Genomic DNA, 113,156 nt, shown 5'->3' with positions numbered 1-113,156 from the left:
TCCTCTGTTCCACCGTCGGCCGAGGTGTGCGGGACGGGCGCGGTCTCGGTCGCGTGGCCGCGATAGTGCTCGTCCTGGCGTATTTCTTCGAGGAGTTGGGCCAGCGCGTCGGTGTTGCGAGGGCGCAGCACGCGGATGGGTTCCAGCGCGGTGCGGTCGTCCGCCGACTCGGACGCGGGCGGTATGGGCACGGCGCTCTCCTTACGTCACGTCCCGTGGCAGAGACCGGAGTTGTCCCTGCGGATGGATACGCAACGCCCGCTGCGGAGGTTCAGCCGTGGTCTCAGGCCCCCGCCGCGCGGGCCGCGCCCACGAGCGCCGCGTCCCCTGCGGAGTCGGCAGGTTTCATCGCGCGCGGGTGTCGGGCTCCGAGAGACGGTGATTCCACGTCGGCACCCGGGGCGTCCGGTGTCCAGCCCCCGGTCACGAGGCCGGCGGACAGCGCGGGGGCGACGAGGTCCCAGGAGCGGGCCATGGATCCTCCGACGACCAGGGCGGTCGCGCCGAAGACCAGCAGGCGCGGGCCCAGCACGGCGCCCAGTCCGGTGAAGACGCCGTCCAGCACCCGCCTAGCCCGCTCCTCTCCTGCCCTGGCTCGTCCGGCGATGTCGTGCACATCGGCGGCGGGGTCGCCGTAGCGGGCGAGGATCGCGCGGCGGGAGACGGTGTCCTCCAGCGGTCGGCCGTCGATCTCGGTGAGGTCCATCCGCCCCTCGGGCGGTACGCCGGGACCGTTGTCGCAGATGCGACCGTCGGCGAGAAACGCCGAGCCGACACCGGTGCCGAGCGTGATGCCCACGGCCCGGCGATGCCCCCGGACGGTGCCCGTGGACCACTCGCCGGTCAGGAAGGCGTGGGCGTCGTTGAGGAACACGATGTCGCCGGGACGCTGCCGCAGTCCGTGCAGGAGGGCCGCCCGGACGTCCATCCCGTACAGGGCGTCGAACTTCCCCACGCCCCGGAAGAGGGCGACCCCCCTCGCGTAGTCGAACGGCCCGGGCACCGCCACGCCCCACCGCGCACCAGGAGGCACCGACAGCCCGTCGGCGCAGCACCGTACGACGTCGAGGATGTCCTCGGCGGCGCCGTCGGCGTCGAGCGGCTTGCGCGTGCGGCTGGTGACGCGGCCGTCGCGCAGGTCGACGAGCGCCGCGGTGACATGGGTGCCGCCGATCTCCAGGACAGGGATCAACGGACCAGCGCCTTCACGACACGTACCGGGGCGTCACCGGTTGCCCGCAGGGTGTACGGGCCGACCGCGGCCGGTACGGTCAGCGTCTCCGCGTAGGCCAGTTCGTGCCGGTCTCCGGCCGCCGTGTGCACGGTGACGCCTTCCCCCTCCACCACGTTCAGGATGTGGAACCGGCCCTGCGTGTCATCGGCGGCCTCGGCCCCGGCGTCGAGCACGAAGCGCCTGACCTCGTAGAACATCTCGGCCAGTTCGCCGATGACCTCCTCCCGCCAGCCGGTGCCCTCGCGCAGCGTGCGCGGTTGCTGGACCAGGTCATGGGCGACGGCCTCGCCGCGTCGGCCGGTCTCAAGGTTGGCGAACCCGTGCTCGTACGGCAGCGGGCGCGGGTTGCCGTCGGCGCCGGGCCGCAGCCAGTCGTAGAACCTCAGGCTGTAGAGGTACGGGGTGGCGCTGATCTCCAGGACGAGGTTGCCCGCGCCGCTGGCGTGCGGGGTGCCTGCCGGGATCAGGAACAACTGGCCCTGCTCGGCGGGGAAGGCGAGGACATGGTCCTCGGGGTCCATGGGGACTCCGTCGGTGATGGCCCGCTCCACCTCCTTGCGGAAGACATCGACGTCGGCGTCCTCGCGCAGGCCGAGGTACACCTTCGTGTCGGTGCTGCCGAGGGTCAGGTAGTACGTCTCGTGCTGGGTGTACGCCCAGCCGAAACGCTCGCGCATGTACGACTCCTTGGGGTGGCAGTGCACGGAGAGGCTGCCGCCGCCGACGGTGTCGAGATAGTCGAAGCGGATCGGGAAGGACGTGCCGAAGCGGGCGTGCACCCCTGCCCCCAGCACGCTCAACGGTTCCAGCACGCACATGAGTTGGAACGGCACCTCGGCCTGGGCCTCCGGTCCGGTGCCGATGAGGATGCCTGCCTCGGGTGCGATCAGCTCGTAACCGAGCGCGGTGTTGCGGGAGTCGGTGTTGAAGCCGAGCTCGCGCTGCGCCCAATGGCCGCCCCAGGGTGTGGAGTTGAAGTACGGGCGGGTGCGGACGGGCCGGCGGGCCAGGGTGGCGCAGGTGGCGCGCAGGCCTGCTCCGTCGAGCCACGCCGGGTGGTCGGGGTGCTGCATGTCGAGCCAGGCGTCGAGGCGGCGGGCGAGCGCGTCGCGGTGCCGGTCCAGCATCGGCCAGTCGATGTAGAAGAGGCGTCTGAAGTCGGGCTTCTCGTCCGGCAGACCGAGGTTGGCACCCAGCTCACCCGCGCCGACGGCGGCCTCCGCGTGGCGCTTGGGCACATCGGCGTACCAGAGCACGTCGTGCTCCACGAGGGCCGCGCCGGGCCCGTAGGCGAGGAGCAGTCCTTCCGTCGGCAGTGCGGACGGCGGCAGGTTTTCGAAGAGGTCGTCGAGGGGATTGTCGGCGAGCTTGCGGAAGTAGGGGTCGTCGGCGTCCGCCGGTCGCTCGGTACGGCTTCCGACGAGTGCCTGCGGTGCGTAGTGGGTCCGGACGTCGAGCAGGGTGACAGGGGTGCCGCGCTCGGTCAGTTCGTGTTCGAGGCGATCGGCGAGGCGGGACCAGTCGACGGACGGGGGGCCGTCGATGGCCACCACTGCGCGGCCGTAAGGGAGTTGGAAGGCCACCGCCTGCCAGCCCGTGCGGAGGACGGCCTGCGGGGCGGGGGCGTAGCGCGGATCGAGCCGGTACACGGGGTCTCCTTCGGGGGCCGGAGTGCCGGTCATTCCTTGCTCGATCCGGCGAGCATCCCGGACACCAGCGTGCGTTGCGAGAAGACGAAGAGCACCAGCACGGGGAGGATGGCGATGACGATGGCCAGGGCGAGTTCGGGGATGGTGATGTTCAGTCCGGCGCCGGCGACGGGGTTGAACGACGGTGTGGAGGTGAGCAGTTGGTTCAGGCCCACCTGGACGGGGAACTGCTCGCTGTTCGGCAGCACGAGATACGGCAGGAAGAAGTTGTTCCAGTTGCCGACGAAGCTGAAGAACGCGACCAGTCCGACGACCGGCTTGGCGAGCGGGAGCGCAATGCGGGAGAAGAGCTGCCACTCCGTGCAGCCGTCGATCCGCGCGGCGGACAGCAGGTCCCTGGGGAGGCTGCTCCCGAAGTAGATGTAGACCAGGTACACGCCGAACGGATAGAAGGAGAAGGGGAGGATCAACGACCAGACGGTGCCGATGAGATGGAAGCGGTTGAGCTCCAGGAAGATCGGCAGCACCAGGGTGGCCTGCGGCATGATCATGGTGACCAGGGTGATCACGAGGAGCGTCTTGCGTCCCCGGAACTTCGTCAGCGCCAGCGCGTAGCCGGCCGGAACACTGACGGTCAGTGTCAGGACGAGTGAACCGCCCGAGTAGACGGCCGAGTTGAGCAGCCATCTCGACATGGCGCCATCTTGGAAGGCGAACAAGTGCCGCCAGGCCGCGCCTATTTGATGGAAGGAACCGAAGGAGAGCGGATTGTCCCGCACCACCTCGCCGGCGGTCTTCGACGGTGCCAGCAGGAGCCAGATCACCGGCAGCACGAAGAACACCAGGAGAAAGGCCAGGAGGAGACCGACTACCAGGAAGGGGAGGCTCTTTGACGGGCGGACGCGTCGTCTCACGGCCGTCAGGGAGAGAGTCGTCTGTGTCATTTCTCGTCCAACGTGAACAGGTTCGAGCGGGCGACCAGGAGGCCGGCGGCGAGGAGACCCACGGCCAGGAGGACGACGGAGATGGCGGCGGCGCCGTTGAAGTCGCCCTGCTGGAAGGCGTAGACGTAGGCCAGTTGGTTCGGTGACCAGGTGGGGCTGACCCTGCCGAGGCTGGCCGTCTGGAGGAGTTGGGGCTCGACGAACAGCTGGGTGCCCGTCGCGAAGGCCATGATCGTCATGTAGACGATCCACTGCCGGATCATCGGGATCTGGATGTGCCAGGCGGTGCGCCACGGGCCCGCGCCGTCCATGCGGGCCGCTTCCAGCACCTCGTCGGGGATGTTGTTCAACGCCCCGTACATCACGACCATCCAGCCGCCGGCGCCGGTCCAGAAGGCGATCAGCATGAGGATGAGCGGCAGGTTGCCGGGCGCCAGGACGGCGGCGAACGTCTTGAACCCCAGGGCGGTCAACAGCCGTGACACCGGGCTGACATCGGGGTCCAGCATGAACAGCCAGACCAGCACGCTCGCCACTCCGGCGAGGGCGCCGGGGATGTAGTAGAGGAAGCGGAAGAGCGCCGAGGTGCCCGGACGCACGCGGCTGCGCAGGACCACCGCCGTCAGCACGACCAGGACGACCAGGGTCACCAGCCACATGACCAGGTAGACCAGCATGTGGGTGAAGGCCGGGACGAAGCGGTAGTCCTGGACGACCTTCACGAACTGGTTGACCCCGGTGAACTGGCCCCGGTCGTTGGTGAGCGACAGATAGAACGCGTACCCGGTGGGAAAGACGCCGAACGCGAGCAGCAGCACCGCGTACCCGGCGACGAAGAAGTAGCCCGCGCGACCGCGGCCCGTGCGCCGCGGCGTGGTGCCGCGGCGCACGGGGGAGACGGCGACGCGCTCGGTCTCCAGCAAGGTCACTGATCGACCACCTTGTAGCCCTGGGTCTTGGCCTCGCCGGCGATCTCCTGCTGCCAGGCCGGCAGTGTCTCGGTCAGGCTCTTTCCGGCGGTCAGCGCCGGGAGGACGACGCTGGACCAGGCGGTGGAGTCCGAGAACCTGGTGTTCGACCAGCCGGTCCACACCTCGTTCGCGGCCTGCTCGAACGGCCCGCTCACATCATTGGCGAAGTAGTCCTTGTTGGCCGGGTTCGCCAGCCAGGCCTTCGCGGCCCGGGTGTAGGCCGGATAGGTGGGCGCGGTGGCCTGGTTCGCGTCGGAGGTGGTCAGCCAGGTGACCAGGTCCGAGGACGCCTTGAGGTTGGCGCTGTGCGAGGACACCATCCACACCCCGCCGCCGACGTTGCCCGTGGCGGTCGTGCTCTCTCCCTCCCAGGCGAGCGGGGGCGCGGCGGCGATCTGCTTGGCCGGGGTCTTGAAGCCGGCCTTGAAGAGGTACTGGCCGTACCAGGAAGGGCCGTACGCCATAAGGACTTTGGAGCCGCTGTTCTTGGCGAAGCCCTGGCTGAAGAAGCCCTGGGTGGCGACGGCCTTGGCGCTGATCAGGTTGTCCAGGAGCGTCGCCATCCGGGTGCACTTCGGGTCCTGGAGGTCCGTGCGCAGGGTGTCGGGCTTCACCAGGTCGAACGCGGGGCACTGGCCCGACCAGAAGTACGACTCATGGGAGTTGGTGTCACCGACCGAGCCGACCAGGTAACCCGGGTGCTCCCTGACGACCTTCTTGCCGAGGGCCTCGTACTCCTGCCAGGTGGTGGGGACCTGGTAACCCCACTTGTCCATGAGGGACTTGTTGTACCAGAGGAGGACCTGCGCGATGTCATTGCGCATGCAGTAGGTGTGGCCACCGAACTGACAGGGTGTCAGGGAGCCCTTGGCGAAGCCGTCGAGCGTGCTCTGCGGTACGAGCTTCTCGTCCAGGGGAGCGGCGAACGGCTGCGCGCCGGGCTTGGTCGCCTCCGACGCCCAGGTCACGTCGGTCGGATTGCCGAACACCACGTCCGGCCAGCCGCTGCCGGTCCGGTCGAACAGCTGCACCTTCGACTGCAGATACGTCGATCCGTCGGCGCCGCCGTCGTACGTGACGATCTTCATCTTCACGTCGGGGTGCGACTTCTGGTAGGCCTGCACCGACGGCAGCCTGGTCGAGTCGGCCCACACCGTTATCTGGGAACCCGCCTTCTGGGTGACCGGCTTGAACGCCGACTGCTTGGCGGCGGAAGGGGTGGTGGTGTCGGCGCTGGCGCAGCCCGCCAGTGCCGCCGCGGTGGCCAGGGACAGCGTGATGGCCGCCGCGCGGAGCAGCGAGTGACGCCGACCGGTTCTCGGAGATCGGGAAGACTCCATCGTCTTGCCTTGCCTTTCTGTTCTCGCGCCGCTCAGCGCGGTTGCTCGACGAACGGCAGGAGCCGGCCGCCGTAGCCGAAATCGAGGGGGAGGGCGATGCCGGGCCCCGTGGGGGCGTGCACCAGGCCCTGGTCGTCCACGTGGCGCTCTCGGACGACGTTCACCGAGGTCACCAGGGACTCGTAGTAGGTGGTGTTGGAGATGGCCATGCACAGGTGGTGGTTGGGAATGTCCGAACCGTGCACCTCGGCCCGCAGCCGGTAGGCGTCGGCGAGATGCGCGGTGCGCATGGCGCCGGTGATGCCACCCCGGAGGGTGGTACCGGCCCGGACACCGAAGGTGGCGGCACCGGACCGGATGAAGTCCGCCGCGTTCATGTGCGCTCCGTCGGAGGTCTCCGCCACCAGCAGCGGTACGGCTACGGTCTCGGCGAGCCGCTGATAGGCCGAGATGCTGAACTCGCGGATCGGCTCCTCGTACCAGAGGTAGTCGGCCTCGGAGAGCGCCCGTCCCAGCCGGATCGCGTCGGGCAGGTCGAAGCCCGCCGACCCGTCGTACATGAGCGGGACGTCGGGACCGACGTGCTCGCGCAGGGCCAGGCACAGTTCCGCGTCACGGCGGGCGTCGCCCCAGGCGTGCAGTTTGATCCCGCGATACCCCAGGGCCAGACACTGGTCCGCCACGTCGAGGAACTCCGCGATGCTCGCGAACGTCGAGGTGGAGGCGTAGGCGGGGATGGCGTCCCGGAAACCGCCGAGCAGGCGCCAGACCGGTTCGCCGTGGTAACGGCCGGCCAGGTCCCACAGGGCGATGTCGATCAACCCCAGGGTGGGGAGCGGGAGTTCGTGGATACGGTCCAGCTCCCACACCCGGTGCCACAGCCACTCCCGCTGGAACGGATCGGCTCCGACCAGCTCCGCGCGGAAGACCCGGTCCACCAGATCCCGCAGGACGAGGTGGGCGCCAGGGCGGGCGAACAGCGCGACGCCCTCGGCCCCCTCGTCCGTCCCGATGTGCAGGACCGCGCCGTCGCCCACCGGAGCGCTGCCGCTCAGCCCGTCGCGCCAGCGGAAGGGCGGACTGGCTGCCGGAACATCGATCCGGTGTACTTCGACATGGGTGATCTTCATCCTGGCTTTCGTCTTCTGTAGGGAAACGTTTCGGCTGGGGAACCGCGTGCTCAGAAGCCGCCGTACGCCTGGAGCGCGTAGATGCTGCCGCCGTTGCCGCTGGAACCGGTGACGGTCAGGCGCAGGTAGCGCGTGGTGACGGAGGTGTCGGCGAAGGCGTAGTTGGTCCGCGCGGTGGTGCTCTCGGCGGTGTGGTCCTCGAACGTCGACCAGTTCTGGCCGTCGGTGGAGTACTCCAGGCGGTACTTGTAGCCGCTCGGCAACTCGAAGGTGGTGACCACGGCGGATACGGCGGTGTCCTTGCCGAGGTCGACCTGGATCCAGGACGGGTCGGGCAGTCCCAGGCCCTGCGCCCAGCGGGTCGACAGATCGCCGTCGACCGCCTTCGCCGGGACATAGCCGTCCGACTCTGAGGACGCGGTCGCTGTCTTGTTCAGGGCCAGGTCGTTGTCGGCCGGCGTGGTGACGACAGCCGCCTTGCTCGGGTCGGACGTGTTCAGCGCCTCGTCCCGTGTCACGACGGTGAAGGAGTACTGCGTGCCGGCGGTCAGAGCGGAGACCCGCAGGGTGGTGGCGTCGGTGACACCGATCCGCTTGCCGTCCTGGTAGACGACGTAGCTGGTCACGCCGGTGTCATCGGTCGCGGCCGGCCAGCTGACATCGGCCAGGCTGGGCAGCAGCGGCTTGACCGTGGGCTGTCCGGGAGCGGTCGGGGCCGTGTGGTCGGTGACGGTCCTGGGGGTGCCGTAGACCTGGAAGTCGTAGATGCTGCCGCCGTTCCAACTGGAGCCGGTGACGGTCAGCCGGACGAAGCGGCCCGCGACCGGGGTGTCCGTGTGGACGTAGTCCGTCGCCGCCGTGGTGTTCGCGGCGGTGCGGTCCGCGAGGGTCTTCCAGTGGACCTCGTCGGGGGAGACCTCGATGCGGTACTTGTATCCGCTCGCCTTCTCGAAGGTCGTGATCGCGCCGTTCACGTCGTACGACGCTCCGAGGTCGACCTGGAACCAGGACGGGTCGGGCAGACCGAGGCCCTGCGCCCAGCGGGTGGAGAGGTCTCCGTCGACCGCCTTTTCCGGGGTGTTGGCCTCCGAGTACGACGAGGCGGTGATCGGCTTCTTCAGCGCGAGGTCGGAGCCGGACGGCATGGTGACCTTGAGCGCCTGGCTGGGCTGGGACTCGTTGCCGGCGGCGTCACGGGCGGTGATCTTGAAGGTGTACGTCTTTCCGGCGGTCAGGCCCGGGAGGCGCACCGAGGTGTTGCCGGTGGCGCTGACCAGTTTGCCGTCACCGTAGACGGAGTAGCCCGTGACCGCGGTGTCGTCGGTGGACGCGGCCCAGGTGAGGTCCGCGATCGTCGGGAAGTCGGTGACCGCGCTCGGCGTGCCGGGCCTGCTGGGCGCCTGGTGGTCGGTGACGGCCGGGCCCGGGTCGAGGTGGCGGTAACTCGCTTGCAGACCCGCGTTGTTGACGATGGAGGCGGGCAGTTGGGCGCAGGAACCCACGGTGGTGTTGCCGCTGATGGTGCTGCCCGTGCTGTTGGCCTGGGTGGAGAAGGCGGGCTGGGTGGTGTAGTTGCCGGTGGCGTCGATGTCCATGCCGTGGTTGAGGAACAGCCACTGGTAGGCCACGTCGCACAGGGCGTTGCCGGTGTTCGTCCAGTACCGGCTGCCCTCGTCGTGGTAGATCGCGCCGTAGGCGGGCGGTGGCGTGCCGTGGATGTAGTTGCCGGACACCACGCCGCCGGGGTTGGAGCTCAGCGTGTAGATGGCGCCGCCGTCGGCCTGCGACTTCATGATGTCGTAGATCTCGTTGTCCGTGACCTTGGTGTCGCGGCTGGTCGTGGGGGTGTCCCAGATCGGGACCCCCAGATTCCCGGGGTAGTTGGTGTCGCCGCCCTGGTCGGTGAGGCCCCAGCCCCAGCCGACGGAGATGCCGGTGTAGGGCAGGTCGTAGACCTTGTTGTGGGTGATCGTGGTGTGGTCGGTGTAGCCGGCCAGGATGCCGATGGAGCCGTTGTACTGGTCGGCGACCTTGGTGACCACGTTGTTGGCGACCTGGGTGTCCTTGGTGATGTCCCGGGGGTCGTCGGGGTGGGCGTCGATCACCTCGACCCCGCCGATCTGGACGCCGGTGGCGGCGATCTGGCGGAAGACGTTGCCCGTGATGTCGGTGCCCTGCGTACCGGTGTTCAAGTTCAGCCCCACCGCGCCGAGATGGGTGAAGGTGTTGCCCTCGAAACCGATCCCGTGGCCGTAGTTGACGTTGACTGCGCCCGGCGTCTTCTGCCACTTCAGACGGGTCGCGTCGAAGGTGGGGTCGTTGCCGACCATCCGGAAGCCGGCCTGGCCCTCGATGAGGCCCTCGGACGAACTGGGCGCGAGCCAGGTGGAGTAGGAGAAGGTGATGCCCTGGAACGACACGTTGCTGACGGGGGCCGTCCGCGTGCCGTTGAGGTCCACGAGGTCCTGCACCTGCGGCACGGTCACGGTCGAAGTGGACAGGTTCTGGCCGGACTTGGGCATGTAGTAGATCTCGCCCGCACCCTTGTCCAGGTACCACTCACCGGGCGTGTCCAGCAGCTCGCGGGCGTTCTCCAGCCAGGTCGGGTTCTGGATCTCCTGGCCCTGCTGGAGATGCGCGTTGTGCCAACAGGGCTGCTGCATCGTCATCTTGTTGTCGGCGATCGACTGCACGGGACAGCGCATCAGCTTCCAGCCCCAGGAGCTGACGACCTCCAGATCCGAAGGACGCTTGTAGGAGTTGAGGGAGGAGTCCGTGAAGGCGTAGCCGGTCGACGTCTGGCTGAAGCCGGCGGGGTTCTTGCCGCTACGCGCGCGGGTCTCCAACTCGCCGTCCACATAGAGCTGTCGGGTGTCGATGTCCCCGACCTTGGCTTTGTAGACCTGTCCCGCGCTGTCGGACGGAACCCAGCCGGTTATCTGCTTGCCTCCGCTGATCACCGGGTGGGCGCCGGGGGCGGCCTCGTAGAAGATCCGGTGCCCGTCGGTGCCGGAGTCCCGGGCGGTCAGGGCGAACGTACGGCTGAGCTGGTAGGTGCCGGACAGCAGCCGGACGTGGATGTCGCCCTTGGCCTTCTGCTTGACGCCGCGTACGTAATCCCGTGCGTGGTCAAGGGTCTTGAAGGGGTGTGCGGCCGTTCCCGAGCCCGCGTCGCGGCCGGTCGGGGAGACATAGACGTTCAGGTCCGGCGGTGCGGCAGCCGCCCGGGCCGGTGCGGCGTTCAGCAGGGCGGCCATCGCGGCCACCGAGAAGGCGGCCGTGAGACTTCTTCGCAGCGGCGTGAAGGCGCCCCTGCGCGCAGACGGATGAGACACGCGAATCCAATCGCCTGAGGGAGGTTGATACCTGCAAGTCCCGGTCGTCCACCGGGACTTGAGGGCGTCGGGCGACCCGATCGCCGTGCTGCGGCACATGCGGGGTCGGCCGGGTTACGAGGCCGGCGCCTCCGGAGAGGGCGGCTGAGCCTCGGGGCTGAACAGCCGGTCGCGAATCTTGCTCTCGAACTGGCTCTGGGTGGTGGCGATGTGCTCCACCATCAGCCGCTCGGCGAGATCGGCCGCCCCCGCGGCGACCGCCTCCGCTATGGCCACATGCTGATGTGCGGCGACTTCCAGCGATCCGGGCACGTCACCGTGGAAGAGCAGCACGTCGGACTGGGACGCCAGGCGCCGCACACCGGCGACGCTCGCCCTCAGGAACACGTTGTGCGAGGCGGCGCCCACCGCGTCGTGGAACGCCGCGTCCGCCTTGGCGAAGGTGTCCACGTCGTTCATCGTGGCCGCCGTCAGGGAGCTCTCCGCGCTCTCCCGTATGGCCCTGACCTCGATCGGAGTGGCGTGGGAGGCGGCACGGCGTGCGGTCTCCGACTCGATCACCTTGCGGTAGTCCAGAAGCATCCGGACGTCTTCCATGCCGGTCGGCCGGAAGTGCGAGAGTTCGTCGTCCAGCAGTCCGCCGACCGAGGCGGCGACGAAGATGCCCGCGCCCCGCCGCACCTGAAGCCGGCCGATCGCGGCCAGCACCTTCACGGCCTCGCGGGTGACGTTGCGGGAGGCTCCGAGGATCTGGGCCAGGCCCTGTTCGGTGGGGAGGCGGTCGCCGGGTCGCAGGTTCTGCTGGGCGATGTACTCCAGCAGTTGTTCCGCGACCAGCTCATATCCCGGACGGTAGGCCGGTGTTGAGTCGCCCAAGGCGAGTCCCCTCTTGTGCCACGAATGAATCAGGTTCATTTTCGGTGGCCAATATGGCACTGCCGCTGGGAGTTGGGAAGAGATCGGACAGATCTCGACCCGAAGCCCTACAAGGATGGTGACAAACATGCATGAACTGCGCACTTCTGTCGGAGTGTTGCGTGAAATGGATCCCATCCTTAGGGTCCTGCCTGCCAGATGAAGCAGATCCTTCTCTATGCGGCACGAGCCGTGGAAGCGGGAACCTCGTGAGGGCACGCCCACTTGGTCGTACGAGCGTCCGGGTCAGCACGCTGGGATTCGGCGCCGCCCCCATCGGCAACCTCCACAGTCCGATCGACGACGGCCGGGCGCAGGCCACCCTTGAGGCCGCCTGGGACGCGGGGGTGCGCTACTACGACACCGCCCCGCACTACGGCCTCGGACTGTCCGAACGGCGGCTCGGTGAGGCCCTCGCCCACCGTCCGCGCACGGAGTTCACCGTCTCCACCAAGGTCGGCCGACTGCTGGAACCCCACCCGGCACCCACCGGATCCGACCTGGCGGCAGGAGGCTTCGCCGTACCCGACACGCTGATCCGCTGCCCCGACTACTCACGGGACGGCGTACTGCGAAGCCTGGAAGCCAGCTTGGACCGCCTGCGACTCGACCATGTCGACATCGTCTACGTCCATGATCCCGACGATCACTTGGACGCCACCCTCGGCCATGCCCTGCCCGCGCTGACGACCCTGCGCGACCAAGGCGTCATCGGTGCCGTCGGCGTCGGCATGAACACGGTCGCCCCGCTGCTGCGCATCGTCGAGGAGGCGGAGGTCGACGCCGTGATGGTGGCCGGGCGGTGGACCCTGCTCGACCGCACCGCCCGCCCCTTGCTGGACGCGTGCGCCGGACGCGAGGTCGCGGTGGTGGCCGCCGCACCGTTCAACTCCGGTCTGCTCAGCCGCACTTACCCTACGAGCGACGCCACCTTCGACTACGGCCCCGCCCCGGAACCGGCGCTGCGCCGCGCCCGGCTCCTCGCCGAGGTGTCCGCCCGACACGGCACCGCACTCCCGCACGCCGCCCTGCGCTTTCCGCTGCGCGACCCCGGTGTGGCCTGCGTGGTCGCGGGCTTCCGCACCCCGGAGGAGGTCGTGTCCGCAGCCCGCTGGACCGCCACCGATCTGACCGCGGAAGCATGGCGGGACCTCGACACGGCAGCAGGGAGCGGAACAGCGGAGTGGGCTTGAACAGCCGCCTGTTTCACCGCAGTTGACGTATGAGTGCGCTCGTGGCACCCACGGTGTCCGTGTGAAGGGGGTCGCGGTGGGCGACGAGGGAAGACGGTCCGCTTCGAAGTGCCGCCGGGCGCAGGGTCTTCGGCCCCGCCACCGAAGGCGTTCGTCTCGCTTGACCTCTTGCGCGTCAGTCCGGCAGCCAGTGCAGCTCGTGCGCCAGGGTTCTGGCGACGGCACGGATGCGGCGGTGCAGGGCCGACTGCTCGCGTGGGAGGACCAGGTGGATCGTCAGGCTGGGCGCGCCTCGCAGTGGTCGCCAGGTGAGACCGGCCGGTTGTGCCGTGACCGCGGCTTCTCCGGCCGGGGCGAGGGTGACCCCGTCGCGCAGGTCGCGTTGAGACATGTCGAAAGAGACTGCGGGCGTGTGGAATCGGGGGTGTGGTCGGGTGTCTCGGAACAGTGCGCGCAGCTGATCGTGGATCACGGGGTTGGCCGCACGGTCCGGGAGTCGCAGCGGATACGCGGCCGCGTCGGCGATCTCGATCTCCGGGTGTTCGGCCAGCGGATGGTGCTGCGCCAGCTGGACCCCGACGCGCTGACGCCGCAGCAGGGACCGGCGCACGCCACGGCCCGGCTGTTCACCGCGGGTGATCCCGGCATCGATGCGGCCGTCGGCGACCGCGGGGGAGATCTCCGGTGTCGCCATCGGGACCGCGCCGACCTCGAGTCCGCTGTTGCCGCGAATCAGCCTGTCCACCAGGGCCGGTGCCGTCTCGGCCCCGGCGCTGAGGCTGTATCCGATGCGCAGCGTGCCCAGTTCACCGGCCGCCGCGCTCCGGGCGGTGTCCCATGCCCGGTCCAGCGCCGCAAGCGCGGGTGGCGCGGACTCCGCCAAAGCCGCACCGGCCGTGGTCAATACGACGCTACGGGTGTTGCGGACCAGCAGGGCCGTACCGAGTTCCGCCTCCAACCGGCGCATCCGGGCGCTGAGTGCGGGCTGTGCGATACCGATCCGTGCGGCTGCGCGGGTGAAGTTCAACTCCTGCGCCAGCACCAGGAAGTACCGCAGGCTCACCGTATCCGGCGCCACGTGCCCTCCCTGCCGATTGATAACGATCCGTTCTGAGTCTATTCCGTACCGGTCTTTCCCTCGACCGCACATCAAGCCCTAGCCTGCGCATACGGCGATTCCACTGACCGCAGTACCCGTCGCCTGGATCGATCGATCCGAGTGTCAACTCGAAGTCGGACGTGTCCGGCCGAACAACAGGAGGTTTCCATGGCCAAGGGCTACTGGGTCAGTGTCTATCCCCCCATTTCCGACCCTGAGGGGCTGACTGCCTACGACAAGCTGGCCCGTCCGGCTGTCCAGGCCGGGGGCGGGCGCCTCCTGTCCCGTGGCGGTCGGGTCGTCGCCCGCGAGGCCGGAATCACGCAACGCGCCGTTCTGATCGAGTTCGACAGCTTTGAACAGGCCGTCGCGGCATACGAGAGCGAGGCATACCAGAAGGCGCTGGTGGCCCTCCCCGACGGCGTCGAGCGCGACTTCCGCATCATCGAAGGCATCGACTGACCGGCGGGGTCGCCCTGCACCACCGCAACCTGCCCACGATCTACGTCACCCATGGCCACCTCGACCACTTCGGCGGTCTCGGCGTGCTGCTCCGGCGCTACCCCGAGGCCCGCGCCATCGCGACACCGGGCTCGGTCGAACTGGCACAGGAGCACGGGAAGGCGCTGCCGGTCTTCCGCAAGTGGTTCCCGGGGCAGATGCCGAACACGCTCACGCTGCCGGAGCCCTACGAGGACGAGACCTTCACCCTGGAGGGCCACGAGCTGCGGATCATCGAGCAGGGCCACACCGACGGCAAGAACAGCACCTCCCTGTACGTCCCGTCGATCGACCTCGTCGTCGCTGGTGACGTCCTGTACAACCAGTGCCACGCGTACGTCGCCGACACCACTCCCAAGATCCGCGAGAACTGGATCGCCGCGCTGGACCGGCTGGCGGCCCTGAACCCGAGGACGGCCGTGGCAGGCCACAAGAAGCCCGGCGCCCCGGACACCGCCGAATGCATCGAGACGACGAAGCGCTACCTCACCGACTTCGGGCGCCTCCAGGAGAAGGCGTCCACCGACCGCGAGTTGTTCGACGCCATGCACACGCTCTACCCCGACTTCGCCGCCAAGCAGGCGTGGCTGATGTTCGGCATGTCCTGACCGGCCGCGTCACCCGCCGGACGGCCCCTGACGGAGCGCGGTGGCCATCCACTCGCGGACTGCCGCCGCCCGCTCCGGGTCCGGCTTGGGGGTGCCGTTGATTGCCGCCACCAGGGAGTGGTACTTGGTCAGCAACTGCAGGCCGGTCGCCTTGGCCAGTGTCTGCGCGCCTCTGCCGTTCCGGTCGAAGTCGACGATGCCGCGCCGGGCCTTCTCGATGTCATGTCCGTGGTCCCCGGTCATCGCGGTGACCAGCCTCGCCGAGTCGGCGGCCACGCGCTCGGCGATGTCCCGGGCCTGCGGCGAGTCCGCGGGCACGCCCGCCTGCTGGGAAGCCTGCGCCTCCAGGAGAAGCTTCCGATGCCTCTCTGTGCGGGCCATCATCTCCGGCGAGGCCATCAGCCTGCCCTGCTCGGTGCCGAAGGTGCGGTGGAGGAAGTCCCGGAGCGCCGTGCGGAACTCCAAGTCCCGCACGATCTCGGCGAGTTCGATCCAGGCCTCAAGCTGCTCGGTGGACGGGGCCTCGGGCAAATGGGGCCGTTTGCTGTGCAGTTGGTCGACATAGCCGGGATGGACGTCCAGGCCGTCGGTCACGAAGTCCCAGAACTCGCTGATGAGCCGGTCGCGTTCGTCGTCGGACATCGACACGAGCTTGTGCATGAGGCTCACCTGTTCCGTTGTGGTGTGCTGCCGCACGATGGTCCGCAGCACGGCGGAGCGCGCCCGGAACTGCCGTAACCGGTCCTCGACCAGGCGCAGATGAGTGACCGCCAGGTCGTGCAGCGAGGTCTCCGCGCCCAGCACCCGGCGGATGTCGTCCAGGCCGGCACCCAAGTCGCGCAGGGTCCGCACGAGTTCGAGCCGGGCGACGGCGTGCACGTCGTACTGCCGGAAGCCGCCCCCGGTGAGGCCGGTGGGCGTGACGACGCCCTCGTCGGCGTAGAACCGGATCGCGCTCACGCTCAGGCCGGTGCGGCGGGCGACGTCTCCGATGGAGTAGAGCTCGTTCATGCCGATCACTATGGGATCTCAAGCGACTTGAGAGTCAAGGGGGACCGGCGGCCGTCGGGACCGAGTGGGTGGATTCTGAGTATAGTGATTGGACTGATTGTCTAGGCGTGAGAGGGGTGAAGGTGGACGGCAACCCTGCCCTGGACGCCGAACGGGACGCGATCGTCGGTGCGTTGGGGCCTGTCGTCGAGGGGATCGCGGCGACCTTCGGGCCGGTCTGCGAGGTCGTGTTGCACGACTACCGGCACCCGGAGAAGTCGGTGGTCGCCGTCGCAGGCGCGGTCACCGGGCGCTCGGTGGGTGGTGCGATGAGTGAGATCGGGCTGCGGGTGCTGGCGCGCGGGGACGAGGCCGACGACGAGTTGAACTACCTCACCCGGACCAAGGGCGGCCGGCTGCTCAAGTCGTCCACGATGGTGCTGCGGGACTCGACGGGCGCGGTGTTCGGCGCGCTGTGCGTCAACATCGACGTCACCGCCGTACAGCAGGCGCAGGCCGTACTCACCGGGATCGGCGGGGGAGCCGGGACCGGGGCGGTCGAGGCGCCGGGTACGACCACCTTCGGCAACGACATCGACTCCGTGGTGGAGGCCATCGTCGACGACCATCAGCTGCGCCGACAGAGCAGGACGTGGGTCCAACTCGGCCGCGCCGAGCGGCTGGAGCTGTTCCGCAGCCTCGACGAGCACGGGGTGTTCGCCGTGCGCCGGGCCGTCGAGCAGGTCGCCGCCCGGCTGGGCATCTCCCGCGCCTCCGCCTACAACTACCTCTCCCAGGCCCGTTCCGGGACGGGTGCCCCCGCCGCTGCCGCAGATTCCACCCCACCCACCGACGCCGCTTCCGATGGAGGACCCGCGTGACGACCACCACCCCGCCCATCACCCTCGACGACATCCGTGACGCCGCCGCGCAGCTCAAGGGTGTCGCCCACCGCACACCGGTGCTGCGCTCGCGCACCCTGGACGAACTCGTCGGCGCCGAGGTGTTCCTGAAGTGCGAGAACTTCCAGCGGATCGGCGCCTTCAAGTTCCGCGGCGCCTACAACGCGGCCTCCCGGCTGACCCCGGAGCAACTGGCCCGGGGCATCGCCGCCTACTCGTCCGGCAACCACGCCCAGGCCGTCGCCCTCGCCGCCCGCGAACTCGGCACCACCGCGGTGATCGTCATGCCCGAGGACACCCCGGCCTCGAAGCTGGCCGCCACCGCGGGGTACGGCGCCGAGGTCGTCACGTACGACCGCTACACCGGCGACCGGGTGGCCATCGGGGAGGCCCTGGCCGCCGAGCGCGGACTCTCCCTCATCCCGCCCTACGAGCATCCGCACGTCATGGCGGGACAGGGCACGGCCGCACTCGAACTCGCCGAGGAGGTAGGGGAGTTGGACGCCGTGCTGGTGCCCGTGGGCGGCGGCGGGCTGATCGCCGGGACGGCCACCGCCGTCAAGGGGCTGCACCCGCGCACCCGGGTGACCGGTGTCGAACCGGAGGCCGGGGACGACACCAAGCGGTCCCTGGAGGCGGGTCGGCGCGTGTCCATCCCGGTGCCGCGCACCATCGCGGACGGACAGGCGGCCGAGATGCCCGGCGAACTGACCTTCTCCGTGAACCAGCGGCTCGTCGACGAGATCGCGTTGGTGAGTGACGAGGAGATCAAGGACGCCATGCGGTTCGCCTTCGAGCGGCTGAAGATCGTCGTCGAACCGAGCGGCGCCACCCCGCTGGCCGCGCTCCTCGCCGGGCGCGCGGGCCGGCTCACGGGCCGGGTCGGGATGATCGTCTCCGGCGGCAACATCGACAGTGAACGGTTCGCGCGGTTGTGCGCGAACGGTTCGGCCTGAGCCGGTCCGCGCCGGCGTTCCCCCGAATGGCGCTCCCGGGTGGACAGGAAGACGATGGAGTGGTGGGGCGCGGCCCCCGCCGGAGCGCCGGTGCCGTCCGTGGCAGCCGGGAGACGGAGACCGGCCCCGGCCGTGCTGCGCACGGCCGGAATGGAGGCAGCCGTCATGCTGGAAGTGAAGACGGTCGACAAGCCGGACGAGCGGCGTGACTTCCCTCGCGGCCACCTCGAAGCTGTCCACCTCACCGGACTCGACTTCGCGGTGGGCACGTTCGAGCCGGGCTGGCGCTGGTCCGAGTCCGTGGCCCCGATCGCGGGCACCAAGAGCTGCGAGATCCATCACAACGGTTATGTCGTCCAGGGGCGGTTGCATCTCCTCATGGACGACGGCGGCGAGCGCGAAGTGGGCCCCGGTGACGTCTTCGTGTGCCCGCCGGGGCATGACGCGTGGGTCGTCGGCGACGAGCAGGTGATCGTGTACGACTTCGCCGGCGCCATGGCCACGGACTACGCGAAGGCTCCGTAGCCCCTTCGGACGTACGCGCCCCACGGCACCGCACCCGTCGGGCGCGTATGTCATGCCCGGTACTCGACGACCTGCCCCTCCGCGTACGCGACGCCCTCCGCGTGTCCGAACAGGCCGGGCAGTCCGCCCGTGTGCACGAACACGGTCCGCTCGCCCGGCCTGATGTCACCGTCCCGGACGGCCGCGATCAGACCGGCCATCGCCCGTCCCGTGTACGTCGGGTCGAGGACGAGCCCGGCGGTGCGGGCGGCCAGCGTGAGCGCTTCGGCGGTCGGCGCGGTGAGCGTGGCGTAGCCGGCGCCGACCTGGTCCCGCCGGACCCGGAGTCCCTCCGGCGTGGCCAGACCCGCGAACTCGCTTACGGCGGTGGCCGGTTCGGTGAGCGCGCCGACGTCGACCCCGAGCACCGCCTCCACCCCGAGCGAGATCACCAGCCCCGCCATCGTGCCGCCCGAGCCGAGCGCGACCACGGCGGTACGGAGATCGGGGAGCTGCCGGCGCAACTCCTCGCCGCAGTGCGCGTAGCCGCGTGCGCCGAGCGCGCTGGAACCGCCGAACGGGATCAACGCCGGCCTGGCGCCGCCCCCGCGCAGCTCTTCGCACACCTCGGCCGCCGCCCGGTCCAGTCCGGCCTGGTCCACCTCGCCCGCCCAGGCGATCCGGGCGCCGAACAGCCCGTCCAGGGCGAGGTTCCCGGAGCGGGACACACCCGGTGATCCGCGCAGCACCAGCACCACGGCAAGGCCCAGCCGGGCTCCGGCGGCGGCCGTCAGGCGGGCGTGGTTGCTCTGCGGGGCGCCCGTGGTGACCAGGGTGTCCGCGCCCTCGGCCAGCGCCGCGCCCACGGTCCACTCCAGCTTGCGGATCTTGTTGCCGCCGCCTCCGAGGCCGGTCAGATCGTCGCGCTTGATCCACAGGTCGTCCGGCCCGAGCCCGATCGCGGTGGCCAGCCGGGGCGCCGGTTCGACGGGGGTGGGGAAGGTGGCCAGTTCCACGCGGGGGTCGCTGTGCGGGTCGCTCATGGCGTACATCATCGCGCGCTCCGGAGGCATGCCGGCCGCGCGTCCTCCGCATGCCCGCTTGCCGTTGGAAACCGATCGGTTTACTGTGGTCGAGGTGGGTAAACCGATCGGTTTCCAAGCCGCGTTCCCTGCGGCTGCCTCGGCTGCCCGAGCTCTCGGAGATTTCCATGACAAGCATCGAAGGTTCCGTCGTCCTCGTCACCGGCGGCAGCCGCGGCATCGGCCGCGCGCTGGTGGAGGCCCTGTACGAGCGCGGCGCCAAGAAGGTGTACGCCACGGCCCGCGACCCGAAGACCGTCACTCACCCGGACGCCGTACCGCTGGCACTGGAGGTCAGTGACCCCGCCTCCGTCGCGGCGGCGGCCGAGCAGGCGCAGGACGTCACGATCCTGATCAACAACGCGGGCGCGGCCGTGAACGCGAACTTCCTGGACTCGCCCGTCGAGGACATCCGCCGCGAGTTCGAGACCAACTTCTACGGCCCGCTGCTCGTCACGCGCGCCTTCGTGCCGATCATCGAGCGCAACGGCGGCGGCCACATCCTCAACTTCCACTCGGTGCTGTCCTGGGTCGGCCTCGCCGGCTCCTACAGCGCGTCCAAGGCCGCCTTCTGGTCGCAGACCAACTCCCTGCGCCTGGACCTGAAGCCGCGCGGCATCGAGGTCACCGGACTGCACGTCGGCTACGTCGACACCGACATGGCCGCGCATGCCGACGGGCCCAAGTCCAGTCCCGAGAGCGTTGCGGCACAGGCCCTCGACGGCATCGAGTCCGACGCCTTCGAGGTCCTGGCCGACGACCTGACCCGCCAGGTCAAGGCAGGGCTGTCCGCCGAAGGCGGCGCGCTCTACCCGCAGTTGGCGACCGCCTAGTCAGATCGGCAGCAACCGGCCCACCAGCGCGCTGAGTTGCTTCGCGTTCCGGCACTCGTGCATCTCGACCAGGTCCGCGTAGCCGGGCGCGGCCGAGTCGCCGGTGCCCCACTGGGAGCGCTGCTCGGGGTTCAACCAGTAGACACGGCGGGCCCGTTGGGCAATATGCCGGACGGCCGGGAGATTCGGGTCGCTCATGTTGGTACGGGCGTCGCCGAGGACGAACACGGTCGTGCGCGGGCCGACCGCGTCGCCGTAGCGCTCCGCGAACTCGCCCAGGGCCACGCCGTAGTCGCTGCTTCCGTGCCAGCCGGTGAGGGTGGCCTCGGCGCGGATGCGGGCGCCCAGGCCCTCGGGGTCGGCGGTACCGTGCGCGAGCAGCCCGGTCACCTCGTCGAGGCGGTTGACGAAGGCGAAGACGCGGACCTTGCTGAACTGGTCGTGCAGCGCCTGCACCAGCAGCATCGTGAAGTCGGAGAAGCCCGACACCGAGCCCGACACATCGCACAGCAGCACCAGTTCGGGCCGGACCGGCCGGCGCCTGCGCAGCACCGGCCGCATCGGCACCCCGCCCGTGGACAGTGATCCGCGCAGGGTGCGACGCAGATCGATCGTGCCCCGGGACGCTCGGCGCCTGCGGGCGGCGAGGCGGGTGGCCAGCTTCCGGGCCAGCGGCTGAACAGCCCTGCGCAGTTCGGCCAGTTGGGTCCGGCCTGCGAACAGGAAGTCGACGCGGTCGGCCGTCGGCGCCACCGCCCGCCGGGCGATCTCGTCCCGGCCGCGCCGCTCGGCGACCCGGCGCCGCGCCTCCGCGGCGACCTGCCGCCGGAAGCCCTCGATGCGCTGCCGGATCTCGTCGTCGAGCAGCCGGTCGGTGAATCCGGAGTCCCCGCCCTGAGCCCGGATGCTCGTCCGCACCCGGGCCAGCAGCGTCTGCGGTCGCAGCCACTCCAGGGTCTGGTGCGAGGACCAGCCGTCCGACGCGGGGGAGTTGCCGTAGCCGCCGAAACCGTCGACGGCCTCCGCCGCCAACTGCCCCATCAGAGCGCGGTCGTTGGCGGTGAGCGCCGCCGCGAGCCGGTCGCGGAGGTCGTCGCGGCCGGTGGGCTCGCCCTGCGGTGCTCCGACGCCGCGCGGGAAGTAGAGGTCGAAGACCGGGTCGAACACGGGGCGTTGGGCGTTCCCGTGCAGCAGCGTCGCGGCCAGCCCCTCGCGCAGCAACTCCCGGTCCGTGAACCCGAGTGCCTCCATCGCCAGCGCCGCGTCGACGGTCTCGCCGGTCCCAATCCGCAGACCGTGCGCGCGCAGCGCCCCGACGAGACCCGTCAGCCGCTCGGCGACACCGGTGGCGGTCACACCGCGTCCAGGTCGAGCTTCGCCGCCGCCCTGAGGATGTCGTCCTGGTGCTTGAGGAGCACGCCGAGGGTGTCCCGGACGACCGTCTCGTCGAGCGTGTCGGCGCCGAGGGCCAGGAGGGTGCGGGCCCAGTCGATGGTCTCCGCCACCGACGGCACCTTCCGCAGCTCCATCTCCCGCAGCGCCCCGACCACCCGGACCACCGACTCGGCCAGCGTCTCGCCGAGCCCGGGCACCTTCAGCCGTACGATCCGACGCTCCAACTCCTCGTCGGGGAAGCCGATATGGAGGAACAGGCAGCGGCGGCGCAGGGCCTCGGAGAGTTCACGGCTCGCGTTCGAGGTGAGGACCACGAAGGGGCGGCGGGTCGCGGTGATCGTGCCCAACTCCGGGACGGTGACCTGGAAGTCGCTGAGCACCTCCAGCAGCAGGCCCTCGACCTCGACGTCCGCCTTGTCGGTCTCGTCGATCAGCAGGACCTTCGGGTCGTCGCCGCGGATCGCCGTGAGCAGCGGGCGGGGGAGCAGGAACTCCTCGCTGAAGATGTCGGTGCGGGTCTCGTCCCAGCTCTCGTCGCGGCCCGCGCTGATGCGCAGCAACTGCTTGGCGTGGTTCCACTCGTACAGCGCCCGGGACTCGTCGACGCCCTCGTAGCACTGGAGCCGGACCAGCTGGGCCCCGGCGACCTCGGCGACGGCCTTGGCCAGCTCCGTCTTGCCGACGCCGGCCGGGCCCTCGACGAGGAGCGGCTTGCCCAGGCGGTCGGCGAGGAACACGGTCGTGGCGACGGCGGGCGAGGCCAGATAGCCGGTCTCGGCGAGGCGCGCGGCGACTTCGTCGACGGAACGGAACAACGGGGCCTCCGGCGGATCGAGGGCGGAGCATCGAGGGCGGTGCATCGACGTCCAGCTACATATCTAAGCGCTTGTTCACCTCCACTGTCACCCTCGACCGGGCCGCCGCGCAAGCCTGTACACCGATCGGTTTCCTCTCGGCCTCCGGCGCGGTAACCTCGCAGTATGGCCACGACAGACAAGGCGTCCCCCCGAGACCGGCTGCTCGACGCGGCGGCCGAGCTCTTCTACCGCGACGGCGTCTCCATCGGCGTCGAGGCGCTGTGCCGGTCCGCCGGAGTCTCGAAACGGTCGATGTACCAGCTCTTCGACAGCAAGGACGAGGTCCTGGCCGCGAGCCTGGAGCGCCGCGCCCCCGGCTACGCGGCGCAGCTCATGCCGGGCCCGGACGACGCCGGTACGCCCCGCGAACGGATCCTGTACGTCTTCGAGCGGGCGGAGAAGGCGTCGACCCGGCCCGAGTACATGGGCTGCCCCTTTCTCGCCGCGCTGGTCGAGCTGAAGGACCCCGAGCATCCGGCGAGCGTGGTCGCCCGCGCCGCGAAAGAGTCGTTGCAGGACGCCTTCCTTGCCCAGGCCGAGCAGGGCGGCGCACCTGATCCCGCCCTGCTGGCACGCCAGTTGATGCTGATCTTCGACGGCGCGAGTGCCCGTGCCGGAGCCAAGGTCGAGACACTGGACGACGGGCTGACAACACAGACCGTGACGATCCTGCTGGACGCGGCGGGCGTGAAATAGACGTGCGGCAGGGGCAGTTGCCGTAGCGACTGCCCCGACTGCCCCGACCGGACTCACGCGGCCAGCGCCACCGATTCCACCGCCGGGGTGCGCAGCACCCGCCGTGCCGTCAGTAGGCTCGTCCCCAGTGTCACCGTCGCCGCCACCGCGACGACCGTCAGCCAGATGCCGAGGCCCTGGTGCGGCAGCACCGAGTCCGTGCGGACCATGGTGAACGGGATGATCCCGGCCAGCGCGGCCACCGTGCCGGACAGCACTCCGGTGACCGTGAGGATCGCCGTCTCTGTGCCCACCGTACGCAGCACCTGCCCCGGGGTCGCGCCCGCCAGCCGCTGTCCGCCGAACTCCCGGGCGCGGTAAGTCGTCGCCGCGTACAGCGAGTTGACCAGCATCACGCAGACGAAGACCACGATGATGCCGACGACCGTGAAGTTGAGCGTCTCCAGGTTCTTCGCGTCCACCGACTTTGTCAGCCCCGAGGTCTGCACCGCGTCGCTCTCCACCGCCTGCATGTACAGCGTCGCAGTGGACACCGCCGTGAAAAGGATCAGCGACATCAGGATCCCGGCGAGTTGGTCGGCCCGCTGCCGCAGATTGCGTACGGCCAACCAACCGCTCGCGCCCGCCAGTCGGAGCCGGTCGAGCAGGCCCTTCAGCAGCCGTGGGGCGAGCAGTGCCAGTCCCACCGAGAGCAGGATCGCCCCGTAGGCCGGTGCCGCCATCAGCGCCGCGTCCGTCGCGGAGAACGCGAAGGTCGCCGACACCGACACCACACCCGCGACCAGCGCGCCGTACGCGAGGAACGTCCGCGCCCGGCCCGGCTGTTGGCGTCCGCGCGTCGCCCGCCGTACGGCCAGGAACGCCGCGCCCGCCGAGGCGAGCAGGGTGATGCCGAGGCCCGACTGCAGCGCGTAGGGACCGAAGGAGTAGTCCACGGACCGTGCCACCTGGCCGCTGTTCTGGAACACCCCGAGCAGCGCCCGTCCGCCGAGCATCGCCGGACCGACGGCGAGGAGCGCGCCCAGCAGGGCGACGGCCACCGCCTCACCCACGACCATCCGTTTGAGCTGGGCCGGGGTCGCCCCCGAGCAGCGCAGTGTCTCCAACTCCCTCGACCGTTGGCGCACGTTGACGGTCAGCGTCGAGGCGACGGCGAAGAACACCAGCAGGGTGCCGTAGCCGCCGACGACACTCGCCGACGTGGACAGCGTCTCGGAGCTGACCGAGTCGATGCCGTGCTGTGCCGCCGTGTCGTGCAGCGAGTTGAACGTCATGATGATCGCCGCGCCGAGGAACGCGGCCAGCAGTGTCGCCAGGAACCGCCCCGGCCGCTGCCGGATCGAACGCATCGCCAGTACGAACATCGCTCACACCCCCACCGTCACGTCGTCGCCCAGGTGCGCCAGCCGCTCGGCGACCGCGTCGACGGTCGGCGCGTGCATCCGGCCGGCGAGCCTGCCGTCCGCGAGGAACACCACCGAGTCGGCGTACGAGGCCGCGACCGGGTCGTGCGTCACCATCACCACGGTCCGCCCGTGCACCCGCACCGCCTCCCGCAACAGCAGCAGCACGTCCCGCGCGCTGCGCGTGTCCAGGGCGCCGGTCGGCTCGTCCGCGAAGATCACCCGGGGTTCGGTGACCAGCGCGCGGGCGATGGCGACCCGCTGCCGCTGACCGCCGGAGAGCTGGTCGGGACGGTGGCCGAGCCGGTCCCCGAGACCGACCGCGGTCAGCACCTCCCGGGCCCGCTCACGGTCGACGCGCCGGCCGGCCAGCTTCAGCGGCAGCACGGTGTTCTGCGCCACGGTGAGCGTGTCGAGGAGGTTGTACTGCTGGAACACGAACCCGATCCGCCCGCGCCGGAACCGCGTCAGCTCGGCTTCGCTCCCGCCCGTCAGCTCCGCGCCGTCGACCATCACGATCCCGCTGTCCGGCCGGTCGAGCCCCGCCGCGCACTGCAACAGCGTCGACTTGCCGGACCCCGAAGGCCCCATCACCGCCGTGAAGGTGCCGCGCTCCAGGCTCAGGGTGACCCCGTCCAGCGCGGTCACGGCGCTGTCGTCATGGCCGTAGGTCCTGGTGACCTTGACCAGCCGCAGCGCCTCGGCGGCGGGTCCCTTGTCGTGCGTGCGTCGTGCGGTGCGAAACATCGCCATCACCCTCCGTGCGGCACGCCCTGTGCCTCGTCCACGACGCTACGGAGCGGGCGGGCGGCGCACATTGGGCGCAGAACCCGTATCGAGGGGTGTACTCAGCGACACCCCGTACGGGTCACCAGAACGAGCCGCCCCACCGCCCACCCGATGCAATGGACCTGTGACCGCGCCCCCGGACGACTGCCTCGCCCGCAACGAGTGGATCTGCGGCGAGTATCTGAGCACCCGCCGCCACATCCTCCTCGACGCGGTCGGCCAGCACCTCCAGCTGACCGCGATTTCGGTGCTCATCGGCCTGGCCGTCGCACTGCCCCTCGCGGTCGTGGCCCGCCGCTGGGGCTGGGCCGCGGGACCGGTACTCGCCGTCACGACGGTCCTCTACACGATCCCGTCCCTGGCGATGTTCTCGCTCCTGCTACCCGTCTACGGCCTCTCGGCCACCCTCGTCGTAGCCGGACTGGTCCTCTACTCCCTCACCCTGCTCGTCCGCAACATCCTCGCGGGCCTGCGCGCCGTACCCGAAGAGACCCGACAGGCCGCACGCGGCATGGGCTACGGCCCGATCCGCCTCCTCCTCACCGTGGAACTGCCGCTCGCGCTGCCCGCCGCGATGGCCGGTCTGCGCATCGCCACCGTCTCGGCGGTCTCGCTGGTGACGGTCGGCGCGATCGTCGGCTTCGGAGGACTCGGCAACCTCATCTACGCGGGCATGAACACCTACTTCAAGGCACAGGTGCTCACCGCGTCCGTGCTGTGCGTGGTGATCGCGATCGTCGCCGACCTGCTGCTCCTCTTCGTGCAACGGCTGATCACCCCCTGGACGAGGGCGGTGCGCGGATGAACACCCTCACCGACGCCTGGCACTGGCTCACCGACTCCGCACACTGGTCGGGCGACGACGGCATCTGGCACCGACTCGCCCAGCACCTCGTCCTCACCGTCGTCTGCCTGGTCATCAGCTGCCTGATCGCGCTCCCGGTCGCCCTCGTCCTCGGCCACCTCGGCAAGGGCGGCGCGCTCGCCGTCAACATCTCCAACATCGGCCGCGCGGTGCCCACCTTCGCGGTACTGGTACTGCTGCTCCTCACCCCGATCGGCAAGTGGGGCGAGGGACCCACGGTCGTCGCCCTCGTCCTGTTCGCCGTACCACCCCTGCTCACCAACGCGTACGTCGGCATGCGCGAGGTCGACCGCGATGTGGTGCGGGCCGCGCGCGGGATGGGGATGACAGGCCGTCAGATGCTGTTCCGCGTCGAACTGCCGCTCTCGCTCCCGCTGTTGATGAACGGCGTACGGATCGCGGCCGTCCAACTCGTCGCGACCGCCACGATCGCCGCACTGGCGGGCGGCGGCGGACTCGGCCGCATCATCACCGCCGGCTTCAATCTCGCCAACACGGCACAGGTGGTCGCCGGAGCCGTCCTCGTCGCCGTGTTCGCGCTGCTCGTCGAGGGCGTCTTCGAGGTCGCCGAGCGACTGTCGCCCCGCTGGGCGAGGGGAGCGCGATGAGGCGGCACATCGTCGCGGCCGTACTGCTCCTGGCAGCCACCGGCTGCTCGACCGGACCCTCCTTGGAGAACAAGAGCGCCGTCACCGCGCCACCCGGCGACAGCCACCACCTCGCCATCGGCTCGGCCGGATTCACCGAGAGCGACCTGCTCGCCCAGATGTACGCGCTGCTGCTGAAGCGGGCCGGCTACCGGACGTCGCTGCTTACCGTCGCCAACCGCGAACTCTACGAACCCGCCCTGGAATCGGGGCAGATCGACGTCGTACCCGAGTACGCGGCCACCTTCGCCGACTGGCTCAACGCCAAGACCAACGGCCCCGACGCACCTGCCGTCGGCTCACCCGACCTCGCCACCACCATGAAGCCGCTGCGCCAACTCGCCACCCCACGCGGCCTGACCGTCCTTGGCCCAGGCAAGGCCGTCGACCAGAACGCCTTCGCGGTCGCCCGCTCCTACGCCCGGGAGCACCACCTCAAGACCCTCAGCGACCTCGGCTCCTCGGGACTGAAGGTGCGGCTCGCGGCGGGCGACGAGTGCGTCCAACGGCCGTACTGCGAACCGGGGTTGAAGAAGACCTACGGCATCGACATCACCGCCGTCGACCCGAAGGGCGTCGGCACGACCCAGGCCAAGAGCGCGGTGCAGAGCGGCCAGGACCAGCTGGTGCTGACCACGACCACCGACGCCACCCTCGACGACTTCGGCCTCGTCCTCCTCACCGACGACAAGCACCTGCAGAACGCCGACTACGTCGTCCCGGTCGTCAACCGCTCCCGTGCGGGGAGCCCCGGCGTGACCAAGGCGCTGGGGAAACTCAACGGCGTCCTCACTACGGCCGACCTGGCATCGATGAATCAACAGGTCGACAGCTGGCGGCGGTTGGCGCAGGACGTGGCGCGGGTGTATCTGAAGGAGAAGGGCCTGTTGAGCTGAGGTTCGGGGGATTGTCAGTGGTGGCTTGTACCGTTCGGGCATGGGTGTCTATCTGATCGATGTCGGTGTCGGGGAGTGGCTGCGTGAGGACACGGGGGAAGGGGGGATGGGTGCGATCGCCAAGGGGCTCGACGCGGAGTTGGCCCGGCGCGGGCTGCCGCCGTACGTACCCGCGCCGGAGCGGGACGCGGCCCTGGGCTTCGAGGAGAAACTGAGCCCGTCCATGAAGGGTTTCGACGCGCTCTGCCGTGCTCGACTGACGCCTGAGGAGCGTGAGTTGATCGGCGACTGGTCGGTGCTGGTGCCGGTCTCGCTGGACGCGGAGATACGGCTGCCGATCGGCTCCGCGTACACGGACGAGACGGTGATCGCGGGAGCGCCCCAGGTGCTCGCCCTCGCCGAACGACTGGCGGCGGACCTGGAACTGCCCGCCGAGATACCGGAGGCGACCGAGAACCTCGCGCTCACCTTCTGGTTCCTGGAGGGCGAGGCGGAGGAACTGGCCGCTACCCGCCCCGGCCGCTGGAGCGAGGACCTGGACACGTCCTTCTACGTGGCCCTGTACCTGCGTGCCGCCCAGCACTCACTGCGACAGGGCTGCCCCATCACCTATTCCTGACCCGCGAGCACCTACTCCTGACCCGCGAGGCGACCCTCAGGCGTCCGCCACCGAGTCGAAGTCCACCTGCCCGCGCGGCACTCCGAGCGCGTCCGCGTCCACGGACCGCCGCAGCGCCTCGTGCAGCTTCGCCGGAGTGAGCACACCGAGGAAGCGCGCACCGTCCAGCACGGCGACCCACCCGGCGTCGTGCTGGAGCATCACACCGAACGCCTGCTTCAGCGGGGCGCCCACCGGCACCCACGCGTTCATCCGGTGCGCGAGTTCGCCGACCGTGCCGCCGGCCGTGAGTTCGTCGGCCTTGACCCACCCCTGCAGTTCACCCTGCTCGTCGAGGACCACGGCCCACCGCGCGCCCTCGACCCGCAGCCGCTCGGCCGCCCGCCGCGCCGGTTCGTCGACCCGGGCGACCGGCGGCTGCTCCAGGTCGTCGGGCTCGATCTCGGTGACCGACAGCCGCTTCAGACCCCGGTCCGCACCCACGAACTCCGCGACATACGGCGTCGCCGGCTTGCCGAGCACCGCGCCCGGGGTGTCGTACTGCTCGATCCGCCCCTGCCCGTACACGGCGATACGGTCACCGAGCCGTACCGCCTCCTCGATGTCGTGCGTGACCAGCAGCACCGTCTTGCGCACGGCGGCCTGCATCCGCAGGAACTCGTCCTGCAACTGCTCCCGCACCACGGGGTCGACGGCACCGAACGGCTCGTCCATCAGCAGCACCGGGGGATCGGCGGCCAGCGCCCGCGCCACCCCGACCCGCTGTCGCTGACCGCCCGACAACTGCTCGGGATAGCGCGGCCCGTATGTCTTCGGGTCCAGGCCCACCAGATCGAGCAGTTCGGCGGCTCGGGCCCGCGCCTTCGCCCGCTTCCAGCCGACCAGGGACGGCACGGTCGCCGTGTTGTCGAGGACCGTGCGGTGCGGGAAGAGGCCCACCTGCTGGATGACGTATCCGATACGGCGGCGCAACTGCACCGGGTCGACGGAGGCGATGTCCTCGCCGTTCACGAGGATCCGGCCGGAGGTGGGCTCGATGAGCCGGTTGACCATCATCATGGTCGTCGTCTTGCCGCAGCCGGACGGGCCCACGAGCGTGACGAGTTCACCCTCGGACACCTCGAAGGACAGCCCGTCCACGGCCGTCGTACCGTCCGGATACCGCTTGCTGACCTGCTCGAACCGGATCATGACCTCACGCTAGCGGCGCCGGTCCGACACCGCCCATCAATGGGGGCCTACTGGCTGGTGACGTGCTCGTTCCGGTTTTGAAATGTTTCAAATCCCATGCTGTCCAGGAGATGGACACATACCTTCAACCCCACTATTTTCGACCATCGGACGGACTGAACCGATACAACTCCACCTCTCGGCGGGCCGAAGGGACAGGGCATGAACGACGGAGTCGCCGTTTCCGGCACCACGGTGTCGGGCCTCACGGTGGAGCACCGCACCGACCCGCTCGGCGTGGACGCGGCGCACCCCAGGTTCGGCTGGCGCATGGCGTCCGTCGCGCGTGGCCGGCGGCAGACGGCATACCGCCTCCAGGTCGCCTCCTCACCCCGCCACCTGACCGACGACCGGGCCGACGTCTGGGACACCGGTCGCGTCGACTCGGCGGACTCGGTCGCGGTCCGCTACGCGGGCCCCGCACTCCACGCCTCGACCCGCTACCACTGGACCGTGACGGTGTGGGACGAACGCGGCGCAGCCGTCTCCGCCACCCCCACCGCCTACTTCGAGACCGGCCTGCTCAGCACCGACGGAGTCACCGGCTGGGCCGGCGCGCGGTGGATCGGCATGGCCGGCAAGCGGCCGAACAGCGCGGGCGCGCCCCTCCTGCGCCGCCAGACCGCACTGACCGGCGAGCGGGTGAGCGAAGCCCGGCTGTATGTGTCCGCACTCGGCGTGTACGAGGCCTACGTCAACGGCGAACGGGTCGCGGTGCCGCACGGCGACGGCACGACCCACGAGTTCCTGACCCCCGGCTGGACCAACTACGAGTCCACCGTCGACTACTTCACCTACGACGTCACCGACCTGCTGACGGACCCTTCACAGGACCCGTCACAGGTCACCCTCGCGGCCGTGCTCGGCAACGGCTGGTACAACAGCCGCATCTCCGAGAACAGCCCCTATTACGCCGTCGACGGCAACCCCCTCGCCCTCAAGGCCAAACTCCTCGTCCGCTACACAGACGGCTCCACCCAGACGATCGTCACCGCGCCCGACGAGAACTGGCGGGCCACCGACACCGGCCCCCACCGCGCCGACGACATCTACGACGGCCAGACCTACGACGCCCGTCAGGAACTCCCGGGCTGGACGGCGAACGGCTTCGACGCCACCGGCTGGGCCGCCGTCGAGGAGCACAACCACCCTTTCCCCGAAGCCCGGTTGGTCGCGCATTCCGGTGAGAGCGCCCGCCTGGTGCCGAGTTGGGACCGCGAGCCGTGCTCGGTCACCGTCTACACCGGTGTGACCGACGAGGAGGGCAGTGCGAACGGCAGGGGCCGGATCGTCGTCGACCCCGCCCGCACGGTCACCGACCCCGGCCTGGCGGCCACCGCCTCCGTCACCCTGCACCCCGGCGACACCGCCGTCATCGACCTCGGCCAGAACCTCGTCGGCGTGCCCCGCTACACCGTGCGCGGCCCCGCGGGCGCCCAAGTCGTCTGCGAAACGGGGGAGATGCTCAACGACGACAGCGCGGGCGCCGACGGACCCGCAGGCTCTGTCTACCGCGCCAACCTGCGCACCGCCCGCGCCACCAGCACCTACATCCTCAAGGGCGACCCGGCCGGCGAGACCCACCAGGACTCGCTGACCTTCTACGGCTTCCGCCATGTCTCCGTCACCACGACCGAAACCGTCACGCTCACCGGACTCACGGGCCGGGTCGCCACCTCCGCACTCCGCGACATCGGCAACGTCACCACCGACGACACCGACGTCAACCAGCTGATCAGCAACGTCCGTTGGGGCCAGCGCGGCAACTACCTCTGGATCCCCACCGACTGCCCCCAGCGCGACGAACGCCTCGGCTGGACCGGCGACACCCAGCTCTTCGCCAACACCGGCCTGTACAACGCCGATTCGGTCACCTTCCTCAGCCACTTCCAGGACACCCTGACCGACTCGCAACGTCTCTACGGCGCGGACGGCGCCCAGTTCCCCTGGGTCGCCCCCGGCCACCGCTTCAGCCAGCCGCTCCCGGCGAGCGGCTGGGCGGACTGCGGAGTGGTCGTGCCCTGGACGGTGTGGCAGATGACCGGCGACACCACGATCATCGACCGCAGTTGGGCCGCGATGACCAAGTACGTCGACTGGATCCGCGACCGCACCGGCGACACCTGTGCCGGCCGGGGCGCGGTCTTCGGCGACTGGCTCGCCTTCCAGATCACCAGCACCCAGCTCATCAGCGACGTCTACTACGGCTACAGCGCCCGCCTGATGGCCGACATGGCCCACGCCACCGGCCGCACCGCCGAGGCCGCCGCCCACGAGGAGCTCTTCACCCGCATCAAGCGGGCCTTCATCACCAAGTACCTTGCCACCGACCCCGGTTCGGGCCGGGTCACCGTCCGCTCCAGCCTCGGCGACCCGCCGCCGTACACACCCGGCAACAGCGCGGGCAAGACCGAGGACGACACCCAGACCGCCCTGCTCTGGATCCTCAAACTCGGCTTCTACGACACGGAGGACCAGCGCCGCCAACTGGTCACCCTGCTCGCCGACAACATCGGCAACAGCGAGGCCTACAAGGCGGCCCACCCCGACAGCACCCGCGTGCAGTACGCGGAGAACACCCTCTCCGTCGGCTTCCTCGGCGTGAACGTCATCGCGCCCGTCCTCACCGGCGAAGGCCGCGTCGACCTGGCGTACCGCCTCCTCCACCAGAACGCGATGCCGTCCTGGCTCTACTCGGTGGCGAACGGCGCCACCACCGTCTGGGAGCGGTGGAACTCGTACTCCAAGGAGGACGGCTTCGGCCCGGTCGACATGAACTCCTTCAACCACTACTCCTACGGCGCGATCATGGAGTGGATGTACGAGAGCATGGCCGGCATCGCCAAGGACCCGGCCCACCCGGGCTTCCGCCACTTCTTCCTCCGGCCGCACCTCGACCCCACCGGCAGGATCACCCGGGTGACCGGCTCGCACCTCTCGCCCTACGGCGAGATCGTGAGCGAATGGACCGCGCGGGAAGGGGAGTTGACGTACCGTGCGACCGTCCCCGCCAACAGCACGGCGACCCTTCGCATCCCCGCCGCCGACCCGTCCACCGTCCGCGAGCACGGCACACCCCTGTCCGAGGCAGAGGGCGTTCAGTTCCTGGGCTTCGCGGACGGCACCGCCTCATTCGAACTCCCCTCGGGGAGCTACGAGTTGACCTCCGTACTCGGCTGATCGCTCACCAGCACAACCTCCAGGGTGCGCGGACCGTGCACCCCCTCGACCCGGTCCAGCTCGATGTCACTGGTCGCCGACGGGCCGGAGATCCAGGTCAACGGGCGGGTGGGGTCGAGGCGTTGGAGTGCCTGGGGCACCGAGGAGACCACCTGGTCCGGCACCCGTACGACACAGATGTGATGGTCGGGGACGAGGGTGATCCGGCGGCGGCCCTGGTCCGGGCCGCCGTCCAGGACGATGGTGCCGGTCTCGGCGGCGGCCACCGCGCACGCCGTGACCACACTGTCGACCCGGTCCAGCTCGTGCGGGGTGTTCTCGGCCCGGTCCGCGATCCGCTCGACATCGGCCGCCGCGAGCCACGAGGGCTCCAGACCCGGCGGTACGACGACCGTCCTGGAACCCCGCTCGGCGAGCAACCCGGCGATCGTGGCGCCCAGTTCGGCCTCCGTGCACCAGTGCACGAGGGCCCGGTAGTCGGCCAGGTTCTCGGCGAGCAGATCGACCGTCTGCTCGATGGTCCGGTTCCCGTGCTCCCGCAGATAGTCCCGCCGAACCGCCTGCTCGTACGGCGGGTCGTCCTCGCGCACATCCGCGAGCGCGCGCTGCACGCGGCCCAGGATCCGTTCCCTGCTGCTCACTTGGCACCGTCCTTTCCGCCGTGCGTGCGCTGCCACCAGTCGCGGAACGGCTCCGCGGGCACGGCCGGCAGCTCCCGGGTACCGCTCCACGCCCTGCCCGGGCCGGGCAGTGTCCGGGGATGGAAGCGGCGGGTGCGGGAGGCGAGCCGCTGGCCGGTGCGCAGGGCGCCCGGGTGGCTGAACGTCCAGCGTGCCGCCCGCATGGCGGCCCGCTCGGCGGCGTGCCCCTTTGCGGGTCGCAGCACCACCTTGTTGCCCTCACGGGTCACCGGCCCGCCCTCCACGACCCGCTCCCGCAGATGCACCAGCACCTCGGGGATGTCGATGGCGACCGGGCACACCTCGTAACAGGCACCGCACAGCGACGAGGCGTACGGCAGCGAGGCGTCGATCTCGCTTGCCGTGCCCCGGAGTTGGGGGCTGAGGATCGCGCCGATCGGGCCCGGATAGACCGAGCCGTAGGCGTGGCCGCCGGCCCGCTCGTACACGGGGCAGACGTTGAGACAGGCCGAGCAGCGGATACAGCGCAGGGCCTGGCGGCCGACCTCGTCGGCGAGGGTGTCGCTGCGGCCGTTGTCGAGCAGCACCAGATGGAAGACGCGCGGGCCGTCGCCGTCGGTCGTGCCCGTCCACGTGCTGGTGTACGGGTTCATGCGCTCGGCGGTCGACGAGCGGGGGAGGGTCTGCAGGAACACCTCCAGGTCCTGCCAGCTGGGCACGATCTTCTCGATGCCGACGACCGAGATCAGCGTCTCGGGGAGGGTGAGGCACATCCGGCCGTTGCCCTCGGACTCGACGACGACGAGCGTGCCGGTGTCGGCGACCATGAAGTTGGCGCCGGAGACACCGACCTTGGCGCGCAGGAACTTCTCGCGGAGGTGCAGGCGGGCGGCCTCGGCGAGTTCGGCGGGCGTGTCCGTCAGGCCCTCTGGTGCCGGGCGGCCCCACTCGCTCATCTCGCGGGCGAAGATCTCCCGGATCTCACCGCGGTTGCGGTGGATGGCAGGGACCAGGATGTGCGAGGGGCGGTCCTTGCCCAACTGCACGATCAGCTCGGCGAGATCGGTCTCGTAGGCACGGATCCCCTCCGCCTCCAGCGCCTCGTTGAGCCCGATCTCCTGCGTGGCCATCGACTTGACCTTCACGACCTCCGACTCGCCGGTCTCCTGGACGAGTCGGACGACGATCCGGTTGGCCTCGTCCGCGTCGGCGGCCCAGTGGACGACGCCGCCGGCGGCCGTCACCGACTCCTCCAACTGGACCAGATAGCGGTCGAGATGACGGAGTGTGTGGTCCTTGATCTGCTTGCCGGCCTCGCGCAGCGCGGCCCAGTCCGACACCTCGGCGACGGCCTTGGCGCGTTTGGCGCGGATCGTGTGGGTGGCGTGCCGCAGATTGCCGCGCAGGGTCTGGTTGTTGACGGCCTCGTGCGCGGCCACGGGGAAGGCCGGGAACGCGGGCATACCGACGAACGTGCCGCTCATGAGCGTGAGTCCTCTTCGCTTGAGGCTTCCGTGGCGGCCAGGATCTCGGCGATGTGGACGGGCCGCATGTCGGTGTGGAGCCGGGCCATCGTGCCGCCGATGTGCATCAGACAGGAGTTGTCCGCCGCGCACAGCACCTCCGCCCCCGTCGACTGGGCGTTGCGCACCTTGTCGGCGCCCATCGCCGCCGAGACGTCGGCGTTCTTCACGGCGAACGTCCCGCCGAATCCGCAGCACTCGTCGGCACCGGGCAGCTCGACCAACTCCAGCCCCTTGACGGCCTGGAGGAGCCTGAGCGGCCGGTCACCGAGTCCCAGGCTGCGCAGCCCGTGGCAGGTGGGGTGATAGGTCACCTTGTGCGGATAGCAGGCACCCACATCGGTCACCCCGAGCACATCCACAAGGAACTCGGTCAGCTCGTACGTCTTCGGTACGACCGGCGCCAGCGTGGCCGCGAGGGTGTCCCCGCGCCCCTCCGCCCGGGCCCTTTCCCCCATCCGCGGATACAGTTCCCGCACCATCGCCCCGCACGACCCGGACGGCGTGACGATCGCCTCGTACTCCCCGAAGACATCGGAGAAATGCCGGGCGAGCGGTTCGGCCTCATGGCGGTAACCGGTGTTGTAGTGCGCCTGTCCGCAGCAGGTCTGCGCCATCGGGAAGTCGACCTCGACGCCCAGTCTGGTCAGCAGTTTCACCACGGCGCGCCCGGTGTCCGGATACAGCGTGTCGTTGACGCAAGTCAGGAACAGGGCGACACGCATCGCGGCTCCTTAGTGGTCGATCATCGGATGGATGCAGCGTAGTCGGAGGTCAGCTTCTGGGGGAGCCCCCGATTCATCGCGCGGCCGGCCGGGCCTCCGAGCCGGAGGCCGTTCTCCTCGGGCCCCGGTTCACCGCGCGGTGAGCCGGGCTTCCGCGGCCCGCCAGCGGGCGGTGTCGCCCTGCGGTTCGTACCGGGTCGACGGCTGGGTACGGGCGAGCAGCCCCCGCATCCCGGCCAGGTCACCGACGAGCCCGTGGGCCCGCGACTGAACGAGCACATTGCCGAGGGCCGCCGCCTCCGTGGGCCCCGCCACCACCGGCAACCCGCAGGCGTCGGCGGTCAGTTGGCACAGCAGCGCGTTGCGCGTACCGCCCCCGACGATGTGCACGACGTCGACCGGATGATCGGCGAGGACCTGGGCTTCATCGACCGCCCGGCGATGGGCGAGCGCGAGCGAGTCGAGGATGCAGCGCGTGATCTCGGCCCGCGACTCCGGCACCGGCTGCCCCGAGCCACGGCACGCGTCCGCGATCCGCTCCGGCATCCGCCCCGGCGCCAGAAACACCGCGTCACCCGCGTCCACCACCGACCGCAGCGCCGGCACCCTGGCCGCCCCGCGCAGCAACTCGCCCAACTCCGGCTCGCCCCAGGCCCGTACACACTCCTGAAGCAGCCACAGCCCCATGATGTTGCGCAGATAACGAACCGTGCCGTCGAGCCCCAACTCGTTGGTGAAGTTGGCGGCCCGGCTGGCCTCGGTCAGCACGGGCGCGTCGAGCTCCAGACCCGCCAGGGACCAAGTCCCGGTACAGATATAGGCGAACCGCTCCTCAACAGCCGGAACAGCGGCGACGGCTGACGCGGTGTCATGCGACCCCACCGCCGTCACCCCCACCGGCCCCCGAAGCCCCGTCTCCTCCAGCACCTCGGCCCGCAGCACCCCCGCCGGATCCCCCGGCTGCCGCAGGGGCGCGAACAGCCCGAGGTCGATGGCGAGACGCGAGGCGATGTCGTACGACCAGTCGCGCGTCCGGGGATCGACGAGCTGGGTCGTGGAGGCGTTGGTCAGCTCGGTGCCCTGCTGCCCGGTGAGCCAGTAGGACAACAGATCGGGGATGAGCAACAGCCGCTCGGCGTACGCCAGTTGAGCCGAGTCACGGGCCGCCGTCAGCTGGTACAGGGTGTTGAAGGGCGCGTACTGCAACCCGGTCGACGCGTACAGCTCGGCCGCCGGCACGGTCGCCCACACCTTCTCGGCGACCCCCTCCGTGCGGGCGTCCCGATAGTGCACGGGATTGCCCAGCAGCGCCCCGTCCGCGTCGAGCAGCCCGTAGTCCACGGCCCAACTGTCGATACCGACGGAGTCGACCCGACCGCCGGTGGCCGAGCCCGCCGCCCGGAGCCCGTCGAGAACGCCCGCGTACAGCGCGAGGATGTCCCAGCGCAGCCCCTCCGGAGTGCGGACGGGCCGGTTGGGAAAGCGATGAGCCTCCGCCAACTCCAGGGAGTCCGGCCCGACACGGCCGACCATGACCCGCCCACTGGACGCACCGAGGTCGACCGCGGCGTACGCCTTCATGTCGGCGCTCACCGAAGGAAGGCTGCCGCAACGCCGGCGTCGACCGGGACGTGCAGCCCGGTGGTGTGCGTCAAGTCCCCACCCGTGAGGGCGAAGACGGCGTTGGCGACATGCTCGGGCAGCACCTCCCGCTTGAGGATGGTGCGTTGGGCGTAGAACTCGCCGAGCTTCTCCTCCTCGATCCCGTACGTCGCGGCCCGCTGCGCACCCCAGCCGCCCGCGAAGATGCCCGAGCCGCGCACGACACCGTCCGGGTTGATGCCATTGACCCGGATCCCGTGCTCGCCCAACTCGGCGGCGAGCAGCCGCACTTGATGGGCCTGGTCGGCCTTGGTCGCCGAGTAGGCGATGTTGTTGGGCCCGGCGAACACGGCGTTCTTGGACGCGATGTAGAGAATGTCGCCACCGAGCCCCTGCGCGATCATCGCCCGCGCCGCCTCACGCGAGACAAGGAAGGAACCACGGGCCATGATGTCGTGCTGCAGATCCCAGTCCCGTGCCGAAGTCTCCAACAGGGGCTTGGAGATGGAGATCCCCGCGTTGTTGACGACGAGATCGACCCCGCCGAAGGCGAGCAGGGCGGCCTTGAATGCAGCGCTGATCTGCCCTTCGTCCGTCACATCAACGGTGACGGCGACAGCCTTGTCGGACCCACCGAGTTCCTGGGCGACGGAGGCCGCGTTCTCGGAGTTGAGATCGGCGATCACGACGCACGCGCCCTCGTCGACCAGTCGCCGCGCGATCGCCTTCCCGATCCCACTGCCGGCTCCGGTGACGAGTGCGATCCGCGTGGCGAGCGGCTTGGGCTTCGGCATCCGCTGCAACTTGGCCTCTTCCAGCGCCCAGTACTCGATGCGGAACTTCTCCGACTCCTCGATCGGCGCATACGACGACACCGCCTCGGCGCCGCGCATCACGTTGATGGCGTTGACGTAGAACTCGCCGGCCACGCGCGCGGTCTGCTTGTCCTTGCCGAAGGAGAACATGCCCACACCCGGGATCAGCACGATCGCCGGGTCGGCGCCGCGCATGGCGGGGGAGTCGGGCAGGGCGTGCCGCTGGTAGTAGGCGGCGTACTCCTCGCGATAGACGGCGTGCAGCTCCTTCAGCCGCGCGATCGCCTCGTCCAGCGGAGCGGTGGGCGGCAGATCGAGGACCAGCGGCCTGACCTTCGTCCGCAGAAAGTGGTCGGGGCACGAGGTCCCGAGCGCCGCGAGCCGGGGATGCCCGGCCCGCGCGAGGAAATCGAGCACGACATCGGAATCGGTGAAGTGCCCCACCTGCGGCCGGTCCTGGGAGGCGACGGCACGAACGTACGGCGCGAGCGCGGCGGCCCGCTCCCGTCGCTCACCGTCGCCGAGCGGACCGTACCCCTCGACGACGGGCCCGAAGGGCTCCGCCTTCCCCCGCTCGGCGAGGAACGCCGCGGCGGTACGGATGATGTGCAACGAGTTCCGCTCGCACTCCTCGGAACTCGCACCCCACGCGGTGATCCCATGCCCCCCGAGCACACACCCGACGGCCTGCGGATTGGCCTCCTTGACGGCGGCGATGTCCAGTCCCAGCTGAAACCCGGGCCGCCGCCAAGGCACCCACACGACCGTGTCCCCGAAACACTCGGCGGTCAGTTTCTCCCCGTCGGCGGCACAAGCGAGCGCGATCCCGGAGTCCGGATGCAGATGATCGACATGAGCCGCGTCCACGAGCCCGTGCATGGCGGTGTCGATGGAGGGCGCCGCACCCCCCTTGCCGTGCAGGCAGTAGTCGAACGCGGCAACCATCTCGTCCTCGCGGTCCACACCCGGGTACACGTCGACGAGCGCCCGCATCCGGTCGAGCCGCAGCACGGCGAGCCCGGATTCGGTGAGGGTCCCGAGGTCACCTCCGGACCCCTTGACCCACATCAGGTCGACATCACCCCCGGTCACGGGATCGGTGCCGGTGCCCTTGGCGGACGTATTGCCGCCGGCGTAGTTGGTGTTGCGGGGATCGGAGCCAAGCTGATTGGAACGAGCGAGCAGAGCGGCAGCTTCGGGGTGCGGAGCCATGAACTCGGGTCCTTACGTGAGAGAGGGGACTTTCAGGGGCGCGGGGCTGCATCGATATGCGGCTCCGCCGCGCGGCGCGACCGGCCACAACGGACCCGCACCCGCAAACGACGGATTCCCGGCAGACGCTCAGGCGCCCCACCCGGCCTGCTGCCCTCCAACCCGCTCAGCGACGATCCGCTCCTGCCACCCGCTGGAGCGGTACGCCGCGATCGGGTCAGGGTCAAGCCCCTGCTCCTCGCGCAGCTCCCGCAGCAGAGGCCGTACATCCGTGTTGTACGCGTCCATGATCACGGCGTTCGCGCCCAACACATCCCCGCCCCGCTGCGCCGCACCCAACGCATCCCGGTCCACGAGCAGCGCCTTCGCCGTGGCCTCCTGCACATTCATCACCGACCGGATGATCGCCGGAATCTTCGCCTCGATGTTGTGGCACTGATCCAGCATGAACGCGACATCCGCGGTGAACCCCCCACCCCGGATCACCTCGTACATGATCCGGAACAACTGGAAGGGATCCGCCGCCCCCACCATCAGATCGTCGTCCGCGTAGAACCGCGAGTTGAAGTCGAACGCCCCGAGCTTCCCCTCCCGGAGCAGCGTCGCCACGATGAACTCGATGTTCGTGCCGGGCGCGTGATGCCCCGTGTCGACCACGACCTGCGCCTTCGGCCCGAGCTTCAGGCAATGGGCGTAAGCCGTCCCCCAGTCGGGAACATCGGTCGCATAGAACGCCGGCTCGAAGAACTTGTACTCCAGCAGCATCCGCTGCCCGTCCCCGAGTCGCTCGTACACCGCGGCCAGGGCCTCCGCCAACCGATCCTGGCGCGCGCTCAGATCATCCTGCCCGGGATAGTTCGTCCCGTCGGCGAACCAGAGCTTCAGATCCGCGGAGCCCGTCGCGTCCATGATGTCGACGCACTCCAGCAGATGGTCGAGCGCCTTGCGCCGCACCGCCGCGTCGGGATGGCAGACACTGCCGAGCCGGTAGTCGTCGTCCTGGAAGGTGTTGGAGTTGATCGCGCCGAGCTTCAGCCCGTGGTCGTCCGCGAACTTTGCCAGCGCTCCGAAGTCGTCGACCCGGTCCCAGGGAATGTGCAGGGCCACCGTCGGCGCCACGCCGGTGAACTCGTGGACCTTGGCCGCGTCCTCCAGCTTCTCCTGCGGGGTCCGCGGCACACCCTCCTGGGCGAACACCTTGAACCTGGTCCCCGAGTTCCCGTACGCCCACGACGGCGTCTCGACTGCCTGGGTCCTGAGCGCGGCCTTCACCGCGGCGAGATCGGTCACTTGTGGGCTCCTGTGACATGCGACGAAACGATGTATGTATGAAACGATTCAGAGAGCGAAGTTATGAGCCTCCCGAAGGGGTGTCAAGCCCTACGGCGAAGCCTGTGCTCCGTGACTCCAATGTGACCTTTGGCTATCGAAAGTTTTTCGATGCGGACCCATTGACGTGACAAGGCTGGCGAGCCTAACGTCCCGGCAACCAAGTTGAAACCTTTCACGACGTCGTGACGGCTCCCCGCCGACGTCGTCGAGGAGCCCCTCATGACCCACCCGTCAGACGCGGGTCCGGCCCCGGTGCTCGCGCTCAAGGGCATCTCCAAGTCCTTCGGCGCGGTACGCGCCCTGCGGGACGTGTCCCTCGAACTGTTCCCTGGTGAGGTGCACGCACTCGCCGGTGAGAACGGCGCGGGCAAGTCCACTCTCATCAAGACCCTCGCCGGTGTGCACCGGCCCGACGCCGGCCAGGTGCTGCTCGACGGCGAACCCGTCCTCTTCCACGGCCCCGGCGACGCCCGCGACGCGGGAATCGCCGTGATCTACCAGGAACCGACCCTCTTCCCCGACCTGTCGATCGCCGAGAACATCTTCATGGGCCGCCAGCCGCGCCGTGCCCTCGGCCGGATCGACCACAAGGCCACACACGCGGCGACCGCCGACCTGATGAAGCGGCTCGGCGTCGAACTGGACCCCGAGCGTCCGGCGCGCGGCCTGTCCATCGCGGACCAGCAGATCGTGGAGATCGCCAAGGCGCTCTCCTTCGACGCCCGCGTCCTGATCATGGACGAGCCGACGGCCGCACTCACCGGCAGCGAGGTGGCCCGCCTCTTCGGCGTCGTCCGCACCCTGCGCGAACAGGGCGCGGCCGTCCTGTTCATCTCGCACCGTCTGGAGGAGATCTTCCAGATCTGCCAACGTGTCACCACCCTCCGCGACGGCGCCTGGATCTCCAGCGAGCCGGTCGAGGGAATGACCGAGGACGATCTCGTACGACGCATGGTGGGCCGCGATCTCGACGAGCTCTATCCCAAGCAGGACGTCGAACCCGGTGAAGTCGCCCTGAGCGTCAAGCGGTTGACCCGCGAGGGCGTCTTCATCGACGTCTCCTTCGACGTACGGCGCGGAGAGATCGTCGGTCTCGCCGGTCTCGTCGGCGCCGGCCGTACCGAGGTGGCGCGAGCCGTCTTCGGCATCGACCGGTGGGACGCCGGCGGAGTCGAGGTCGACGGGAAGGCGCTGACGAACGGCGCCCCCTCCACCGCGATGGCCGCGGGCCTCGCCCTGGTCCCCGAGGACCGGCGCGCCCAGGGCCTGGTGATGGACATGTCGATCGAGCGCAACATCGGGCTGACCGGCCTGCGTACGACCGTGAAGGCGGGCCTCGTCGACCGCGGCGCCGAGCGCAGCCGTTCCCTCGACTGGGCGGTGAAGCTGCATGTCAAGTACGCGCGGATCGCCGACACCGTCAACACCCTCTCCGGCGGCAACCAGCAGAAGGTCGTCCTCGCCAAGTGGCTCGCCACCGGGCCCAAGGTGCTGATCGTCGACGAGCCGACCCGTGGCATCGATGTCGGCACCAAGGCCGAAGTGCACCGGCTGCTCAGCGAGCTGGCCGCCGACGGCGTCGCCGTCCTGATGATCTCCTCCGATCTGCCCGAGATCCTCGGCATGGCCGACCGCGTGCTGGTGATGCACGAGGGCCGGCTCACCGCAGAGATCCCCCGTTCCGAAGCCACCGAGGAATCCGTGATGGCCGCAGCCACCGGGAGGACCGCCGTATGAACAGGTCCTTCATGACGGCAACCCCGTCGAGCGCAGCTTCGGGGAGGGCCGCCGTATGACGGTCACCGCGCCCAACCCCGCGCCCGCCGCCGAAGTGCCCGAGTCGAGCAGCACGCGGCTCGTCGACCGCGTCTTCAAGATGCGCGAACTCGCCATCCTGGTCGTCTTCCTGGTGATGATCGGCATCACCCAGGCGGGCAACAGCCAGTTCCTGTCCGAGCAGGGCATCAAGGACCTGCTGCTCAACGCGACCATCCTGGTGCTGGTCGCCACCGGCCAGTCGCTGGTGGTCATCACCCGCAACGTAGACCTGTCGGTCGGTTCGACCCTCGGCATCACCGCCTTCGCCACCGGCGACTACCTCCAGGGCGGTGGCAACGCTGTCATCGCGATCCTGCTGGCGGTACTGCTCGGCATCGGACTCGGCCTGGTCAACGGGCTGTTGGTGAGTCTGGGCCAGGTGCCCGCCCTGGTCGTCACGCTCGGCACGCTCTACATCATCCGGGGCGTCGACTCCATCTGGGTCGGCTCACGGCAGATCACCGCCGCCGATCTCCCGGGCGGATTCGTGGACTTCGGCTCCGGCGGCCTGTCGGCGGTGCCCTGGCTGGCGCTGATCGCGCTCGCCGTACTGATCGTCACCGCCTACTACCTCAAACACTTCGGCAGCGGACGGGAGTTGTACGCCCTCGGCTCCAACCCCGAGGCCGCGCGGCTCGCCGGCATCCCCGTCCGCAAGCGGATCCTCGCCGCGTACACCTTCTGCGGCGGGCTCGCCGGACTCGCCGGCGCGATGTACCTGGCCCGCTTCGGCAACGTCGACTCCGGCACCGGCACCGGCTACGAACTCACCGTCGTCAGCGCGGTAGTTGTCGGTGGGGTGGTCTTCACCGGCGGCTCCGGCAGCGTCTACGGCGCGGCCCTCGGCGCCCTGCTGCTGACCTCCATCAACAGTGTGCTGCCCGCCCTCGGCGTCAGCTCCGTCTGGGTGCTCGCCATCAACGGCATCCTGCTCATCCTCGCCATCGCCGTCGACCGGATCGTCGCCCTGCGCGTGGCCACCGCACTGAAGAAGAGGAACGCCCGCCATGCCTGAGTCGTTGACGCGCGCGATCCGCTGGGACACGGTCGTCGGCGCCCTCCTCGTCGTCCTGTTGCTGTTCTCCTTCACCTCCGTCGACGGCTTCGGCAACGCGCTGAACCTGTCGTTCCTGATCGGCAACACCCTGCCCATCGCCCTGATCGCGCTCCCGATGACCCTGTTGGTCGTCGCCGGGGAGATCGATCTGTCGGTCGCCTCCACGGCCGGTCTGTCGGGCGCGGTGATGGGCAAGCTGTGGAACGACGGCATGGCGATCGAGACGATCATCCCGATCTGCCTGCTGCTGGGCCTGGTCTGCGGCCTGGTCAACGGGCTGCTCGTCACCCGGCTCGGACTGCCGTCCCTCGCCGTCACCATCGGCACGCTGGCCGCGTACCGGGGAATCGCGCAGATCGTGCTCGGTTCCGACGCGGTGACCGATTTCCCCACGCAGTACCTGGACTTCGCGTCCGGACGGCTCGGCGACACGTTTCTGCCGCGGGCCTTCCTGCCCTTCCTCGTGCTGCTCGCGATCGCCGTGGTCGTGCTGCACGCCACGCCGTTCGGGCGGTCGTTGTTCGCGATCGGCGCCAATGTGGAGGCTGCCCGCTTCGCCGGTATTCGGGTTCGGCGGCAGAAGTTGATTCTCTTCACGGTGACGGGGGTGATGGCCTCCCTCACCGGCATCTTCTGGGCGCTGCACTACGCCAGTGCTCGGTATGACAACGCGACCGGGCTCGAACTGTCCGTCGTGGCAGCGGTATTGCTCGGCGGGATCGATTTCGACGGCGGGAAGGGGACGTTGGGAGGTGCGGTTGCCGGTGTCTTTCTGCTCGGGGCGTTGCAGAACGTGATGAGTCTGCTGAATGTCTCCGCGCAGTCTCAGATCGTCGTCACCGGTGTTCTGCTCGTGGTCTCCGTACTTGGGCCTCGGGTTGCTCGGCAAGTCGCTGTCTCTCGGGCCGCGGCACGATCCACCTAGTCGGTCGGTTGGCGGCTGCGGGTCCGTTGTGGCTGGTCGCGCCGTTCCCCGCGCCCCTGAAGGGGCGCTTTCACTCAACCTCGTATCAAAGGAACCCCTCGCATGCGCAAGTCATCGCTCCGTCGTGCCTGTGCGGCTCTCGTCGCCGTCACTTCGCTCACCCTCGCCGCCACCGCCTGCGGGGGTACCACCAAGAAGGATGTGAAAGACGAGAACACCGGGTCCGCCGTCACCGGGGGCAAGGCGGACCCGAGCGCCGCTCTCAAGAAGGGACTCACCGTCGGGTTCCTCCCCAAGCAGGTCAACAACCCGTACTTCACCACGTCCGACAAGGGTGGCGAGAAGGCCCTCACCGAACTGGGCGAGAAGTACAAGGAGGTGGGCACGACCAGTGCCACCGACACCGCCGGCCAGGTGAGTTACGTCAACACGCTCACCCAGCAGCAGGTGAACGCGATCGCCGTCTCCGCGCAGGACCCGGGTGCCCTGTGCACCGCGCTCAAGCAGGCCATGAGCAACAAGATCAAGGTCGTCACCTATGACTCCGACACCAACCCCGAGTGCCGCAACGCGTTCGTCTCGCAGGCCAGCGCGGAGGACCTCGGCCGTACCGAAGTGCAGTTGCTCGCCGAACAGATCGGCTACAAGGGCGAGATCGCGATCCTGTCGGCCGCGCAGACCGCGACGAACCAGAACACCTGGATCGGCTTCATGAAGGACGAGCTGAAGGACCCCAAGTACAAGGACATCAAGCTGGTCAAGGTCGCCTACGGCAACGACGACGCCCAGCAGTCCTTCCAGCAGACCCAGGGCCTCCTCCAGGAGCACCCGAACCTGAAGGGGATCATCTCCCCGACCACCGTCGGCATCAAGGCAGCCGCCCAGTACCTGTCCGGCTCCAAGTACAAGGGCAAGGTCAAGCTGACCGGCCTCGGCACCCCGAACGACATGCGCAAGTACGTCAAGAACGGCACCGTCGAGGGCTTCGAGCTGTGGGACCCGGCGAAGCTCGGCGCCCTCGCCGCGCAGACGGCCGTGGCGCTGGTGTCGGGGCAGATCACAGGCAAGGAGGGCGAGACCTTCACGGCCGGCGGGACCTCGTACACCATCGGCAAGGACGGCGTGATCAGCCTCGGCAAGCCGACCGTCTTCGACGCGAAGAACATCGACCAGTTCAACTTCTAGCAACCAATAGGGGTGTTGATGCAGCGCGTGTGTTTCCTGCTGAAGGTCCGGGCGGACCGCCTCGACGAGTACCGCGAGCGGCACGCCGCCGTGTGGCCCGAGATGCTCGACGCACTCTCGGCCACCGGCTGGCACAACTACTCGCTCTTCCTGCGCGAAGACGGCCTGCTGGTCGGCTACTTGGAGACCGAGGACTTCGCCGCCGCCCAGGCCGGCATGGAAGCCACCGACATCAACTCCCGCTGGCAGGCGGAGATGGCGCCGTTCTTCGAGTCCTTGGACGGCGCCCGTCCCGACGAAGCGATGAAGCACCTCACCGAGGTCTTCCACCTCGCGTGATCCCCCCACAGGAGCCGCTCACATGAGAAGACGCGCCGTGCTCACCACCGCCATACTTGCGGCCGTGGCAACGCCGGGCATCGCACGGGCGGCCGACCCCGGCCCGTCCGTCACCAAGAAGAGCACCACCCAACTCGACGCCCAGGCCGTCTACTTCGTCTCCTACGACGGCCTGGTCAACAACAACTCGTTCCAGAAGAACGGGCTGTTGACCTACAAGGGCTACCAGTACGCGGCCTGGTACACATCCACCAAGTACGCCGTCGTCGCCCGTCGCGCCCTCGGCGCCACGACCTGGTCGACCATCACTCTCTCCCATCAGCTCAAGAGCGCCGACTCCCACAACGTCATCTCCATGGGCGTGTCCAAGGTCGACGGCCGTCTGCACCTCAACATGGACTCCCACAGCGACGGCTTCTTCTACGTCAAGTCGGTCGCCGGACTCCTCGACAACCCGGCGTCCACCGCCTGGGTTTCGGCGGTCCTCGGCGCCGTACAGACCTCGCTGGACGGTGTGGCACTCACCTCGCAGTTCACCTACCCCCAGTTCATCGCCACTCCCGAGGGCAAGCTGCAGCTCAGCTATCGGGTCGGGATCTCCGGCAACGGCCGCAACGCCCTTGCGGAGTACGACGGTTCGGCCTGGACCGCGCTGGGGGAGTGGAGCGCCTCGACCGGCACCTACACCAGCACGCACGGTTCCAGCACCGCCCGCAACATGTACCTCCACGGCATCGACTACGACGTCAACGGCCGACTGCACTCCTTCTTCACCTGGCGTGAGCAGTCCGCCGCCGTGATGTGCAACAGCGGCGGCATCACCAACCACGACACCGGCTACGTCTACTCGACCGACCGGGGCCGCAGTTGGCGCAACGACGCCGGAACCGTCGTAGGAACAACGGGTAGTTCGGACACCGTGGCCGTCACGGACGGCGGACTGGTCGTCGACTCCCTCAACCCCGACCACTCCCTGATGAACCAGGAGAGCCAGTCCACCGACTCCACCGGTCTCCCGCACGCGATCATCAGCTACGTCCCCGGCCGCTTCGGCCAGTGCACCACGAATTACGTCACCGACCGCACCGCGAACGGCCGGGCCTTCCACGTCCGCAAGAACTCCGCCGGGACCTGGCAGAAGACCGAGATCCCGATCGCCCTCAACTCCAGCCAGCGCACCAAGCTGGTCCTGGACAAGTACGACAACGCCTACGCGGTGCTGCCCTACGGCCGTATCGCCGGCGCCTCGAAGGCCTCCGGGTACTCCGACTGGACGCTGCTGTACGACGCGAGTGACCTGAACGCGTTCGGCGAGGTCGTCATCGACGAGCTGCGGGTGAAGGCGGACAACGTGCTGTCGATCATGTACCAGGAGAAGTCGAGCGGTACGACCCCCTCGGCACTCCACGTCGTCGACTTCGCCCTGCCCGCGTGACCGGGGCAGCCGCCGGAGTCGGGAAAGGTCATGACGGTAATGTGAAGGTCTTCCCGCCGCCCCACGTCACCCTGGAGGTCTCCGCCTGATGGCCCAGCCGGTGGGTATCAAGGACGTCGCCCGCGTCGCCGGAGTCTCCGTCGGCACGGTCTCGAACGTCATCAACCGCCCGGACACCGTCGCCACGGAGACGCGGGCCCGGGTGCTGTCCGCGATCGACCGCCTCGGCTATGTGCGCAGCGAGTCGGCCCGCCAGCTGCGCGCGGGCCGCAGCCGGATCATGGGGCTGCTCGTCCTCGACATGGGCAACCCGTTCTTCGTGGACGTGGCCCGCGGCGCCGAGCGGGCCGCGCGCGAGTCCGGGCTCGGCGTGATGGTCTGCAACAGCGCGCAGAGCCCCGGCGAGGAGGCCGAGTACCTGTCGCTCTTCGCCGAACAGCGGGTGCGGGGCGTGCTGTTGACCCCGGCGGACGCGACCGGACGCAACATCGAGTCGTTCCGCCGGCACGGCATCCCCTTCGTGCTCGTCGACCGCGTCGCCGAGGGCACCACCGAGTGCTCGGTCTCCGTGGACGACGTCGCCGGCGGCGCGCTGGCCGTGCGGCACCTGATCGACGCCGGGCACCGCTCCATCGCGTACGTCAGCGGCCCGCCCGGCTTCAACCAGGTGCGCGACCGCCGTACGGGCGCCAAGAACGCGCTCGTGGAGGCCGGCCTCGACCCGGGCACGCTGCGCGAGCTGCCCACCGACCGGCTCGACGTGGCCGCCGGGCGCGATGCCGGCGCCCGTCTGCTGGGTCTCGCCGACCGGCCCACCGCCGTCTTCTGCGCCAACGACCTCCTCGCCCTCGGCGTGCTCCAGGCCATGTTCGCGGCCGGGGTCGGCGTCCCGGACGACCTCGCGATCGTCGGCTACGACGACATCGAGTTCGCCGCCGCAGCCGCCGTACCGCTCACCTCGGTCCGGCAGCCCGCCGTCACCATGGGCGCCCTGGCCGCCGAACTGCTCCTGGAGGAGACCGAGGCGGAGGCGGACCCGACGGCTCGCCCGCACGAGCACCGGCGGGGCGTGCTCCAGCCGGAACTGGTGGTGCGCCGCTCCAGCCTCGCCGCCCGCTGATCGGCCGGTCAGTAGGATTTCATGATCCAGGGGGTCGGATATCGGACGCATATGTGCTGGACTGTGACGCGGCCCGTCATTCGTCCGTACCAGGAGTCCCGTTGTCCGTCAGCTACCGCCAGCCCGGCGTCGTCCTCACCGACCGCCGTTTCACCGTGCCCCTCGACCACGAGGACCCCACGGGCGAGACCATCGAGCTCTACGCCCGTGAGGTCGTCGCGAGCGACAAGGCCGGCCGGGAGGACCTGCCGTGGCTGCTCTACCTGCAGGGCGGACCCGGATTCGGGGCGAATCGTTTCGTCGGTAGACAGGCCTGGCTCGACCGCGCGCTCGACGAGTACCGCGTGCTCCTACTGGACCAGCGCGGCACCGGCCACTCCACCCCGCTCAACCGCCAGACCCTCCCGCTGCGCGGCGGCCCCGCCGAGCAGGCCGACCACCTCACGCACTTCCGCGCCGACTCGATCGTCCGGGACTGCGAGACCATCCGCCCGGCCCTCACCGGCGGCGCCCCCTGGACCGTCCTCGGCCAGAGCTTCGGCGGCTTCTGCACGGTGAACTACCTGTCCACCGCCCCCGAAGGACTGCGCACCGCCCTCCTCACCGGCGGCCTGCCGTCCCTCGACGCCCACGCGGACGACGTCTACCGGGCCGCCTACCCGCGCATCGAACGCAAGGTCGCCGCCCACTACGACCGCTACCCGCAGGACGTGGAGCGCGCCCGCCGCATCGCCGAGCACCTGCTGTGCCACGAACCGGTCCTGCCCAACGGCTACCGGCTCACCGCCGAGGCCTTCCAGTCCCTCGGCATCATGCTCGGTGGCAGCGAGGGCAGCCACCGCCTCCACTTCCTGCTGGAGAACGCCTTCGTCCGCACCCCGCAGGGCTTTGAGCTCTCCGACGCGTTCCAGGAGGAGGTCCAGAACTCCCTGTCGTACGCAGGACACCCCCTCTACGCCCTCGTCCACGAGGCGTGCTACGCACAGGACGCCCGCCCCACCGCCTGGTCGGCGGAGCGCGTCCGCGGCGAGTTCCCGCAGTTCGACGCCGCCAAGACCCTCGCGGGCGACGGCCCCCTCCTCTTCACCGGCGAGACGATCCACCCCTGGATGTTCGACTCCGACCCCGCGCTGCGCCCGCTGCGCGACACCGCCGAACTCCTCGCCGCCCGCACCGACTGGCAGCCGCTCTACGACCCGGCACGCCTCGCGGCCAACGAGGTCCCGGTCGCCGCCGCCGTCTACCACGACGACATGTACGTCGACGCGACCCACTCGCTCCGGACCGCCCACTCCATCCGGGGCCTGCGCACCTGGGTGACCGACGAGTTCGAGCACGACGGCGTACGGGCCGGTGGCACGCGGGTCCTGGACCGGCTGCTGGCCCTCACGCGAGACGAGGTCTGAGTTCGCCGACGGGAGATGGGCCGGGCGACGAGATGTGACCTCGGAATTTCCGACATAAGGTTCATTTCGATGAATACCAAGTCACTCCGCCGGGCCCGCCCGGCCGCCCTGGTCCTCGCCGTCGTCGCGGCGAGCACGGTCGCGCTGGTCTCCTGCGGCGACGACAACGACAGCTCCGGCAGCAGCTCGGGGACCCCGACCCCGGACAAGGCCTCCTTCTCCGGCACGACACCGTCGGCCCTGAAGTCGGCCGCGTCCTCGGCGGTCGCGTCGGCCCGCGCCCAGGCCTCCGCAGCGGCGTCCTCCGCCTCCGCCGCCGCGTCCTCCTTCGAGGCCTCCGTGTCGGCCGAGGTCGCCCGCGCGAGCAAGGACGCCCAGAACCAACTCAAGAACGTCACGGGCCAGGGCAACGCGATGTCGGACGTCGCCATGACCGGCAAACCGCGCGCCCAGACCAGCGGGCTCCTCGCCGTCCTCGTCACCATCACCAACAAGACCGACAAGAAGGCGTCCTACGCCGTCCAGGTCGACTTCCTCGACTCCTCGGGGAAGGTGGTGGAGACGCGCTACGTCGGCGCCGAGAACCTCGCCCCCGGCGCGAAGGCCCAGCCCGTCGCCATCAGCACGAAGCCGCCGGAGCCGGTGCTGACCCCCAAGTTGGCCAAGGCGCAACGCTATTGAGCACGCTCCTCGGCAACGGGCTCCTCAACGCTCGGAGTTGAGCTCGTCCACGGCTCCGCCCGTGTCCCCGATCGTCGTGTAGTCCACGGCGACGAAGTTCACCCGCCGACCGCGTTCCCGCTCGCAGCGGTGGACGCGGTCGAGCACGAACCGGCGGGCGTTGACCTCACCCGCGTCCAGCCGGCTGCCGCCGTCGATGGTGATGAAGTGGTTGAGCAGGAACAGGCGTTTGTCGCTGCCACCGCGATGCGGCACGCAACTCATCGCGTCCGGTGTGCGGAACGCGAACGGCGTTTCCATGCCGTAGTCGTAGAAGTTGCGGTACCAGGGCGCCGGACCGTCGGCCTGCTCGGCGAAGACGACGAGCCGGCGTCCGCTGTCGATCAGGTCGCCCAGTGTCGGCCACGGCTTCGCGGGATCGGGGTCAGGGGTGTGGACGAGGTCGCTCAACCCGGCCTGTGCGAAGGCCTGTCGGGTGTCCTCGCCGCTGATCGCGTCCTGCACGATCAGGGTGATCACCTCGGTCGGGTGGGCGCGCATCCAGTCCCCGATCTCGCGCAGCGCGGGCACCAGGGCGATGGCGCCGGCCCGGCACACCGAGTGGCACAGCCACAGCCCCTCGCGCGGCGGGTTGACCTTGTTGACGGCCGAGGCGATGAACTTCCGCTGTTCCGGGGTGAAGTCGGACTCGGCGAGCCGCGCGGCGATCTCGTCCGGGCGCTCCCACTTGTAGGTGTCGATCTGCAGGGCGCGCACCCCGTCGTCCAACTGGGCGGTGATTCCCGGGTCTTGGAGCGGGCCGATGAACCGGTCGACGGTGGTCGACATCGCGTTGTGCGAGGTGAGGTAGGCGACCTCGTCGTAGGACCGGTCGCACAGGTCGGCGCTGCCCTCGCAGGTGCGGGACGCGGTGGGCGTGACGGCGTACGGGATCAGCAGGACGCCGGCGACGGCGGCGCCGCCCGTGGCGAGGGCCAGCCGGCGGAGGCGGGGGAGGGCGGGCATGTGCGGCCGGACCTGGAGGGCCCAGCCCACGCCGGTCAGGAGGGCGCCGGCCAGGACCGGGACCAGGGCGGTCGTCAGGGTGGTGGCCGTGAGCCGGTCCAGGGCGGTGCGCTGTACGTCGTCGACCAGCCGGGCCAGGCTAGGTGGCCAGGAAGCCGGCGGATCGATCACCCGTCCGCCGCTGATCAGTCGGAAGAGGACGGCGACGAGCCCGGCCAGCACTCCACCGGCCGCGAGGGACCAGCCCACGGGGAGGAGCCGGCGGCCCGGGGACGCCGAGCCGCCGATCCACAGCACCGTCAGCGCGGCGACGAGGAGCGCCGAGGCGAGGGCCTCCGTGAGGCCGAGGCCGACCGCCGTGTAGGTGCGGGCGCGGTGCAGCGGGGCCAGGTCGTTGCCGGACGCGGCGAGGGTGTCCGTGAGGTTCCAGGTGCCGCCGTTCACGGTCGTCCGCAGCCGGTCGGCGGCCGTACGGGTGCGGTCCGACACGGCGGCGGGGGCCACGGTGGCGAGCGCGGTCGCGACATCGCCGTCCCGCAGCGCGGCTTCTACCGCCGGACGCAGGGCGTCCCGGTCCGCGACGGGCAGCCCGCTCACCAGCGTCCCGGCCGCCTGTTCCGCCTGTGTCTCGGTCAGCGGGAGAGCGGGCAGCCCGCTCGGGACGTGCCCCGCGGTCACGGCTGCCAGGGCGGTGGACAGGTCGGCCGAGAAGCGTTCGAAGTCGGGCTCGGGCCGGTTCTGGACCGAGGCGACGAGATCGCCGAAGTAGATCTGCGCGAGGTCGTTGAGATTGGCAAGCACCGGCCGCAGATCGACCTTGAGGACCAGCGAGTCGCGCTCGCCGCCCAGATAGCCCACCACGGCGTCGATCTGCTGCTGGGTGAGATCGCGGACCGTCTCCGGCGGCAGCACCAGCTTGAGGTTGGAGGTGACCTGGGCCTCCGGCACGGGCAGCCGGGCGAGCAGCCCCCGGGTGACCGCGGCCGTCCGGGGATCGACCAGCACCTGGCTGTAGAGCCGGTCGTAGGCCTGCTGCTCGTCCAGTGCGGACCGGTAGAAACCGGGTGAGACCACGGTGGAGCGGGCCGTGGCCGCGAGGGTGAGGACCGCCGTCGCGAGGACGGCCAGGACCAGAGCCGCGACACGCGGCAGTCTGCGGGACGCGATGCCGACCGGGTCCATGATTTCCCATCGTCGTCCCGCCCCACCCGCCCCGCAAACGGACATGAGGAGCCGAAAAATGGCATGCCCGTGGCGGGGGTGGACGTGTTGGGTGGGCGGTATGAACGACACGGAACTCCTGGCGGACCGCTTCGAGGAACACCGGGGCCGTCTGCGCGCGGTGGCCTACCGCATGCTCGGCTCGCTGCCGGAGGCGGAGGACGCGGTCCAGGAGACCTGGCTGAAGCTGAGCCGCACCGACGCGGACGAGATCAGGAACCTCGGCGGCTGGCTCACCACGGTAGTCGGCCGGGTCTGTCTCGACCTGCTGCGCGCCCGCGCCGCGCGCCGCGAGGACCCCATCGACGAGACCTTCGTCCCGGACCCGCTGCTCAGACCCCTCACGGACCTGGACCCCGAGGAGGAAGTGCTCCAGGCGGACTCGGTGGGCCTTGCCCTCCTCGTCGTCCTGGAGACCCTGGAGCCCGCCGAACGGCTCGCGTTCGTGCTGCACGACCTGTTCGCGGTGCCCTTCGACGACATCGCCCCGATCGTGGAACGGAGCTCCGCCGCGACCCGCCAACTGGCCAGCAGGGCCCGCCGCCGGGTCCAGGGCGCGAGCCCGTCGACCGACCCGGACCTGGGCCGGCAACGCGAGATCGTCGAGGCGTTCCTCGCCGCCGCACGCGAGGGCGACTTCGACGCCCTTGTCGCGCTCCTGCACCCGGACGTGGCACTGCGCGCCGACTCCGGCGCGCTGGTGCGAGGCGCTGCGGCCTCCAAGGCGATGCGTGGAGCACGCGCGATCGCCGAACAGGCCCTGATGTTCGCCCCGTTCGCACGTCTCGCCCAACTCGCCCTGGTCAACGGCTCGGTGGGCGTCGTGAACGCCCCCGAAGGACAGCTCCTGTCCGTCATGGGCGTCACGATCGCCGACGGCCGGATCACCGAGATGTACATCCTGTCCGACCCAGACCGGCTGGCCCGCCTCGATGTGAACGGGTCACTACGCTGAACGGCATGGAAGATCACATAGCGGGTCCGACCGAACTGCGCGGTGACTGCGAACGGTGCTTCGGGCTGTGCTGTGTCGCGCTGCCCTTCGCCGCCGCGACGGACTTCGCGATCGACAAGGCCGCGGGGACACCGTGCCCGAACCTCCGGGGCGATCACCGCTGCGGCATCCACGCGAAACTCCGGCAGACGGGCTTCACCGGCTGCACGGTCTACGACTGCTTCGGCGCCGGGCAGAAGGTCTCGCAGGTCACCTTCGGCGGGCAGGACTGGCGCACGGTTCCCCGGGCGGAGTCCCGTCGGATGTTCGACGTGTTTCCCGTCGTACGGCAGCTGCATGAACTGCTGTGGTACCTGACCGAGGCGCTCACCCTGCCGGCCGCGCAGCCCGTCCATGCCGAGTTGCGCGAGGCGCTGCGCGCGACCGACGCGCTCACGCGCGGCACGGTCGAAGAGCTCGGTGCGCTCGATGTGGGCGTCCATCGGCAGGAGGTCAATGTGCTGTTGCTGCGGACCAGTGAGCTGATGCGGGCCGGGGCGAAGGGGAAGAAGAAGGACCGGCGCGGTGCGGATCTCATGGGGGCCCGGCTCAAGGGCGCCGATCTCAGCCGGGCCGATCTGCGCGGCGCCTACCTCATCGCGGCCGATCTCACCGGGGCCGACCTGCGCGGCGCGGATCTGATCGGGGCCGACCTGCGGGACGCCGATCTCACGGACGCCGATCTGACCGGCGCGTTCTTCCTCACCCAGCCCCAGGTCAACGCGGCCCGGGGCGGCGCGGGCACCAGGCTGCCGGGGTCAGTCGTCCGCCCGGTGCACTGGGCAGCGGGCCTCTGAGGGGCCCTCGTCCGGGACCGCGACCGGCGTGGTCGCCGGCCGGGACACGGTGCGTCGGTCCAGGTGGAGCCGTAGGCCCTCCGGCATCAGCGTCAGGCGTTCGGTCACGCGCAACCGGTAGGCGGGGTCGGGGCGCAGGTCGTAGCGGCGCAGCAGCAGGCCCAGGACCAACGTCGCCTCGTGCAGGGCGAATTGGCGGCCGATGCACGCCCGCGCTCCCGTCCCGAAGGGCTTGAAGGTGTGCGGGGCGCGCGAGCGGACGGCCTTGGCGTCGAAGCGGTCCGGGTCGAACTCCTCGGCGTCCGCGCCCCACACCTCGGGGTCGCGGTGCAGCATCGGCGTCAGGATCAGCGCCCAGGCACCCCGCCGCACCGGGTGGACCCCGGCGAGCTCGGTGTCGCGGGTGGCCTCGCGGGCGTAGGCGGGGGCCGTCGGCCACAGCCGCAGCGACTCGTCGAGCACCCGGCGCACATAGCGCAGCTTGGCGATCTGCTCGTAGCCCGGTACCTCCGCGTCGCCCCAGACCTGGTCGATCTCGGCGCGGGCGCGGGCCGCGACCTCGGGGTGGCGGGCGAGGTAGTGCAGCGCGAAGGACAGCGAACCCGAGGTCGTCTCGTGGCCGGCGACCAGGAAGGTGATCACCTGGCGGCGGACGTTCTCGGCGGAGAGCTGCTCGCCGGTCTCGGGGTGGGTCGTCTCCAGCATCCGGTCGAGCAGGTCGCCGTCACCACCGCTCGTCGTACGGCGGGTGCGCACCATGTCGTCGACCGTGCGGTTGAGATAGGCGATGTCGGCCTCGTTGCGCCGGGTCGCGGTGCGCAGCAGGAGCGGGGCCAGCGGTGCGGGCACGGAGTTGAGGCGCTGTGCGTAGCTGAGGGTGCCCACCATCGAGGTGACGAAGGGGTGCGGGCGGTCGCGCTCGAAGGAGCCGAAGTCATGGCCGAAGCCGGTGCGCGCGATCGTCTCCAGGGTCAGCTTGGTCATGTCGCCGGGCACGTCCACCGACCGTCCGGCGGCCAGTTCGCGGTCCCAGAGGTCCGTCAGGCGTTCGGCCACGGCCAGCATCATCGGGTGGTAGCCCGCCATCGCCTCGCGGCTGAAGCCGGGGGCCAGGACGTCGTGCGCCAGCTGCCAGTTGGGCTCGTGGTTGTACGCCGTGAACAGCCCGTCCCCGGCGACCGGCCGCAGGTTCGCGACCCCCAGACCGACATGCTTGGCGAACCGCGTCTCGTCCGCCATGTCGGCCACCAGGTCGGCGCCCCACACGAACACGAACTCCTTGCCGAAGGCCTTCCGCCGGAAGATCGGGCCCAGTTGACGGGCGAAACGGAGCGAGTCCTGGAGGGGTGTGCGGCGGTCGGCGCCGATGACGTCACCGAGGAACGGGACCCGGCGCGGGGGACGCGGGATGCGGTCGAGGTGGGGCCAGCCCTGCTCGGCGCCCCGGAATCCCCTCGGCAGCGCGGCCGGCGTCACCGTCGTCGTCTCCGCCATGACGCGATCTCCCTTGATCCACCCGCGGGTTCAGCCTGTTGTACGTGGGTTCAATAGCGTGTTCCAGTGTGATCCCGCTGTTGAACCGACGTCAAGTAAAGTGCGGGAATGGCCGCCAATCAGGGAGAGCGCACACGCCGCCGGCTCAGCACCGGTGAGCGTCGGGAGCAACTCCTCACGGTGGGCGCGCGGTTGTTCTCGGAGAGCCCCTACGACGAGGTGTGGATCGAGCAGGTCGCCGAGATCGCCGGGGTCTCCCGGGGGCTGCTCTACCACTACTTCCCGACCAAACGGGACTTCTTCGCGGCGGTCGTCGAGCGGGAGAGCGAGCGGATGCTGCGGATGACGGCCGCCGTACCGGGCGTGCCGGCCCGCGAACAGCTCGCCGCCGCCCTCGACACCTACCTGGAGTACGTGCACGCCCACGCGCACGGCTACCGCGCCTTCCATCGCGCCGACGCGGCCGGGGACCAGACCGTACGGCGGGTGTATCAGCGGGCGTTGGCGGCGCAGGAGCGGCAGATCCTGGCCGCGCTGGCCGCCGATCCCGAGTTCGGGCCGGCCGTGGAGGAGCGGCCCGACACGAAACTCGCGGTGCGCGGCTGGCTGGCGTTCACGACCGCTGTCTGTCTGGAGTGGCTGCGCGGACCGGAGTTGAGCCGCGAGCAGGTGCGCGATCTGTGTGCGCGGGCCCTGTTGGGCGTCCTCTCGCCCTGAAGGGCCGTTGTGGAAATTGCGTGGCGTGGTTGGCGCGCGCCCCGATCTTCGGTAAGTTAGGCAAGGCTTACCTAAGGAGGTTCAGGGATGGGTGACAGCCAGACGTGGACGGCCGTGCCTGCCGCGGCCGAGCGGGCCCGCTCGGTGCTCGCCGCCGCATGGTCCTGCGCGGTGACCGCGGAGGGCGGTCGCGAGGAGTTCGTCGGCGCGCACAGCGTCGACGACGACGGCCGGGTACTCCTTCAAGTGCCCGAGGACAGCGCCCTGTTGGCCGCCGCGATCTGCGCGCCGCGCGGCGAGCCGTCCGCGGTCCTTGAGTTCGCGGACGTCGCGCCCGTCCCCGTGCGCAACCGTATCCGGGCCCGCGTGTGGCTCGCCGGCTGGTTCGTCCCCGAGGACGGCCGACTGGCGTTCCGGCCCACGCGCGTGGTGCTGCGTCCGGCGACCGGCGCGGTGGTCATCGACCTCGACGACTTCGCCGCCGCCGAACCCGACCCGCTGGCCCTCGCCGAGGCCCAGCTGCTGACCCACCTCGCCGACTGCCACTCCGACGCGGTCGAGCGGCTCACCCGACTCGTCGAGCCCGACAGCCTGCACGGCGCGGTCCGCGTCCAGCCCCTCGCCGTCGACCGGCACGGACTGACCCTGCGCATCGAGCGCGCCCGCGCCCACGGCGACGTACGACTGCCGTTTCACGCGCCCGCCGACTCCGTTGCCCACCTCACCGAACGGATGCATGTGCTGCTCACCCAGGCCAGCGCCGCGTCCTGCCCGCGTCCCCTACAGCGGCAGCGCACAGACAGCGACCGGTGACGCGAACGGCGCGCCCGCGAGCCTCAGTTGACCGGTCGTGCCGTCCACGTGGAACACACTCACCGTGCTCGACCTCTGGTTCGCCGCGAACAGCAGTGTCCCGTCCGGCGAGAAGGCGATCTGCCGGGGGAAGTCACCGCTCACCGGCACGGTGTCGAGCAGTCTGAGCCGGGCGCCGTCCGCCTCGACGGCGTACCGCGCCAGGGTGTTGTCGCCCCGGTTGGCGAGATAGGCGTACGCGCCGTCCGACGTCACCAGGATCTGCGCCGGGTAGTTGGTGGCGCTGCCCGTGCTCCCGCTGGACTGCGGGTCGCCGATCGACAGGGCGCCCGTGGCCTGGTCGTAGGCGCAGACCGCGACGGTGTCGTCGACCTCGTTGGCCAGGTAGGCGTACCGGCCGCCGGGGTGGAACGTGAGGTGGCGCGGGCCCGCACCCGCGCGGGTGTGCGCCTGGGAGACCTCGGTGAGCGTGCCCTTCGTGGTGTCCAGGCGGTAGGTGTAGACCGTGTCGGTGCCCAGGTCGACGGCGAGGACATGACCGCCGTCGGGACTGGTCACGAACTGGTGGGCGTGCGGGCCGTCCTGGCCCGGGCCCGGCTGCGGGCTGGAGTGCTTGACCAGAGCGGTGCGTTCGCCGAGCGCGCCCGAGGTGTCGATCGGGTGCACGGCAACGCTGCCGGACGTGTAGTTGGCGCTCAGCAGCCAGCGGCCGGTCGGATGCACCGACAGATGGCAGGGGCCCGCGCCGCCGGTGCTCCGCGCGCCGAGGATCTTGCGGTCCGCCAGACGTACGGCGGTCACCGCGCCGGCCGTCTGCTCGTCGACCGCGTAGAGCGTGCGGCCGTCGGGGTGCACGGCGAGGTACGACGGGTCGGTGACCCCGGTGAGCGCCCCCGAGCTCGTGACCTGGCCGGTCGACGGGTCGTAGGTGGCCAGGCCGACGCCCGTGCCGCCGCCGTCGACCGAGGTGTACGTGCCGAGGTAGAGAGGGCGGGGGCCGGCGGCCTTGCCGGTGCGGTGGGCGCCGGGGGTCGGTGTCGGGGTCGCCACGGGAGTGGATTCGGGGTCGGCCGGGGACGAGGCCGGTGCGGGGACCGCGACCACGGCCGCGGTTCCGCCCAGGGCGCCGAGGAAACGGCGCCGACTCCAGCCGCCCTGTGACGCGTCCGCACCACTGCTCATGCCCACACCCTCAGGTCGTCGCTTGCCTCGGTCGTCACAGCAACCTTGGCGTGGGCGGCCCGTCGAGCGCAAGACCGGCAACGTGTGTTGCGCAGGGTGCAATGGGTTGGTGGCTCACCAGTCGCCGTCCTCCACCGGCTTGCCCTGGGCGTCCTTGAGCGGCTGTACCTGGCCGGGCTCGGGCTGCTGCCAGGGTTCGTGGTCGTCGCCGAGCCAGTCGCCCACCGGCTTCACGGCCTCCAGGGTGTCGGTGGGGGCGAGATCCTCGGCGTCCTGGTCGTAGTAGTCGAACCAGGGAAGTCCTGCCCGGGTGTACGCGGCCCGGTCCACCGGTGACGGCGGCGGCTCCTCGCCGGTGATGCGGCGCCACTCCGGGGGTGTCACGAGGTGCACGAAGACCCGCCCGGCCGGCTCCCCGGCCCAGGCCTTCAGCAGTCGGTCGTCCTCGTAGACCTCCTGGCGCATCGAACCGCCCACCCCGAGACCCATCCGGGGCGAGGCCGCCGGAGCGCTGCGCGTGGGGGCGGCCTGTGCGGCCATCGGCATGGGAGGCATGCCGTAGCCCCCGGACGGCATGGTGATCGCGCGGGCCCTTTCCGAGCGGCGCCGCGCGTCCTCGCGCCACTTGGTCAACTCCCCTTCGGTGAGCGGGAAGGACTGCAGCTGGACGCCGCCCCATACCTCCTCGCCCGTCACCTGCCCCTCGACGGTCGCGCCCAGGCCAAGGGGGACCGCCACGAACTGGCGGACCGTCCCCTTGCCGGAGTTGATGCCGTCGAGCCAGGGCTGACGCGGAAGCACGACATAGTTCTGCGGATCGCGGGACAGCCGGTCGGTCCACGGCTTCCCGGAGACCGCGCACACCTTGCCCACGCCGACCTGGAGGGCGGCGGGCTCGGCCGTGCCCGCGAAGCTCAGCCACATCGCCTCACGCAGATACACCGGCAGCATCACCCCGCCCCGCGCCCGCCACTCCTCAGGTGCCGTGTCCGGAAAGTCCGCGACCCGGCGGACCGGGAACTCGCCGAGCCCCGGCGGCAGCGGATGGGTGCCCGTCTCGGGCAGGCGCAGCGTGCGGATGAACCGCACCGCCACGCCACCGGGCAGCCGCAAGGTGTTCCCGTCGATCCGTACCGTGCTGTCGGTCATGCGTCCGCCCCCATCGCCGCGCTGCCGGAGGCGGTCCGCCCCCAGGTGACTCCGTCACCTAGAACGATCGGCGCCCGTGCCCCGGTTCCTGCGCAGCCGCTCCGGCACACCCACCCGCTCCCGGAGCCAGATCAGCCACGGCAGGCGTTCGCGCTGCTCACTGGCGCACTGGTCGAGTTCCTCCAGCAGCCGGCGCGAGCGGTGCTCGGTGTCCAGCTCGTCCAGCATGCGGTTGACCTCGGTCAGCATGGCACCCAGCAACTGCCACTGGGCCGCGTCGCGCTGGACCTCCTCCAGGAGCAACTGCGCCAGTTTGTCGCGGGTCGCGGCGGCAGTGTGCAGCTCGGCGGCGAGCCGAGACTCCGCCGACTCGGCGCTCACGCTCACATCGGTGGTCACCAACACCGCGAAACTGACCACGGCGTCACCGATCTCGGACAGCAACTGTTCTACGGCCGCGCCCGTCGGGGGCGCGAACAGCGGCTCGGGGTCGCGCTGTTTCGCCAGGTCGGTGAAGGTGCGCGCAAGGACCCGCAGCACGACCGTGCAGATCTCCAGGGTGTCAAGACCGGTCCGCAGCACGACCCGGTGCAGCAGCCCCTCCCGAACGCGCGGATTGAGCCGCAGGCTGTCCTCGGCCTGCCGCAGGGCCGCGTCCACTTCGACGATGTCGTGGTCGAGGCGGCGGGCCTCGTGCAGCCGCGCGGTGGCGTGGTCCACGGGAGTACGGCCCGCCGCCTCCTCGCCCATGCGCCGCATCAGCCGCCGTAGCCGACGCGCCAGGCCCTCGATCGATTCGCCGGCCTCGTCCACCCACACCGGGGGAGCCAGCAGCAGATTGCAGCCGAACCCCACGACCGCGCCGATGAGCGTCTCCACCACCCGTGCCCAGGCGGTGTTCCCGACCGTGGTGACCCCGAGGACCAGCATCGCGCTGATCGCCACCTCGGGCACGTACTCGTCGACCTTCACCAGCCGCCCGACGACCAGCGAGGCCACGATCAGCAGCGCCAGGCTCCACCAGGTGAGCCCGACCAGCAGACTGAACGCGATGGCGACGAGCACGCCCGCGACCACGGCGTTCACGCGGCGGATGCCGTTGGTGAGGGTGGCGTAGAGGGTGACCTGGACGACGAGGAGCGCGGTCAGGGGAGCGGTCAGCGGCGCGGGCTCGGGGCTCAGGCGGAGCGCGACGACGTACGCGACCGTCGCCGCGGTCGCCGACCGCAGCGTCTGGACGATCACCGGGTCCCGGTACCGCCCCACGAACCGCACCAGTGGCGCGGTCCACTCCCGGACATCTCGCATCCTTGGCCTATTCCCTCCTCGCGGATGCGCTGAACGTACCCATTGCGGACCGTAACTGTCCGCATGGGCTCCTAGATTGTCATCACCGGACGGGACGAAGGGGAGGGGAACGTTCATGACGAACATCCAGGGCATCGAGGTACTGACCCGCTCGCACGACTACCTGCGCGAGGTGATCGCCGCCGTGCCCGGGAGCGCCTGGTCGGCACCGACGCCGTGCAGCGAGTGGACGGTACGCCAGGTCCTCAACCACGCCCGCATCGATCAGCAGGCCTACGGCCTCGTCCTCACCGGCGACCGGCCCGACTCCGACCCCTTCCACCCCGAGGACGCGCTGGACGGGGACCCGGTCGCCGAACTCGACAAGGTGCTCCGCGCGGTGGCCGACGGCTATGCCCAACTGCCCGCCGACGCCGACCAGGTGCCGACACCGCTGGGCCCCATGCCCCTCCCGTTCGCCGCGGCGACGGCCGCCATGGACGCGGCCGTGCACGCCTGGGACATCGCGGTCGCGACCGGCCAGAACAGGCCACTGGCGGCGGACCTGGCGGAAGGAATCTGGCCGGCCGCGGACCGACTCGTCGACCAACTCCGCGACGCCTACCGGGTGTTCGCCCCCGCGCGGGAGGTGAGGGACGAGTACGACCGGGCCGAGGCACTGCTCGCCTTCCTCGGCCGCGACCCGCACTGGACGCCGACCGCCTCCTGATCCACGGTCACCCGGTCGCGGCGGCCCGGCTGCGCGACCGGTAGCCCGCGACCTTCGCGAGATTGCCGCAGCGGTCCATCGAGCACCAACGGCGGCGGCGGGCCTGGGAGTCGTCCAGGAACAGCAGTGAACACTCCGGGTTCTCGCACTCCTTGACCCGCTCCAGCAGCGGACCGCCCACCAGCAGCACGCCGTCCCGGGCCACCGTCGCCAGTGCCGCGCGCGCCGGATGCGTCGACTTCCAGCGCCGCTCGCCCAGTTGGGGCGCGAGATCCGGACGCGCGGCGGCCTCGTTGACCCGCTCGACATCGGCCGCCGCCGGTTCCCGCCCGGCCATCGTGTCCCGTACGACCCGGTAGAGCGCCTCGCGCAGGGTGCGCGCGTCGGTCAGCTCACGGGCCGTGACCCGCACCCGTTCGGTGTCCGTCGACAACTCCGCCTCCGTGATCCAGGCGGCCAGGGCGGCCGGATCGGGGAGCCGCTCTACGGGGGTGGCGTGCCGTTTGCCGAGCGTCGCCACGAAGTTCAGGCACGGGCGTCCGCCGATGAACGGGAAGACGGGCGGAGTGGTCATGGCAGTGAGCTTACCTCGTGCACACCGGTTCATGCGGTGTGCACGAGGATCGACGGCAAGCCTTGACACCGGTTCGTGCGGTGTCGCATGGTGACACCAGTTCAAGTGGTGTCGGCCGGGTTCGGGGGCCGCGACAGGGAGTGGGTGCGGTATGCGTGCGATACGTATCGACGAGTTCGGCGGGCCCGAGGTGCTGGTGCCGGTCGAGGTGCCCGACCCGGTCGCGGGTCCGGGGCAGGTGCTGGTGCGGGTCGCCGCGGCGGGCGTGAACCGCGCGGACGCCCTGATCAGGTCGGGGAACTACCACCGGGCCGGACGCCCGCCGCTGATCCCGGGAGTGGAAGGCGCCGGTACCGTCGCCGCGTTGGGCGAGGGCGTCACCGGATTCTCCGTCGGCCAGCGGGTCGTGGCCCTCGACGGCGTGAACTCACCCGGTTTCTATGCCGAGTTGGCGGCCGTACCCGCCACCCAGGTCACCGCCCTGCCCGATGGCATCGACCTCACGCACGCCGCCGCGCTGCCCGTCGCCTGGCTGTCGGCCTGGTACTGCCTGCGGCACCTCGCCCGGGTCACCAAGGAGGACACGGTGGTCGTGAAGGCCGCCGCGAGCGGCGTCGGCAGTGCGGCCGTACAGATCGCGGCCGAGACCGGCGCCCGGGTCATCGCGCTCGCCGGATCGCCCGAAAAGGCAGCCTGGGCAGGGGAGTTCGGCGCCCACGACACCCTCGACACCTCGGCACACCCGGACGACGCCGAGGTCGACGAGGTGCTGCGACTGACCGACGGACGTGGCGCGGACGTCGTCCTCGACACCGTCGGCGGCCGGGCCTTCGGGCGCAGCCTGCGCGAGATCGGACACGGCGGCCGAGTCGTCGCCCTCGCCAATGTCGCCCTGGAGCCGAGCACCGTCGACACCCGCGACTTCTACCCGAAGAACGCGTCGATCCTCGGCTTCCAGCTCACCAACCTCCAGGTCCACGGCGGCTACGACCCCCGCCCGGACCTGCGTGAACTGGCCGAGCGGGTAGCCACCGGCATCTACCGCGTACCGATCGAGACCGTCGTACCCCTCGCCGAGGCACGTGCCGCCCACGAGCGGCTGGAGCGCCGCGACAACCGGGGCAAGATCGTCATCGAGGTGCCGGGGGACTGACGTCAGACGTACAGCTTGTCGAGGAAGGCGGCCAGATTGCCCACCGTCCGCGCGATCTGCTGCTCCACGGTGAGGCTCTCCTCGATCCGGATGCCCGACTCGGGGATCTTCCTGCCGCGCACATAGAGGGAGCACGCGAGATCGGTGCACATGTACAGGCCGACCGAGTTCCCCTCACGGCCCGCCGGACCCGCCTTGCGCGCGGTCATCAGGGAGACCCCGCCGCCCGGACGGGTCGTCACGCACAGCGAACACATGCTCCGGTGCAGAAAGCCGCGCTGCGCGGACGGGAACCGCAGGGTGACCCCGACCGGCCCGTCCGCCCGCTCGGCGACGAGATAACTGCGGTCCGGCGCCCCCGGATCCCGCCAGCCCAGGAAGTCCAGATCGCCCCACGGACGGCTGTCGAGATCACGGGGGACCGCCAGCCGCTTCGCCTCGCCCTTCGAACAGTTGACAAATGAGTCGCGGATGTCGTGCTCGGTGAGTGATCTCATGGGGGAGTCTCCTGGGGCGGTGTCCGTCTCCGAAACCTAGAGGGTCTAGGTTTCGGCCCAGGGTAGTGAGGTGAGCGGTGGGGGAGCCAATGGATTTCGGAGATGTCGGAGCACGCCAGGCGCAGGCGCTGCGCCATGTCGCGGCCCGGTCGTCGGGCCCGGCCGTCGACTCGCGACTGCGCATCACCCTCAACTTCCATCCCGACCGTACGGCGGCCGGACGCCCGATCCTCGACGCGCTGGCCCAGGACGGCACGTACCACTCGCAGTTCGTCACCGGCACCAGCAACGGCGGCCTCACCGCGCACCCCGGCGGCGACCGCTGGCGCTGGGAGAGCCGGATCTTCGACGGTGCCTACGACGGGGCGCCCGCAACCGAACGACCGGTGTACGGCGCCCTGAACTTCAGGCGCCAACTGGTCGGCGCCGCCCCGCGGTTCGGCTCCTCGCACCTCCGGCTGACCGGCGCGGCCCTCGCCCGCGCCACCTTCTGCTACCCCGACAGCGCGGCCGAACCGACCGACTTCGGCGTCGCCGCCGGCATGTCCCTGATCGCCCGCGCCGAGGCCGACGAGCAGGACGCCCTCAACGACTACATCGAGACCCAGGTGCACGGCGGAGTCGACCTCGCCCGTGACGCCGAGGCTCTCGTCCTCGATGCGAGCTACCGAGGCACCCCGGTCGAGACCGCCGCCGCCCGCCTGCCCTGCCCGGTCGCATGGCACCCCGGCTACCGGCTCACCGTGCCGGAACTACGGCGGCACGCGGACTACCGGGGCCAGGAGTATGTCGATCTCGGTGCGCACATCGCCGAGAAGGGCGTGATCGACCCCCGGATCATCGGCGACGCGGCCCGCACCGGCCGCTATGAACTCCAGGACCTGAAGATGGTCTGGCACACCCTGGCCCGCTTCGGGGCGCCGGTGGGAGCGGGTACGGCGGCGGACGGCGATACGGGCTTCAGGCTCCGAGCCGCGCGGTGAGGAACTGTCCGGCCCGGTCCAGGGCGGCGCCGGCCTCGTCGAGGATCGGGCCGTAGGCCTGGAAGACGTGCGGCACTCCGGGGGTGACGTCGAGGGTGACCTCGACATCCGCGCCGGCGGCCCGTCCGGCGAGGCGTACGGCGTCGTCGAGGAGGACCTCGTGGCTGCCGACCTGGATCAGCAGGGGTGGCAGGCCGGACAGGTCGGCGAAGACGGGGCTGATCAGGCCGAGAGCGGGGTCCTGGCCCGCCGTGTAGCCGGCGATCAGGGGTTCGAGGAGTTCACGGGAGAACAGCGGATCGGCCGCTTCCTTGGTGTCGACGGACGCCCCGGACAGGGTGAGGTCGACGTACGGCGACATGACGAAGGCCGCGGCCGGCAGGGGCAGCGCGTGGTCGCGGGCGTTGACCAGGGTGGCGACGGCGAGTCCACCGCCCGCGGACTCGCCCGCGAAGACGATGTCCGAGGGCCTGACACCGTCGGCCAGCAGGGCTTCGTAGACCGCCAACGCGTCGTCCACCGCCGCCGGATACGGATGTTCGGGGGCGAGCCGGTACTCGACGGAGTAGGCCTTGGCTGCGGTCCGCCCGCCGATTTGCGCGGCCAGGCCGGCGGAGCTGAGGGCGTCCCCCAGGAGGTAGACGCCGCCGTGGAAGTACACGACGACGTGCTCGGGTTCGACTCCGTCGACCGTGACCTCGACGGTGGGGACACCGCCCAGCGTGACCGGCACCGTCTTCACCTCGGGAGGCAACGGCTGCGCCGACGTCGCCGCATGCAGCAGCCGCCGCAGCTCCTCGACATCACCGTCGAGGGGGAAGGGGGACTGACGCAGGAACGCGTCGATGGTCTGTTGCTGTTCGGTGCTCACGGAACATCTCCGTTCGACGGGGGCGGTTCGGCCGGCACACTTCGCTCGGCCGGCGCGGGCCGGACCTTGCGGACTTCGAGGAGATCGAGTCCCAGCGCCTCGATTCCGGCGAGGACACCGAAGAGCGCAGCGGTGTCCGGCAGCAGCCCGGTGAGCAGCGTCTCGGTGCCCTGCTGCTCCGGCTCGAACGCGGGGAACGCCGTCAGGAGGGTCGGGCCGAGGTGGCCGCCGACCCGGATCTGGTACAGGACGGGGTCATCACCCATGCGCCGATCGTCGTCGGTGGTCGGGTGAACCCGCGTCACCGGAATCCGGTGAACGTGCGGCGCTCACCCGCGGCCGTTCGACAGCAACCGCAGTTCGCGGCCTCGGTGCACCGCCGAGGACCGGTTCCCGGCGCCGAGCTTGGCGTAGATCCGCCGTATGTGGGTGTTGACGGTGTTGAGCGAGACCGACAGTTCGGCGGCGATCTCGGGGCGGGTGAGGTTCGTCGGCAGATAGCGCAGGACGCGCAGTTCGCTGGGGCTGAGCTCCTCGGCCGGACCCGGGGCCGACCGGTCCGGGGTGTCGCCTCGGACGGTGTCGAGGATGTCAGAGACCAGTGCGGCGTGCGATGTCTTGCGCGGCAGGGCGTCGAGGAGTTCCCAGGCGCCGGTCATCACGAACGGCAGGATCATCCGGTCCGGTTCGGCGAGGTTGAGGGCCTGTTCGACGGCCGCTCCCGCCCCGTGCTCGTCTCCGAGGTCACGGCAGGCGAGCGCGTCCAGGAGCCGGGCCTCGATCGGGGTGAGGAAGGAGGTGACGGGAGCGGTGCCGTCGAGGACCGGCCGGAGCGCGCGGCGGGCACCGCCGGGGTCCTGCTCGGCGAGGTGGAGCACCGCGTCGGCGTTGCGGATCTCCGCGGCGGCGGCCTGCCGGTCGTCGAGGGCGGCGAGGTCCGCCCGTGCACGGTCGACCGTCCCGAGGCGGGCCCGGGTGGCGATCGTCCAGGCGGTCACCCGGGACGACAGCCCGTCCCGGCTCACCATGTGTGCCTGGACCTGCTCGGCGGCGGTCAACTCGGCGAGTGTCTCGGGGTGTTGGCCGCGTGCGGCGGCCAGCATCGCGGAGGTCAGATGCACCAGTAAACGCACGCCGGGCTCGCCCTCGGACCGGGTGGCGCGCCGGGCGCGGTCGAGCCACTGCTCGCCCCGGTCGAACTCGCGCGTGCAGATCAGCGTCCCGGCCAGGGAGACCTGGGCGGGCGCGATCACCGCTTGGGCGTCCCATCCGTACCGGCTGGCCAGTGCCACGGCCTGCTCACAGCGTTCCCGGACCAGTCCCCGGCGGCCTGCAGATGCCGTACGGCATCCACGGCCTGGGAGTGTTCGGCGAACCAGCGCGCGGCCAGCCGGTGCAGTTCCGGGACGGCCTCCGGGACGGTGCGGCGCAGTTCCAGCCGGAGCAGGTCGGCGAACATGTGGTGGTAGCGGAACCAGGTGCGGTCGGGGTCGAGCGACACGACGAACGCGTTGGCGTCCTCCAGCTCCAGCAGGATGCGCTCCGAACCGGTCGCCCCCGTGAGCAGATCGGCCAGTTCGCCGTTGATCCGGTCGGGCAGGGAGGTGCGCAGCAACAACCGCTGTACATGGGGTGGTTGGCGCTCCAGCATCTCGGCCATCAGGTATTCGGCGACCGTACGGTGACTGCCGGAGAACTCGGCGACGAACCGCTCGGGATCCGGGTGCCCGGCCAGCGAGAGCACGGCGAGCCGCAGCCCGGCCGCCCAGCCCTCGGCCCGCTGGTGCAGCAGACCGGCCACGTCGTCGGGCAGCGCGACTCCGGAAGCGGCGAGGAGGTCACGGGTCTCGGCCTCGCTGAAGCGCAGCTGCGCGGCGCGGATCTCGGCCAACTCCCCCGTCAGGCGCAGCCGGTGGAGGTGCAGGGGCGGGTCGTGCCGGGTCGCGATGATCGCGTGGACGTCCCCGGGGAGCGCTGTGAGAAGGGCCGTCAGCTGTTCGGCGGCCTCCGCGGAGCCGAGCTCGTGCAGGTCGTCGATGACGAGGTAGAAGGTGCCGCCGGACGCGGTGATCTCGGACAGCACCTTGTCCACCATGGCGCCGCCGTCGAAACCGGGCGCTGTGGGAAGCGGCTCGGTGGCACCCGTCGCTCCACGGACCGCCTCCAGCAGGGCGAGCCAGAACAGCTGCGCGTCCTGCTGACCCGGCCGTACCGACATGAAAGCGATACGGCGGTCCCGTCCCGGCCGGTCGGCCCATGCGCGCAGCAGGGATGTCTTTCCGCTGCCGGCGGGCGCGGAGATCATCGTCACCCGCTGCTCGGACGCGCGGTCCAGGGCGGCGATCAGGTCGCGGCGGTCGATGAGACCCGGGCGGCCCCGGCCCGGTACGCGGACAGCGCCCGCGGTGGCCGGCAGGTCGGGCGTGACGCCATGTCCTCTGGTCACGCGGTCAGCGTAGTCGAGGCGAATCACCGCATCCCGGCGATGACCGGTCACCTCCACGGCGGTGATCCTGGGCACCCGCTCGAAGGGCGAGTCACTTCGAACGGTCTGTGCGTGAGCCGACAGGAGACGGTGTGAGAGAGCAGTTGGGCGGAACCTTCCCCCTGGGACCGAGACGGGTGCACCGGGTCGGCTACGGCGCGATGCAGCTCTCCGGCGACGGGGTCTTCGGGCCACCGCGGGACCGCGACGAGGCGCTGCGGGTGCTGCGCGCGGTGGTCGACGCCGGGGTGGACCACATCGACACCGCGCAGTTCTACGGAGCGGGCACGGTGAACGAACTCATCCGGGAGGCGCTGCACCCGTATCCGGACGGACTGGCGATCGTCAGCAAGGTCGGCGCACGCAGCAGCGACCGGCCGGATCGGCTCCGCCAGGGCATCGAGGAGAACCTGACCGCGCTCGGCGTGAGCCGCCTGGCGGCGGTCAACCTGCGGATGGTGGACCCGACCGAGGCGCCGGACGGTCGGTTCGACGCCCAGCTGGCGGTACGGCGTCACGGCCTGGCTCAGCCACAGCGCGGCGGCGAGGTTGACGTCCAGCATGAGGCGCAGGTCCTCGGGGGTCGCGCTGAGCGCGTCTTTCTGGCGGAACGCCCCGAGCGTGTTCACCAGCACCTCGGGAGGCCCGGACTCGGCGGCGATCCGGTCGACGAGGTCTCTGGCCACGGCCTGATCGGTCGCGTCGCCCACCTCCCGGCGGATGCGTCGGGCAGTGCCTCCAGTGTCTTCGCCGTCCGGTCGACCGCCGTCACGGTGAACCCGGCGTTCGCGAGAACCACCGAGGTGGCGAAGCCCAGTTCGCCACCCGCACCGACCACTGCCGCCACGCGTCCGCTCACGAGACCGCCTCCTTGTCGTGCGCCAAGGTTCGCCGCGGGACAGGTGAGCGGTCCTCACCGGATTCCGGTGATCTCCCGGACGGCGACGGGGCTCGTACGGCACCGGGTGTGCGGGGATGCCTTCCGTACCCTGTACCGGGACCGCACGCCCGGCGCCGACGACACGGCCGCCGAGCCGTGGCTCAACGGACCGATGGCGGACGGGCGTTACGTAGAGGACGGGTACGCCGTCGGCTGACCGAAAGGGAGAGGTGGGCGCACGGTGACGGACTCCTGGGAGCGGGCCCGGAGGATCCTCGGCGCGGCGGGCATTCCGCCGGACCGCCTCGCCCACCTCCGCCCGATGGGCGGCGGCACCTACAACACCGTCGAGGAACTCACCCTCACCGACGGCAGCCGCTACGTCCTCAAGACCGCCCCCACCGCCCCGGGCCTCGCCCACGAGCGCCAACTCCTCGTCTCCGAGGCCGACTTCTACGGCGCCGCCACCAAGGCCGGGGTGGCGGCACCGCGCGTCGTGGTCCTCGACGGCGACACCCTCCTGATGACCCTCTGCCCCGGCGAACCCTGGGACGACTCCCTCACGGACACCGAAGTGGCCGCCCTGCGCACGGAGTTGGGCCGACAGCTCGCCCGCCTGCACGAGATCACCGGCCCCGGCTTCGGCTACCCCTCCGGCGCCCTCGGCCCGCTCGCCCCCGACTGGCGGACCGCGTTCACCGCGCTCTACGACGCCGTCCTCGACGACGCCCGCCGCTACCGGGCCTGGCTGCCGCTGCCCGCCGACGACATCGCCCGCACCGCACGCTCCGCGCACACCGCCCTGGACGAGGTCACCGTCCCCCGCGCCGTCCACTTCGACCTCTGGCAGGGCAACATCCTGGTCGACCGCTCCTCCGGAACGCCCCGCATCGGCGGACTCATCGACGGCGAGCGCATGTTCTGGGGCGACCCCCTCGCCGACTTCGTCTCCCTGGCGCTCCTCGGAGACATCAGGAAGGACGACGCGTTCCTCGCGGGCTACCGGGAAGCGGGCGGACGAGCCGAGTTCGACCGGTCGGCCCGCCTCCGCTACGCGCTCTACCGCAGCTACCTCTACCTGATCATGCTCGCCGAGGCGGTCCCCAGGGAGTTCGGCGCGGAAGAGAACCGCTGGCGGCGCGAGCGGGTCGGCCCCGAACTGCTCGCCGCCCTCGCAGAGATCGACGGGACGGCCTCCACCACGTAGTGTGCATTCCACCGCCCCTTAGTTCAGGGCGTGAATTAAGAGGGTGCAGGGTTCGGAAGGAGCCACATGGCGGGGCGGAACGGGCGCACGGTACGCGACCTCAGGCGGGCCAACCGCACGGCCGTACTGCAACGGCTGTACTTCGACGGACCCCTCAGCCGCTTCGAGCTGGGCCCGGTCACCGGACTCAGCTCCGGCTCGGTGAGCAATGTCGTCGCGGACCTCGTCGCCGACGGCCTGGTCGAGGAGGCCGGCAGCGTCGACTCCGACGGCGGCCGACCCCGCACCCTCCTCCAAGTCGCCCCGCACAGCGGCCACATGATCGGCGTCGACGTCGGCGAGACCCGGGTCCGCGTCGAGCTGTTCGACCTCACCCTCACCGAACTCGCCCGCGCCGAACGACCGTTGGAGCAGCAGCGCTACGAGGTCGAGGTCATCGTCGGCCACATCCGCGACGGCATAGCCGAAGTCCTCGCCGCCGCCGACATCGCACCCGGACAACTCCTCGGCGTCGGCATCGGCGTCCCCGGCATAGTCGAGCACACCCCGGACCACGGCGCCGTCGTGCACGGCCAGACCATCGGCTGGGACGCGGTCCCCCTCGAAGAGCTGCTCCGCTCCACCTCCCAACTCCCGGACGCCGTCCCGTACTTCATCGACAACGGGGCCAAGACCCTCGGTCAGGCCGAGATGTGGTTCGGCGGCGGGCGCGGCGCGCGCAACGCGATCGTCGTCCTCTTCGGCTCCGGCGTCGGAGCCTGCCTCGTCACCCCCGAGGTGGAGCACGGCCGGGCCGTCGAGTGGGGCCATCTGACCGTACGGGTCCGCGGTCGCCGCTGCCGTTGCGGGGCCCTCGGCTGCCTGGAGGCGTACGCGGGCGCCGAGTCGCTGCTCGACCGCTGGCGCGAGCAGGGCGGACGCCCGCCCGAGGGCACCGACGAGGAGACCGCGATGACCGCGCTGCTGGTCGCCGCCTACCCGGCCGAGGGTGCCGAGGCCGACCCGGTCGCGCTCGCCGTCCTGGAGGAGACCGCCGAATACCTCGGTGCCGGACTGTCCGACCTGATCAACCTCTTCCAGCCCGAGCGCATCCTCATCGGCGGCTGGGCAGGACTCCAGCTCGGCTCCCGTTTCCTGCCCGCCGTCCGCCACCACGCCACCGCGTACGCGCTGCGCCACCCCGCCGAACGCGTGACCATCGACCTGGGCCTCCTCGGTCCCGACGCGGTCACCGTCGGCGCCGCGATCCTGCCGCTCGCCGACTTCTTCGCCCGCGGCGGTCGCCGGGCCGAGCCCGAACCGGAGGGCCCACCGCCCGCCTGGCGCACGGCACTTGAGGAGCGCGCCCCGCACTGAGGCGACGGGCCGGTGGGAGATGATCACCTCATGAGTGAGATCATCCTGATGTCCGACGCCCGGGTCGCCGCCGTCCCCGTCGAGGAGTGCGGGGAGCCCCTCGTCGACGTGAGCGACGTACTGCTGGTCGACGACCACAAGAACAAGGACTCCGCCGGCGGAGCCGAACTCCACCTGCGCCAGGGCGTGTTGGACCGACTCGTGAAGGCGGAGGCCCTGCTGCCCGGCGGCCTGCGCCTGCTGTTCGTCGAGGGCTACCGGCCGCCGACCCTCCAGCGCCGCTACTTCGAGGGCTACGGCGACGAGCTGCGCGCCGCCCACCCGGACTGGTCCGCCGACCGGATCCGGTCCGCCGCCAGCCGCTATGTGTCCCCGCCCGAGATCGCCCCGCACACCGCCGGCGCGGCCGTCGACCTGACGCTCGCCGACGCCGACGGCCGCGAACTCGACCTGGGCACCCCGATGAACGCCAATCCGGAGCAGAGCGCCGGGGCCTGCTACACCGACGCCGACAACATCACCGCCGAGGCCAGGGCCAACCGCGCCGTGCTGGGCAGGGCGCTTGGCGCGGCAGGCCTGGTCAACTATCCGACGGAGTGGTGGCATTGGTCGTACGGGGACCGCTACTGGGCGCTGGCGACCGGTGCGCCCGCCGCCCTGTACGGGCCGAAGGACCTCGGTACCTCGTAAAAGCCGCGCCCGGAACTAACCGGAAAAAGCGTTCACACCGGTTAGGTCGGCGGACAGCGTCCAGAGGCGTGCCGCCTGCTCGGGGTCGGTCGCCCAGGACTTGACGCCGGTGCGCTCGTCGCCGTCGGGGGCGAGCTCCGCGATGTCGCAGTCCTCCAGGTAGACGCCGCCCATGTCGGCCAACTGGGGCGAGGTCGCCGCCCACACCTCGGTGGCCGCGCCCTGCTGCGGGGTCTTGAAGCCCTCGGGGTTCAGCACGTTGCCCTGCTCGTCGATCCAGCCGCGCTCGACCATCTCCGCCTTGGGGAGGTGGCGCTGCAACGGGGTGATGATGCCGCCGGGGTGGAGCGAGAAGGCCCGTACCCCACGGTCGGCGGCGAGCCTGTCGAGGTGGACGGCGAACAGCACGTTCGCCGTCTTCGCCTGGCCGTACGCCTCCCACTTGTCGTAGCCGTGGGTCCACTGGACGTCGTCCCAGCGCATCCCGGAGAAGTGATGGGCGCGCGAGGACACCGAGACCACGCGGGCGCCGCCCGGCTCGATGGCCGGCCACAGCCGGTTGACGAGGGCGAAGTGACCGAGGTGGTTGGTGGCGAACTGCGCCTCCCAGCCGGGCCCGACCCGGGTCTCCGGGCAGGCCATGATCCCGGCGTTGTTGATCATGTAGTCGACGGTGCGGCCGGAGGCGAGGAACCGCTCGGCGAAGCCGCGCACGCTCTCCAGGTCGGCGAGGTCCAGCTCGTCCACCTCGACGCCGGGCAGCCCGGCCACGGCCTCCCGGGCCGCGTCGGGGCGTCGTGCGGGGACGACCACCCGGGCGCCCGCCTTGGTGAGCGCGCGGGCGGCCTCCAGGCCGAGACCCGAGTAGCCACCGGTGAGGATCGCGAGCTTCCCGCCGAGGTCGAGGCCCTCCAGGACGTCGTCGGCGGTGGTGTTCGCGTCGAATCCGGAACCGATCTTGTGCTGTGCAGTGGTCATACCAGGAACGCTACGAATTGAAGTGCGCTCGAAGTCAAGCGGAGAAGTCGCGCGAACACCGGACACGGAGAAGCCCCGACCGCGACGGGGGAATCACGGCCGGGGCGGCCAAAGGGGTGGGCACGGAAGGCGGTCGCCTCGCGGCGAAAGGCTCCACAGGGCTTCAGCCGAACGATCTTCCCTGTGGGCGGAGGTTGAGGCCCGGGGACACTGTTCCCTCCGCACCCACGTTCTGTTCAACGGCCAACCACCAGCGAGTGTTCCTGTGGAGGTCGCCGTACGCGGTGATGTGCATCACTTGCCAGTGGTCCAGTCCAGTAGCTCGTCCGCGGACCAGGTCGTCAGCACTCGCTCGGCGGCCACCCCGCACTCCTCCGCCCGCGCGCAGCCGTTGATCTGCCAGTCGAGCTGACCGGGTGCGTGTGCGTCGGTGTCGACCGAGAACAGCACGCCCGCGTCGACGGCCTTCCGCAGCAGCCGCCTCGGCGGGTCGAGGCGCTCCGGACGACTGTTGATCTCCACGGCCGTACCCGACTCGGCACATGCGGCGAAGACCTCGTCCGCGTCGAACTCCGACTCCGGCCGCGCGGCACCCCCGTCCCGCCCGATGAGCAGCCGACCGGTGCAGTGCCCGAGGATGTCCGCGTGCGGATTCCGTACGGCGGCCACCATGCGGCGCGTCATGGCGCGGGCCTCCATGCGCAGCTTGGAGTGCACGGAGACCACCACCACGTCGAGCCGCTCCAGCAGCTCCGGTTCCTGGTCCAGCGAGCCGTCGTCGAGGATGTCGCACTCGATGCCGGTGAGCAGCCTGAAGGGGGCCCAGGTCTCGTTCAGCGCGGCCACCACGTCCAACTGCTCGCGCAGCCGCTCGGGGGACAGTCCGCGGGCCACGGTCAGCCGGGGCGAGTGATCGGTCATCACCGCCCACTCATGGCCGAGCCGGGCCGCCGTACGGCCCATCTCCTCGATCGGGCTGCCGCCGTCGGACCAGTCGGAGTGGAGGTGGCAGTCCCCGCGCAGCAGGGCCCGCAGCTCTTCGCCGCCGGGGCCGGCCGGGGCGGGGGCCTCGGCCTCCAGCTGCTCCAGATAGGCGGGGACCTGTCCGTCCAGGGCCTCGCGGGCCACCTGCGCGGTCTTCGGGCCGATGCCCTTGAGGGACTCCAGCGTCCCGGCCGCCGCGCGTTCGGCGACCTCGCCCTCGGGGAGCGCAGCCAGAACCCTGGCCGCCGTACGGAAGGCGCGTACGCGGTAGGTCGGGGCCAGGGACCGTTCCAGCAGGAAGGCGATCCGGTCCAGTGCCTGCACGGGATCCATCGAGCCTCCTCCCGCGAGAGGCCCCTGGCCAGGCACCTTGGACCACTCGCGACCGCCTGATGCGTTCTAGGCTCTATTGCATGACCGAAATCGCCAGCCCGCACATCTCGACCCCGCGGATCATGGTGCTCAAGGTGCAGCCGGGCACCCCGCCGTTCCGCATCGTGCAGATCGACGGGGAGATGGTCTCCGAGGCCACGGGCATCACCGACGTCCTGGAGGTCGCGGCCGTGTGCGGCATCACGGTCCGCGACCTGGACGACCCGGATGTGGTCCGTTGGGTCGGCGGGGACAAGTTCACCTGGTTGCCGCATTAGGCCTTACGGATTCAGCCGACCGTCCACTTCTGGTTGGCGCCGCCGGAACAGGTCCAGATCTGCAGCGGGGTGCCGTTGGCCGAGTTGTTGCCGGTGACGTCCAGGCACTTGTTGGCCTGTGGGTTGACGATGTCGTTCGCCGAGCTGACGGCCCACTTCTGGGCGGCGGAGCCGTTGCAGTCGTAGAGCTGGACCTTCGTGCCGTCGGCGGTGCCGCCGGCGTTCACGTCCAGGCACTTGCCGAGCGCGCGGATCGTGCCGTCGGAGCCCACGGTCCACTGCTGGGCGGCCGAGCCGTTGCAGTCGTAGAGCTGTACGGCGGTCCCGTTGGCGGAGTTCGCTCCGTTGACGTCGACGCACTTGCCGGCGAGGCCCTTGATCGCCGCCCCGGTGGCCGTGTCACTCGTGGTGACCGACACCGAGTCCACCACCAGCTGGGCCGGGAAGGCCGTGGCGCTGTTCGGGTCGCCGGGCCAGTCGCCGCCGACCGCCAGGTTGAGGATCAGGAAGAACGGCTTGTTGAACGCCCAGGTGTTGCCGCCCACGTCGGCGGGCGTGCGGGTCTGGTAGACGACACCGTCGACCGACCACTTGATCGAGTTGGGCGCCCAGTCGACGGCGAAGGTGTGGAAGGCGTCCGCGAAGGCCGCGCCGTTCGCCAGCGTGTAGGCGGCGCCTATCCCGTTGGCGCCGGAGTAGCCGGGGCCGTGGATGGTGCCGTGGATCGTGGAGGGCTCGTAGCCGACGTTCTCCATGACGTCGATCTCACCCGAGTTGGGCCAGCCGACCGAGCCGATGTCGGTGCCGAGCATCCAGAACGCGGGCCACATGCCCTGCCCGCGCGGGATCTTCATCCGCGCCTCGACATGCCCGTACTGCGCGCTGAACTTCCCGGAGGTGTTCAGCCGCGCCGAGGTGTACTGGCAAGTGCCGTACCAGCACTGATAGTTGGCGGGGTTCTCCTTCTTGGCCGTGATCACCAGGTGGCCCTGGCCGTCCAGGGCCGCGTTGTTGGTGCCGGACGTGTAGTACTCACGCTCGTGGTTGTTGACGTCGTCGCCGGTCTCCTGCGTCCACTTCGAGGAGTTGACGGCACTGCCGGCCGCTCCGTCGAAGGTGTCGGAGAACGTGACGGCGTCGGCCTGGGCGTCCGACGTGGAAGCCGCCTGCGCCGGACCGATCGCGGCGGATGCGACCAGTGCGGCGGACAGGGCAGCGAAAAGACATCTGCGGAGTACGTGTGGGGAGGCCACGGCATTCCCTTCTGTACGGCGGACGTGGGGACCGACACGCCGACTGAGGTGGGGGGTGAAAGCGTCGCCTCTTGATTTAAGGAGTGAGATAAGGAGAGCGTCAATACCTTGGTACGGACCAGTAGTTGAATGTTGCGGGCCAGTAGTTGATCGTTACGAAGTGGCCTTCGGCGCTTTGGGCGCCTTCGCTGTCTTTGTTGTCCTTGTCGCCTTCACGACGGGCTTCCGCGCGTGCACTGCCCGGCCGAGCCGGCGCCCCAGCAGGACCCAACCGATCAGCGCGCCAGTGGTGTTGAGGATCACGTCGTCGATGTCGAAGGCCCGCCCGGTGATCAGCGCCCCCTGCGCGAACTCCACCAGGAGCATCACGGTCGCCGTCAGCAGCAGCACCTTCAGGATGCCGCGCGCCCGGGGCGCGAACACGGGCACCAGCACCCCGAACGGGATGCCGAGCACCACGTTCCCGCCGATCTGCTTGAAGGCGTCCCGCATGGCGGGCTGGTCGAGATAGGCCTTCAGGGAGCGGCCGGGGTGCAGGTTGGTGTGCACGAGCGCCTTCGACGCGGGGGACGGCTCCAGGGTCAACTTGGCCAGTACGACGGCGAACGCCACCATGAACACGAAGCCGAGCAGCATCGACAACAGGCGTAGGGGGAGGGGGAGTCGGTGGCGCTGGGGAGGTTCGGGCTTCGACCGGCGCGGGGTGCGGGCCGCTGTCGGCCCGGCCTCGGTCTTGGGCTCGGTCCTGATGCGGCGCAGACGTGAGGCGGTACGGCCCATGCGTGAGGTCCTCCGGTCTTCAACTTCCTTGACTGGTAGGGCGGTTACCCCCGAATCGGCGGAGGATGCCGTGGTGGGCGGACGGAACCCGTGTGCGGCGCAGGTGCCCGCACACGGGTTGCCGACGGCTGCTCAGGCCGCGTACGAGATGGTCACCGTCGTGAAGCCCAGCGAGCCGAGCAGACCCTTGAGCATGCTCGTGGTGTTGGTCTCGGCGCGCGTGGTCAGACCGCTGGTCTTCGCCGCCTCGGCGATGTGCTTGGAGGCGAGTTTCTGCACGGCCTGCTCGCTGTTGGGGTTGTCGGAGAAGATGTCGCCCAGGCGGTCCAGCAGACCGCGCTGCTTGGAGACCGTGTACGAGTGGTCCGGGTCCAGCGCCGGCTTGCCGAGCGCCGCGTGCGGCAGCGTGATGCTGGCCGTCGTGCGGTCGTCGTTGACCGTCACGTCCTGCTTGCCGAGCTTGCCCAGGTCGACATAGCCCTCCACGGTGCCCGCGCCGACGTACAGCGTGCGGGTGCCGCGGATCGCCTGGGGCAGGAACTTGGCGTCCTTCTCCAGGTCCACGACGACCTGGAAGTTGCCGGAGGCCGCGTCGTAACGGCTCATGTCCTGAATGGACTTGAGCAGCGCCGGACCCGAACGGTCATGGGTCTCGGTGCCGAAGATGTCCCGGAGCCCCGGGAGCACGGCCAGCCGGAGCCCGGCGAACAGCACGGCGATCACAACGACGACGGCGGTGAGCACCTTCGCCCAGCCCGGCATGCGCCGGGTCGTACGGCTGATGGAAGTCGTCATGGGGACGGCCCTCCCTTCCTCGGTATCCGCATGCCCCCCAAATGCCCGGTCAGACCGACGCGTTGGCGGAACGGTCGCGCTGACGGGGCGCAGAGGGCGCACAAGCGGGAAAAGTCACTGTTCCGGCCCGCCAGGAGCCCTGGACGACCGCGCAGAGAGCATTTCCCGGCCGCCTGGCCCCAAGCGTCTCGTGACCTTTCCGGATCACGGTCCGCTCCATGTTGTGACACTGGCCGCGGACGCCCCGAACACACCTCAGTGCGACCGCAGTTCACGGTCACCGGACGGACGCGACCACCACACCCCTTCACCGCGCGTGAGCCCGGGCAGGGCCGACTCCACGTCCCGCACCCGCCGGGCCGGCAGCTCACCGGTGATCAGCCAGGAGCCGACGCCACCCGTGGTACCCGTGAACTCGGCTCGGCAGGACGCGAGTTGCGAGGTCACCGGCGCGAGCGCGTCCTGCGGGACCTCCGTCTCGAACGCGACGTACGGCTCGTACAACCGCGTCCCCGCCCGCCGCAGTGCCCGGCGCAGCACGATCGGCGTGAGGCCGCGGAAGTCACCGGCCGTGCTGAGCGGGCCGACGAATCCCGACCGGGTGAGGGTGACCCGGTAGTCCGTCACCGGTGCGCCGTCCAGTCCGCTGAGCAGGGTCGAGTGGACCGTGTCCTCGACGGCCTGGTGGAACGCGCGGGGGAGCGCGCCGAGTTGGGTCTCGTACGCGAAGACCCCGCCGGAGCCGCGCGGTCCCGGTTCGACGCGCAGCCCGATCGTCGCCCAGTAGCGGGTGCCGTCGTGCCACGGCCATTCGTCGCAGGCCTCGCCGGTCCCGGCCGGGCGTTCCAGGAACCGCACCCGGCTCGGCTCGAAGTCCGCCTCGACGCCGAAGTCCTGGACCAGGGTCGCCGCCAGAACCTCCTTCTGGACCTCGCCGTACAGGAGCAGCACGGTCGCCCCGGAGGCGGCGGGCCGCGCGTGCAGCAGCGGGTCCTGGTCGGCCAGCACCAGCAGCGCCGAGCGCAGCGCCGCCGCCTGCTCGGGACACCGCGCCCGTACGACGGTCTCCAGGGTCGGCGGCGCGAACTGCGGTGCCCGCTCGGTGAGTTCACCGAGCCGGTCGCCGACCCGGATGTCCTTCGGGCCGGTCAGCGCACCGATGTTCCCGGCCGTGAGCGGTCCGGGCCGGCCGATCACATCGAGACGCGTGACCCGCCCGGAGACCTCGACGGCTCGTCCGTCCGCCCCGTGGCGGCGGAACGTGAGCCGCTGCTGCGGGGCCACCTCACCGTCGTAGAGCCGCAGATACGCCGTCCGTTCGCGGCCGGGACCGGGCCGGACCGCGAACACCGTGCCGCGAGGGGTGCCCGGTCGGGTCGCTGCGGGCGGGATCAACTGGACGAGTCGTGCGACGAGTTCGGGGATTCCCTGGCCGCCGAGGGCCGAGCCGAACAGGAGCGGTTGGATGGAGCCGTCTGCGGTGCGGGCGGCGAGGGCCTTGCTCAGGTCGGCCGGTGTGGGGTGCGGGCCGTCGACGACCGCCGCGAGGACGGACGGGTCGACGTCGGCGAGTGCTTCGGCCAGGTCCGGGTCGCCGGGCGGGCGGGGCAGCACACGGGCGCCGGGCGTGCCGAGGCCCGTCACGTCCGTCAGGGGTACGACGTGCGGGGTCAGCCGGCGCCGGATGTCCGTGACGAGTCCGTCCGCGCGGGCACCCGCCCGGTCGATCTTGTTGACGAAGACGAGCGTGGGCAGCCGTAGCCGCCGCAGGGTCCGCAGCAGGACGCGGGTCTGCGCCTGGACGCCCTCCACGGCGGACAGCAGCAGGACCGCGCCGTCGAGGACTTCCAGGGCGCGCTCGACCTCCGCGACGAAGTCCGCGTGGCCGGGGGTGTCGATCAGGTTGATCTGGGTGTCGCCGGACGTGAAGGCGGCGACGGCCGAGCGGACAGTGATCCCGCGCTGTCGCTCGATCGCGCCGTCGTCCGTACGGGTGTCACCGGCGTCGACGCTGCCGAGCCGGTCGGTCGCGCCGTGGTCGAACAGCAGCCGCTCGGTGAGGCTGGTCTTACCGGCGTCGACGTGGGCCAGAATTCCGATGTTCAGGGTGTGCATGCGTGGTCGAGTCCTCAAGAACCGTCGTCCAGTGGGAAGGCTGGTGGATTCCGAGGAGTCGGCGCATGTGAGGGTTCCTGACGGGAGGGGGTACGGACGCGGCCATCATGGCGCCCCTCGCCCGTGGGTCCGCAACCTGTTTTCGGGGTCAGTAGCATGAGCCACGGCCGGGAATGATCATGCGAGGAGCAGATCGTGCGAGACATCGCCGTGTTCAGCGGGAGTGCCCACCCCGAGTTGGCGAAGGAGGTCTGCGCACATCTCGGTGTACCGCTCAGCCCGACCCGGGTCAGCCGGTTCGCCAACGACTGTCTGGAGGTACAGCTCCAGGCCAACTGCCGGGAACGGGACGTCTTCCTGATCCAGCCGCTCGTCAAGCCGGTCCAGGAGAACCTGGTCGAGCTGCTGTTGATGTGCGACGCGGCGCGCGGCGCCTCCGCCGGGCGGATCACCGTCGTCATGCCCCACTACTCCTACGCCCGCTCCGACAAGAAGGACGCCCCGCGCATCTCGCTCGGCGGACGGCTGGTCGCCGACCTGATGGTGGCGGCCGGCGCGAGCCGCGTCCTGGCCATGACCCTGCACTCGCCGCAGGTGCACGGCTTCTTCTCGGTGCCGGTCGACCACCTGCACGCGCTGCGCGAACTCGCCGCGCACTTCCGGCAGTACGACCTCTCGCGCACGACCGTCGTCTCCCCGGACCTCGGCAACGCCAAGGAGGCCGCCGCGTTCGCCCGGCTGATCGGCGCCCAGGTGGCCGCCGGTGCCAAGCAGCGCTACGCCGACGACCGGGTCGTCATCAGCTCCGTCATCGGCGACATCGCCGACCGGGACGTCATCGTCCTGGACGACGAGATCGCCAAGGGCAGCACCGTGCTCGAACTCCTGGACCGGCTACGGGACTTGGGGCCGCGCTCGATCCGAGTGGCCTGTACCCACGGCCTGTTCGCGGCAGGTGCGCTGAAGCGGATCGGGGAGCAGCCCGACGTACTGGAGATCGTCTGCACCAACACGGTGCCGGTGCCCGAGGAGGAGCGCACCGAGAAGCTGCGCATTCTCTCCATCGCCCCGGCGCTCGCGGAGGCCGTGCGCCGCATTCACAACGGTGAGTCCGTCAGCGCCCTGTTCGACGCGCCGCCGAACGAATAGACATGAGGGGACGGAGCAACGCTCGGCAGCACCGAGGTGATCAGGAGGACTCGCCGTGGCGAAGGCGAAGTTCGAGCGGACGAAACCCCATGTGAACGTCGGCACCATCGGTCACATCGACCACGGCAAGACCACTCTCACAGCGGCCATCACGAAAGTGCTCCACGACCGGTTCCCCGACCTCAACCCCTTCACGCCGTTCGACCAGATCGACAAGGCGCCCGAGGAGCGGCAGCGCGGCATCACGATCTCCATCGCCCATGTCGAGTACCAGACCGAACGCCGGCACTACGCGCACGTCGACTGCCCAGGGCACGCCGACTACATCAAGAACATGATCACCGGCGCCGCCCAGATGGTCGGCGCGATCCTGGTCGTCGCGGCCACCGACGGGCCCATGCCGCAGACCAAGGAACACGTGCTGCTGGCTCGGCAGGTCGGCGTGCCGTACATCGTCGTCGCGCTCAACAAGACGGACATGGTCGACGACGAGGAGATCCTGGAACTGGTCGAGCTGGAGGTACGGGAGCTGCTCACCGAGTACGAGTTCCCCGGCGACGACCTCCCGGTGGTCAAGGTGTCCGCGCTCAAGGCCCTCGAGGGGGACCCGGAGTGGACCGCCTCGGTGCTCGAACTCCTCGACGCCGTCGACGAGTTCGTGCCCCAGCCGGTGCGGGACGTGGACCGGCCGTTCCTGCTGCCGATCGAGGACGTCTTCACCATCACCGGCCGCGGCACGGTCGTCACCGGCCGGATCGAGCGCGGGGTGCTGAAGGTCAACAACGAGGTGGAGATCATCGGCATCCACGAGCAGAAGACGAGGACGACCGTCACCGGCATCGAGATGTTCCGCAAACTCCTCGACGAGGGCCGGGCCGGCGAGAACGTCGGACTGCTGCTGCGCGGGGTGAAGCGCGAGGACGTGGAGCGCGGCCAGGTCGTCATCAAGCCCGGATCGGTCACCCCGCACGTGGAGTTCGAGGCCCGCGCCTACATCCTCTCCAAGGACGAGGGCGGCCGGCACACGCCCTTCTTCCACAACTACCGGCCGCAGTTCTACTTCCGCACCACGGACGTGACGGGTGTGGTGACCCTGCCGAAGGGCACCGAGATGGTCATGCCGGGCGACAACACGACCATGCATGTCGAACTGATCCAACCCATCGCGATGGAGGAGGGGTTGAAGTTCGCGATCCGCGAAGGCGGGCGGACGGTGGGCGCCGGTCAGGTCACCAAGATCCTCAAATAACCACGGTGATCACAGCGTGCCGGACGTGGCCTCGGGCTGCCCCAGGGCCGCGTCCAGCGTCGGCTGCGGCGGCAGCAGCCGGCCGAGGCCGGTGACCCGCAGGATGCGCAGGGTCAGCGGGTGGGTGCAGACGAGGTACAGCCGGCCGTCCCGCTCCAGCATCCGCTGCCGTGCCCGGTACAGCAGGCGCAGCCCCGAGCAGTCGAAGAACTCGACCTGCCGGAGATCGATCACGATCCGCGCGCCCGGCCGCCCCGTCACCCGGTCCAGGGACGGAAGGATCTCCATCGCCGCGACGATGTCGATCTCCCCGCGGAACTCCAGGACCGTGACCCCACGGACCTGGTGGATACGCAGGTGCCGGGTGAGCGGCGCGGGTTCCTGCTGCACGACCACATCGCCTCCAACCGGCCCTCGGTGAAGCGGGGTTGAGCACAAAACCGTTCCCCGCCCTGAAAGTTACCCTCGATGGAGTGAATTTGAGCATGTTCGATTGACATATGTCTTCGAATCGAGCCAGAGCTTTCTGAGATGTTTGGGCCAGGTCTACGACAGCGCGTGCCAGGCCTTGGAAAGTGCCTGGCGGAACTGCTCGCTCTGGTGCGCTGTGAGCTCGCGCACCATCCGCTCCTCCAGCGCCCGCACCGCCCCCGCGCAGCCCGCCAGCAGCTCGCGCCCCTCGCCGGTCAGCAGGATCAGCAGCTCGCGCCGGTTGCGCGGATTGCGCTCGCGGCGGATCAGTCCGCGCCCCTCCAGTGAGCGGACCAGGTCGGCGATGGACTGCGCGGTGACGAAGGAGTCTCGGGCCAGCTGCGCCGCCGACAGGCCGTCGTGTCGCTCCAGGACCGTGAGCGCGGTGTACTGGAGTGCGGTGATGCCGTAGGGCCTGACCAGCTCGTCCAGGCGGGAACGGACGACCAGCTCCACCTGCTTGACCATGTACAGCAGGGATGGGGGTGCCTTCGTCGCGTGGGCGCCAGCCAGGGATTCAGCCATGGATTCACCCTAGAGCATTGACAGGAAACCTGTCTGTAATGAGACTGCGGACCAGACGAGCAACCAACAGGAATCCTGTTGGTTGAAATCTTGGCAACGATGCTGAGGAGTGGCGATGACCGCCTTCGAGATCGAACCCGGCCGCCTGTTCGTCGGGGGGCAGTGGCGCGAGGCCGCCGACGGAGCGCGCACCGAGGTGGTCGACCCGTCCCGGGGCCGGGTCGTCACCACCGTCGCGGAGGCGGGCCCCGCCGACGTGGACGCGGCGGTCCGCGCCGCCCGCGAGGCCTTCGACAGTGGCCGCTGGTCCGGCCTCAGCGGCCGTGAGCGCGGCCGGATTCTGCACCGCGTCGCCGAACTCATCCGCGAGAACGCCGACGAACTCGCACAGCTGGAGAGCCTTGACGTAGGCAAGCCCATCACTCTGTGCCACGCCGTCGACGTCACCAACGCGGCCAACGACTACGAGCACTACGCCGCCCTCGCCCACTCCCTGGACGGCTCGACCCGCGACACCCCGCTCAACGCCCTCGCCTACACCAAGCGCGAGCCGCTGGGCGTGGTCGCCGCGATCACCCCCTTCAACTTCCCCCTGATCCTTGCCGGTTCGAAGCTCGCCCCCGCCCTCGCGGCCGGCAACACCGTGGTCCACAAGCCCGCCGACGAGACCCCGCTCAGTGCCCTCTACATGGCCGGACTGCTCCAGCGCGCGGGGGTACCGGACGGTGTCGTCAACGTCGTCACCGGTACCGGACCGGTCGCCGGCGAGGCCCTGCTGCGGCACGCGGGCGTCGACAAGATCGCCTTCACCGGCTCCACCGCCGTCGGCCGGCACGCCGCGAGCGTCGCCGGCGAGAACCTCAAGCCCGTCACCATGGAACTCGGCGGCAACGCGGCCCACATCGTCTTCGAGGACGCCGACCTGGAGAAGGCCGTCGGCGCGGTCATCAAGGGCTTCGTCTTCAACACCGGCCAGTTCTGCATGGGCGGCCCGCGACTTCTGGTCGCCCGCCCCGTCCACAGCACCCTCCTCAACATCCTCGCCGACGCCGTCCCCGGCGTACCGCTCGGCGACCCCCGGCTGCCCGAGACCGTCGTGGGCCCGATGGCGGGGGAGAAGCACCTGCGGAAGGTCGAGGAGTACGTCGACCTCGCCCGCAAGGAGGGCGCCCGCATCGTCTGCGGCGGCGAACGCCTCGACCTCGACGGCGGCTACTACTACAAGCCCACCGTCATCGCCGACCTCGCCAACGACTCCCGGGTGATCCAGGAGGAGATCTTCGGCCCGGTCCTCACCGTGCAGCCCTTCGACACCGAGGACGAGGCCGTCGAACTCGCCAACTCCACGCCCTACGGCCTGGCTTCGGGCGTCCAGACCGGCAACCTCGCCCGCGCGCACCGCATCGCCGACCGGCTCCAGGCGGGCATCGTCTGGGTCAACGACTGGGCGATGCTCGACCCCAACGTCCCCTTCGGCGGCGTCAAGGACTCCGGCTTCGGCCGCGAGTACGGCCCCGAGGGCCTCGCCGCCTACACCCGGACCAAGTCCGTCGTCGTCTCGCTCGACTGACCACGCCCACCAAGGAGTTCCTGCGATGTCCCCTACCACGCGCGCGGCCGTCGTCGAGTCGGGCGGCGCACCCTTCACGCTCACCGACGTCGAGCTGGCCGAGCCCGGCCCGCACGAGGCACTTGTCCGAGTCGTCGCAACAGGCCTGTGTCACACCGACCTTGGGGTGGCCAGTGGCGGACTGCCCTTCCCGCTCCCCGGAGTTCTCGGTCACGAGGGCGCGGGTGTCGTCGAGGAGGTCGGCTCCGCCGTCACCGGGGTCGCACCCGGCGACCATGTCGTGCTGTCCTTCACGTCGTGCGGCGACTGCCGCAACTGCCAGGGCGGACACCCCGCTTACTGCGCGACCTGGCTGCCCCTGAACCTCATCGGCGGTCGCCGCGCCGACGGGAGCAGCACCATCAGCCGGGACGGGCAGCCCCTCGGCGGACACTTCTTCGGCCAATCGTCGTTCGCGGAGCGGGCGTTGGTCGACGAGCGCAGCCTCGTGAAGGTCGACCCGGAGGTGCCGCTGGAGTCGATCGCCCCGCTGGGCTGCGGAGTTCAGACGGGGGTGGGTGCCGTCTGGAATGTCCTCAAGCCCCGGCTCGGCGACACGGTCGTGGTGCTCGGCGCCGGGGCCGTGGGCCTGTCGGCAGTGATGGCCGCCGCACTCACGCCCGCGACCCGCATCATCGCCGTCGACAGGATCGCCGAACGCCTCCTGCTGGCAAAGGAGTTGGGCGCCACCCACACCGTCAACGCCGGGGAGGCCGATCTCGGGGAGACCCTTGCCGTGCTGACGGACGGACACGGCGCCGACGGCATCGTCGAGACCACCGGCAGTGTCGCCGTCCTCCGCCAGGGCGCCGACGCGCTCGCCGCCCGGGGCACCCTGGTCGTCGTAGGGGCCCCGCCGTTCGGCAGTGAAGTCGCCCTGGACGTCAACGGGTTGATCCCCGGGAAGCGGATCGAGGGCCTCACCCTCGGCGACAGCGAGACGCAGAGCTTCATCCCGGCCCTCGTGCAGCTGGTGAAGGAGGGGCGGCTCCCGCTGCACCGCCTGATCACGACCTATCCGTTCGCGGACATCGACCAGGCGGTGCGGGACATGAGCGCGGGCAAGGCGATCAAGCCCGTTCTGACGTTCTGATTCAGTCGACCGTCAGCACCAGCTTGCCCGCAGTGCGGCCGGTGGCGCCGAGCGCGTGTGCCTCGGCGGCATCGGCCAGCGGGAACGCCCCGGCGATCGTCGCGCGCAGCTTCCCCGCCTCGACGAGTTCCGCGACGGACTGCATGTCGGCGCGGTCGGCGTCGACGAGCATCCGGACCGCCCGCACCCCGAGCCGCTCGGCCTCCTCGGGGAACTCCGCCGTGCCGATCGGAATGATCGACACCACGACCCCGCCCGGCCGCAGCACACGCAGCGACTTGAGCCCCGTCTCGCCGCCGAGCGTGTCCAGGACCACGTCGACGTCCTTCACGGCCTCGGCGAAGTCGGTCTCCCGGTAGTCGATCGCCTCGTCCACGCCCAGCTCGCGCAGGAACTCGTGCTTGCCCGCGCTCGCCGTGCCGATCACATACGCGCCGCGCGCCTTGGCGATCTGCACGGCCACATGCCCGACCCCGCCGGCCGCCGCGTGGATCAGCACCCGCTGCCCGGGCTGGACGTCCGCGTTCTCCACCAGCGCCTGCCACGCGGTCAGCGCCACCAGTGGCAACGCGCCCGCCTGGACGTGGTCGACGGCGGCCGGCTTGTGGACGAAGGCGCGGGCCGGGGCGGCGACGTACTCGGCGTGCGAGCCGTGGCCCCACGGGTAGGACAGCATCCCGAAGACCTCGTCGCCGGGCTGGAATCGGGCGACGCCGACACCGACGGCCTCGACGACGCCGGAGACGTCCCAGCCGAGGACGAAGGGCGGCTCGCCGAGGAATCCGCCGGTCTGCCGGTGCTTCCAGTCGGTGGGGTTGAGCCCGGCGGCCCGCACCCGGATCAGGATCTCGTTGGCGCGCGGCGCGGGCCGCTCGACCTCGACCACTTCGAGGACCTCGGGACCGCCGAGGACGTGCTGCGTGATGACGCGCATGGTGTTCACAGTGCTCATGGTCAACCAGCCTGCCGGGAGCCGCCCGACAAGAAAATGGCACGATGGCCAACCTTCGATAGAATCGTGCCATGCAGCATGTGGAACGGGTCGTGGTCCTGGCGCTCGACGGCGTCTACCCCTTCGAGCTGGGCATCCCCAGCCGCATCCTCGGCGCCGCCGACGGCCGCTACGAGGTGCTGACCTGCACGGTCGACGGCCGTCCGGTGCGCGCCAACGCCGACTTCTCGATCGCGGTGGAGCACGGTCCGGAGATCCTGGAAACGGCGGACACGGTCGTGGTCGCCTCCATGGCCACCCCGCGCATCCCTGAGGGACTGCCCGCCGAGATCGCCGCCGCCCTCGCCCGGATCCGCCCGGACGCGCGCATCGTCTCGATCTGCACGGCCGCCTTCGTGCTTGCCGCCGCCGGCCTCCTCGACGGCCGCCGCGCCACCACCCACTGGCAGGTGGTGGACTACTTCCGGTCCCTGTATCCGCAGGTCGACCTCGACCCGGACGTGCTCTTCGTGCACGACGGCCGGATCCTGACCTCCGCCGGTGCGGCCTCCGGAGTCGACGTCTGCCTGCACATCGTGCGCACGGACCACGGCAGCGAACTCGCCAACACGGTCGCCCGCCGCTGTGTCGTCCCGCCCTTCCGCGACGGCGGCCAGGCCCAGTACATCCAGCAGCCGGTGCCGGACTCCGGCGTCACCAGCACGGCCGCCACCCGCGACTGGGCCCTGACCCGCCTCGACGAGTCCCTCGCCCTGAACGACCTGGCCCGCCACGCCGGCATGAGCCTGCGCACCTTCGCCCGGCGCTTCAACGACGAGGTCGGTCTCAGCCCCGGCCGCTGGCTGATCCAGCAGCGGGTGGCCCGCGCCCGCGACCTGCTGGAGGCCAGCGACCTGTCGGTGGACCAGATCGCCGGCCGCGTCGGCTTCGCGACCGGCGCCTCCCTGCGCCAGCACCTGCACGCGGCGATCGGGGTCTCCCCGCAGGCCTACCGGCGGACGTTCCAGGAAACCCGCTGAACCCCCAACGTTTCGGCCCGCCCGCGCGTCGTAGGAACGACAACGCGAGGGGGTAGGACATGCGCAGAGGACTCACGGCGGTCGCCGTGCTGGCGGCCGTGACGGCGGTGGGGTGCGGTGACGGCGGGGACGGGAAGGATGTCGTGGTCGCGGGCACCCCGCCTGCCACGCCCTACGCCGGGCCGCTCTACGTACCTGCCACCGGCACCGACAAGTCGGGTGCCGCAGGCCGGGCGCTGGAGTGCGACGGGACGATGTACGAAAGCGGAGGCGCCGACGCCTGGAGCGAGGGCGACGGTGGCAAGACCCCCGAGGGCGGTCTGCGGGCGTACTTCGACATCGAGCAGCCGGAAGTGCCGCGCACGGGCTACCGCGTGGAGCGCAGGTCGGACGGGCGTGTGCTGTTCTCCTACGACGTCGACGGCCGCACGAAGGTAGCCGTCGTCGTCGCCAAAGACCGTAAGAACAGGCCGGGTTGGGGCCCTGAGTCCAGTGCGTCCTGCGATCCGGCCGAACTCCCGGCGGGCTTCGCCGAGGCGCACGGCTACGAGATCTGGACCGACAGGAACGGCCGTCGCGTGCCGACCACGGTGGTGAGCAGTTCGGTCGGGGCCGCGCACTGCGACTGGCAGAAGGCGCACTTCCTGCAGACGGGCGACGGCGCGAAGGGCAGGCTGTACGCCCGCGATCCGGACAAGGTGCTCCCGGCCGAGATGCTCACCGCCCCCTACGACGGTGACGTCGGCATGCCGGCGAACGCCCGCGACACCGGATACCGGTACTACGACTGGCAGTTGTGGCTCACGGCCGACGCGTCGAAGGCGTACGTCCGTACGCCCGACGGCGTGGAGGCGTGGCCTCAGGTCAAGCACGGCCAGGCCTGTCAGTGAGCCGTCGTCACCGGCTCATGTGCAGGGCGACCAGCAACTGCCATACCTGGTCGGCGATTTCCTCCGGCGTGCCCGCCAACAGCCCGTGCAGCCAGTCGGCCAGCACACCGCCGAAGGTCCCGGCGACCGCCGAGGCGACCAGCGGGGCGTCCGCCGCGCCCGCGAGTTCGCGCTCGCGGAGACTGTAGGCGCGCAGGTCCCGGTGCAGGACGCGGCCCAGTGGACCACCGCCGCCCGGGCTCAACAGGCCGCGGTACAGGGCCGCGTGGGGGAGCAGACCGGCGAAGAACTCCGGCAGCGCGGGCGGCGCGTGCACCGGGTCGGGCCGGCCGCGCCAGGCGTGCAGTGCCTCCACCGCGTCCCGTACGACGTCCGCGCAGGCGTCGACCGCGAGCGCCTCCAGGCCGTCGTAGTGGACGTAGAAGGTGGCCCGGCCGACCCCCGCCCGGCGCACCAGGGCGGCGACGCCGACCTCCTCCAGGGGGTGTTCGGCGCACTCGTCCAGGAGGGCCTGGCGCAGCCGTGCCCGGGTGCGGGCGGCCCGCGGGTCCTCGGGCTCGGCGCGGCTCACCGGGCGATCAGCACGGCGGCCAGGGCCAGCGCGCCGGGCAGCGCCTGCGCGAACAGGATGCGCCGGTTCGCCGTCACCGCGCCGTAGACACCCGCGACCACGACACAGCACAGGAAGAACACCTGGGCGCGGAAACCGGTCGGGTCGGCGGCGATCAGGCCCCAGATCAGGCCCGCGGCGAGGAAGCCGTTGTACAGCCCCTGGTTGGCCGCCATCGGCGCGGTGGCTCTGGCCATCTCGGGGTCGAAGCCGTGCAGACCGCGCCCGGGCTTCTTCTGCCACAGGAACATCTCCAGCACCAGGATGTACAGATGCAGCGCGGCCACCAGGCCCACCAGCACGTTCGCGAGCGTCTCCACGATCAGCCGACCCTTCGTCGTCTTGGACAGGTGTCCACTATAACTGGACACCTGTCCATGTACGACCACTCGGGTCAGGCCCCGTCGGCCGCGTACACCTCCGCCCCTCCCACGTAGGTGAGTGCCACCCGCGTCTGTGCGATCTCCTCCGGCGGAGCGGCGAACGGGTCACGGTCCAGGACCACCAGATCCGCCAAGGCCCCCTCCGCCACCCGGCCGGTGTCGTCCAGATGGTTCGCGTACGCCGAACCCGCGGTGTACGCCGTGAGCGCTTCCGCGAGCCCGATGCGCTCGTCGGGCAGGAACACCGGCCCGGTGCTGCCGGGTTCGACGCGGTTGACCGCGACATGGATGCCGTGCAGCGGATCGGGACTGCTCACCGGCCAGTCGCTGCCCGCCGCGAGGGTGGCGCCGGAGCGCAGCAGCGCCCCGAACGGGTACTGCCACAGGGCCCGTTCGGGACCGAGGAACGGAATCGTCAGCTCGTCCATCTGTGGTTCGTGCGCTGCCCACAGCGGCTGGATGTTCGCCACCGCCCCGAGCCGCGCGAACCGCGCCACGTCGTCCGGGTGCACGAGCTGAAGGTGCGCCAGATGCGGCCGGGTGTCACTCGGCCCGTTCGCCTCCCGCGCCGCTTCGACCGCGTCCAGCGCGTTCCGTACGGCCCGGTCGCCCAGCGCGTGGAAGTGGCACTGGAATCCGAGCGCGTCCAACTCGACGACATACTTGGGCAGTTGGTCCGGGTCGATGAAGCTGGTGCCCCGATTGGCCGTGGCGCAGCCGCACTTGTCGAGGTAGGGGTCGAGCAGGGCTGCGGTACCGGTCTCGGCCACCCCGTCCAGCATCAGCTTCACACTGCCCGCGTGGAACCGGCCGTGGCTCAACGCGGCCCGCCGCTCGACGAGTTCGGGGATCTGCTCGGCCCCGCGCTCCCGGTCCCACCACAGCGCGCCGACCACGCGCGCGGTGAGCGAGCCGTCGCGGGCGGCGGTCAGATACGCGTCCGACGGATCGTCCATCCCCGCGAACTTCCCGACGATCGCGTCCTGCCAGGCCGTGATCCCGAGCGCGTGCAGATGCCGCTGGGCGTGCAGCAGGGCGGCCAACCGGACGGCCGGAGTGGTGGGTGGCGTGAGCCTGCCGACCAGCTGCATCGCCCCCTCCTGGAGCGTCCCGGCCGGCTCGCCCGACGCGTCCCGCTCGATCCGCCCGTCCGCCGGATCGGGCGTGTCCCGCGTGATGCCGGCCAACGCCAGGGCCCGGCTGTTGGCCCAGGCGCCGTGATGGTCCCGGTTGGGCAGATACACCGGCCGGTCCGGTACGACCGAGTCCAGCAGCTCCTTCGTCGGCGTACCGCCCTCGAACGCCTCCATCGACCACCCGCCCCCGGTGATCCACTCCCGCTCGGGATGCGCCTCCGCGTAGGCGCGCACGGCGGCGAGGGTGTCCTGCGCGGTCCTGGTCCCGGTCAGATCGCACTGGGTCAGCTCAAGCCCCGCCGGCACCGGATGCACATGCGCGTCCTGGAACCCGGGCAGCAGCAACCGCCCAGCCAGATCGACGACTTGAGTGCCCGGCCCGGCGAGGTCGTGCACCTCGGCATGTCCTACGGCCGTGATGCGGTCGCCGGTGACGGCCACGGCGGTCGCCGTGCGGCCCTCGGGGGTGAGGACCTGGCCGTTGGTGAAGAGGAGGTCTGCGTGCATGGTCCGTTTCCTTGCGGGGGTCATGAAGAGGTGGCGAGCAGCTGCGGTGCGTCGGCGTCGGTGCCCTGACCGGACTGGAAGTAGGGCGACTTGCGTACCCACTTCGCCCAGGCGGCGGCCACGAAACCCGACGCGATCATCGCGGCCGGGGTGAGCAGCAGGAACCAGCCGTTGTCCGCGCTGACTTCGAGGTGGTCGGTGGAGGTGTAGAAGGACCAGGCGAGATAGCCGCCGAGCCCCAGCAGGGCCAGGGCGCTCAGCGTGGGCAGCACCACCGCGCGGATTCCCTGCCGCCAGTTCTCCCGGAGGAGGGAGCGGAAGCGTACGGCGGCGGCGAGTGCGGTGAGCGCGTAGGAGAGGGCGACGACGATGCCCACGGCGTTCACCGTCGCCATGATCATGTCGGCGAGGCGGGGTATCACCAGGGCCAGTGCGGCAACCGCCGTCGCCAGCGCGCCGATCAGCAGGGTGCCGAGGGCCGGAGTGCCGTAGCGCGAACTGACCTTGGACCAGACGGGCCCGAGAGTGCGGTCGCGGCTCATCGCGAACATGCCCCGTGCGGTGGGGATCACGCCCGCTTGGAGCGAGGCGACCGCCGAGAACATCAGGGCCACCAGCGGCAGCGCGGCCAGCGGCTGGGACGCGAGGCGGTCGCCGAAGTACGCCAGGCCCTGGGCGCCGTGGCCCGCCAACTCGCCCTCGGACAGCACCCGTTGGAAGGCGATCGAGCCCAGCAGGAACAGCCCCAGCATCGTCACGAGCGTGATGAGGCCGGCCCGGGAGGCGTCACGGGGGTCGCGCACCTCCTCGTTCACGGTGAACGCGGCCTCGAAGCCCCAGTAGCAGAACACCGAGAGGAGCAGGCCCTGCGCGAGCGCCGACGCCGACGGGATCGCGAACGGGTCGAACCAGCTCAGGCTGAACGCGTGCGGGCCGGTGACGATGCCGTAGCCGCAGAACCCGAGCAGGACGACGTACTCGAAGATCAGCAGTCCGGCCTGGAGGCGGGCGGCGGTGCGGACGCCGGTGACCGCGGTGAGGGTGACGGCGACCAGGACGACGATCCCGACCGCCGTCGTCTGGGCCGTCGAGCCGGGGTCGAGGGCGAGACCGGCCATCCGGTGCAGCCCGGCCTCCCCGGCGAGCTGGATCATCGCCGAGCCGGTGACCGCCGTGGTGTACGCGAGGAACGCGATCGTCGCGACGATGTTCACCCAGCCGACCAGGAAGCCGAGCCACGGGGTGAGTGAACGGCCCACCCACACATAGCCGTTGCCCGCGTTCGGTTCGACCTTGTTGAGCCGGGAGTAGGCGCCCGCGATACCCAGGATCGGCAGGAACGCCAGCAGCATGATGGCCGGTAGATGCAGCCCGACCACCCCGGCGGTCACGCCCAGACCGATGCCGATGCTGGTGGTCGCGGCGGTGCTGGACGCGGCGATGGCGACGCCGTCCAGCAGACCGAGGGACTTGCGCAGTGCGGGCCCCGACGGGGGTGGCGTGTCGATCATGGCGTGCTCTCCGCTCGCACCGGGGGGCCCGAACGGCCCCGGTGAACGCACATGAAACTGTGCGGGCCCTTAACAGGTCAACGGTGTTGTCATAAGGTGCGGGCACCCGGAACCGAGCAGCGAGGAGGTGTCGGATGAGCGAGCGTGTCGTCCCGGCCGCCGACCGGCGGCGCAGACGCCCCACCAAGCAGGGCGTGGTCCTGTCCGAGGAACTGATCGTCGAGACCGCCCTCAGACTCATCGAGGAACACGGCGCCGAGGCCCTCTCCGTGCGCCGTCTCGGCCGCGCCCTCGGCGCCGACCCCAGCTCCCTGTACCGCTACTTCCGGCACACCGACGATCTGATGCTGGCCGTCGCCGACGAGCTGATCGGCCGCACCCTGCGCACCTGGCGGCCCACCGGCGACTGGCTGGCCGACCTGCGGGACCTGGGCCTGCGCATGCACGCGGGCGCGCTCGCGCACCCGAGGGCGGCGATGCTCAGTTCGTACCGGGTGACCGGGCGGGTGTACGAGATCCTGGCCGTGGAGACCATCCTCGGGGTGCTGCGCGGGGCCGGTTTCCCCGACGCCGACGCGGTGCGGATCTACCACGCCTACGTCGACCAGGCCCTCGCCTTCGGCGCCCTCGACTCCGCGAACACGGCGCTGCCGAAGTCCGCCCGCGAGGCGGAGGCCGCCGTATGGCAGGCGATGTACGCCCGGCTGCCCGCCGACACCCACCCGCACATCGCGGCCACGGCCCGCCATCTCGTGGCCACCATGCGGCACAGCTCCTACCCGGCCGCGCAGGACCTGCTGCTGAGCGCGGCGGCGGCCCGGCTCGCCGAGCTCCGCGCCGGGGAGCGGGCGCTGCCTACGAGGAGCGCGGGCCGAAGTCCGTCGTTGTGAACGCGGCCCGGTCCCCGGACGTCGTGCCGTCCGTGATCCACCAGCGCGTGGCGGCTCGCCGTAGAAGCCGAACCCCGGGGTTGGCGCCCCAGCTCAGGATCAGTTCGTCCTTGCCGTCCCCGTCGAAGTCGGCCGCCCCCACGGGCCGGGCGTGCCGCCACTTCGCCGGGATCGTCTCGCCGTCCGCCGTCGCGGGCCCGTTCCGCAGGACCGTGGTCCGCCGGGTGCCGTCGACGAGCGTGGCGCCCTCGCAGGTGGCGACCAGGATGCCGTCCCGGCCGTCGCCGTCCGGGTCGGCGGTCGTGACGTCCGCGGCGGACACCGCGTCCTTGGCCGCCGGCAGTTGCTTGCCCGGGGCGGGCAGGCCCAGGTCGCCGCGCCCGAGGACCGAACGCGTCGACGGGGCGAGCCCCTTGACCGACCCGTGGACCACACCGACCCGTTCGTCGCGGGCGTCCTCCCCGGCACCACCGACCGTGACCGGCACCACGAGGTCGCGATACCCGTCGCCGTTGATGTCGTCGGGATCCTTGGAACCCTTGCCCGGAGCGGGAGTTCGGCTCGCGGCGGCCGTGCTCGGGCCGTCGGAGGAGGCCGACGGTTCACGGGCGGCGACGCCGTCACCGCTCCCGCAGCCGCTCAGCGGAGCGATCACGGCGGACCGTCGGCGTCATCGGCATCAACTGGCCGATCGGGGATACCCGTTGGGTGCGTGGCAACCGGAACTCGACCATTGCGCGCCTGAATCCTCGGAGGACACATGGCACTCGTGAACGCTGGACTCGTGGTGCTCGACGCTGTCGAGCCGGAGAAACTCGCCGTGTTCTACACGGAGTTGCTGGACGGCGAACAGACGGACATCTCGGTCGACCAGGTGGAGATCAGGGGCGCCGACGGCACCCGGCTGGCGTTCCGCCGCGACGCCGGCGCCACCCCGGCGAGCTGGCCCCGCGCCGAGAACAACCAGCAGGTCCACCTGGACTTCCTGGTGGAGGACCTGGACGAGGCGGAGCGCAGGATCATTGGCCTCGGCGGACGCGCGCTGGAGACGAAGGACATGCCGGGCCCGTACCAGGAGCGTGTCTACGCGGACCCGGCCGGCCACTCCTTCACCCTGCGCCTGGTACCGCCGACGACGTCCGAACAGGGCTGAGGCCCCTCAACTCCCTTACTCCCGGCCACCCTTGTCCTTCGCCGGCCAGACACCGGTCGAACGCTCGATGGCCTTCGCGCCGGTACGGTCGGCCGCGCTGCGTGCCACCGCGAACAGGGCGCCCTGGAGCGCGGCGGCGAACAGGATCTCGCCCCAGCCGCGGTTCCGGTCCAGCGGGTCGGGGGCGTCCTCCTCGTGCCGTATCGCCTTCCAGGCGGCGCGGAAGGCGCGGCCCGCGAGGGCGCCGCTCACTATGCCCAGGACCAGGCCGACGGGCTGGTAGACGAGGGGGAGTTTCAACTTCTTGCTCTTGGCCACGCGGGTCTCCTTCTGCGAACGTGCCGGTCGGCACCCCGACGGTGCCATTGAAACCGGGGCTTCGGAAGAGGGACCGGCGGGCAGCGGAAAGCCCCGCCGCGACGGGGGAGCGCGGCGGGGCCTGAACGTCGGTTGCCCGGCGGGCACCGGTTCATGCGCCTCGGAACAAGAAAATTCTCGGCGGACGCGGAACCGCTCCCGGCGTCAGCTCTCGTCGGCCGGTTCGAGGACGAAGACGGGGATCTGCCGGTCCGTCTTCGTCTGGTACTCGGCGTACGGGGGATACGCGGCGACCGCCCGCTCCCACCACTCCGCCTTCTCGTCGCCGGTGACCTCGCGGGCCGTCAGGTCCCACTTCTGCGGGCCGTCCTGAAGTTCCACCCGGGGGTCGGCCTGGATGTTGAAGTACCAGACGGGATGCTTGGGCGCGCCGCCCTGCGAGGCGACGACGGCATACCGTCCGTCGTGCTCGACACGCATCAGCGGGGTCTTCCGGATCTTCCCGCTCTTGGCACCCACGGTCGTCAACAGGATGACGGCCAGACCCGTGTCCATCAAGGTCGTCCCCTTGGTGCCACCGGAGCTCTCGTACAGCTCCACCTGGTCGCGCACCCACTGCGTCGGGCTGGGTTCGTACTCGCCCTCAAGAGGCATGGCATCCGTCCCATCTCGCGTTCTACGACTGTCTCGCACCCAGATTCAACACCAGCGGGCGCGCGATTCATCCACACCGCGACTCTCTTCGGCCACGCCCCCTCCATCGGGCGATGACGTCGGAGGCAATCGCGCCGACGCTGGCGAGATCCGGCTGACCGTCGGGTCCACCGGACAGCCGTATCGCGCCAGGTTCGCCCTGCACCTGACCGTCCGGGAGGGGCTGATCGTTCGTCACCGCAAGTACGAGGACGGGGCCGTGTGAACCGGACCGTCAGGTTCAGCCAGATGGTAGGGACCACCGATCTGGCCGAACTTGAGGTGGCTCCATAGGTGCCTCGGGCATCTAATGAAGATCGGCACGACGCTCTCTTCGTCTGCGAGGTCTTCCATGACGGATCTGACGGATCTGACAGCTCCGACCGACCTGACCGAACCCGTCGCCTTCCCCCAGAGCCGTACCTGTCCCTACCACCCGCCCACCGGCTACGACCCCCTGCGCGCCGACCGTCCGCTGACTCGCGTCACCCTCTACGACGGCAGCCCGGCCTGGCTGGTCACCGGCCACGCCACCGCCCGCGCACTGCTGGCCGACCAGCGCCTCTCCTCCGACCGGACCCGCCCCGGCTTCCCCGCCACCACCCCGCGCTTCGCGGCGTTCCGGAACCGGACGGCCGCACTGGTCGGTGTCGACGACCCCAAGCACCGCACCCAGCGCCGCATGATGATCCCCGGCTTCACCGTCAAACGCGCCACGGCGATGCGGCCCGACATCCAGCGGATCGTCGACGAACGGCTCGACGCGATGATCGCCCGGGGCGGGCCCGCCGACCTGGTGCCCGCGTTCGCGCTGCCCGTGCCCTCGATGGTGATCTGCGCGCTGCTCGGCGTCCCGTACGCCGACCACGAGTTCTTCGAGGCGCAGTCCCGGCGCCTGCTGCGCGGTCCCCGGCCCGAGGACAGCCAGGACGCACGCGCTCGACTCGACGACTATCTGGGCGAGTTGATCGACCGCAAGCAGCGGGAACCGGGTGAAGGGCTGCTGGACGACCTCGTCCGCGACCAGCTGAACGAAGGAGCCCTGGACCGCGCCGAGTTGGCCGCCCTCGGCCTCGTCCTCCTGGTCGCGGGGCACGAGACGACCGCCAACATGATCTCCCTCGGCACATTCACGCTGCTGCGGCATTCCGAGCGGCTGGCCGAACTGCGGGCCGATCCACGGCTGTTGCCGGACGTGGTCGAGGAGCTGATGCGGTCGCTGTCGATCGTGGACGGTCTGATGCGGCTGGCCGTCGAGGACATCGAACTGGACGGCGTGACGATCCGGGCCGGCGAGGGAGTGCTCTTCTCGACCTCGGTCGTCAACCGCGACGAGGCCGTCTACTCCGCCCCGGACGCCTTGGACTGGCACCGGCCCGCCCGCCACCACATCGCGTTCGGCTTCGGCATCCACCAGTGCCTCGGCCAGAACCTGGCCCGTGCCGAACTGGAGATCGCCCTGCGCAGCCTCTTCGACCGGCTGCCCACGCTGCGCCTGGCCGCACCGGCGGAGGAGATCCCCTTCAAACCGGGCGACACGATCCAGGGGATGCTGGAACTCCCCGTGACCTGGTAAGAGGCTGCGCTCCATGCACACCGAAATCCACATCGACAAGGACCTCTGCATCGGGGCGGGCCAGTGCGCCCTGGCCGCCCCGGGCGTGTTCACCCAGGACGACGACGGCTACAGCACGGTACTGCCCGGAAAGGAGGACGGCGCCGGCGACCCGATGCTCCGCGAGGCGGCCCGCGCCTGCCCGGTCACCGCGATCACGGTGACCGATACGGCGATGAACGACACGGCGGTGACCGACTCGACGGCCTGAGCAGGGTCTCCCGTACGAGGTGATCAAGCTCCCGCCGCCAACACCGCCACCTCGCAGCCGCCCCCGGTCCGCGATCACCTCGTACGCCGCGACCCACCCGCCCTCGACGGTCCCCCGGAGTGCCGGCAGCAGCCGTCAGCCCGGAGCGACCACGATGCCCACGTCCCCATCGACGAGGGCATCGTGGTCGCTCCGGGCCCGGCCGCGCAGTAGTACCGTCCCCTCGGCGACCGCCCCGGGCCCCGCGCGGCTCGGCCGGGACGCCACGCTCACGACCCTCGCCGTCGCCTGACCTCAGGCGGCCCGCAGCAGCGACCGGACCGCCTCGCGGGCCTCCGCCGCCGGGTCCGCGCTCCCGGTGATGCCCGCCGTGACCATGGCCCCCTCGGCCAGCAGGAACACCTGCCCGGTCAGTACGGCGGGCAGCTCGGCAGCCGCCACGAGACCGGCCAGATAGTCGCGGAACTCCCGCTTGTGCGCCCGGACTTGGGCCACCACTCGCTCCGAGGTCGCGCCGAGCTCGCCGTAGGAGTTGATCCATGCGCAGCCCCGGAAGTCTGCCTCGCCGAACCACTCCTCCAGCCAGTCGAAGACGGCCGGAATTCGCTCCCGTGGATCATCGTGCCGCTCGACGTGCTCGGCGAGGCGTCCGCGCCAGCGCAGGTCACGCCGTTCGAGATACGCCTCCACCAACTGCTCCTTCGCCGGGAAGAGTTGGTAGAGCCGCTTGAGGGAGAGCCCGGAGGCGGTGCGGACGGCGTCCATGCCGACGGCCTGTATGCCCCGGCCGTAGAACAGTTTCTCGGCGGCGTCCAGTGCCTGTTCCCGGGCGACTGCGCTGTCCATCGAACAACCCCTCCTTGACGCGAGAACGACCGTTCTCTACGTTAGCAGTCATTCGGAGAACGCACGTTCTCGCCCTTTCCCCGCTCTGGAGACGACCATGGCCGACCGCCCGCCCCTCCCACCCTTCACCCGTGAGACCGCGGCGCAGAAGGTGCAGGCCGCCGAGGACGCCTGGAACACCCGTGACCCGCAACGAGTCGCGCTCGCCTATTCGGAGGACTCCGTCTGGCGCAACCGCGACACCTTCGTCACCGGCCGCGCCGAGATCGCCGAACTCCTCACCGCCAAGTGGGCGCGCGAGCTCGATTACGCCCTGCGCAAGGACCTGTGGGCCTACGACGGCAACCGCATCGCGGTCCGCTTCCAGTACGAGTGCCGGGACGCCGACGGACAGTGGTGGCGGTCGTACGGCAACGAGCTGTGGGAGTTCGACGAGCACGGCCTGATGACCCGGCGCGAGGCGAGCATCAACGACCTGGCCATCGAGGAGAAGGAGCGCCGGATCTTCGGCACGCGGCCGGAGGCGGAGCGGGGGCGTTCCTTCCCGCTTCAGTAGGCGCCTAGGCTCCCCGGATGACCGCACAGGACTCGAAACCCTTCCTCTACGTCGTCGTCTGCGCCGCCGGCATAGCCGTGGACGTCGGCACGCTGATCACCGCCGCGCAGGAGCGGGACTGGGAGGTCGGGGTCTTCGCGACACCGGTCGCGATGGGCGGGTTCTTCGACACGGCCGCCGTCGAGGCGCAGACCGGCCGCCCGATCCGTTCGGCGTGGCGAACTCCCGGGGATCCCCGCCCGTTTCCGCCCCCGGACGCCGTGATCGTCGCGCCCGCCACCTTCAACACGATCAACAAATGGGCGTCAGGTACGGCGGACACCCTCGCCCTCGGTACCCTCTGTGAGGCGTACGGCCTCGGTGTCCCGACCGTCGTACTCCCTTGTGTGGGCGACGCGTTGGCCGCCCATCCCGCCTACCGGGCGAGCCTGGCCCGATTGCGCGAGATGGGCGTCCGCTTCGGGGAGCCGTACTCCGGCGCGGCCCAAGAGGACGGCGGGCGGCCGGAGTTCGGCTGGGCGAAGGCGCTGGACCTGCTCTAGGCGCAGGTCACGGTCGGCCCCGCCAGCATGCCCCCGGTGTAGAGCGTCTGGCCCTGGGGCATCCAGTAGCCCAGCTTCGAAACCACCGTGGAACAGCGGGACTTGAGGGCGACCTGGACCACTACGGTGTCCGGGTGCCCCGGCTGGAGATCGGTGAGTGCGCAGTCCAGGGCGTGCGGGAGCCGGTCCTGCGCGGGGTGGCGGCCGATCAGCGGGTTGACGCAACGGGCGTCGGTCGTGGTCAGCTCCGCCCCCGTGCCCTCCTCCGCGATGAGCCCGAACCGCGCGCTGCCGTCGCCCTCGTCGCTGTTCCGCCGGACCGTGTACGTCAGCGTCGTCACGGAGTTCGGCGCCAGCGCGCTCCGGTCGACCTCGATGCCGTGCGTAGCCTTCGGCCTCGGCGCGGTCAGCGTGAGCGTCGCGCGGACCGTGCCCTGCACATCCACTCCCTCGGGCATCGAGCGGACGTGCACGGTGGCCGTGAAGTCGTACGTCCCCGGCCCCGGATACTGCCCCGACCCGGGCAGCGTCCCGGACGCGACCGTCTCACCGGCACGCTGCGCGGTCCAGGTGCCCGAGGTACGGCACGCGAAGTGGACGGTGGCCCGGAGCTGCCGACAGGTCGCGGGCGCCGAGACCGCCATGGTCGGGGTGCCGCTGCCCGCGCACAGGCTGACCACGGCATGCGCTCCGTGCGCGCCGTGCAGGGTGCCCGCGGGCGCGCAGAGCGTCGACGGCGGCTCGGGCGGGGGCGGCGCCGGGTCGGTGTCACCCCACGCGGGCGACACCAGGGCCAGCGGCAGCACGGCCGCCCCCAGCAGGATCCTCGGTCTGGTCCAACGTCTCGGCACCGCGTTCCTCCCGTACGGCCACGACCGGCCGGGCGCCGGTCGTCCGGACCGAGAATGCGCACCCCCGCGGACCGCCCGACCGCTCCCACGCCGGGCGGCCGGGGTCGGTCACACCAACGCCGGACGCCGGTCGGTGCCCGAGGGCCGCGTACGTGCCCGACTTCGAGCACCCACGAAGTCGTACGCTCCAGAGCGGTACCGAACTCGAAGGCAGGAGCAGCAACGATGCAGTACGTGAAGCTCGGTTCGACCGGCCTGGACGTCTCGCGGATCTCTCTGGGCTGCATGACCTACGGACTTCCGGACCGCGGCACCCACGAGTGGACCCTCGACGAGGAGGCGTCGCGCCCGCTGATCCGGCAGGCGCTGGAGGCCGGGATCAACTTCCTCGACACGGCGAACGTCTACTCCGACGGCACGAGTGAGGAGATCACCGGCCGGGCACTGCGCGACTTCGCCCGCCGTGACGAGGTCGTGCTCGCCACCAAGGTGCACGGCCGGACGCACCCGGGACCCAACGGCGCCGGACTGTCCCGCAAGGCGATCATGGCGGAGATCGACCACAGCCTCGAACGCCTCGGCACCGACTACGTCGACCTGTACCAGATCCACCGCGCCGACCCGCACACCCCCGTCGAGGAGACGATGGAGGCGCTGCACGACCTGGTGAAGGCGGGCAAGGTCCGCTACATCGGGGCGAGTTCGATGTTCGCCTGGCAGTTCGCCAAGCACCAGCACATCGCGGAGCGGAACGGCTGGACCAAGTTCGTGTCCATGCAGAACCACTACAACCTCCTCTACCGCGAGGAGGAGCGCGAGATGCTGCCGCTCTGCGCGGACCAGGGTGTCGGTGTGCTGCCCTGGAGCCCGCTGGCGCGGGGCCGCCTCACCCGGGACTGGGGCACCACCACCGAGCGCAGCAGCACCGACAACTTCGGCACCCGCCTCTACCAGGACGGCGACCGGACCATCGTCGAGGCGGTCACCCGGATCGCCGGCGACCGAGGTGTCCCGCGCGCCCAGGTCGCCCTCGCCTGGCTGCTGCACCAGGGCACGGTGGCCGCACCGATCGTCGGCGCGGCCAAGCCGCAGCACATCGAGGACGCCGTCGCCGCCGTGGAACTGGAGCTGAGCGACAAGGAGATCGAGGAACTGGAGCAGCCCTACGCTCCGCACGCGATCAGCGGTCATTCCTGACGCATCGTCAACATGCCTGTTTGCAGGCTGAGTTGATGAGAGGCGTCAGTGCGGGCCGTGCGGTGCGAACTCCGTGCCGCACAGCCCCGCTCCGGCGCTCTCCGCGAGCGGTACCCGTTCGCCGCTCATCGTGATCGTGCGGTAGAAACTCCCGATCCGGTCGGCCGAGCGGCCCACGTAGTGCCCGATGAACGAACGGCGGAAGCGGTCCGCGCTGAGATTGGGCTGCGAGCCGTGCACCAGGCTGCCGTTGAAGAACAGGACGTCCCCGGGTGCCATGTCGACCGGCACCGCCGAGAGCCCGGGCGGCGGGGGAACGTACTCGCGGGCGAAGGACACGCCGGGATCCGCCTCCTCCGGGCAGAACACGTCCATGCGATGGGTGCCGGGCACGACCTCCAGGCCGCCGTTGTCCCGGTCGATCTCGTCGCAGGCGATCCACGCGGCCACGCAGGTGCCGGGCTCGGCCCGCAGATAGAAGTTGTCCTGGTGCAGCGCCTGGCCCCGGGCCCCCGGCGGCTTGAAATAGAACATGCTCTGTGCGGCCAGCACCTCTTCGCCGAACAGGGATTCCAGGATGTCCCGCAGTCGCGCGTCCAGGAGGAAGCGCAGGGCGAGGTCGTCGATCTCGTGCGGGTGCATCACCCGGGGGTAGGCGAGCAGGGGATCGCCGCTCGGGCGTGGCGCGAAGTGGCCGGGTACCGGACCTGCCGCGTGCAGTGCCGTGAACCGGGCGCAGAGCCGGTCGATTTCCTCGTGACTGAACAATCCGCGCGCGACCGTGAACCCGTCCTCCTCGAACGCGCCGATGTCCGTGGCTGTCATGCGGGACCTCCTTGGTGTGGTGTCACCACCACAGTGTCAGGCGGCCGGGCGCCCGCCTATTGGTTGGTCGTGAGCGCTCTCATCGGTGCGGGGGTGGCAGGTGTCAACTCCCGTGGCGACGCCGTCCGGTCGGGCAATGGGCCCGGTGGCTCGAACATGACCTGGGAAGACGGGAGGAGGGACGGTGTGCCCGACCGCTGTGCCGCACACGCCCGGCTGCCTCCGGCCAATGGTTTTGGGATTTCCCGTGTGGATACGGTGGCAATCCCATGGCGGATCCCTTTGACGAATCGTCAAATGAAGGGTGCCGGAACGCAATGCACAAAACCGAGGAAGACCTTGTTCCGTCTCGCTGACCTGTGCAAAGGTGTGCCTGTCGGCGTGCGGACATTCGATGATTCCCCTCTGCACGCACGAGGCCGCTCCCGTACGCCACTCCCCTTGCTTCAAAAGAGCTGCCCCAGGCGGATGTTGGAGTTGCCATCAATCGGACGGGCGGACCCTGTCGGCTCGTCGGCGCAGTCGCATACCCGCCGGTATGGACTATATTCCGCGTTTCACCTGGAGGAATGCAGCCGTGACGGACCCAGGTCCCTCGAATTCCCCGACTTCCGCTCACCACTTCGAAGTGACCGACGAGCAGCTCAGCGCCGAGCTGAAGAAGTGGACGGGGACGACGCCAGCGCTGCAACCGGTCGGCGAACTGCTGGACCGGCACTGGGAAGCCGCCTTCGCCTATGCGGGGCTGTGCACCGACGGGCCGCACCACGCCGGAATGCTCACCACGGCCGCTTTCACCCGGCTCTTCGGAGAATCCCTGCGGCAGTCCGGACCGACCGCGGCCTGGCGGCCCCAGGTGCTCGTCACCGTCCGCCGTATCGCCGCGGAATGGGACACCGACCGCCGCCAGGAAATGCTCCACCCCGACCTGCGCTCGGCGGCCGGCGACGGCGACCGCGTCGCGGCCCGGCTGCTCCCCGTGCCCGAACGGCGCCTGCTCTCCCGGGCGTTCCAGCGGCTGCCCCAGACCGCTCGCACCCTGCTGTGGCACCTGGAGGTGGAGTCCGAGCCGGCCGCGATAGCCGCCGGACTCGTCGGACTCGACGAGGAGGGCGCCCGCATCGAACTCGGGCGCGCCGTCGTGCGGTTGCGCGAGGAATGCCTCCTGGTCCACCGCGAACTCGCCCACGACGACGAGTGCCAGCTCTACATCCGGCTCCTGGACGTCACCTTCCGGCGCGGCGGCGCGGAGGTCGACCCGGACCTCGGTATGCACCTCACGGTGTGCAAGCACTGCCGGCACACCGCCGACCAGCTGAACCAGTTCAACGCCGGACTCGGCGTGGCGCTCGCCGAAGCGGTTCTCGGCTGGGGCGCACGCGCCTACCTGGAGGTCAGGGCCGGCAGCCGCAACCTGCCCGCCCAGGTGTCGTCCGCCCCCACCGAACTCGCCCTGCGCTCCGGCCCGCGCCGCGGCGAACTCAGAACGGCCCACAAGGCGGCCCGCCGCGTCCGCCGCCGCAACCTCACCGCGGCCGTGCTGACCGTGAGCGGACTGGTCGTCCTCCCGCTCGTCCTGTGGTCCGCCGGCGGCTCCGGCGGTGCCAAGAGCACGACCGAGAACCAGGCCACCGGCGCCTCCGGCGCAGGCAAGGAGTCCGCCAACCCCTCCTGGGTCGGCGCCAACGACACCACGCAGGGCACACTCAGCGGCCGGCTGCACAACGTGGACTCCGGCCTGTGCATCGGCATCGTGGGCAACAAGCCCCTCAAGGGCGCCGAGGCCGAACTGCAGACCTGCTCGTCGTCGGCCGGCCAGCAGTGGTCGTACGAGACCGACGGACAGCTGCGCAGCACCGTGGACCCCGGCCTGTGCCTCGACTCGCACCTCGCCTACGAGGTACAGCTCGCCCCCTGCACGGGCACGTCCTCGGCGACAGCGAAGAACATCCGCTACGACTTCACGCTTCAGGGCATCCTCGTACCGCGCTGGAACCAGGACCAGGCACTGACCCCCGCCTCCACGGACGGCGGCGGTGCGCTCGTCCTGAAGACGCGGGCGGACGACACGGCGCAGCGCTGGGTCTTCGACACCTCGAAGGCCGACCCGCAGATGCAGGTCGTCAACTGGGACACCGACAGCACCGACTCGCCGGCCGCCACCACCAAGAAGGCGTCCCCGACGGCTACGCCCACCCCGAAGGCCACACCCACCCCGACGCCGAGCGCGTCGACGCCGCAGTCCACGCCCACGACATCCGCGCCGACCGCCTACTGCGGCTACTACCCGTCCTACTGCTCGGGCGGCGGCCAGGGCGGTTGGTCCGGAGGCGGCGGATACGGCGGGGGCGGGTACGGCGGCGGCTACTACGGCGGCCACTGAACCTCAGTGGTGCGGCGGTGGTGGAGGCGGCAGGGTCGAGATGCCCGGCGCCGCCTCCGGCCACACCAGCAGTACCGGACAGGGCGCGTGATCGACGGCGAACCGGACGGCGGGCCCGAGACTGTGCGGGCCGAGCCGGGCCCGGTCGCCGTCGCGGGCCAGCACCAGCAGATCCGCGTCTCCGGCGGCGGCCACCACCTCCCGCTCCACCCGCCCGGCCCGCTCCACCCGTTCGCACGGCCGCCCGAGCCGCTCGGCCGCCGCGTCCAGCAGCTCCGCCGCGGACGTGCTGCCCAGATCCTCCAGCCGGGTCCCCGGATCACGCGCCGGACCACCCCGCCCGAGCAGCCCCGCGAACGCCCCGTGCGCGAGACCGGGCACATCGGGGCCGCTGACATGCAGCAGCACCACCTCGGAATCCTCCGGCGCATGCGTCCGTACGGCGTCCACACAGGCGGGCCAGGTGCCCTCGACCAGCCAGGCGATCACACGCATTCGGTCTCCCTCGGTGTCAGAGAACCTGGAGCGACACCCACAGTGCCACCGTCGCGGGGACCAGCGCCGACGGCACGGCGAGCAGCCCCAGCTTCGTGAACTCCTTGAGATCCACGCCGTGTTCGTGCTGATGCACGATCCGCCGCCACAGCAGCGTCGCGAGCGACCCGGCGTAGGTCAGGTTCGGCCCGATGTTCACCCCGAGCAGCACGGCGAGCACGGCCCCCGGCCCGGACTGCGCGGTCAGCGGCAGCAGAACCAGCACGGCCGGCAGGTTGTTGATGAGATTCGCCAGTACGGCGGCCAGCGCGGCGATCCCGAGCAGGGCCGCGATCCCGGTCCCGCCGGGCAGCAGGTGCCCGAGCGCGTCGGAAAGCCCGTTGTCCACCACCGCCCGCACCACGATCCCGAGCGCCAGCACGAACGCCAGGAAGGACGGCGCGGCGGCCCGCACGACCGTCAGCGGGGTCGCCTGCCGTCGTAGCAGCGCCCGGCCGGCGAGGACGAGCGCCCCCGCCAGCGCGGCCCACGCCGGGTCGATGCCGATCGCGGAGGTCAGTACGAACCCGGCGAGCGTGCAGGCGACCGTCGCCAGCGCGAACACCGGCAGCCCGGGCGTGTCGCCGGAGGCCGGCGAGGGCGCTGCCGCCGACAGATCGCGGGCGAAGAACCTGTGGAACACCAGGTACTCGGCGCCGATCGCCACCAGCCACGGCAGCGCCATCAGCCCGGCGAACCTGGTGAAGCTCAGACCGCTCGCCGCGAACGCGAGGAGGTTCGTGAGGTTGGAGACCGGCAGGAGCAGCGAGGCCGTGTTCGACAGATGCGTACAGGCGTAGACGTGCGGCTTGGGCCTGACCCCCATCCGGGACGCCGTCGCGAACACGACCGGCGTCAGCAGCACGATGGTGGCGTCGAGGCTGAGTACGGCAGTGATCGCGGAGGCCAGCGCGAACACCGCCGTCAGCAGCCGGCCCGGGCTGCCCTTCGCCCACTCGGCCATCCACGCCCCGCAGGCCCGGAACAGGCCCTCCACATCGCAGAAGTGGGCCAGCACCAGCACCGCGGCCAGAAACCCGACCACCGGCCCGAGCTGCTCGGCCTCGGCCCGCGCGTGGTCGAGCGAGATCGCCCCGGTGGCCACGGCGATCCCGGCGGCCGGGACCGCCATCACCGCCTCCGGCCACCCGAAGGGACGGACGACGGCCCACACGAGGACGGCGACGAGCAGGACGACGGACAGGGTTTCGGCGAGCGGGGTGTTCAGGGGACGGTCCTCCGGGACGCGGGCAGTGGTGCCCGCCCCATGTAACCAGGCCCCGGTGCCAAGCCCGCGATCAGGCGCCCGTGCCCGCGCTGAACACCGTCAGCCGCACCGACGACGAGTTGCCCGACACGGGCACCGCGCCGTTCGTCCACTTCACGTGCAGCGTGTCCTGCTCGTCGGGCGGGGTCACCGCCAGCCAGCTGGGGGTCGCCGTCTTCGCGCCGCTGATCTCCGGGTTGGAGAAGGTCAGGCCCGCCCAGGCGCTCTGCCCGGGCTTCAGCGTGACCGTGGTGGCGGTGCTGCTCGTCTCGCGCTGCGGGTCGTCGCCCAGCTGTGTGCCGGACGCGTTCAGGAACGCGGCGCCGGGAAAGCCGCGCACCGTGCAGGTACGGCCGGAGGTGTTGGTGAGGACGATCGGGAAGTTCTCCTGCCCGGCCCCCGGGTCGTTGCCGCCCACCGTGGCCTTCAGCTCGGAGGTGTGGCACCGGCTGCTGCTGGTGACGCCGGAGCCGGACGAGGTGGACGTGGCGGAACCCGACGGGGTGGCGGCCGAGTTCGAACCGGTGGCGGTGTCACTGCCGCTCGACGAGGAGACCGCCGTGCCGGACCCGTCGGCCGAGGGGTCGCCGCCGGCGGGCGCGGCCGTACCCGACTGGGTCTGCGGGCTGCTCACCGTGCCGCTTCCGTCGCCGCAGGCCGTCGTCAGGCCCAGTACGGCGACCGCGCTCACGAGCAGGGCCGCCCGGCGCAGGGACTGGGACGTGTTCGCCATCTTCAACACTCCTGGTGGTTCACCCCACAGCGCCTCGCGCGCTGTCACAGGGGTCCGATGCGCGTGCGCACCGAAAGGTTCGCGGGATCGACGACTTTCTTACGACAGTGGATCAGGTGACCCGGAGCGAGCGGAGTATCCGCGAGGTCGCGTCGCCGCTGTGCTGCCGTATCTGGACGTACACCTGCGGCTGCGCCGTGGCGCCGACCATGCGCAGCGCGGTCTCCGAGAGGGTGCCGGTGCCGCCCGAGCAGTCGCTCCAGGTGCGGATCGTGCCGCGCCAGGTGGCGCTGGAGTAGGCGTGGCTGCCGTCGTAGTGGCAGCCGGAGTGGGCGATGCCGTCCACCTCGGTCGTCACGTTGCCGTGCTCGCTCAGGCCGATGAACACGCCGTTCACGTCCGCCGAGAGGTCCGGCCACTTCGCCAGGTCGTCGGCGACGGCCAGCCCCGGTTCCTGCCCGGCGCTCAGTCCGATCGAGTGCGGATCCCAGCCCGAGTCGCGCAGCTGACGGCCCCACGCGCCCGGCACCTCGACCACCACCCGACCGGTGCTGTCCTTGACCGTCAGTACCGAACTCCCGGACGACGACGGCAGGTTCAGCACCGCCACGCCCGTCCCGGCGGCCACGACGACGAACAGTCCCGCCATCATCGCGACTCCCCGGTGCCGGCCGTGCGGCTTGTGCGCCGGGGCGGCCTCGGCGGCCAGCCGCTCCAGCTCCTCCGCGAACGCCCGCGCCGTCGGCCAGCGCCGCTCCCGGTCGGGCTCCAGCGCCCGCAGCAGGGCCCGCTGCACCTCGGGGGAGAGATCGGGCCGCAGCCGGTCCGGCCGTACGACCTGGCCGGGCGCCCCCGGGACCGTGCCGGTGATCATCTCGTAGCCGAGCGCGCCCAGGCTGTACACATCGGCCCGCTCGTCGATGCCCGAGCCGGGCTGCGCCTGCTCCGGCGGCTGATAGCCCGCCGAACCCGCGGCCAGGGTGAGACCCGAGGCCTGCGCCAGGCTCTTCGCCAGGCCCAGGTCGGCCAGCAGGACCCGCGCGGTGCCGTCCGGGGCGGTGCGCAGCAGCACATTGGTCGGCTTGATGTCCCGGTGCACGATCCCCGCCTCGTGCAGCGCGGCGGCACCCCGGGCGGCCAGCGCGGTCAGCCGCAGCACCTCGGGCACGGGCAGCGGACCGGCGGCGAGCAGATCGGCGAAGGTGCCGGCATCGGCGTACTCCATCACGAAGTACGGCCGTCCGTCGGGCAGTTCACCGATGTCGTAGACCTGCACCACCCGGTTCGAACCGGCCCTGCGCAGCAGCCGGGCCTCGGAGAGGAAGCGCTCGCGGATGTCCATGCGGTGCGCCCAGTTGTCGGCGAGGACCTTCACGGCCACCGGGGCTTCGAGCTCGTCGTCGTGCGCGAGCCAGACCGTGCCGAACGCGCCGCTGCCCAGGCGGCGTTCAAGGCGGTAGCGGCCGATCTGTTCGACGTAGTGCATGGGACTATCATGCCTGCTCGGAGATCGAGGCGGAGGAGTGGATCCAGTGCACGACACGGCGCCGACCGAGGAGCTGGCCAGGCGCGCGGCAGCCGGTGACACGGCCGCACTCGACGCGCTGCTCAGGTCGATCCAGCCCGACGTGGTGAGGCGGTGCGGGCGGTTCCTGCCGTGCCGGGAGGACGCCGAGGAGGCCGCGCAGGACGTACTGCTGCAAGTCGCCCGGAAGATCGGCACGTTCGAGGGCCGCAGCCTCTTCAGCACCTGGCTCTACACGGTCGTCGCCAACGGCGCCCGGCAGAAGTACCGCGAGCTGAAGCGGCGGGCCGCCGAGCAGCCGGCCGTGATCGATGTCACCCAGCATGTCGACCCGCGCACCACGAGTGTGATCGCCGGGTCGAAGATCGACCTCCTTGAGGCGATCGAGCGCCTTGAGCGGGAGTCCCCGCACCTGGTCGAACCGCTGGTGTACCGGGACATCTGCAAGCTGGAGTACGCCGAGATCGCCGAGCGCCTCGGCATCCCGCTCGGCACGCTGAAGTCCCGGCTGCACGAGGCCCGCCGCCAGGTCAGGCCCTGGCTGACCGACCTGTCCTGACGCTCAGCCCTCGTCGAAGAGCGACAGCTCCGCCCAGATCGTCTTGCCGTCGGCCGTGTGCCGGCTGCCCCAGCGCTGGGTGAGCTGGGCGACCAGCAGCAGCCCGCGCCCACCCTCGTCCCAGGTCTTGGCGCGGCGCAGATGCGGGGCCGTGTGGTTGGTGTCGGAGACCTCGCAGATCAGCGTGGTCGCGTCATGGATGAGCCGGAGCCGGATGGGGTGTGCGCCGTAGCGGATGGCGTTGGTGACCAGCTCACTCACCACCAGTTCGGCGGTGAACCCGGCCTCGCTCATGTTCCAGGTGTCGAGCTGTTCGACGACCTGCTTGCGGATCGGGGCGACCAGTGACGGGTCGGCCGGGATGTCCCAGGTGGCGACCTGCTCGGCGGGCAGCCCCTGGGTGCGGGCCAGCAGCAGGGCCACGTCGTCGGCGGCACCGCCGGGCGGGAGTACGGCGTGCAGGATCCGGTCGCAGGTCTCGTCCAGGGAGTCCGAGGAGGCGTACAGCGCGTCGAACAGCAGCCGGTGACTGTCGTCGAGGTCCCGGTCGCGGTTCTCGATCAGCCCGTCGGTGTACAGCGCGAGCACGGTGCCCTCGGGCAGCTCGAACTCGGCCGACTCGAAGGGCAGTCCGCCCAGGCCGAGCGGCGGGCCGGCGGGCAGGTCCACGTGCTCGGGCGGGCCGCCGGGCCGGATCATGATCGGCGGCGGATGCCCGGCCCGGGCCAGTGTGCAGCGCCGGGACACCGGGTCGTACACCGCGTACAGACAGGTCGCGCCGACCTCACCCGGGTTGCCCTCGCCGCCGGCCTCCGCGGACAGCCGTACGACCAGGTCGTCGAGGTGGGTCAGCAGTTCGTCCGGGGCCAGGTCGATGTCGGCGAGGGTGCGGACGGCCGTGCGCAGCCGGCCCATGGTGGCGGAGGCCTGGATGCCGTGGCCGACGACGTCCCCGACGACCATGGCGACCCGCATCCCGGACAGCGGGATCACATCGAACCAGTCGCCGCCGACCCCGGCGCGCGCCGCGGGCAGATAGCGAGAGGCGGCCTCCAGGGCGGCCGTGCGCGGCAGTTTGCGGGGGAGCAGGCTGCGTTGGAGGGCCAGCGCGGTCTCGCGTTCGCGGGAGAAGCGGCGGGCGTTGTCGATGCAGACGGCGGCCCGGGCGGTGACCTCCTCGGCCAGCAGCACGTCGTCCTCGGTGAACGGGTCGATGCGCCGGTAGCGGGTGAGGACCGCCACGCCGAGGGTGACCCCGCGGGCCTGGATCGGTACCGCCATCGAGGAGTGGATGCCGTACTCCTGGACGCGCCTGGTGCGGGTCCTGTCCCAGGCCAGCCAGAGTTCGAGGGCCCGGTCGGAGGCAACCAGGGTGCGGCCCGCCACCAGCGCGTCGGCCTGCGGGGACTGGGTGGGGTACAGGTCCGACTGGCCCGGCTTGGCGACGGCCTCGGGGCTGCCCTGCTGCACCGACTGGTGGGCGGTACGGCGCAGTCGCACCGGTGCGGTGATCGCGCTCGGGAGTTCACCGCCGTGCTCCTGCGGGTCCAGCAGGTCGATGCTGACGAAGTCGGCCAGGGCCGGCACGCAGACATCCGCGAGCTCCTGGGCCGTACGGGTGACGTCGAGGGTGGTGCCGATGCGGACGCTCGCCTCGTTGACCAGTTGCAGCCGCTCGCGCGCGAGGTAGTTCTCGGTGAAGTCGTGCGCGGCCAGACACACGCCCCGCACCTGTCCCTCGGCGTCGGTGATCGGCGCCATCCGGGCCAGCCAGGCGTGCGCGGCGTCCTCGCCGCCGGTGCGCATGTAGATCTGGAAGTCCTGGGCGGTGCCGGAGGTGAGCACGAGCAGCATGTACTGCTCCAGCTCCGCGCTCTGTGTCTTGCCGCCGATCTCGGTGATCCGCAGGCCCTGGATGCGCTCCTCGGGCAGACCGATCACCTCGGCCATCGCGTCGTTGACCCGGCTCAGCCGCAGCCGCTCGTCGTAGACCGCGATGGCGCACGGCGACTGGGTCAGCGCGGCGGTCGCCAGGGGGTCCTCGGCAGCGTGCGGGCCGCCGCCCTCCAGGGGTGTCACCACGAGCCAGTCGCCCGGCCCGCCGTCCCGGGGGTGCCGATGGTGGGCCAGCAGCCACACCGGCACGGCACGGCCGTCCTGGTGCCAGAGCGTGACGGTGCCGTCCCAGCGGGCACTGGTGGGGACCGGGAGGGCCCCGGCGCCACCGGCCAGCAGCCGTACGGCCGGGCGGCCCACGACCTCGGTCGCGGTGTGGCCGAGGAGTCGCTGTGCCCCTTCGTTCCACTCCACCAGAGTGCCCGCGTCGTCGATGACAACCCGCGCCGTCGCGGCATCGTCGAACGGGTAGACCGGTCTCATCGTCGCCACTCCATCGCGCGCACTCACAGTGAACAACCACGCCACTTGTGTTCCAGCCTAGTGCGTCACAGTCCCGCGCGGACGAGAACCCCCAGCCCCGGGGAGCCAGGACCTGTCCGGCGGATCAAGGGCGAAAACCGGTCGAAGTGGCGCACGGGACGGGTGATCGCCCCCCGCACCCTTGACGGCCCGGCATGGCACCCCGTCAGAATCTGTTCGGTCACGATCAGTTGTGAGTACTTCTGGGCCCTGATGAGGGAGAGCCGCCATGACGGTCACTCGCAGATCGGTTTTGATCGCTTCTACGGCCGCGCCGACGGCCGTGTCACTCCTGGCCACCCCGGCCGCACGAGCCGTCGGCGCCACGGCGGGCGCGTCCGGCCGCCACACCGTCGCCCTGCGGGACGGTTGGCGCTTCGCGCTGGTCAACCCGGGCGGGATCACCGACCCGACCGGCGCCTACGTGGACGCCGCCGCACCGGACTACGACGACTCGGCCTGGCGCGAGGTCGCGGTCCCCCACGACTGGAGCATCGAGCAGACCCCCACCACGGCGAACGGCACCACCAGCGGCACCGGCTTCTTCCCCGGCGGCCTCGGCTGGTACCGGATCGCCTTCACCCTGCCGCCGGCCTTCGCGGACAAGCGGATCTCGGTGGAGTTCGACGGCGTCTACATGGACTCGTACGTCTACTGCAACGGCACGCAGGCCGGTCAACACCCCTACGGATACACGGGGTTCGCCTTCGACCTCAC

108 protein-coding genes and 1 pseudogene (1 of these 109 only partly in view) are annotated in these 113,156 nt (G+C 70.6%); 52 read left to right on the top strand and 57 right to left on the bottom strand.

Annotated elements, in window-relative coordinates; all coding sequences use genetic code 11:
• Positions 1–283: 283 nt before the first annotated feature.
• The 8 genes from OC490_RS07015 to OC490_RS06980 all read right to left on the bottom strand — a co-directional run bounded on the left by OC490_RS07015 (position 284) and on the right by OC490_RS06980 (position 11,518).
• Positions 284–1,192, bottom strand: a complete 909-nt coding sequence (locus OC490_RS07015; protein WP_262056939.1) for an ROK family protein — start codon at positions 1,190–1,192, stop codon at positions 284–286.
• On the bottom strand, positions 1,189–2,883 hold the full coding sequence (locus OC490_RS07010) for a class I mannose-6-phosphate isomerase (RefSeq protein WP_262057190.1): 1,695 nt from the start codon (positions 2,881–2,883) through the stop codon (positions 1,189–1,191). Before OC490_RS07010 ends, OC490_RS07015 begins: the two co-directional genes overlap by 4 nt.
• A 29-nt stretch (positions 2,884–2,912) precedes the next feature.
• A complete protein-coding gene (locus OC490_RS07005) occupies positions 2,913–3,827 on the bottom strand; it encodes a carbohydrate ABC transporter permease (RefSeq protein ID WP_262056938.1) in 915 nt (304 codons plus the stop codon).
• Positions 3,824–4,756 carry a carbohydrate ABC transporter permease gene (locus OC490_RS07000; protein ID WP_262056937.1) on the bottom strand — a complete coding sequence of 311 codons (933 nt, stop codon included), beginning with the start codon at positions 4,754–4,756 and terminating at the stop codon, positions 3,824–3,826. Before OC490_RS07000 ends, OC490_RS07005 begins: the two co-directional genes overlap by 4 nt.
• Complete coding sequence (locus OC490_RS06995; RefSeq protein WP_262056936.1) at positions 4,753–6,138, bottom strand: ABC transporter substrate-binding protein; 1,386 nt, start codon at positions 6,136–6,138, stop codon at positions 4,753–4,755. The genes OC490_RS07000 and OC490_RS06995 overlap by 4 nt, the downstream gene beginning before the upstream one ends.
• 32 nt (positions 6,139–6,170) lie before the next feature.
• Positions 6,171–7,268, bottom strand: coding sequence for an enolase C-terminal domain-like protein (locus OC490_RS06990; RefSeq protein ID WP_262056935.1), 1,098 nt, complete (start codon positions 7,266–7,268; stop codon positions 6,171–6,173).
• Between the two features lie 50 nt (positions 7,269–7,318).
• Positions 7,319–10,525: a discoidin domain-containing protein gene (locus OC490_RS06985; RefSeq protein ID WP_262057189.1), complete on the bottom strand. Its 3,207-nt coding sequence runs from the start codon at positions 10,523–10,525 to the stop codon at positions 7,319–7,321.
• A 192-nt stretch (positions 10,526–10,717) separates the two neighbouring features.
• Entirely contained in the window at positions 10,718–11,518 is an 801-nt protein-coding gene (locus OC490_RS06980) for a FadR/GntR family transcriptional regulator (protein WP_200710082.1), read from the bottom strand.
• A gap of 209 nt (positions 11,519–11,727) precedes the next feature.
• Between OC490_RS06980 and OC490_RS06975 the strand changes: the two genes are divergently transcribed.
• Positions 11,728–12,711, top strand: a complete 984-nt coding sequence (locus OC490_RS06975) for an aldo/keto reductase (RefSeq protein WP_262056934.1) — start codon at positions 11,728–11,730, stop codon at positions 12,709–12,711.
• A gap of 175 nt (positions 12,712–12,886) precedes the next feature.
• Here the strand turns inward: OC490_RS06975 and OC490_RS06970 are convergent, their stop codons facing one another.
• The gene (locus OC490_RS06970; RefSeq protein ID WP_262056933.1) at positions 12,887–13,789 is read right to left on the bottom strand and encodes a LysR family transcriptional regulator; all 903 of its coding nucleotides are present in this window, start codon (positions 13,787–13,789) and stop codon (positions 12,887–12,889) included.
• Between the two features lie 189 nt (positions 13,790–13,978).
• Here OC490_RS06970 and OC490_RS06965 point away from each other — a divergent pair, with 189 nt between their 5' ends.
• Positions 13,979–14,272 carry a DUF1330 domain-containing protein gene (locus OC490_RS06965; protein WP_262056932.1) on the top strand — a complete coding sequence of 98 codons (294 nt, stop codon included), beginning with the start codon at positions 13,979–13,981 and terminating at the stop codon, positions 14,270–14,272.
• Entirely contained in the window at positions 14,185–14,919 is a 735-nt protein-coding gene (locus OC490_RS06960) for an MBL fold metallo-hydrolase (RefSeq protein WP_315986661.1), read from the top strand. The genes OC490_RS06965 and OC490_RS06960 overlap by 88 nt, the downstream gene beginning before the upstream one ends.
• Positions 14,920–14,928: 9 nt before the next feature.
• Here the strand turns inward: OC490_RS06960 and OC490_RS06955 are convergent, their stop codons facing one another.
• Positions 14,929–15,930: a MerR family transcriptional regulator gene (locus tag OC490_RS06955; protein ID WP_262056931.1), complete on the bottom strand. Its 1,002-nt coding sequence runs from the start codon at positions 15,928–15,930 to the stop codon at positions 14,929–14,931.
• 107 nt (positions 15,931–16,037) lie between these two features.
• On the opposite strand from OC490_RS06955, the gene OC490_RS06950 reads away from it, so the two are divergent.
• The 3 genes from OC490_RS06950 (at position 16,038) to OC490_RS06940 (ending at position 18,292) form a co-directional block, all read left to right on the top strand.
• A complete protein-coding gene (locus OC490_RS06950; protein ID WP_262056930.1) occupies positions 16,038–16,790 on the top strand; it encodes a transcriptional regulator in 753 nt (250 codons plus the stop codon).
• Positions 16,787–17,767 (top strand): threo-3-hydroxy-L-aspartate ammonia-lyase, encoded by a 981-nt coding sequence (locus OC490_RS06945; RefSeq protein WP_262056929.1) that lies wholly within the window; start codon positions 16,787–16,789, stop codon positions 17,765–17,767. The genes OC490_RS06950 and OC490_RS06945 overlap by 4 nt, the downstream gene beginning before the upstream one ends.
• 165 nt (positions 17,768–17,932) lie before the next feature.
• The gene (locus OC490_RS06940; RefSeq protein ID WP_262056928.1) at positions 17,933–18,292 is read left to right on the top strand and encodes a cupin domain-containing protein; all 360 of its coding nucleotides are present in this window, start codon (positions 17,933–17,935) and stop codon (positions 18,290–18,292) included.
• A 50-nt stretch (positions 18,293–18,342) separates the two neighbouring features.
• Here OC490_RS06940 and OC490_RS06935 read toward each other — a convergent pair whose 3' ends face one another.
• The gene (locus tag OC490_RS06935) at positions 18,343–19,344 is read right to left on the bottom strand and encodes a D-cysteine desulfhydrase family protein (protein ID WP_410098590.1); all 1,002 of its coding nucleotides are present in this window, start codon (positions 19,342–19,344) and stop codon (positions 18,343–18,345) included.
• Positions 19,345–19,481: 137 nt separating this feature from the next.
• On the opposite strand from OC490_RS06935, the gene OC490_RS06930 reads away from it, so the two are divergent.
• Complete coding sequence (locus OC490_RS06930) at positions 19,482–20,186, top strand: SDR family oxidoreductase (protein WP_262056927.1); 705 nt, start codon at positions 19,482–19,484, stop codon at positions 20,184–20,186.
• On the opposite strand, the gene OC490_RS06925 is transcribed toward OC490_RS06930, so the two are convergent.
• Both OC490_RS06925 and OC490_RS06920 read right to left on the bottom strand, forming a co-directional pair.
• Positions 20,187–21,542, bottom strand: coding sequence for a vWA domain-containing protein (locus OC490_RS06925; RefSeq protein WP_262056926.1), 1,356 nt, complete (start codon positions 21,540–21,542; stop codon positions 20,187–20,189).
• Positions 21,539–22,396, bottom strand: a complete 858-nt coding sequence (locus tag OC490_RS06920; protein ID WP_262056925.1) for an AAA family ATPase — start codon at positions 22,394–22,396, stop codon at positions 21,539–21,541. Before OC490_RS06920 ends, OC490_RS06925 begins: the two co-directional genes overlap by 4 nt.
• Before the next feature lie 165 nt (positions 22,397–22,561).
• On the opposite strand from OC490_RS06920, the gene OC490_RS06915 reads away from it, so the two are divergent.
• Complete coding sequence (locus tag OC490_RS06915; RefSeq protein ID WP_262056924.1) at positions 22,562–23,134, top strand: TetR/AcrR family transcriptional regulator; 573 nt, start codon at positions 22,562–22,564, stop codon at positions 23,132–23,134.
• Positions 23,135–23,187: 53 nt separating this feature from the next.
• Here the strand turns inward: OC490_RS06915 and OC490_RS06910 are convergent, their stop codons facing one another.
• Both OC490_RS06910 and OC490_RS06905 read right to left on the bottom strand, forming a co-directional pair.
• Positions 23,188–24,498: an FtsX-like permease family protein gene (locus tag OC490_RS06910; protein ID WP_262056923.1), complete on the bottom strand. Its 1,311-nt coding sequence runs from the start codon at positions 24,496–24,498 to the stop codon at positions 23,188–23,190.
• 3 nt (positions 24,499–24,501) lie between these two features.
• Complete coding sequence (locus OC490_RS06905) at positions 24,502–25,284, bottom strand: ABC transporter ATP-binding protein (protein ID WP_262056922.1); 783 nt, start codon at positions 25,282–25,284, stop codon at positions 24,502–24,504.
• 166 nt (positions 25,285–25,450) lie between these two features.
• Here OC490_RS06905 and OC490_RS06900 point away from each other — a divergent pair, with 166 nt between their 5' ends.
• From OC490_RS06900 to OC490_RS06885, 4 genes are read left to right on the top strand one after another with little or no spacing between them, the layout of a single operon-like run.
• A complete protein-coding gene (locus OC490_RS06900; RefSeq protein WP_262056921.1) occupies positions 25,451–26,131 on the top strand; it encodes an ABC transporter permease in 681 nt (226 codons plus the stop codon).
• Positions 26,128–26,799 (top strand): ABC transporter permease, encoded by a 672-nt coding sequence (locus OC490_RS06895; RefSeq protein WP_262056920.1) that lies wholly within the window; start codon positions 26,128–26,130, stop codon positions 26,797–26,799. The genes OC490_RS06900 and OC490_RS06895 overlap by 4 nt, the downstream gene beginning before the upstream one ends.
• Positions 26,796–27,734, top strand: a complete 939-nt coding sequence (locus tag OC490_RS06890) for an ABC transporter substrate-binding protein (RefSeq protein WP_262056919.1) — start codon at positions 26,796–26,798, stop codon at positions 27,732–27,734. The genes OC490_RS06895 and OC490_RS06890 overlap by 4 nt, the downstream gene beginning before the upstream one ends.
• 40 nt (positions 27,735–27,774) lie before the next feature.
• Positions 27,775–28,353, top strand: coding sequence for a hypothetical protein (locus tag OC490_RS06885; protein WP_262056918.1), 579 nt, complete (start codon positions 27,775–27,777; stop codon positions 28,351–28,353).
• Between the two features lie 36 nt (positions 28,354–28,389).
• Here the strand turns inward: OC490_RS06885 and OC490_RS06880 are convergent, their stop codons facing one another.
• Complete coding sequence (locus OC490_RS06880; protein ID WP_262056917.1) at positions 28,390–29,544, bottom strand: betaine/proline/choline family ABC transporter ATP-binding protein; 1,155 nt, start codon at positions 29,542–29,544, stop codon at positions 28,390–28,392.
• A 201-nt stretch (positions 29,545–29,745) separates the two neighbouring features.
• Between OC490_RS06880 and OC490_RS06875 the strand changes: the two genes are divergently transcribed.
• Positions 29,746–32,763, top strand: coding sequence for an alpha-L-rhamnosidase (locus OC490_RS06875; RefSeq protein ID WP_262056916.1), 3,018 nt, complete (start codon positions 29,746–29,748; stop codon positions 32,761–32,763).
• Here OC490_RS06875 and OC490_RS06870 read toward each other — a convergent pair.
• The 6 genes from OC490_RS06870 to rhaI all read right to left on the bottom strand — a co-directional run bounded on the left by OC490_RS06870 (position 32,736) and on the right by rhaI (position 40,571).
• Positions 32,736–33,404 carry a lactate utilization protein C gene (locus tag OC490_RS06870; protein ID WP_262056915.1) on the bottom strand — a complete coding sequence of 223 codons (669 nt, stop codon included), beginning with the start codon at positions 33,402–33,404 and terminating at the stop codon, positions 32,736–32,738. The genes OC490_RS06875 and OC490_RS06870 overlap by 28 nt on opposite strands.
• Positions 33,401–34,888, bottom strand: a complete 1,488-nt coding sequence (locus OC490_RS06865) for a LutB/LldF family L-lactate oxidation iron-sulfur protein (protein ID WP_262056914.1) — start codon at positions 34,886–34,888, stop codon at positions 33,401–33,403. The genes OC490_RS06870 and OC490_RS06865 overlap by 4 nt, the downstream gene beginning before the upstream one ends.
• Positions 34,885–35,652, bottom strand: a complete 768-nt coding sequence (locus OC490_RS06860; RefSeq protein ID WP_200710112.1) for a (Fe-S)-binding protein — start codon at positions 35,650–35,652, stop codon at positions 34,885–34,887. Before OC490_RS06860 ends, OC490_RS06865 begins: the two co-directional genes overlap by 4 nt.
• A 129-nt stretch (positions 35,653–35,781) precedes the next feature.
• Entirely contained in the window at positions 35,782–37,233 is a 1,452-nt protein-coding gene (locus tag OC490_RS06855) for a rhamnulokinase (protein WP_262057186.1), read from the bottom strand.
• Positions 37,234–37,241: 8 nt separating this feature from the next.
• Positions 37,242–39,281 carry a bifunctional aldolase/short-chain dehydrogenase gene (locus tag OC490_RS06850; protein ID WP_262056913.1) on the bottom strand — a complete coding sequence of 680 codons (2,040 nt, stop codon included), beginning with the start codon at positions 39,279–39,281 and terminating at the stop codon, positions 37,242–37,244.
• Positions 39,282–39,410: 129 nt separating this feature from the next.
• Positions 39,411–40,571, bottom strand: a complete 1,161-nt coding sequence (gene rhaI / locus OC490_RS06845) for an L-rhamnose isomerase (protein WP_262056912.1) — start codon at positions 40,569–40,571, stop codon at positions 39,411–39,413.
• Positions 40,572–40,832: 261 nt separating this feature from the next.
• On the opposite strand from rhaI, the gene OC490_RS06840 reads away from it, so the two are divergent.
• The 9 genes from OC490_RS06840 (at position 40,833) to OC490_RS06800 (ending at position 50,579) form a co-directional block, all read left to right on the top strand.
• Positions 40,833–42,350, top strand: a complete 1,518-nt coding sequence (locus OC490_RS06840; protein WP_262056911.1) for a sugar ABC transporter ATP-binding protein — start codon at positions 40,833–40,835, stop codon at positions 42,348–42,350.
• A 55-nt stretch (positions 42,351–42,405) separates the two neighbouring features.
• On the top strand, positions 42,406–43,446 hold the full coding sequence (locus OC490_RS06835; protein WP_262056910.1) for an ABC transporter permease: 1,041 nt from the start codon (positions 42,406–42,408) through the stop codon (positions 43,444–43,446).
• The gene (locus OC490_RS06830; protein ID WP_262056909.1) at positions 43,439–44,413 is read left to right on the top strand and encodes an ABC transporter permease; all 975 of its coding nucleotides are present in this window, start codon (positions 43,439–43,441) and stop codon (positions 44,411–44,413) included. Before OC490_RS06835 ends, OC490_RS06830 begins: the two co-directional genes overlap by 8 nt.
• A 102-nt stretch (positions 44,414–44,515) precedes the next feature.
• Positions 44,516–45,598, top strand: coding sequence for a rhamnose ABC transporter substrate-binding protein (gene rhaS / locus OC490_RS06825; RefSeq protein ID WP_262056908.1), 1,083 nt, complete (start codon positions 44,516–44,518; stop codon positions 45,596–45,598).
• 18 nt (positions 45,599–45,616) lie between these two features.
• Positions 45,617–45,937 carry an L-rhamnose mutarotase gene (locus tag OC490_RS06820; RefSeq protein ID WP_262056907.1) on the top strand — a complete coding sequence of 107 codons (321 nt, stop codon included), beginning with the start codon at positions 45,617–45,619 and terminating at the stop codon, positions 45,935–45,937.
• A 22-nt stretch (positions 45,938–45,959) separates the two neighbouring features.
• Positions 45,960–47,372 carry a BNR repeat-containing protein gene (locus tag OC490_RS06815; protein WP_262056906.1) on the top strand — a complete coding sequence of 471 codons (1,413 nt, stop codon included), beginning with the start codon at positions 45,960–45,962 and terminating at the stop codon, positions 47,370–47,372.
• Between the two features lie 88 nt (positions 47,373–47,460).
• On the top strand, positions 47,461–48,492 hold the full coding sequence (locus tag OC490_RS06810) for a LacI family DNA-binding transcriptional regulator (protein ID WP_262056905.1): 1,032 nt from the start codon (positions 47,461–47,463) through the stop codon (positions 48,490–48,492).
• A gap of 101 nt (positions 48,493–48,593) precedes the next feature.
• Positions 48,594–49,898 carry an alpha/beta hydrolase gene (locus OC490_RS06805; RefSeq protein WP_262056904.1) on the top strand — a complete coding sequence of 435 codons (1,305 nt, stop codon included), beginning with the start codon at positions 48,594–48,596 and terminating at the stop codon, positions 49,896–49,898.
• 69 nt (positions 49,899–49,967) lie between these two features.
• Positions 49,968–50,579: an FxLYD domain-containing protein gene (locus OC490_RS06800; protein WP_262056903.1), complete on the top strand. Its 612-nt coding sequence runs from the start codon at positions 49,968–49,970 to the stop codon at positions 50,577–50,579.
• Positions 50,580–50,603: 24 nt separating this feature from the next.
• Here OC490_RS06800 and OC490_RS06795 read toward each other — a convergent pair whose 3' ends face one another.
• Positions 50,604–52,766 carry a PI-PLC domain-containing protein gene (locus OC490_RS06795; RefSeq protein ID WP_262056902.1) on the bottom strand — a complete coding sequence of 721 codons (2,163 nt, stop codon included), beginning with the start codon at positions 52,764–52,766 and terminating at the stop codon, positions 50,604–50,606.
• Positions 52,767–52,866: 100 nt separating this feature from the next.
• Here OC490_RS06795 and sigJ point away from each other — a divergent pair, with 100 nt between their 5' ends.
• On the top strand, positions 52,867–53,760 hold the full coding sequence (gene sigJ, locus OC490_RS06790) for an RNA polymerase sigma factor SigJ (protein WP_262056901.1): 894 nt from the start codon (positions 52,867–52,869) through the stop codon (positions 53,758–53,760).
• A gap of 5 nt (positions 53,761–53,765) precedes the next feature.
• Positions 53,766–54,596 (top strand): pentapeptide repeat-containing protein, encoded by an 831-nt coding sequence (locus OC490_RS06785; protein ID WP_262056900.1) that lies wholly within the window; start codon positions 53,766–53,768, stop codon positions 54,594–54,596.
• Here the strand turns inward: OC490_RS06785 and OC490_RS06780 are convergent.
• Complete coding sequence (locus OC490_RS06780; protein WP_262056899.1) at positions 54,558–56,090, bottom strand: cytochrome P450; 1,533 nt, start codon at positions 56,088–56,090, stop codon at positions 54,558–54,560. The two genes, OC490_RS06785 and OC490_RS06780, sit on opposite strands and share 39 nt — an antisense overlap.
• 108 nt (positions 56,091–56,198) lie before the next feature.
• Between OC490_RS06780 and OC490_RS06775 the strand changes: the two genes are divergently transcribed.
• Positions 56,199–56,807: a TetR/AcrR family transcriptional regulator gene (locus OC490_RS06775; RefSeq protein WP_019068479.1), complete on the top strand. Its 609-nt coding sequence runs from the start codon at positions 56,199–56,201 to the stop codon at positions 56,805–56,807.
• 87 nt (positions 56,808–56,894) lie between these two features.
• Positions 56,895–57,620, top strand: coding sequence for a DUF2470 domain-containing protein (locus tag OC490_RS06770; RefSeq protein WP_262056898.1), 726 nt, complete (start codon positions 56,895–56,897; stop codon positions 57,618–57,620).
• On the opposite strand, the gene OC490_RS06765 is transcribed toward OC490_RS06770, so the two are convergent.
• The 3 genes from OC490_RS06765 to OC490_RS06755 all read right to left on the bottom strand — a co-directional run bounded on the left by OC490_RS06765 (position 57,588) and on the right by OC490_RS06755 (position 61,259).
• Entirely contained in the window at positions 57,588–58,802 is a 1,215-nt protein-coding gene (locus OC490_RS06765; RefSeq protein ID WP_262056897.1) for a lactonase family protein, read from the bottom strand. The genes OC490_RS06770 and OC490_RS06765 overlap by 33 nt on opposite strands.
• A gap of 114 nt (positions 58,803–58,916) precedes the next feature.
• Positions 58,917–59,951 (bottom strand): hypothetical protein, encoded by a 1,035-nt coding sequence (locus OC490_RS06760; RefSeq protein ID WP_262056896.1) that lies wholly within the window; start codon positions 59,949–59,951, stop codon positions 58,917–58,919.
• Between the two features lie 54 nt (positions 59,952–60,005).
• Entirely contained in the window at positions 60,006–61,259 is a 1,254-nt protein-coding gene (locus OC490_RS06755; RefSeq protein WP_262056895.1) for an FUSC family protein, read from the bottom strand.
• Between the two features lie 115 nt (positions 61,260–61,374).
• On the opposite strand from OC490_RS06755, the gene OC490_RS06750 reads away from it, so the two are divergent.
• Positions 61,375–61,968 carry a TIGR03086 family metal-binding protein gene (locus tag OC490_RS06750; RefSeq protein ID WP_262056894.1) on the top strand — a complete coding sequence of 198 codons (594 nt, stop codon included), beginning with the start codon at positions 61,375–61,377 and terminating at the stop codon, positions 61,966–61,968.
• Positions 61,969–61,975: 7 nt separating this feature from the next.
• On the opposite strand, the gene OC490_RS06745 is transcribed toward OC490_RS06750, so the two are convergent.
• Complete coding sequence (locus OC490_RS06745) at positions 61,976–62,542, bottom strand: CGNR zinc finger domain-containing protein (RefSeq protein ID WP_262056893.1); 567 nt, start codon at positions 62,540–62,542, stop codon at positions 61,976–61,978.
• Positions 62,543–62,693: 151 nt separating this feature from the next.
• On the opposite strand from OC490_RS06745, the gene OC490_RS06740 reads away from it, so the two are divergent.
• Entirely contained in the window at positions 62,694–63,695 is a 1,002-nt protein-coding gene (locus OC490_RS06740; RefSeq protein WP_262056892.1) for a zinc-binding alcohol dehydrogenase family protein, read from the top strand.
• Positions 63,696–63,697: 2 nt separating this feature from the next.
• Here OC490_RS06740 and OC490_RS06735 read toward each other — a convergent pair whose 3' ends face one another.
• Positions 63,698–64,192: an FBP domain-containing protein gene (locus OC490_RS06735; RefSeq protein WP_262056891.1), complete on the bottom strand. Its 495-nt coding sequence runs from the start codon at positions 64,190–64,192 to the stop codon at positions 63,698–63,700.
• A gap of 89 nt (positions 64,193–64,281) precedes the next feature.
• Here OC490_RS06735 and OC490_RS06730 point away from each other — a divergent pair, with 89 nt between their 5' ends.
• Positions 64,282–65,175 (top strand): DUF3626 domain-containing protein, encoded by an 894-nt coding sequence (locus tag OC490_RS06730; RefSeq protein WP_262056890.1) that lies wholly within the window; start codon positions 64,282–64,284, stop codon positions 65,173–65,175.
• Here the strand turns inward: OC490_RS06730 and OC490_RS06725 are convergent.
• From OC490_RS06725 to OC490_RS06710, 4 genes are all read right to left on the bottom strand, one after another.
• Positions 65,153–66,046: an alpha/beta hydrolase gene (locus OC490_RS06725; protein WP_262056889.1), complete on the bottom strand. Its 894-nt coding sequence runs from the start codon at positions 66,044–66,046 to the stop codon at positions 65,153–65,155. The two genes, OC490_RS06730 and OC490_RS06725, sit on opposite strands and share 23 nt — an antisense overlap.
• Positions 66,043–66,312, bottom strand: coding sequence for a hypothetical protein (locus tag OC490_RS06720; RefSeq protein WP_262056888.1), 270 nt, complete (start codon positions 66,310–66,312; stop codon positions 66,043–66,045). Before OC490_RS06720 ends, OC490_RS06725 begins: the two co-directional genes overlap by 4 nt.
• A 63-nt stretch (positions 66,313–66,375) precedes the next feature.
• Entirely contained in the window at positions 66,376–67,338 is a 963-nt protein-coding gene (locus tag OC490_RS06715; RefSeq protein WP_262056887.1) for a LuxR C-terminal-related transcriptional regulator, read from the bottom strand.
• The gene (locus OC490_RS06710) at positions 67,296–68,492 is read right to left on the bottom strand and encodes an AAA family ATPase (protein ID WP_262056886.1); all 1,197 of its coding nucleotides are present in this window, start codon (positions 68,490–68,492) and stop codon (positions 67,296–67,298) included. Before OC490_RS06710 ends, OC490_RS06715 begins: the two co-directional genes overlap by 43 nt.
• A 131-nt stretch (positions 68,493–68,623) precedes the next feature.
• Between OC490_RS06710 and OC490_RS06705 the strand changes: the two genes are divergently transcribed.
• The 4 genes from OC490_RS06705 (at position 68,624) to OC490_RS06690 (ending at position 72,664) form a co-directional block, all read left to right on the top strand.
• Positions 68,624–69,628 (top strand): aldo/keto reductase, encoded by a 1,005-nt coding sequence (locus OC490_RS06705; RefSeq protein WP_262056885.1) that lies wholly within the window; start codon positions 68,624–68,626, stop codon positions 69,626–69,628.
• Positions 69,629–69,652: 24 nt separating this feature from the next.
• Positions 69,653–70,618, top strand: a complete 966-nt coding sequence (locus OC490_RS06700; protein WP_262056884.1) for a phosphotransferase family protein — start codon at positions 69,653–69,655, stop codon at positions 70,616–70,618.
• A gap of 66 nt (positions 70,619–70,684) precedes the next feature.
• Positions 70,685–71,974 carry an ROK family protein gene (locus OC490_RS06695; protein ID WP_262056883.1) on the top strand — a complete coding sequence of 430 codons (1,290 nt, stop codon included), beginning with the start codon at positions 70,685–70,687 and terminating at the stop codon, positions 71,972–71,974.
• A 30-nt stretch (positions 71,975–72,004) separates the two neighbouring features.
• Positions 72,005–72,664 (top strand): M15 family metallopeptidase, encoded by a 660-nt coding sequence (locus OC490_RS06690; protein ID WP_262056882.1) that lies wholly within the window; start codon positions 72,005–72,007, stop codon positions 72,662–72,664.
• 15 nt (positions 72,665–72,679) lie between these two features.
• On the opposite strand, the gene OC490_RS06685 is transcribed toward OC490_RS06690, so the two are convergent.
• Both OC490_RS06685 and OC490_RS06680 read right to left on the bottom strand, forming a co-directional pair.
• On the bottom strand, positions 72,680–73,642 hold the full coding sequence (locus OC490_RS06685; RefSeq protein ID WP_262056881.1) for an SDR family NAD(P)-dependent oxidoreductase: 963 nt from the start codon (positions 73,640–73,642) through the stop codon (positions 72,680–72,682).
• Positions 73,643–73,936: 294 nt separating this feature from the next.
• Positions 73,937–74,959, bottom strand: coding sequence for a PHP domain-containing protein (locus tag OC490_RS06680; RefSeq protein WP_262056880.1), 1,023 nt, complete (start codon positions 74,957–74,959; stop codon positions 73,937–73,939).
• 80 nt (positions 74,960–75,039) lie between these two features.
• Between OC490_RS06680 and OC490_RS06675 the strand changes: the two genes are divergently transcribed.
• On the top strand, positions 75,040–75,276 hold the full coding sequence (locus OC490_RS06675; protein ID WP_262056879.1) for a hypothetical protein: 237 nt from the start codon (positions 75,040–75,042) through the stop codon (positions 75,274–75,276).
• 11 nt (positions 75,277–75,287) lie between these two features.
• On the opposite strand, the gene OC490_RS06670 is transcribed toward OC490_RS06675, so the two are convergent.
• The 4 genes from OC490_RS06670 to otr(A) form a co-directional block, all read right to left on the bottom strand.
• On the bottom strand, positions 75,288–76,529 hold the full coding sequence (locus OC490_RS06670; RefSeq protein WP_262056878.1) for a lectin: 1,242 nt from the start codon (positions 76,527–76,529) through the stop codon (positions 75,288–75,290).
• Between the two features lie 153 nt (positions 76,530–76,682).
• Complete coding sequence (locus tag OC490_RS06665; protein WP_262056877.1) at positions 76,683–77,309, bottom strand: VanZ family protein; 627 nt, start codon at positions 77,307–77,309, stop codon at positions 76,683–76,685.
• Positions 77,310–77,441: 132 nt separating this feature from the next.
• Positions 77,442–78,104: a DUF4230 domain-containing protein gene (locus tag OC490_RS06660; protein WP_262056876.1), complete on the bottom strand. Its 663-nt coding sequence runs from the start codon at positions 78,102–78,104 to the stop codon at positions 77,442–77,444.
• A 255-nt stretch (positions 78,105–78,359) separates the two neighbouring features.
• Complete coding sequence (otr(A), locus tag OC490_RS06655; RefSeq protein WP_262056875.1) at positions 78,360–80,219, bottom strand: tetracycline resistance ribosomal protection protein Otr(A); 1,860 nt, start codon at positions 80,217–80,219, stop codon at positions 78,360–78,362.
• A gap of 195 nt (positions 80,220–80,414) precedes the next feature.
• Here otr(A) and OC490_RS06650 point away from each other — a divergent pair, with 195 nt between their 5' ends.
• Entirely contained in the window at positions 80,415–81,368 is a 954-nt protein-coding gene (locus OC490_RS06650) for a ribose-phosphate diphosphokinase (protein ID WP_019068509.1), read from the top strand.
• 55 nt (positions 81,369–81,423) lie between these two features.
• Entirely contained in the window at positions 81,424–82,617 is a 1,194-nt protein-coding gene (gene tuf / locus OC490_RS06645; protein ID WP_262056874.1) for an elongation factor Tu, read from the top strand.
• Positions 82,618–82,626: 9 nt separating this feature from the next.
• Here the strand turns inward: tuf and OC490_RS06640 are convergent, their stop codons facing one another.
• Positions 82,627–83,007 carry an anti-sigma factor antagonist gene (locus OC490_RS06640; protein WP_262056873.1) on the bottom strand — a complete coding sequence of 127 codons (381 nt, stop codon included), beginning with the start codon at positions 83,005–83,007 and terminating at the stop codon, positions 82,627–82,629.
• A gap of 156 nt (positions 83,008–83,163) precedes the next feature.
• Positions 83,164–83,613 carry a MarR family winged helix-turn-helix transcriptional regulator gene (locus tag OC490_RS06635; protein WP_262056872.1) on the bottom strand — a complete coding sequence of 150 codons (450 nt, stop codon included), beginning with the start codon at positions 83,611–83,613 and terminating at the stop codon, positions 83,164–83,166.
• A 115-nt stretch (positions 83,614–83,728) separates the two neighbouring features.
• On the opposite strand from OC490_RS06635, the gene OC490_RS06630 reads away from it, so the two are divergent.
• Entirely contained in the window at positions 83,729–85,183 is a 1,455-nt protein-coding gene (locus tag OC490_RS06630) for an aldehyde dehydrogenase family protein (protein WP_262056871.1), read from the top strand.
• A 25-nt stretch (positions 85,184–85,208) separates the two neighbouring features.
• On the top strand, positions 85,209–86,315 hold the full coding sequence (locus tag OC490_RS06625; protein ID WP_262056870.1) for an NAD(P)-dependent alcohol dehydrogenase: 1,107 nt from the start codon (positions 85,209–85,211) through the stop codon (positions 86,313–86,315).
• Position 86,316: 1 nt separating this feature from the next.
• Here the strand turns inward: OC490_RS06625 and OC490_RS06620 are convergent, their stop codons facing one another.
• The gene (locus OC490_RS06620) at positions 86,317–87,267 is read right to left on the bottom strand and encodes an NADP-dependent oxidoreductase (RefSeq protein WP_262056869.1); all 951 of its coding nucleotides are present in this window, start codon (positions 87,265–87,267) and stop codon (positions 86,317–86,319) included.
• A gap of 71 nt (positions 87,268–87,338) precedes the next feature.
• Between OC490_RS06620 and OC490_RS06615 the strand changes: the two genes are divergently transcribed.
• Together OC490_RS06615 and OC490_RS06610 are read left to right on the top strand one after the other, a co-directional pair.
• Positions 87,339–88,286, top strand: a complete 948-nt coding sequence (locus OC490_RS06615; protein WP_262056868.1) for a GlxA family transcriptional regulator — start codon at positions 87,339–87,341, stop codon at positions 88,284–88,286.
• Positions 88,287–88,345: 59 nt separating this feature from the next.
• On the top strand, positions 88,346–89,176 hold the full coding sequence (locus OC490_RS06610) for a hypothetical protein (RefSeq protein ID WP_262056867.1): 831 nt from the start codon (positions 88,346–88,348) through the stop codon (positions 89,174–89,176).
• 7 nt (positions 89,177–89,183) lie between these two features.
• On the opposite strand, the gene OC490_RS06605 is transcribed toward OC490_RS06610, so the two are convergent.
• The 4 genes from OC490_RS06605 to OC490_RS06590 form a co-directional block, all read right to left on the bottom strand.
• The gene (locus OC490_RS06605) at positions 89,184–89,747 is read right to left on the bottom strand and encodes a TetR/AcrR family transcriptional regulator (protein WP_262056866.1); all 564 of its coding nucleotides are present in this window, start codon (positions 89,745–89,747) and stop codon (positions 89,184–89,186) included.
• The gene (locus OC490_RS06600) at positions 89,744–90,106 is read right to left on the bottom strand and encodes a DUF1304 domain-containing protein (RefSeq protein WP_262057185.1); all 363 of its coding nucleotides are present in this window, start codon (positions 90,104–90,106) and stop codon (positions 89,744–89,746) included. Before OC490_RS06600 ends, OC490_RS06605 begins: the two co-directional genes overlap by 4 nt.
• A 74-nt stretch (positions 90,107–90,180) precedes the next feature.
• A complete protein-coding gene (locus OC490_RS06595) occupies positions 90,181–91,812 on the bottom strand; it encodes an amidohydrolase (protein ID WP_262056865.1) in 1,632 nt (543 codons plus the stop codon).
• 20 nt (positions 91,813–91,832) lie between these two features.
• Positions 91,833–93,323, bottom strand: coding sequence for an APC family permease (locus OC490_RS06590; protein ID WP_262056864.1), 1,491 nt, complete (start codon positions 93,321–93,323; stop codon positions 91,833–91,835).
• 134 nt (positions 93,324–93,457) lie between these two features.
• Here OC490_RS06590 and OC490_RS06585 point away from each other — a divergent pair, with 134 nt between their 5' ends.
• On the top strand, positions 93,458–94,213 hold the full coding sequence (locus OC490_RS06585; protein ID WP_262056863.1) for a TetR/AcrR family transcriptional regulator: 756 nt from the start codon (positions 93,458–93,460) through the stop codon (positions 94,211–94,213).
• Here OC490_RS06585 and OC490_RS06580 read toward each other — a convergent pair.
• Positions 94,179–94,868: an FG-GAP repeat domain-containing protein gene (locus tag OC490_RS06580; protein ID WP_262056862.1), complete on the bottom strand. Its 690-nt coding sequence runs from the start codon at positions 94,866–94,868 to the stop codon at positions 94,179–94,181. The two genes, OC490_RS06585 and OC490_RS06580, sit on opposite strands and share 35 nt — an antisense overlap.
• 105 nt (positions 94,869–94,973) lie before the next feature.
• On the opposite strand from OC490_RS06580, the gene OC490_RS06575 reads away from it, so the two are divergent.
• Complete coding sequence (locus tag OC490_RS06575; RefSeq protein ID WP_262056861.1) at positions 94,974–95,366, top strand: VOC family protein; 393 nt, start codon at positions 94,974–94,976, stop codon at positions 95,364–95,366.
• A gap of 15 nt (positions 95,367–95,381) precedes the next feature.
• On the opposite strand, the gene OC490_RS06570 is transcribed toward OC490_RS06575, so the two are convergent.
• On the bottom strand, positions 95,382–95,684 hold the full coding sequence (locus OC490_RS06570) for a DUF4235 domain-containing protein (protein WP_262056860.1): 303 nt from the start codon (positions 95,682–95,684) through the stop codon (positions 95,382–95,384).
• 204 nt (positions 95,685–95,888) lie between these two features.
• Positions 95,889–96,338: a nitroreductase family deazaflavin-dependent oxidoreductase gene (locus OC490_RS06565; RefSeq protein ID WP_262056859.1), complete on the bottom strand. Its 450-nt coding sequence runs from the start codon at positions 96,336–96,338 to the stop codon at positions 95,889–95,891.
• A gap of 139 nt (positions 96,339–96,477) precedes the next feature.
• Here OC490_RS06565 and OC490_RS06560 point away from each other — a divergent pair.
• From OC490_RS06560 to OC490_RS06545, 4 genes and pseudogenes are all read left to right on the top strand, one after another.
• Positions 96,478–96,603, top strand: a pseudogene (locus OC490_RS06560) (ketosteroid isomerase); the annotation flags it as partial.
• Between the two features lie 126 nt (positions 96,604–96,729).
• Positions 96,730–97,953 (top strand): cytochrome P450, encoded by a 1,224-nt coding sequence (locus tag OC490_RS06555; protein ID WP_262056858.1) that lies wholly within the window; start codon positions 96,730–96,732, stop codon positions 97,951–97,953.
• Between the two features lie 13 nt (positions 97,954–97,966).
• On the top strand, positions 97,967–98,203 hold the full coding sequence (locus OC490_RS06550; protein WP_262056857.1) for a ferredoxin: 237 nt from the start codon (positions 97,967–97,969) through the stop codon (positions 98,201–98,203).
• A gap of 154 nt (positions 98,204–98,357) precedes the next feature.
• A complete protein-coding gene (locus tag OC490_RS06545) occupies positions 98,358–98,495 on the top strand; it encodes a hypothetical protein (RefSeq protein WP_262056856.1) in 138 nt (45 codons plus the stop codon).
• Between the two features lie 2 nt (positions 98,496–98,497).
• Here the strand turns inward: OC490_RS06545 and OC490_RS06540 are convergent, their stop codons facing one another.
• Complete coding sequence (locus tag OC490_RS06540) at positions 98,498–99,049, bottom strand: TetR/AcrR family transcriptional regulator (protein ID WP_262056855.1); 552 nt, start codon at positions 99,047–99,049, stop codon at positions 98,498–98,500.
• 97 nt (positions 99,050–99,146) lie between these two features.
• Between OC490_RS06540 and OC490_RS06535 the strand changes: the two genes are divergently transcribed.
• Complete coding sequence (locus tag OC490_RS06535; RefSeq protein WP_262056854.1) at positions 99,147–99,605, top strand: nuclear transport factor 2 family protein; 459 nt, start codon at positions 99,147–99,149, stop codon at positions 99,603–99,605.
• A 17-nt stretch (positions 99,606–99,622) separates the two neighbouring features.
• Positions 99,623–100,147 carry a flavoprotein gene (locus tag OC490_RS06530; protein WP_262056853.1) on the top strand — a complete coding sequence of 175 codons (525 nt, stop codon included), beginning with the start codon at positions 99,623–99,625 and terminating at the stop codon, positions 100,145–100,147.
• Here the strand turns inward: OC490_RS06530 and OC490_RS06525 are convergent.
• The gene (locus OC490_RS06525) at positions 100,144–100,998 is read right to left on the bottom strand and encodes a hypothetical protein (RefSeq protein ID WP_262056852.1); all 855 of its coding nucleotides are present in this window, start codon (positions 100,996–100,998) and stop codon (positions 100,144–100,146) included. The two genes, OC490_RS06530 and OC490_RS06525, sit on opposite strands and share 4 nt — an antisense overlap.
• A 225-nt stretch (positions 100,999–101,223) precedes the next feature.
• Between OC490_RS06525 and OC490_RS06520 the strand changes: the two genes are divergently transcribed.
• Positions 101,224–102,195, top strand: coding sequence for an aldo/keto reductase (locus OC490_RS06520; RefSeq protein ID WP_262056851.1), 972 nt, complete (start codon positions 101,224–101,226; stop codon positions 102,193–102,195).
• Between the two features lie 45 nt (positions 102,196–102,240).
• Here the strand turns inward: OC490_RS06520 and OC490_RS06515 are convergent, their stop codons facing one another.
• A complete protein-coding gene (locus tag OC490_RS06515) occupies positions 102,241–103,020 on the bottom strand; it encodes a phytanoyl-CoA dioxygenase family protein (RefSeq protein ID WP_262056850.1) in 780 nt (259 codons plus the stop codon).
• A 577-nt stretch (positions 103,021–103,597) separates the two neighbouring features.
• On the opposite strand from OC490_RS06515, the gene OC490_RS06510 reads away from it, so the two are divergent.
• Complete coding sequence (locus tag OC490_RS06510) at positions 103,598–105,403, top strand: ricin-type beta-trefoil lectin domain protein (protein WP_410098585.1); 1,806 nt, start codon at positions 103,598–103,600, stop codon at positions 105,401–105,403.
• 3 nt (positions 105,404–105,406) lie between these two features.
• On the opposite strand, the gene OC490_RS06505 is transcribed toward OC490_RS06510, so the two are convergent.
• The 4 genes from OC490_RS06505 to OC490_RS06490 form a co-directional block, all read right to left on the bottom strand.
• Positions 105,407–105,898: a universal stress protein gene (locus OC490_RS06505; RefSeq protein ID WP_262056848.1), complete on the bottom strand. Its 492-nt coding sequence runs from the start codon at positions 105,896–105,898 to the stop codon at positions 105,407–105,409.
• A gap of 16 nt (positions 105,899–105,914) precedes the next feature.
• A complete protein-coding gene (locus OC490_RS06500; RefSeq protein ID WP_262057184.1) occupies positions 105,915–107,165 on the bottom strand; it encodes an arsenic transporter in 1,251 nt (416 codons plus the stop codon).
• 70 nt (positions 107,166–107,235) lie between these two features.
• Positions 107,236–107,937: a DUF4232 domain-containing protein gene (locus tag OC490_RS06495; protein WP_262056847.1), complete on the bottom strand. Its 702-nt coding sequence runs from the start codon at positions 107,935–107,937 to the stop codon at positions 107,236–107,238.
• 112 nt (positions 107,938–108,049) lie between these two features.
• Positions 108,050–109,423, bottom strand: a complete 1,374-nt coding sequence (locus OC490_RS06490; protein WP_262056846.1) for a serine/threonine-protein kinase — start codon at positions 109,421–109,423, stop codon at positions 108,050–108,052.
• Between the two features lie 46 nt (positions 109,424–109,469).
• On the opposite strand from OC490_RS06490, the gene OC490_RS06485 reads away from it, so the two are divergent.
• Positions 109,470–110,021 (top strand): RNA polymerase sigma factor, encoded by a 552-nt coding sequence (locus OC490_RS06485; RefSeq protein WP_262056845.1) that lies wholly within the window; start codon positions 109,470–109,472, stop codon positions 110,019–110,021.
• A gap of 3 nt (positions 110,022–110,024) precedes the next feature.
• Here the strand turns inward: OC490_RS06485 and OC490_RS06480 are convergent, their stop codons facing one another.
• Entirely contained in the window at positions 110,025–112,400 is a 2,376-nt protein-coding gene (locus OC490_RS06480; RefSeq protein WP_262056844.1) for a SpoIIE family protein phosphatase, read from the bottom strand.
• Positions 112,401–112,668: 268 nt separating this feature from the next.
• Between OC490_RS06480 and OC490_RS06475 the strand changes: the two genes are divergently transcribed.
• Positions 112,669–113,156, top strand: partial view of a glycoside hydrolase family 2 TIM barrel-domain containing protein gene (locus OC490_RS06475; RefSeq protein WP_262056843.1) — the start only. The gene runs 2,611 nt beyond the window's last position; 488 of the gene's 3,099 nt are visible here — the first part of the coding sequence; its start codon is at positions 112,669–112,671; the stop codon falls past the right edge of the window.

The organism is Streptomyces sp. STR69, from assembly GCF_024519455.1.
Taxonomy (GTDB): domain Bacteria; phylum Actinomycetota; class Actinomycetes; order Streptomycetales; family Streptomycetaceae; genus Streptomyces.
The sequence above is the reverse complement of the archived record's forward strand: the minus strand, read 5'-3'. Positions and strand labels throughout refer to the sequence as shown.

Excerpts from the sequence above, each read along its gene's own strand:
- OC490_RS07005 (WP_262056938.1), bottom strand. The coding sequence starts at position 3,827 with ATGACACAGACGACTCTCTCCCTGACGGCCGTGAGACGACGCGTCCGC.
- OC490_RS06995 (WP_262056936.1), bottom strand. The coding sequence starts at position 6,138 with ATGGAGTCTTCCCGATCTCCGAGAACCGGTCGGCGTCACTCGCTGCTC.
- OC490_RS06990 (WP_262056935.1), bottom strand. The coding sequence starts at position 7,268 with ATGAAGATCACCCATGTCGAAGTACACCGGATCGATGTTCCGGCAGCC.
- OC490_RS06985 (WP_262057189.1), bottom strand. The coding sequence starts at position 10,525 with ATGGCCGCCCTGCTGAACGCCGCACCGGCCCGGGCGGCTGCCGCACCG.
- OC490_RS06980 (WP_200710082.1), bottom strand. The coding sequence starts at position 11,518 with ATGAACCTGATTCATTCGTGGCACAAGAGGGGACTCGCCTTGGGCGAC.
- OC490_RS06965 (WP_262056932.1), top strand. The coding sequence starts at position 13,979 with ATGGCCAAGGGCTACTGGGTCAGTGTCTATCCCCCCATTTCCGACCCT.
- OC490_RS06955 (WP_262056931.1), bottom strand. The coding sequence starts at position 15,930 with ATGAACGAGCTCTACTCCATCGGAGACGTCGCCCGCCGCACCGGCCTG.
- OC490_RS06940 (WP_262056928.1), top strand. The coding sequence starts at position 17,933 with ATGCTGGAAGTGAAGACGGTCGACAAGCCGGACGAGCGGCGTGACTTC.
- OC490_RS06935 (WP_410098590.1), bottom strand. The coding sequence starts at position 19,344 with ATGCCTCCGGAGCGCGCGATGATGTACGCCATGAGCGACCCGCACAGC.
- OC490_RS06930 (WP_262056927.1), top strand. The coding sequence starts at position 19,482 with ATGACAAGCATCGAAGGTTCCGTCGTCCTCGTCACCGGCGGCAGCCGC.
- OC490_RS06915 (WP_262056924.1), top strand. The coding sequence starts at position 22,562 with ATGGCCACGACAGACAAGGCGTCCCCCCGAGACCGGCTGCTCGACGCG.
- OC490_RS06910 (WP_262056923.1), bottom strand. The coding sequence starts at position 24,498 with ATGTTCGTACTGGCGATGCGTTCGATCCGGCAGCGGCCGGGGCGGTTC.
- OC490_RS06905 (WP_262056922.1), bottom strand. The coding sequence starts at position 25,284 with ATGTTTCGCACCGCACGACGCACGCACGACAAGGGACCCGCCGCCGAG.
- OC490_RS06895 (WP_262056920.1), top strand. The coding sequence starts at position 26,128 with ATGAACACCCTCACCGACGCCTGGCACTGGCTCACCGACTCCGCACAC.
- OC490_RS06890 (WP_262056919.1), top strand. The coding sequence starts at position 26,796 with ATGAGGCGGCACATCGTCGCGGCCGTACTGCTCCTGGCAGCCACCGGC.
- OC490_RS06885 (WP_262056918.1), top strand. The coding sequence starts at position 27,775 with ATGGGTGTCTATCTGATCGATGTCGGTGTCGGGGAGTGGCTGCGTGAG.
- OC490_RS06880 (WP_262056917.1), bottom strand. The coding sequence starts at position 29,544 with ATGATCCGGTTCGAGCAGGTCAGCAAGCGGTATCCGGACGGTACGACG.
- OC490_RS06875 (WP_262056916.1), top strand. The coding sequence starts at position 29,746 with ATGAACGACGGAGTCGCCGTTTCCGGCACCACGGTGTCGGGCCTCACG.
- OC490_RS06865 (WP_262056914.1), bottom strand. The coding sequence starts at position 34,888 with ATGAGCGGCACGTTCGTCGGTATGCCCGCGTTCCCGGCCTTCCCCGTG.
- OC490_RS06860 (WP_200710112.1), bottom strand. The coding sequence starts at position 35,652 with ATGCGTGTCGCCCTGTTCCTGACTTGCGTCAACGACACGCTGTATCCG.
- OC490_RS06855 (WP_262057186.1), bottom strand. The coding sequence starts at position 37,233 with ATGAAGGCGTACGCCGCGGTCGACCTCGGTGCGTCCAGTGGGCGGGTC.
- OC490_RS06850 (WP_262056913.1), bottom strand. The coding sequence starts at position 39,281 with ATGGCTCCGCACCCCGAAGCTGCCGCTCTGCTCGCTCGTTCCAATCAG.
- OC490_RS06840 (WP_262056911.1), top strand. The coding sequence starts at position 40,833 with ATGACCCACCCGTCAGACGCGGGTCCGGCCCCGGTGCTCGCGCTCAAG.
- OC490_RS06835 (WP_262056910.1), top strand. The coding sequence starts at position 42,406 with ATGACGGTCACCGCGCCCAACCCCGCGCCCGCCGCCGAAGTGCCCGAG.
- OC490_RS06830 (WP_262056909.1), top strand. The coding sequence starts at position 43,439 with ATGCCTGAGTCGTTGACGCGCGCGATCCGCTGGGACACGGTCGTCGGC.
- rhaS (WP_262056908.1), top strand. The coding sequence starts at position 44,516 with ATGCGCAAGTCATCGCTCCGTCGTGCCTGTGCGGCTCTCGTCGCCGTC.
- OC490_RS06820 (WP_262056907.1), top strand. The coding sequence starts at position 45,617 with ATGCAGCGCGTGTGTTTCCTGCTGAAGGTCCGGGCGGACCGCCTCGAC.
- OC490_RS06815 (WP_262056906.1), top strand. The coding sequence starts at position 45,960 with ATGAGAAGACGCGCCGTGCTCACCACCGCCATACTTGCGGCCGTGGCA.
- OC490_RS06810 (WP_262056905.1), top strand. The coding sequence starts at position 47,461 with ATGGCCCAGCCGGTGGGTATCAAGGACGTCGCCCGCGTCGCCGGAGTC.
- OC490_RS06800 (WP_262056903.1), top strand. The coding sequence starts at position 49,968 with ATGAATACCAAGTCACTCCGCCGGGCCCGCCCGGCCGCCCTGGTCCTC.
- OC490_RS06795 (WP_262056902.1), bottom strand. The coding sequence starts at position 52,766 with ATGGACCCGGTCGGCATCGCGTCCCGCAGACTGCCGCGTGTCGCGGCT.
- sigJ (WP_262056901.1), top strand. The coding sequence starts at position 52,867 with ATGAACGACACGGAACTCCTGGCGGACCGCTTCGAGGAACACCGGGGC.
- OC490_RS06785 (WP_262056900.1), top strand. The coding sequence starts at position 53,766 with ATGGAAGATCACATAGCGGGTCCGACCGAACTGCGCGGTGACTGCGAA.
- OC490_RS06780 (WP_262056899.1), bottom strand. The coding sequence starts at position 56,090 with ATGGCGGAGACGACGACGGTGACGCCGGCCGCGCTGCCGAGGGGATTC.
- OC490_RS06775 (WP_019068479.1), top strand. The coding sequence starts at position 56,199 with ATGGCCGCCAATCAGGGAGAGCGCACACGCCGCCGGCTCAGCACCGGT.
- OC490_RS06770 (WP_262056898.1), top strand. The coding sequence starts at position 56,895 with ATGGGTGACAGCCAGACGTGGACGGCCGTGCCTGCCGCGGCCGAGCGG.
- OC490_RS06765 (WP_262056897.1), bottom strand. The coding sequence starts at position 58,802 with ATGAGCAGTGGTGCGGACGCGTCACAGGGCGGCTGGAGTCGGCGCCGT.
- OC490_RS06760 (WP_262056896.1), bottom strand. The coding sequence starts at position 59,951 with ATGACCGACAGCACGGTACGGATCGACGGGAACACCTTGCGGCTGCCC.
- OC490_RS06755 (WP_262056895.1), bottom strand. The coding sequence starts at position 61,259 with ATGCGAGATGTCCGGGAGTGGACCGCGCCACTGGTGCGGTTCGTGGGG.
- OC490_RS06750 (WP_262056894.1), top strand. The coding sequence starts at position 61,375 with ATGACGAACATCCAGGGCATCGAGGTACTGACCCGCTCGCACGACTAC.
- OC490_RS06745 (WP_262056893.1), bottom strand. The coding sequence starts at position 62,542 with ATGACCACTCCGCCCGTCTTCCCGTTCATCGGCGGACGCCCGTGCCTG.
- OC490_RS06740 (WP_262056892.1), top strand. The coding sequence starts at position 62,694 with ATGCGTGCGATACGTATCGACGAGTTCGGCGGGCCCGAGGTGCTGGTG.
- OC490_RS06735 (WP_262056891.1), bottom strand. The coding sequence starts at position 64,192 with ATGAGATCACTCACCGAGCACGACATCCGCGACTCATTTGTCAACTGT.
- OC490_RS06730 (WP_262056890.1), top strand. The coding sequence starts at position 64,282 with ATGGATTTCGGAGATGTCGGAGCACGCCAGGCGCAGGCGCTGCGCCAT.
- OC490_RS06720 (WP_262056888.1), bottom strand. The coding sequence starts at position 66,312 with ATGGGTGATGACCCCGTCCTGTACCAGATCCGGGTCGGCGGCCACCTC.
- OC490_RS06695 (WP_262056883.1), top strand. The coding sequence starts at position 70,685 with ATGGCGGGGCGGAACGGGCGCACGGTACGCGACCTCAGGCGGGCCAAC.
- OC490_RS06690 (WP_262056882.1), top strand. The coding sequence starts at position 72,005 with ATGAGTGAGATCATCCTGATGTCCGACGCCCGGGTCGCCGCCGTCCCC.
- OC490_RS06685 (WP_262056881.1), bottom strand. The coding sequence starts at position 73,642 with ATGACCACTGCACAGCACAAGATCGGTTCCGGATTCGACGCGAACACC.
- OC490_RS06680 (WP_262056880.1), bottom strand. The coding sequence starts at position 74,959 with ATGGATCCCGTGCAGGCACTGGACCGGATCGCCTTCCTGCTGGAACGG.
- OC490_RS06675 (WP_262056879.1), top strand. The coding sequence starts at position 75,040 with ATGACCGAAATCGCCAGCCCGCACATCTCGACCCCGCGGATCATGGTG.
- OC490_RS06665 (WP_262056877.1), bottom strand. The coding sequence starts at position 77,309 with ATGGGCCGTACCGCCTCACGTCTGCGCCGCATCAGGACCGAGCCCAAG.
- OC490_RS06660 (WP_262056876.1), bottom strand. The coding sequence starts at position 78,104 with ATGACGACTTCCATCAGCCGTACGACCCGGCGCATGCCGGGCTGGGCG.
- OC490_RS06635 (WP_262056872.1), bottom strand. The coding sequence starts at position 83,613 with ATGGCTGAATCCCTGGCTGGCGCCCACGCGACGAAGGCACCCCCATCC.
- OC490_RS06630 (WP_262056871.1), top strand. The coding sequence starts at position 83,729 with ATGACCGCCTTCGAGATCGAACCCGGCCGCCTGTTCGTCGGGGGGCAG.
- OC490_RS06625 (WP_262056870.1), top strand. The coding sequence starts at position 85,209 with ATGTCCCCTACCACGCGCGCGGCCGTCGTCGAGTCGGGCGGCGCACCC.
- OC490_RS06620 (WP_262056869.1), bottom strand. The coding sequence starts at position 87,267 with ATGAGCACTGTGAACACCATGCGCGTCATCACGCAGCACGTCCTCGGC.
- OC490_RS06615 (WP_262056868.1), top strand. The coding sequence starts at position 87,339 with ATGCAGCATGTGGAACGGGTCGTGGTCCTGGCGCTCGACGGCGTCTAC.
- OC490_RS06610 (WP_262056867.1), top strand. The coding sequence starts at position 88,346 with ATGCGCAGAGGACTCACGGCGGTCGCCGTGCTGGCGGCCGTGACGGCG.
- OC490_RS06595 (WP_262056865.1), bottom strand. The coding sequence starts at position 91,812 with ATGCACGCAGACCTCCTCTTCACCAACGGCCAGGTCCTCACCCCCGAG.
- OC490_RS06590 (WP_262056864.1), bottom strand. The coding sequence starts at position 93,323 with ATGATCGACACGCCACCCCCGTCGGGGCCCGCACTGCGCAAGTCCCTC.
- OC490_RS06585 (WP_262056863.1), top strand. The coding sequence starts at position 93,458 with ATGAGCGAGCGTGTCGTCCCGGCCGCCGACCGGCGGCGCAGACGCCCC.
- OC490_RS06575 (WP_262056861.1), top strand. The coding sequence starts at position 94,974 with ATGGCACTCGTGAACGCTGGACTCGTGGTGCTCGACGCTGTCGAGCCG.
- OC490_RS06565 (WP_262056859.1), bottom strand. The coding sequence starts at position 96,338 with ATGCCTCTTGAGGGCGAGTACGAACCCAGCCCGACGCAGTGGGTGCGC.
- OC490_RS06555 (WP_262056858.1), top strand. The coding sequence starts at position 96,730 with ATGACGGATCTGACGGATCTGACAGCTCCGACCGACCTGACCGAACCC.
- OC490_RS06550 (WP_262056857.1), top strand. The coding sequence starts at position 97,967 with ATGCACACCGAAATCCACATCGACAAGGACCTCTGCATCGGGGCGGGC.
- OC490_RS06545 (WP_262056856.1), top strand. The coding sequence starts at position 98,358 with ATGCCCACGTCCCCATCGACGAGGGCATCGTGGTCGCTCCGGGCCCGG.
- OC490_RS06540 (WP_262056855.1), bottom strand. The coding sequence starts at position 99,049 with ATGGACAGCGCAGTCGCCCGGGAACAGGCACTGGACGCCGCCGAGAAA.
- OC490_RS06535 (WP_262056854.1), top strand. The coding sequence starts at position 99,147 with ATGGCCGACCGCCCGCCCCTCCCACCCTTCACCCGTGAGACCGCGGCG.
- OC490_RS06530 (WP_262056853.1), top strand. The coding sequence starts at position 99,623 with ATGACCGCACAGGACTCGAAACCCTTCCTCTACGTCGTCGTCTGCGCC.
- OC490_RS06520 (WP_262056851.1), top strand. The coding sequence starts at position 101,224 with ATGCAGTACGTGAAGCTCGGTTCGACCGGCCTGGACGTCTCGCGGATC.
- OC490_RS06515 (WP_262056850.1), bottom strand. The coding sequence starts at position 103,020 with ATGACAGCCACGGACATCGGCGCGTTCGAGGAGGACGGGTTCACGGTC.
- OC490_RS06505 (WP_262056848.1), bottom strand. The coding sequence starts at position 105,898 with ATGCGTGTGATCGCCTGGCTGGTCGAGGGCACCTGGCCCGCCTGTGTG.
- OC490_RS06495 (WP_262056847.1), bottom strand. The coding sequence starts at position 107,937 with ATGGCGAACACGTCCCAGTCCCTGCGCCGGGCGGCCCTGCTCGTGAGC.
- OC490_RS06490 (WP_262056846.1), bottom strand. The coding sequence starts at position 109,423 with ATGCACTACGTCGAACAGATCGGCCGCTACCGCCTTGAACGCCGCCTG.
- OC490_RS06480 (WP_262056844.1), bottom strand. The coding sequence starts at position 112,400 with ATGAGACCGGTCTACCCGTTCGACGATGCCGCGACGGCGCGGGTTGTC.